This window comes from Mesorhizobium sp. 2RAF21, from assembly GCF_052115345.1.
Taxonomy (GTDB): domain Bacteria; phylum Pseudomonadota; class Alphaproteobacteria; order Rhizobiales; family Rhizobiaceae; genus Mesorhizobium; species Mesorhizobium terrae.
Genome location: NZ_JBFRGM010000010.1, coordinates 1 through 111,737 on the forward strand (window position 1 = coordinate 1; position 111,737 = coordinate 111,737).

108 protein-coding genes, 3 tRNA genes and 1 riboswitch are annotated in these 111,737 nt (G+C 63.4%); of the genes, 72 read left to right on the forward strand and 39 right to left on the reverse strand.

Annotation, left to right across the window (positions count from 1 at the left end; genetic code table 11):
- Positions 1–900 precede the first annotated feature (900 nt).
- The 8 genes from AB4136_RS17170 (at position 901) to AB4136_RS17205 (ending at position 10,225) form a co-directional block, all read left to right on the forward strand.
- On the forward strand, positions 901–2,400 hold the full coding sequence (locus AB4136_RS17170; protein WP_024924787.1) for a DegQ family serine endoprotease: 1,500 nt from the start codon (positions 901–903) through the stop codon (positions 2,398–2,400).
- A 38-nt stretch (positions 2,401–2,438) separates the two neighbouring features.
- Positions 2,439–3,749, forward strand: a complete 1,311-nt coding sequence (locus tag AB4136_RS17175; RefSeq protein WP_137900476.1) for a replication-associated recombination protein A — start codon at positions 2,439–2,441, stop codon at positions 3,747–3,749.
- Between the two features lie 212 nt (positions 3,750–3,961).
- Entirely contained in the window at positions 3,962–4,789 is an 828-nt protein-coding gene (locus AB4136_RS17180) for an aspartyl/asparaginyl beta-hydroxylase domain-containing protein (RefSeq protein WP_024924789.1), read from the forward strand.
- A gap of 28 nt (positions 4,790–4,817) precedes the next feature.
- Positions 4,818–5,198 (forward strand): fluoride efflux transporter CrcB, encoded by a 381-nt coding sequence (gene crcB / locus AB4136_RS17185; protein ID WP_024924790.1) that lies wholly within the window; start codon positions 4,818–4,820, stop codon positions 5,196–5,198.
- 136 nt (positions 5,199–5,334) lie between these two features.
- On the forward strand, positions 5,335–6,318 hold the full coding sequence (locus AB4136_RS17190) for an RluA family pseudouridine synthase (RefSeq protein WP_024924791.1): 984 nt from the start codon (positions 5,335–5,337) through the stop codon (positions 6,316–6,318).
- 101 nt (positions 6,319–6,419) lie between these two features.
- A complete protein-coding gene (locus AB4136_RS17195) occupies positions 6,420–7,337 on the forward strand; it encodes a DMT family transporter (RefSeq protein ID WP_024924792.1) in 918 nt (305 codons plus the stop codon).
- Positions 7,338–7,351: 14 nt separating this feature from the next.
- On the forward strand, positions 7,352–8,143 hold the full coding sequence (locus AB4136_RS17200; RefSeq protein WP_024924793.1) for an ATP12 family chaperone protein: 792 nt from the start codon (positions 7,352–7,354) through the stop codon (positions 8,141–8,143).
- Between the two features lie 195 nt (positions 8,144–8,338).
- Positions 8,339–10,225, forward strand: coding sequence for an MFS transporter (locus AB4136_RS17205; RefSeq protein WP_024924794.1), 1,887 nt, complete (start codon positions 8,339–8,341; stop codon positions 10,223–10,225).
- Positions 10,226–10,331: 106 nt separating this feature from the next.
- On the opposite strand, the gene AB4136_RS17210 is transcribed toward AB4136_RS17205, so the two are convergent.
- Complete coding sequence (locus AB4136_RS17210) at positions 10,332–11,363, reverse strand: LLM class flavin-dependent oxidoreductase (protein WP_024924795.1); 1,032 nt, start codon at positions 11,361–11,363, stop codon at positions 10,332–10,334.
- Positions 11,364–11,460: 97 nt separating this feature from the next.
- The gene (locus AB4136_RS17215) at positions 11,461–12,447 is read right to left on the reverse strand and encodes a LysR substrate-binding domain-containing protein (protein ID WP_137900477.1); all 987 of its coding nucleotides are present in this window, start codon (positions 12,445–12,447) and stop codon (positions 11,461–11,463) included.
- Positions 12,448–12,556: 109 nt separating this feature from the next.
- On the opposite strand from AB4136_RS17215, the gene AB4136_RS17220 reads away from it, so the two are divergent.
- Positions 12,557–12,682: a hypothetical protein gene (locus tag AB4136_RS17220; protein WP_275040852.1), complete on the forward strand. Its 126-nt coding sequence runs from the start codon at positions 12,557–12,559 to the stop codon at positions 12,680–12,682.
- A gap of 32 nt (positions 12,683–12,714) precedes the next feature.
- Here AB4136_RS17220 and soxR read toward each other — a convergent pair whose 3' ends face one another.
- A complete protein-coding gene (gene soxR, locus AB4136_RS17225; protein ID WP_024924797.1) occupies positions 12,715–13,170 on the reverse strand; it encodes a redox-sensitive transcriptional activator SoxR in 456 nt (151 codons plus the stop codon).
- Positions 13,171–13,280: 110 nt separating this feature from the next.
- Between soxR and AB4136_RS17230 the strand changes: the two genes are divergently transcribed.
- The 5 genes from AB4136_RS17230 (at position 13,281) to AB4136_RS17250 (ending at position 17,727) form a co-directional block, all read left to right on the forward strand.
- Positions 13,281–13,853: an AraC family ligand binding domain-containing protein gene (locus AB4136_RS17230; protein ID WP_081766906.1), complete on the forward strand. Its 573-nt coding sequence runs from the start codon at positions 13,281–13,283 to the stop codon at positions 13,851–13,853.
- Positions 13,854–13,860: 7 nt separating this feature from the next.
- The gene (locus tag AB4136_RS17235; RefSeq protein WP_081766907.1) at positions 13,861–14,085 is read left to right on the forward strand and encodes a hypothetical protein; all 225 of its coding nucleotides are present in this window, start codon (positions 13,861–13,863) and stop codon (positions 14,083–14,085) included.
- A 75-nt stretch (positions 14,086–14,160) separates the two neighbouring features.
- Complete coding sequence (yidD, locus tag AB4136_RS17240; protein ID WP_024924799.1) at positions 14,161–14,562, forward strand: membrane protein insertion efficiency factor YidD; 402 nt, start codon at positions 14,161–14,163, stop codon at positions 14,560–14,562.
- A 163-nt stretch (positions 14,563–14,725) separates the two neighbouring features.
- Complete coding sequence (gene thrS, locus AB4136_RS17245) at positions 14,726–16,702, forward strand: threonine--tRNA ligase (protein WP_024924800.1); 1,977 nt, start codon at positions 14,726–14,728, stop codon at positions 16,700–16,702.
- Positions 16,703–16,785: 83 nt separating this feature from the next.
- A complete protein-coding gene (locus AB4136_RS17250) occupies positions 16,786–17,727 on the forward strand; it encodes a lysophospholipid acyltransferase family protein (protein WP_024924801.1) in 942 nt (313 codons plus the stop codon).
- Between the two features lie 28 nt (positions 17,728–17,755).
- Here AB4136_RS17250 and AB4136_RS17255 read toward each other — a convergent pair whose 3' ends face one another.
- Positions 17,756–18,718: a hypothetical protein gene (locus AB4136_RS17255; RefSeq protein WP_024924802.1), complete on the reverse strand. Its 963-nt coding sequence runs from the start codon at positions 18,716–18,718 to the stop codon at positions 17,756–17,758.
- A gap of 159 nt (positions 18,719–18,877) precedes the next feature.
- Between AB4136_RS17255 and AB4136_RS17260 the strand changes: the two genes are divergently transcribed.
- Positions 18,878–19,471 (forward strand): nitroreductase family protein, encoded by a 594-nt coding sequence (locus AB4136_RS17260; RefSeq protein ID WP_024924803.1) that lies wholly within the window; start codon positions 18,878–18,880, stop codon positions 19,469–19,471.
- Positions 19,472–19,489: 18 nt separating this feature from the next.
- On the opposite strand, the gene AB4136_RS17265 is transcribed toward AB4136_RS17260, so the two are convergent.
- A complete protein-coding gene (locus AB4136_RS17265) occupies positions 19,490–20,371 on the reverse strand; it encodes an HpcH/HpaI aldolase/citrate lyase family protein (protein WP_137900478.1) in 882 nt (293 codons plus the stop codon).
- The gene (locus AB4136_RS17270) at positions 20,372–20,824 is read right to left on the reverse strand and encodes a MaoC family dehydratase (RefSeq protein ID WP_024924805.1); all 453 of its coding nucleotides are present in this window, start codon (positions 20,822–20,824) and stop codon (positions 20,372–20,374) included. It lies immediately after the preceding gene.
- 148 nt (positions 20,825–20,972) lie between these two features.
- On the opposite strand from AB4136_RS17270, the gene AB4136_RS17275 reads away from it, so the two are divergent.
- Together AB4136_RS17275 and AB4136_RS17280 are read left to right on the forward strand one after the other, a co-directional pair.
- Positions 20,973–22,094: a DUF2336 domain-containing protein gene (locus tag AB4136_RS17275; RefSeq protein ID WP_441931537.1), complete on the forward strand. Its 1,122-nt coding sequence runs from the start codon at positions 20,973–20,975 to the stop codon at positions 22,092–22,094.
- Positions 22,095–22,133: 39 nt separating this feature from the next.
- The gene (locus AB4136_RS17280) at positions 22,134–22,970 is read left to right on the forward strand and encodes an endo alpha-1,4 polygalactosaminidase (RefSeq protein WP_024924807.1); all 837 of its coding nucleotides are present in this window, start codon (positions 22,134–22,136) and stop codon (positions 22,968–22,970) included.
- 72 nt (positions 22,971–23,042) lie between these two features.
- Here AB4136_RS17280 and AB4136_RS17285 read toward each other — a convergent pair whose 3' ends face one another.
- Together AB4136_RS17285 and parE are read right to left on the reverse strand one after the other, a co-directional pair.
- Positions 23,043–25,103, reverse strand: coding sequence for an FUSC family protein (locus AB4136_RS17285; protein ID WP_024924808.1), 2,061 nt, complete (start codon positions 25,101–25,103; stop codon positions 23,043–23,045).
- A gap of 29 nt (positions 25,104–25,132) precedes the next feature.
- Positions 25,133–27,196: a DNA topoisomerase IV subunit B gene (gene parE / locus AB4136_RS17290; protein WP_024924809.1), complete on the reverse strand. Its 2,064-nt coding sequence runs from the start codon at positions 27,194–27,196 to the stop codon at positions 25,133–25,135.
- Between the two features lie 228 nt (positions 27,197–27,424).
- On the opposite strand from parE, the gene AB4136_RS17295 reads away from it, so the two are divergent.
- Positions 27,425–28,597, forward strand: a complete 1,173-nt coding sequence (locus AB4136_RS17295; protein ID WP_024924810.1) for a GGDEF domain-containing protein — start codon at positions 27,425–27,427, stop codon at positions 28,595–28,597.
- Positions 28,598–28,605: 8 nt separating this feature from the next.
- Here the strand turns inward: AB4136_RS17295 and gcvP are convergent, their stop codons facing one another.
- The 4 genes from gcvP to ald all read right to left on the reverse strand — a co-directional run bounded on the left by gcvP (position 28,606) and on the right by ald (position 34,497).
- Complete coding sequence (gene gcvP / locus AB4136_RS17300) at positions 28,606–31,419, reverse strand: aminomethyl-transferring glycine dehydrogenase (protein ID WP_024924811.1); 2,814 nt, start codon at positions 31,417–31,419, stop codon at positions 28,606–28,608.
- Positions 31,420–31,435: 16 nt separating this feature from the next.
- Positions 31,436–31,804, reverse strand: a complete 369-nt coding sequence (gcvH, locus tag AB4136_RS17305; protein ID WP_024924812.1) for a glycine cleavage system protein GcvH — start codon at positions 31,802–31,804, stop codon at positions 31,436–31,438.
- Positions 31,805–31,811: 7 nt separating this feature from the next.
- On the reverse strand, positions 31,812–32,912 hold the full coding sequence (gene gcvT, locus AB4136_RS17310) for a glycine cleavage system aminomethyltransferase GcvT (RefSeq protein ID WP_024924813.1): 1,101 nt from the start codon (positions 32,910–32,912) through the stop codon (positions 31,812–31,814).
- A 155-nt stretch (positions 32,913–33,067) separates the two neighbouring features.
- A riboswitch (glycine riboswitch) is annotated at positions 33,068–33,154 on the reverse strand.
- Between the two features lie 227 nt (positions 33,155–33,381).
- Positions 33,382–34,497, reverse strand: a complete 1,116-nt coding sequence (ald, locus tag AB4136_RS17315) for an alanine dehydrogenase (protein WP_024924814.1) — start codon at positions 34,495–34,497, stop codon at positions 33,382–33,384.
- A 158-nt stretch (positions 34,498–34,655) separates the two neighbouring features.
- Here ald and AB4136_RS17320 point away from each other — a divergent pair, with 158 nt between their 5' ends.
- Both AB4136_RS17320 and AB4136_RS17325 read left to right on the forward strand, forming a co-directional pair.
- Positions 34,656–35,129: an Lrp/AsnC family transcriptional regulator gene (locus AB4136_RS17320; protein ID WP_441931538.1), complete on the forward strand. Its 474-nt coding sequence runs from the start codon at positions 34,656–34,658 to the stop codon at positions 35,127–35,129.
- A 93-nt stretch (positions 35,130–35,222) separates the two neighbouring features.
- Positions 35,223–36,491 (forward strand): NAD(P)/FAD-dependent oxidoreductase, encoded by a 1,269-nt coding sequence (locus AB4136_RS17325; protein ID WP_024924816.1) that lies wholly within the window; start codon positions 35,223–35,225, stop codon positions 36,489–36,491.
- Here the strand turns inward: AB4136_RS17325 and AB4136_RS17330 are convergent.
- On the reverse strand, positions 36,460–37,125 hold the full coding sequence (locus tag AB4136_RS17330) for a 5-formyltetrahydrofolate cyclo-ligase (RefSeq protein ID WP_024924817.1): 666 nt from the start codon (positions 37,123–37,125) through the stop codon (positions 36,460–36,462). The genes AB4136_RS17325 and AB4136_RS17330 overlap by 32 nt on opposite strands.
- A 233-nt stretch (positions 37,126–37,358) precedes the next feature.
- Here AB4136_RS17330 and AB4136_RS17335 point away from each other — a divergent pair, with 233 nt between their 5' ends.
- Positions 37,359–39,338: a bifunctional 2',3'-cyclic-nucleotide 2'-phosphodiesterase/3'-nucleotidase gene (locus tag AB4136_RS17335; RefSeq protein WP_137900512.1), complete on the forward strand. Its 1,980-nt coding sequence runs from the start codon at positions 37,359–37,361 to the stop codon at positions 39,336–39,338.
- A 53-nt stretch (positions 39,339–39,391) separates the two neighbouring features.
- Here AB4136_RS17335 and AB4136_RS17340 read toward each other — a convergent pair whose 3' ends face one another.
- Positions 39,392–40,648 (reverse strand): SAM-dependent methyltransferase, encoded by a 1,257-nt coding sequence (locus tag AB4136_RS17340; RefSeq protein ID WP_024924819.1) that lies wholly within the window; start codon positions 40,646–40,648, stop codon positions 39,392–39,394.
- Between the two features lie 298 nt (positions 40,649–40,946).
- On the opposite strand from AB4136_RS17340, the gene AB4136_RS17345 reads away from it, so the two are divergent.
- Positions 40,947–41,075: a hypothetical protein gene (locus tag AB4136_RS17345; RefSeq protein ID WP_275040853.1), complete on the forward strand. Its 129-nt coding sequence runs from the start codon at positions 40,947–40,949 to the stop codon at positions 41,073–41,075.
- Positions 41,076–41,212: 137 nt separating this feature from the next.
- A complete protein-coding gene (locus tag AB4136_RS17350; RefSeq protein WP_024924820.1) occupies positions 41,213–41,503 on the forward strand; it encodes a Dabb family protein in 291 nt (96 codons plus the stop codon).
- 160 nt (positions 41,504–41,663) lie between these two features.
- On the opposite strand, the gene AB4136_RS17355 is transcribed toward AB4136_RS17350, so the two are convergent.
- Positions 41,664–41,738: transfer RNA gene (locus AB4136_RS17355), tRNA-Asn, on the reverse strand.
- A 189-nt stretch (positions 41,739–41,927) separates the two neighbouring features.
- On the opposite strand from AB4136_RS17355, the gene AB4136_RS17360 reads away from it, so the two are divergent.
- The 5 genes from AB4136_RS17360 (at position 41,928) to AB4136_RS17380 (ending at position 45,762) form a co-directional block, all read left to right on the forward strand.
- On the forward strand, positions 41,928–42,209 hold the full coding sequence (locus AB4136_RS17360; protein ID WP_244431175.1) for a hypothetical protein: 282 nt from the start codon (positions 41,928–41,930) through the stop codon (positions 42,207–42,209).
- Between the two features lie 204 nt (positions 42,210–42,413).
- A tRNA-Cys gene (locus AB4136_RS17365) sits at positions 42,414–42,487 on the forward strand.
- 86 nt (positions 42,488–42,573) lie between these two features.
- On the forward strand, positions 42,574–43,242 hold the full coding sequence (locus AB4136_RS17370) for a protein-L-isoaspartate O-methyltransferase family protein (RefSeq protein ID WP_024924822.1): 669 nt from the start codon (positions 42,574–42,576) through the stop codon (positions 43,240–43,242).
- Positions 43,243–43,417: 175 nt separating this feature from the next.
- Positions 43,418–44,797 (forward strand): TolC family outer membrane protein, encoded by a 1,380-nt coding sequence (locus AB4136_RS17375; RefSeq protein WP_137900479.1) that lies wholly within the window; start codon positions 43,418–43,420, stop codon positions 44,795–44,797.
- 182 nt (positions 44,798–44,979) lie between these two features.
- Positions 44,980–45,762, forward strand: a complete 783-nt coding sequence (locus tag AB4136_RS17380; protein WP_137900480.1) for a PopZ family protein — start codon at positions 44,980–44,982, stop codon at positions 45,760–45,762.
- A 103-nt stretch (positions 45,763–45,865) separates the two neighbouring features.
- Here the strand turns inward: AB4136_RS17380 and AB4136_RS17385 are convergent, their stop codons facing one another.
- The 4 genes from AB4136_RS17385 to AB4136_RS17400 all read right to left on the reverse strand — a co-directional run bounded on the left by AB4136_RS17385 (position 45,866) and on the right by AB4136_RS17400 (position 51,581).
- A complete protein-coding gene (locus tag AB4136_RS17385; protein WP_024924825.1) occupies positions 45,866–46,666 on the reverse strand; it encodes a DUF72 domain-containing protein in 801 nt (266 codons plus the stop codon).
- A 497-nt stretch (positions 46,667–47,163) separates the two neighbouring features.
- Entirely contained in the window at positions 47,164–47,574 is a 411-nt protein-coding gene (locus tag AB4136_RS17390; RefSeq protein ID WP_024924826.1) for a DUF302 domain-containing protein, read from the reverse strand.
- The gene (gene uvrA / locus AB4136_RS17395; protein ID WP_024924827.1) at positions 47,571–50,492 is read right to left on the reverse strand and encodes an excinuclease ABC subunit UvrA; all 2,922 of its coding nucleotides are present in this window, start codon (positions 50,490–50,492) and stop codon (positions 47,571–47,573) included. The genes AB4136_RS17390 and uvrA overlap by 4 nt, the downstream gene beginning before the upstream one ends.
- A 768-nt stretch (positions 50,493–51,260) precedes the next feature.
- On the reverse strand, positions 51,261–51,581 hold the full coding sequence (locus tag AB4136_RS17400) for a hypothetical protein (protein WP_024927657.1): 321 nt from the start codon (positions 51,579–51,581) through the stop codon (positions 51,261–51,263).
- 205 nt (positions 51,582–51,786) lie between these two features.
- Between AB4136_RS17400 and AB4136_RS17405 the strand changes: the two genes are divergently transcribed.
- Complete coding sequence (locus AB4136_RS17405) at positions 51,787–52,110, forward strand: GCG_CRPN prefix-to-repeats domain-containing protein (protein WP_024924829.1); 324 nt, start codon at positions 51,787–51,789, stop codon at positions 52,108–52,110.
- 130 nt (positions 52,111–52,240) lie between these two features.
- Here AB4136_RS17405 and AB4136_RS17410 read toward each other — a convergent pair whose 3' ends face one another.
- The 4 genes from AB4136_RS17410 to AB4136_RS17425 all read right to left on the reverse strand — a co-directional run bounded on the left by AB4136_RS17410 (position 52,241) and on the right by AB4136_RS17425 (position 54,015).
- A complete protein-coding gene (locus AB4136_RS17410) occupies positions 52,241–52,528 on the reverse strand; it encodes a hypothetical protein (protein ID WP_024924830.1) in 288 nt (95 codons plus the stop codon).
- 82 nt (positions 52,529–52,610) lie between these two features.
- Positions 52,611–53,216 (reverse strand): ATP-dependent Clp protease proteolytic subunit, encoded by a 606-nt coding sequence (locus AB4136_RS17415; protein ID WP_024924831.1) that lies wholly within the window; start codon positions 53,214–53,216, stop codon positions 52,611–52,613.
- A gap of 20 nt (positions 53,217–53,236) precedes the next feature.
- A complete protein-coding gene (locus AB4136_RS17420) occupies positions 53,237–53,704 on the reverse strand; it encodes an SRPBCC family protein (protein WP_024924832.1) in 468 nt (155 codons plus the stop codon).
- A complete protein-coding gene (locus tag AB4136_RS17425) occupies positions 53,701–54,015 on the reverse strand; it encodes an ArsR/SmtB family transcription factor (RefSeq protein WP_024924833.1) in 315 nt (104 codons plus the stop codon). Before AB4136_RS17425 ends, AB4136_RS17420 begins: the two co-directional genes overlap by 4 nt.
- 236 nt (positions 54,016–54,251) lie before the next feature.
- On the opposite strand from AB4136_RS17425, the gene ssb reads away from it, so the two are divergent.
- The 3 genes from ssb to AB4136_RS17440 all read left to right on the forward strand — a co-directional run bounded on the left by ssb (position 54,252) and on the right by AB4136_RS17440 (position 56,244).
- Positions 54,252–54,791: a single-stranded DNA-binding protein gene (gene ssb / locus AB4136_RS17430; protein ID WP_024924834.1), complete on the forward strand. Its 540-nt coding sequence runs from the start codon at positions 54,252–54,254 to the stop codon at positions 54,789–54,791.
- Positions 54,792–54,859: 68 nt separating this feature from the next.
- Entirely contained in the window at positions 54,860–55,780 is a 921-nt protein-coding gene (locus AB4136_RS17435; protein ID WP_024924835.1) for a 5'-methylthioadenosine/S-adenosylhomocysteine nucleosidase, read from the forward strand.
- Between the two features lie 32 nt (positions 55,781–55,812).
- The gene (locus AB4136_RS17440; protein ID WP_024924836.1) at positions 55,813–56,244 is read left to right on the forward strand and encodes an OsmC family protein; all 432 of its coding nucleotides are present in this window, start codon (positions 55,813–55,815) and stop codon (positions 56,242–56,244) included.
- A gap of 432 nt (positions 56,245–56,676) precedes the next feature.
- Here the strand turns inward: AB4136_RS17440 and AB4136_RS17445 are convergent, their stop codons facing one another.
- Complete coding sequence (locus tag AB4136_RS17445; RefSeq protein ID WP_024924837.1) at positions 56,677–57,306, reverse strand: MarC family protein; 630 nt, start codon at positions 57,304–57,306, stop codon at positions 56,677–56,679.
- Between the two features lie 398 nt (positions 57,307–57,704).
- Here AB4136_RS17445 and gyrA point away from each other — a divergent pair, with 398 nt between their 5' ends.
- The gene (gene gyrA / locus AB4136_RS17450) at positions 57,705–60,488 is read left to right on the forward strand and encodes a DNA gyrase subunit A (RefSeq protein ID WP_024924838.1); all 2,784 of its coding nucleotides are present in this window, start codon (positions 57,705–57,707) and stop codon (positions 60,486–60,488) included.
- Positions 60,489–60,499: 11 nt separating this feature from the next.
- Entirely contained in the window at positions 60,500–60,979 is a 480-nt protein-coding gene (locus tag AB4136_RS17455) for a GNAT family N-acetyltransferase (protein WP_024924839.1), read from the forward strand.
- 35 nt (positions 60,980–61,014) lie between these two features.
- Here the strand turns inward: AB4136_RS17455 and AB4136_RS17460 are convergent, their stop codons facing one another.
- The gene (locus AB4136_RS17460) at positions 61,015–61,149 is read right to left on the reverse strand and encodes a hypothetical protein (RefSeq protein WP_275040854.1); all 135 of its coding nucleotides are present in this window, start codon (positions 61,147–61,149) and stop codon (positions 61,015–61,017) included.
- Positions 61,150–61,343: 194 nt separating this feature from the next.
- On the opposite strand from AB4136_RS17460, the gene coaD reads away from it, so the two are divergent.
- The 4 genes from coaD to AB4136_RS17480 are packed head-to-tail and all read left to right on the forward strand — an operon-like array spanning position 61,344 to position 63,444.
- A complete protein-coding gene (gene coaD / locus AB4136_RS17465) occupies positions 61,344–61,844 on the forward strand; it encodes a pantetheine-phosphate adenylyltransferase (RefSeq protein ID WP_024924840.1) in 501 nt (166 codons plus the stop codon).
- 20 nt (positions 61,845–61,864) lie between these two features.
- A complete protein-coding gene (locus AB4136_RS17470; protein ID WP_024924841.1) occupies positions 61,865–62,452 on the forward strand; it encodes a peptidylprolyl isomerase in 588 nt (195 codons plus the stop codon).
- 21 nt (positions 62,453–62,473) lie between these two features.
- Entirely contained in the window at positions 62,474–62,989 is a 516-nt protein-coding gene (locus AB4136_RS17475; protein ID WP_024924842.1) for a peptidylprolyl isomerase, read from the forward strand.
- A gap of 5 nt (positions 62,990–62,994) precedes the next feature.
- Positions 62,995–63,444, forward strand: a complete 450-nt coding sequence (locus AB4136_RS17480) for a DMT family transporter (protein WP_024924843.1) — start codon at positions 62,995–62,997, stop codon at positions 63,442–63,444.
- 29 nt (positions 63,445–63,473) lie between these two features.
- On the opposite strand, the gene AB4136_RS17485 is transcribed toward AB4136_RS17480, so the two are convergent.
- The gene (locus AB4136_RS17485) at positions 63,474–64,118 is read right to left on the reverse strand and encodes a dihydrofolate reductase family protein (protein WP_024924844.1); all 645 of its coding nucleotides are present in this window, start codon (positions 64,116–64,118) and stop codon (positions 63,474–63,476) included.
- 182 nt (positions 64,119–64,300) lie between these two features.
- Here AB4136_RS17485 and queA point away from each other — a divergent pair, with 182 nt between their 5' ends.
- Positions 64,301–65,371, forward strand: coding sequence for a tRNA preQ1(34) S-adenosylmethionine ribosyltransferase-isomerase QueA (gene queA / locus AB4136_RS17490; protein ID WP_024924845.1), 1,071 nt, complete (start codon positions 64,301–64,303; stop codon positions 65,369–65,371).
- Between the two features lie 51 nt (positions 65,372–65,422).
- Here the strand turns inward: queA and AB4136_RS17495 are convergent, their stop codons facing one another.
- Positions 65,423–65,827, reverse strand: a complete 405-nt coding sequence (locus tag AB4136_RS17495; protein ID WP_036253633.1) for a GFA family protein — start codon at positions 65,825–65,827, stop codon at positions 65,423–65,425.
- Between the two features lie 105 nt (positions 65,828–65,932).
- On the opposite strand from AB4136_RS17495, the gene tgt reads away from it, so the two are divergent.
- On the forward strand, positions 65,933–67,063 hold the full coding sequence (tgt, locus tag AB4136_RS17500; protein ID WP_137900481.1) for a tRNA guanosine(34) transglycosylase Tgt: 1,131 nt from the start codon (positions 65,933–65,935) through the stop codon (positions 67,061–67,063).
- Positions 67,064–67,122: 59 nt separating this feature from the next.
- Here the strand turns inward: tgt and AB4136_RS17505 are convergent, their stop codons facing one another.
- Positions 67,123–68,340: a serine hydrolase domain-containing protein gene (locus AB4136_RS17505; protein WP_137900482.1), complete on the reverse strand. Its 1,218-nt coding sequence runs from the start codon at positions 68,338–68,340 to the stop codon at positions 67,123–67,125.
- Between the two features lie 178 nt (positions 68,341–68,518).
- On the opposite strand from AB4136_RS17505, the gene AB4136_RS17510 reads away from it, so the two are divergent.
- The 16 genes from AB4136_RS17510 (at position 68,519) to glpK (ending at position 84,998) form a co-directional block, all read left to right on the forward strand.
- Positions 68,519–69,133 (forward strand): DsbA family protein, encoded by a 615-nt coding sequence (locus AB4136_RS17510; RefSeq protein WP_024924849.1) that lies wholly within the window; start codon positions 68,519–68,521, stop codon positions 69,131–69,133.
- A gap of 82 nt (positions 69,134–69,215) precedes the next feature.
- Positions 69,216–69,452 (forward strand): Lrp/AsnC ligand binding domain-containing protein, encoded by a 237-nt coding sequence (locus tag AB4136_RS17515; protein WP_024924850.1) that lies wholly within the window; start codon positions 69,216–69,218, stop codon positions 69,450–69,452.
- Between the two features lie 174 nt (positions 69,453–69,626).
- A complete protein-coding gene (locus AB4136_RS17520; protein ID WP_024924851.1) occupies positions 69,627–71,039 on the forward strand; it encodes a circularly permuted type 2 ATP-grasp protein in 1,413 nt (470 codons plus the stop codon).
- Positions 71,032–71,472, forward strand: a complete 441-nt coding sequence (locus AB4136_RS17525; RefSeq protein ID WP_081766908.1) for a four helix bundle protein — start codon at positions 71,032–71,034, stop codon at positions 71,470–71,472. Before AB4136_RS17520 ends, AB4136_RS17525 begins: the two co-directional genes overlap by 8 nt.
- A gap of 70 nt (positions 71,473–71,542) precedes the next feature.
- Positions 71,543–72,484 carry an alpha-E domain-containing protein gene (locus AB4136_RS17530; protein WP_024924852.1) on the forward strand — a complete coding sequence of 314 codons (942 nt, stop codon included), beginning with the start codon at positions 71,543–71,545 and terminating at the stop codon, positions 72,482–72,484.
- Between the two features lie 7 nt (positions 72,485–72,491).
- Positions 72,492–73,289, forward strand: a complete 798-nt coding sequence (locus tag AB4136_RS17535; RefSeq protein ID WP_024924853.1) for a transglutaminase family protein — start codon at positions 72,492–72,494, stop codon at positions 73,287–73,289.
- Positions 73,290–73,391: 102 nt separating this feature from the next.
- Positions 73,392–74,804 carry a pyridoxal phosphate-dependent decarboxylase family protein gene (locus tag AB4136_RS17540; protein ID WP_024924854.1) on the forward strand — a complete coding sequence of 471 codons (1,413 nt, stop codon included), beginning with the start codon at positions 73,392–73,394 and terminating at the stop codon, positions 74,802–74,804.
- 127 nt (positions 74,805–74,931) lie between these two features.
- The gene (locus tag AB4136_RS17545) at positions 74,932–75,699 is read left to right on the forward strand and encodes a DeoR/GlpR family DNA-binding transcription regulator (RefSeq protein ID WP_024924855.1); all 768 of its coding nucleotides are present in this window, start codon (positions 74,932–74,934) and stop codon (positions 75,697–75,699) included.
- 129 nt (positions 75,700–75,828) lie between these two features.
- The gene (gene glpD, locus AB4136_RS17550; protein WP_024924856.1) at positions 75,829–77,358 is read left to right on the forward strand and encodes a glycerol-3-phosphate dehydrogenase; all 1,530 of its coding nucleotides are present in this window, start codon (positions 75,829–75,831) and stop codon (positions 77,356–77,358) included.
- Between the two features lie 25 nt (positions 77,359–77,383).
- Positions 77,384–78,463: an ABC transporter ATP-binding protein gene (locus tag AB4136_RS17555; protein ID WP_137900484.1), complete on the forward strand. Its 1,080-nt coding sequence runs from the start codon at positions 77,384–77,386 to the stop codon at positions 78,461–78,463.
- Between the two features lie 9 nt (positions 78,464–78,472).
- The gene (locus AB4136_RS17560) at positions 78,473–79,540 is read left to right on the forward strand and encodes an ABC transporter ATP-binding protein (RefSeq protein ID WP_024924858.1); all 1,068 of its coding nucleotides are present in this window, start codon (positions 78,473–78,475) and stop codon (positions 79,538–79,540) included.
- A 2-nt stretch (positions 79,541–79,542) separates the two neighbouring features.
- Positions 79,543–80,409, forward strand: coding sequence for a carbohydrate ABC transporter permease (locus AB4136_RS17565; RefSeq protein WP_137900485.1), 867 nt, complete (start codon positions 79,543–79,545; stop codon positions 80,407–80,409).
- A gap of 1 nt (position 80,410) precedes the next feature.
- The gene (locus AB4136_RS17570; protein WP_137900486.1) at positions 80,411–81,328 is read left to right on the forward strand and encodes a carbohydrate ABC transporter permease; all 918 of its coding nucleotides are present in this window, start codon (positions 80,411–80,413) and stop codon (positions 81,326–81,328) included.
- Position 81,329: 1 nt separating this feature from the next.
- Entirely contained in the window at positions 81,330–81,617 is a 288-nt protein-coding gene (locus tag AB4136_RS17575; RefSeq protein WP_024924861.1) for a DUF2160 domain-containing protein, read from the forward strand.
- Positions 81,618–81,696: 79 nt separating this feature from the next.
- The gene (locus AB4136_RS17580; RefSeq protein ID WP_137900487.1) at positions 81,697–83,421 is read left to right on the forward strand and encodes an ABC transporter substrate-binding protein; all 1,725 of its coding nucleotides are present in this window, start codon (positions 81,697–81,699) and stop codon (positions 83,419–83,421) included.
- 86 nt (positions 83,422–83,507) lie between these two features.
- Complete coding sequence (glpK, locus tag AB4136_RS17585; protein ID WP_024924863.1) at positions 83,508–84,998, forward strand: glycerol kinase GlpK; 1,491 nt, start codon at positions 83,508–83,510, stop codon at positions 84,996–84,998.
- A 49-nt stretch (positions 84,999–85,047) separates the two neighbouring features.
- On the opposite strand, the gene AB4136_RS17590 is transcribed toward glpK, so the two are convergent.
- Entirely contained in the window at positions 85,048–85,593 is a 546-nt protein-coding gene (locus tag AB4136_RS17590; RefSeq protein WP_024924864.1) for a BA14K family protein, read from the reverse strand.
- 335 nt (positions 85,594–85,928) lie between these two features.
- On the opposite strand from AB4136_RS17590, the gene AB4136_RS17595 reads away from it, so the two are divergent.
- Positions 85,929–86,003: transfer RNA gene (locus AB4136_RS17595), tRNA-Lys, on the forward strand.
- Positions 86,004–86,175: 172 nt separating this feature from the next.
- A complete protein-coding gene (locus tag AB4136_RS17600; protein ID WP_024924865.1) occupies positions 86,176–86,559 on the forward strand; it encodes a hypothetical protein in 384 nt (127 codons plus the stop codon).
- A 46-nt stretch (positions 86,560–86,605) separates the two neighbouring features.
- Here the strand turns inward: AB4136_RS17600 and AB4136_RS17605 are convergent, their stop codons facing one another.
- Positions 86,606–87,772, reverse strand: a complete 1,167-nt coding sequence (locus tag AB4136_RS17605; RefSeq protein ID WP_024924866.1) for a cystathionine beta-lyase — start codon at positions 87,770–87,772, stop codon at positions 86,606–86,608.
- 401 nt (positions 87,773–88,173) lie between these two features.
- Here AB4136_RS17605 and AB4136_RS17610 point away from each other — a divergent pair, with 401 nt between their 5' ends.
- The 5 genes from AB4136_RS17610 (at position 88,174) to AB4136_RS17630 (ending at position 93,275) form a co-directional block, all read left to right on the forward strand.
- A complete protein-coding gene (locus tag AB4136_RS17610; RefSeq protein ID WP_024924867.1) occupies positions 88,174–89,205 on the forward strand; it encodes an amino acid ABC transporter substrate-binding protein in 1,032 nt (343 codons plus the stop codon).
- 63 nt (positions 89,206–89,268) lie between these two features.
- A complete protein-coding gene (locus AB4136_RS17615; RefSeq protein WP_024924868.1) occupies positions 89,269–90,456 on the forward strand; it encodes an amino acid ABC transporter permease in 1,188 nt (395 codons plus the stop codon).
- A 4-nt stretch (positions 90,457–90,460) separates the two neighbouring features.
- Complete coding sequence (locus AB4136_RS17620) at positions 90,461–91,618, forward strand: amino acid ABC transporter permease (RefSeq protein ID WP_024924869.1); 1,158 nt, start codon at positions 90,461–90,463, stop codon at positions 91,616–91,618.
- Positions 91,619–91,664: 46 nt separating this feature from the next.
- Entirely contained in the window at positions 91,665–92,468 is an 804-nt protein-coding gene (locus AB4136_RS17625; RefSeq protein WP_024924870.1) for an amino acid ABC transporter ATP-binding protein, read from the forward strand.
- 111 nt (positions 92,469–92,579) lie between these two features.
- Complete coding sequence (locus AB4136_RS17630) at positions 92,580–93,275, forward strand: TIGR02117 family protein (RefSeq protein WP_036254813.1); 696 nt, start codon at positions 92,580–92,582, stop codon at positions 93,273–93,275.
- A 27-nt stretch (positions 93,276–93,302) separates the two neighbouring features.
- On the opposite strand, the gene AB4136_RS17635 is transcribed toward AB4136_RS17630, so the two are convergent.
- Both AB4136_RS17635 and AB4136_RS17640 read right to left on the reverse strand, forming a co-directional pair.
- A complete protein-coding gene (locus AB4136_RS17635; protein WP_036254816.1) occupies positions 93,303–94,511 on the reverse strand; it encodes an FAD-dependent monooxygenase in 1,209 nt (402 codons plus the stop codon).
- Between the two features lie 22 nt (positions 94,512–94,533).
- Positions 94,534–94,779 (reverse strand): zinc-finger domain-containing protein, encoded by a 246-nt coding sequence (locus tag AB4136_RS17640; RefSeq protein ID WP_024924871.1) that lies wholly within the window; start codon positions 94,777–94,779, stop codon positions 94,534–94,536.
- 145 nt (positions 94,780–94,924) lie between these two features.
- Here AB4136_RS17640 and AB4136_RS17645 point away from each other — a divergent pair, with 145 nt between their 5' ends.
- Both AB4136_RS17645 and ppx read left to right on the forward strand, forming a co-directional pair.
- Complete coding sequence (locus AB4136_RS17645) at positions 94,925–97,120, forward strand: RNA degradosome polyphosphate kinase (protein ID WP_024924872.1); 2,196 nt, start codon at positions 94,925–94,927, stop codon at positions 97,118–97,120.
- Positions 97,120–98,655 (forward strand): exopolyphosphatase, encoded by a 1,536-nt coding sequence (ppx, locus tag AB4136_RS17650; RefSeq protein WP_137900488.1) that lies wholly within the window; start codon positions 97,120–97,122, stop codon positions 98,653–98,655. Before AB4136_RS17645 ends, ppx begins: the two co-directional genes overlap by 1 nt.
- A 7-nt stretch (positions 98,656–98,662) precedes the next feature.
- Here the strand turns inward: ppx and AB4136_RS17655 are convergent, their stop codons facing one another.
- The 4 genes from AB4136_RS17655 to AB4136_RS17670 all read right to left on the reverse strand — a co-directional run bounded on the left by AB4136_RS17655 (position 98,663) and on the right by AB4136_RS17670 (position 102,072).
- The gene (locus AB4136_RS17655) at positions 98,663–99,064 is read right to left on the reverse strand and encodes a DoxX family protein (RefSeq protein ID WP_024924874.1); all 402 of its coding nucleotides are present in this window, start codon (positions 99,062–99,064) and stop codon (positions 98,663–98,665) included.
- A gap of 148 nt (positions 99,065–99,212) precedes the next feature.
- Positions 99,213–99,632, reverse strand: a complete 420-nt coding sequence (locus AB4136_RS17660; RefSeq protein ID WP_024924875.1) for a DoxX family protein — start codon at positions 99,630–99,632, stop codon at positions 99,213–99,215.
- Positions 99,633–99,754: 122 nt separating this feature from the next.
- Entirely contained in the window at positions 99,755–101,152 is a 1,398-nt protein-coding gene (gene fumC / locus AB4136_RS17665; RefSeq protein WP_024924876.1) for a class II fumarate hydratase, read from the reverse strand.
- Positions 101,153–101,295: 143 nt separating this feature from the next.
- On the reverse strand, positions 101,296–102,072 hold the full coding sequence (locus tag AB4136_RS17670) for an NIPSNAP family protein (protein ID WP_024924877.1): 777 nt from the start codon (positions 102,070–102,072) through the stop codon (positions 101,296–101,298).
- A 172-nt stretch (positions 102,073–102,244) separates the two neighbouring features.
- On the opposite strand from AB4136_RS17670, the gene AB4136_RS17675 reads away from it, so the two are divergent.
- The 7 genes from AB4136_RS17675 (at position 102,245) to AB4136_RS17705 (ending at position 108,277) form a co-directional block, all read left to right on the forward strand.
- The gene (locus tag AB4136_RS17675) at positions 102,245–102,859 is read left to right on the forward strand and encodes a TetR/AcrR family transcriptional regulator (protein ID WP_024924878.1); all 615 of its coding nucleotides are present in this window, start codon (positions 102,245–102,247) and stop codon (positions 102,857–102,859) included.
- 6 nt (positions 102,860–102,865) lie between these two features.
- Positions 102,866–103,993, forward strand: coding sequence for a metallophosphoesterase (locus tag AB4136_RS17680; protein ID WP_024924879.1), 1,128 nt, complete (start codon positions 102,866–102,868; stop codon positions 103,991–103,993).
- Between the two features lie 76 nt (positions 103,994–104,069).
- Positions 104,070–104,828: an SDR family NAD(P)-dependent oxidoreductase gene (locus tag AB4136_RS17685; RefSeq protein ID WP_024924880.1), complete on the forward strand. Its 759-nt coding sequence runs from the start codon at positions 104,070–104,072 to the stop codon at positions 104,826–104,828.
- 106 nt (positions 104,829–104,934) lie between these two features.
- A complete protein-coding gene (locus AB4136_RS17690; protein WP_244431177.1) occupies positions 104,935–105,255 on the forward strand; it encodes a hypothetical protein in 321 nt (106 codons plus the stop codon).
- Positions 105,256–105,306: 51 nt separating this feature from the next.
- A complete protein-coding gene (locus AB4136_RS17695; RefSeq protein ID WP_024924882.1) occupies positions 105,307–106,098 on the forward strand; it encodes a COG4705 family protein in 792 nt (263 codons plus the stop codon).
- Positions 106,099–106,254: 156 nt separating this feature from the next.
- Positions 106,255–106,932 carry a winged helix-turn-helix domain-containing protein gene (locus tag AB4136_RS17700; RefSeq protein WP_024924883.1) on the forward strand — a complete coding sequence of 226 codons (678 nt, stop codon included), beginning with the start codon at positions 106,255–106,257 and terminating at the stop codon, positions 106,930–106,932.
- Entirely contained in the window at positions 106,919–108,277 is a 1,359-nt protein-coding gene (locus tag AB4136_RS17705; protein WP_024924884.1) for a sensor histidine kinase, read from the forward strand. The genes AB4136_RS17700 and AB4136_RS17705 overlap by 14 nt, the downstream gene beginning before the upstream one ends.
- A 35-nt stretch (positions 108,278–108,312) precedes the next feature.
- On the opposite strand, the gene AB4136_RS17710 is transcribed toward AB4136_RS17705, so the two are convergent.
- The 3 genes from AB4136_RS17710 to groES form a co-directional block, all read right to left on the reverse strand.
- Positions 108,313–109,221, reverse strand: a complete 909-nt coding sequence (locus tag AB4136_RS17710) for an aminoglycoside phosphotransferase family protein (RefSeq protein WP_024924885.1) — start codon at positions 109,219–109,221, stop codon at positions 108,313–108,315.
- Positions 109,222–109,567: 346 nt separating this feature from the next.
- Positions 109,568–111,220: a chaperonin GroEL gene (gene groL / locus AB4136_RS17715; protein WP_024924886.1), complete on the reverse strand. Its 1,653-nt coding sequence runs from the start codon at positions 111,218–111,220 to the stop codon at positions 109,568–109,570.
- A 60-nt stretch (positions 111,221–111,280) separates the two neighbouring features.
- Complete coding sequence (gene groES / locus AB4136_RS17720) at positions 111,281–111,577, reverse strand: co-chaperone GroES (RefSeq protein ID WP_024924887.1); 297 nt, start codon at positions 111,575–111,577, stop codon at positions 111,281–111,283.
- Between the last annotated feature and the right edge of the window lie 160 nt (positions 111,578–111,737).

Consider the following 111,737-nt stretch of genomic DNA (forward strand, 5'->3'; position numbering starts at 1 on the left):
GGCACACGCCACAATCGGCCCATCGCCCTCACGGGAACCTGGTGCGCACCGGGTATCAGGGAGGGCGCCGGTGCCGGACTGGCAGCGCTAACGGTGGCGGTGTCTGGTGACGAGCCCTAAGTCCGGGCCCTGGAAAAACCCGGCCGCCGAAAATGGCGGCTTTGAGGCCCGAAGTCTGCCGTCAACAGTGACGTGCGAGGTCGGTCCGGGGCAAGAACACTGGCGGGGCGCCCGGAAGGCGCCAGCATTAGAATAGCGTGAGGCACCGACCCGGCGCCCCGCTTCCCACCTCCCGCAAGGGAGTGTTTTTTGACAATGGCCAGGGCGGATTTCCGCAGCGTGGCGATGAAGAAGTGTATCAACGCTACTATGCGTCGACGCGACTGTACCGCCGCCGTCATTCCGGCCGAGCGCAGCGAGAGCCGGAACCCATTGGCCGCAACATCGTCGAGCACGGCCCGGTCCTCGTCCTGAACCGTTCACGCAGCCGGACCGGCGCCGCGTGTTTCACGGCTGTCCGCGCGAACCCAGGTCCCGGCCGCGCTGCTCAATGGGTTCCGGGTCGGCGCTCGGCTTCGCCTCGCTGGCCCGGAATGACGAACGCTTGAGAAGCCGCCCCGTCACATCCCTCTGAAGGCCTGAAACAGGATGAAGGCGGCAACCACGCCGTCATTCCGGCCGAGCATAGCGAGAGCCGGAACCCATTGGCCGCACCGTCGTCGAGCACGGCCCGGTCCTCGTCCTGAACAGTCCGTATTGCCTGGACTGACGCGCTGAAATGGCGCCGTCAAAAAACAGCGCGTCGCGCCAACCATCGACAAATTTGGCAATTGTCGCTACGGCCTTTCAAATTGCACATTCCTCGCGACAATGGCGCGGAACTTGTTCGGAGGATTCGGTATGCGTTCTAAGCGGCTGTCTCTCATTCTGTTTTGCGCCTTTGTGGCGCTGACGGCCAATTTTGTCGCCGGTCGCGCGGTGGCGCAGGAAGCCACGCCGCCGGCCACCAAGAACGAGCCCGGCCTGTCCGACGTGCTGACCGACCTTCTCCATGGCGTCGAGGGCAACAACACCGCTGGCCCGGACAAGCGCGTGCCGTTCGGCCGCGAGGAAGTGCAGCTGTCCTTCGCGCCGCTGGTCAAGCAGACCGCGCCCGCCGTGGTCAATGTCTATGCCTCGCAGACCGCCAAGGTGACGTCGCCGTTCGACGGCGATCCCTTCTTCGAGGAGTTCTTCGGCCGCTCGATGCCGCGCGCGCAGTCGTCGCTGGGCTCCGGCGTGCTGGTCGACCCGACCGGCGTCATCGTCACCAACTACCACGTCATCAAGGGCGCCGACGAGGTCAAGGTGGCGCTGGCCGACGGGCGCGAATTCACCTCCAAGGTGATGCTCAAGGACGAATCGCTCGATCTCGCCGTGCTCAAGATCGAGGGCGACAAGCCGTTCCCGGTCATCGCCATCGGCGATTCCGACGCGCTCGAGGTCGGCGATCTGGTGCTGGCCATCGGCAACCCGTTCGGCGTTGGCCAGACCACCACCTCCGGCATCGTCTCCGCGCTTGCCCGCAGCCATATCGGCATTTCGGATTCCGGCTATTTCATCCAGACGGACGCCGCCATCAATCCCGGCAATTCCGGCGGCGCGTTGATCAACATGGGCGGCCAGCTGGTCGGCATCAACACCGCCATCTACAGCCGCAGCGGCGGCTCGATCGGCATCGGCTTCGCCATTCCCGCCAACATGGTGCGCGCCTTCGCCGAGGCCGCCAAGTCCGGCAGCGATTTCTTCGAGCGGCCCTATATCGGCGCCGAGTTCGAGGCGGTGACGCCGCAGATCGCCGAATCGCTCGGCATGCAGAAGGCGACCGGCGCTCTGGTTTCCTCCGTCGCCGACGGCGGCCCGGCCGCCAAGGCCGGCCTGAAGCCGGGCGATGTCGTACAGACGCTGAACGGCACCGTGGTCGAAGGCATCGAGGCGCTGGATTACCGCATGGCGACGCTGTCGATCGGCTCGAACGCCACCTTCGGCGTGCTCACCAAGGGCCAGCAGCAGCAGATCGCCATCGCGCTCGAACGCGCGCCCGAAGGCCTGAAGACCGCCGAGCTGATGTTGCGTGGCCGCAGCCCCTTCGCCGGCGCGCGGGTGGCCGATCTGTCGCCGCGGCTGGCGCAGCGTCTCGGCATCCGCACCGACGTCAAGGGCGTAGCTGTGGTCGATATCGAGCGCACCTCGCCGGCGGCGGATTTCGGCTTCCAGCCGGGCGACATCGTGCGCGAGGTCAACGGCGTCACCATCGACAGCGCCAAGAAGCTGGAAGAAGCAGCGCTGCAGAACACGCGCTGGTGGCGTTTCACCGTCGAGCGCGGCGGCCAGACGCTGCGCCAGGTGTTGCGTTACTGAGTGTTGCGTTCCTGACCCCAGCACTGTGAAATGGCCCCATGGCCGATCTGTTCGGAACCGCTGAACCGCAAAAGGCGCCGCCGGGCCGGCCATTGGCCGACCGGCTGCGGCCGCGATCGCTTGCCGAAGTCGTCGGTCAGGAACAGCTGACCGGGCCCGACGGCGCCCTCTCGCGCATGATCGCCTCCGGCACGCTGGGCTCGATGATCTTCTGGGGCCCGCCCGGCACCGGCAAGACCACGGTGGCGAGGCTCCTGGCCGGCGAGACCAGCCTTGCCTTCGAACAGATATCGGCGATCTTCTCCGGCGTAGCCGACCTGAAGAAGGTGTTCGAGACGGCGCGCCTGCGCCGCACCAACGGCCGCCAGACATTGCTGTTCGTCGACGAGATCCATCGCTTCAACCGCGCCCAGCAGGACAGTTTTCTGCCCGTGATGGAAGACGGCACCGTCATCCTGGTCGGCGCCACCACGGAAAACCCGTCCTTCGAGCTCAACGCCGCTCTGTTGTCGCGTTCGCGCGTGCTGGTGTTCCAATCGCTCGGGGAAGACAGCATTGCCAGGCTACTCGACCGCGCCGAGCAGACGGAAGGCAAGCCACTGCCGCTCGACGAAGAGGCGAGGTTGACCCTGGTGCGCATGGCTGACGGCGACGGTCGCGCCGCGCTGACGCTCGCCGAGGAAGTCTGGCGGGCCGCGAAGCCGGGCGAAATCTTCGATCCCACCGGCCTGCAGGAGGTGGTGCAGCGCCGCGCCCCGATCTACGACAAGGGACAGGACGGCCACTACAATCTGATCTCTGCCCTGCACAAATCCGTGCGCGGCTCCGATCCAGACGCCGCGCTCTATTATCTGGCGCGCATGTTCGACGCCGGCGAGGACCCGCTCTATCTCGGCCGTCGGCTGGTGCGCATGGCGGTGGAAGACATCGGCCTGGCCGACCCGCAGGCGCTGGTCGTCGCCAATGCCGCCAAGGATGCCTACGATTATCTCGGCTCGCCCGAGGGTGAACTGGCGTTTGCGCAGGCCTGCGTCTATCTGGCCACCGCGCCGAAATCGAACGCCGTCTACAACGCCTTCAAGGCGGCGACCCGCGCCGCCAAGGAGAACGGCTCGCTGTTACCGCCTAAGCATATCCTCAACGCGCCGACCAAGCTGATGAAGGAAGAGAGTTACGGCGCCGGCTATCGTTACGACCACGACGAGCCGGACGCCTTTTCCGGCCAGGATTATTTCCCCGAAAAGATGGGCCGCCAGACCTTCTACGACCCGCCCGAACGCGGCTTCGAGCGCGAGATCAGGAAACGGCTGGAATACTGGTCGAAGCTGAGGAAGGAGCGCGGCGGCTAGGGCCGGTTTCTCGGCATCAGCCCATATTGCTGGTGTCTTCCAAAATAATGACCTTTTTACTCCGCTTTATGTCCTCGTTCACAGGAACTGACCCGGCGTCCGTCTTGTGCGCAATCGTGAATAAGCTTATGCAGCCGACACTGGGGTAAATGCGTCGCTGCCGAGGGCGCGGCGAACTCTCAAAAAGGGTGGCGCCCGGCGCCAGGCTCGATATGACCAAAGATCAACGCAAGGCAATCCGCAAAGCCGCCATCGCCGTGGTGATTTTGGGGGTCGGCTTCTATTTCATTCCCATCATCACGCTGATCTGGCTCGTCTGCGGCCTTATCGACGTGCTGCGCAACAAGAAGAAAGACCAGCGGCTGTTCAGCCTCTATTTCACCGGCAACGGCATGTTCACCTGGCTGCTGTCGCCGTTCAACCTGCTGGTCGACCTGATTTCCTACAAGAACTGGGGCGTGTGGAAGCTGGAGCAGTTTCCGGCCGATTATCAGCGCGAAGTCAACGAGGTGCTCGACGTTTTCAAGGAGCGCCGCAACGAGATCATCGCTGACATCGACGCCAATTTCGGCACCGGCCGGCGCGGCATGTATGTCTACCAGTGGTACGGCAAGCACAAGATCGACAACGTTCCGGAGTTCAACAAGGACTTCAAATATGTGAAGACCATCGCCGTTTCGGTGTTCTCGGGACGGGAATCGACCTCCTGGCATTTCGGGCCGCTGCGGCTCTCCTTGCGCGTGCTGTACAACCTGATCCCGGTCAACGCCGAGATCTTCGTCGAATGCCAGGATGCCAGGAACTACTGGCACGACAATCCGATGTACATCTTCGACGACACGCTGCTGCACCGCTCGGTCAACGAGTATGACGGCCGCCGCTACTGCGTGTTCATGGACGTCATCCGCCCGTCCCCGGTGCCGGGCGTGGTTGCGGCGCTGCTGAAGATTGTTTCGATGAGCGTCGAGCGCATCAACTCCATGTTCTACAAGAACTGGAAGATGATCTCGTCCAACAAGGGCAAGAAGGCCGAGGCGTAAATCGCGACCGGCGACACGGAAGAGGGCGATGCTTCATCTTCTCCTCGTGGCGGTTGGCGGCGCGATCGGCGCCGGCATCCGCCATCTCTTCAATCTTGGCGCGCTCAGGCTTGTCGGCCCCAATTTTCCCTGGGGCACGATGGTCATCAACATCATCGGCTCCTTCGTCATGGGGGCCTTCATCGCCACGCTGTCGCGCCGCTACGGCGGCGCTTCCTCGGAATTGCGCCTGTTCGTCGCCACCGGCATCCTCGGCGGCTTCACCACCTTCTCCGCCTTTTCGCTGGATTTCGCCACGCTGTGGGAGCGCGGTGCGGCGTTGACGGCGCTGGGTTATGCGCTGGCCAGTGTCGTTGGCGCGATTCTGGCGCTGTTCCTCGGGCTTTGGCTCGTAAGAACGCTGCCTTAGAGCGCCGCGCGTCCAATTGGACGCGCAAAGGACGCTCTAACATGTTGAATCTGCTGCATCGGCCCGAAAATCGATTCCGATTTTCGGGCCGATGCAGTAGTGCTATTGGCGCGCTTCGAAGAATAAAGGCGGACCCATGGCAGGCGTCGAACAGATCACGGTGGAAGCCGGCGAAACAGGCATGCGCCTCGATCGCTGGTTCAAGAGCCACTATCCCGGATTGAGCTTTGTGCAGTTGCAAAAGCTGCTGCGCTCCGGCCAGGTGCGCGTCAACGGCGCCCGCGCCAAGACCGACACCCGCGTCGAGCCGGGGCAGGTGATCCGCATTCCGCCGCTGGATGTCGACAAGAAGGGTGGCGCCGACCAGCTCACCGGCTACTCGATCCGCAATCAGGACGATGCGGACGTACTCAAGAAAATGCTGCTGCACGAAGACGACAAGGTCTTCGTCTTCAACAAGCCGGCGGGTCTTGCCGTGCAGGGCGGTTCCGGCGTGACCCGCAATGTCGACGACATGCTGGAGGCCTGGCGCAACAAGAAGGGCGAGAAGCCGCGCCTGGTGCATCGGCTGGACCGTGATACGTCCGGCGTACTGGTCATTGCGCGCACGCGGCTCGCTGCCATGAAGCTGTCGGAAGCTTTTCGCGCCCGCGAGACCAAGAAGACCTATTGGGCGCTGGTGAAGGGCGTGCCGCCGAAGCGCGAGGACAAGATCTCGACCTGGCTGGTCAAGGAACCGACACCCGACGGCGACCGTGTCCGCGTCGCCAAGCATGGCGAGAAGGGCGCCGACCACGCGGTCTCTTATTACCGGGTGGTCGAGCAGGCGGCGCAATCATTGTCCTGGCTTGAGATGGAGCCTTACACCGGCCGCACCCATCAGCTGCGCGTGCACGCCGCCCATATCGGCTGTCCCATCATCGGCGATCCGAAATATTTCGAAGCCGATACCAATTGGGATTTCCCAGGCGGCATGCAAAACCGCCTGCATCTGCACGCCCGCCGCATCGTCATCCCGCATCCCGACAAGGGCTTCGTCGACGTGACCGCGCCGATGCCGCCGCATATGCGCCAGAGCTGGAACCTGCTCGGCTTTGACGAGGCAAGCGCCGAGGACTAACCGTAGGGCGGTGAACCACCGCTCCGCTTGCCTTGGATCATGCCGCGAGCACCCACGTCCTGTAGGGAACTGGCTGATTGAAGCCGGCGCGGAGGATGGGAATGAGCACTGCGAGCCATAGTCTGGACCGCCGCGACGCCATCGACACCGCCGCGGTGGTTTTCATGCTGGCGCTGACCTTCTCCTGGGGGCTGAACGGCGTCGCTGCCAAGCTCACCAACACCGGCTACAACCCGATCTTCCTGAACGTGGCGCGCTCGGCGATTGCCTGCGTGCTGGTTTTCCTGTGGTGCCGCTTCCGTGGCATCCGGCTGTTCGAGAAGGACGGCACGTTGTGGGGCGGCATCCTGGCCGGCCTGCTGTTCGGCGCCGAGTTCTGCCTCGTTTTCGTGGCGCTGGAATACACGACGGTGGCGCGGAACTCCTTGCTGGTCAACACAATGCCGTTCTGGGTGCTGGTCGGCGCGCATTTCTGGCTGGGCGAGCGCATGACCCTGCAGAAATTGCTCGGCCTCGCGCTGGCCTTCTGCGGGGTGGTGGTGATCTTTTCCGACCGGCTGGGCGCCGCCGGCCCTTCGACCATGACCGGCGATCTGCTCAGCCTCGCGGCGGGGCTGTTCTGGGCACTGACCACGCTGGTTATCAAGCGCTCGAAGCTGCAGACGGCCGGCGCCGAGAAGGTTCTGCTCTATCAGCTCGTGGTTTCCGCGTTGATGGCGATCCCGCTGGTGCCGCTGGCCGGCCCGGCGCTGCGCGACGTGACGCCGCTGGCCACCGGCGCGCTGCTGTTCCAGGCCGTTTATGTCGTTGCCATCACCTATATCGTCTGGTTCTGGCTGATGCGGCGTTATCCAGCGGCGGGGCTGTCGAGTTTCACCTTCCTGTCGCCTGCATTCAGTGTCATATGCGGCTGGCTGATCCTCGGCGAACCGCTGACCTGGAAGATCTTTCTGGCGCTCGGCCTGATCGGCGCGGGACTGAGCATCGTCAACCGGCCAAGGCGGCTGAAGACGACGTAGAAGATGGATAGGCAATGCGCGACATTCTGAGCGATCTCGAGGCTGGCAAACAGCTTTCCGACCCGGACCCGGTGCGCCGCGCCCAGATCCAGATGAAGACGCCGCTGCCGAAGCGCTTCTACACCGCCGCCTCGGTCGTGCCGGTCGAGAATGCATTCGCCGTCCATCTCGACGGCAAGTCGGTGCGCACGCCAGGCAAGGCATTGCTGGCGCTGCCGACCGAAAAGGCGGCGGCACTCGTTGCGGCGGAGTTCGAGGCACAGGCCGAGACGATCGATCCGGTGACGATGCCGGTGCTGCGGCTGGTCAACACCGCCATCGACGGCGTTGCCTCCGACCCGCAGGCGGTGCTGGAAGATGTTCTGCGCTTCGCCTCGTCCGATCTGCTGTGCTACCGCGCCGACAGCCCGCAGGGCCTGGTCGACCGCCAGAACGTGCATTGGGACCCGGTGATCGACTGGGCGCGTTCATCGCTCGGCGCCCGCTTCGAACTGGCCGAAGGCGTCATCCATGTCGAACAGCCGCGGGAATCGATCGCTGTCCTCGGTGCCCATCTTGCCCGCCGCAACGACCCGTTCCGGCTGGCAGCCATCCACGTCATGACCTCGATCACCGGATCGGCGCTGCTGGCGCTGGCGGTCGATGCCGGCGAATTGACCGGCGAGACGGCATGGACGGCAGGCCACGTCGACGAGGACTGGCAGATCGAGCATTGGGGCCAGGATTCGGAAGCGGTCGCGCGCCGCGCCTTCCGCCATCGCGACATGATGGCGGCGGTGGCCTTGCTTGAAGCGCTGGGCGGATAGCACGTTCCGCCTGTTCCTTGCGGGGCAGGGCAGCGCCAGCCGCGCATATTAGACCAAAGTCATAATCCCAATTGCTCGGTCCTCAGGACAGGCGCTTTCTGTCAGATTCCGTGCCGATAGCCGGTTTGAGTCCGTATCCGGAGGAGGGTGCGGGCGTCGATCCCCCGGCATCGAGGGCATTTGGGAGGAACACTCATGGCAATGGCACAGACCGCCGGCAGGACAGGCCGCGGCATGACGCGGGAGGAGAAGAAGGTCATCTTCGCCTCGTCGCTCGGCACCGTCTTCGAATGGTACGATTTCTATCTCTACGGATCGCTGGCCGCCTTCATCGGCGCCACCTTCTTCACGCAATATCCGGAAGCGACCCGCAACATCTTCGCGCTGCTGGCGTTTGCCGCCGGCTTCCTGGTGCGCCCGTTCGGCGCGCTGGTCTTCGGCCGCATCGGCGACCTCGTCGGCCGCAAATACACCTTCCTGGTCACCATCCTCATCATGGGCCTGTCGACTTTCCTGGTCGGTATTCTCCCTGGAGCGGCAACATGGGGCATCGCGGCGCCTGTCATCCTGATCGCACTGCGCATGCTGCAAGGCCTGGCGCTCGGCGGTGAATATGGCGGTGCCGCGACTTATGTCGCCGAGCACGCGCCCGACGATCGTCGTGGCTACTACACCTCGTGGATCCAGACCACGGCGACGCTTGGCCTGTTCCTGTCGCTGATCGTCATCCTGATCGTGCAGAGCTGGCTCGGCAAGGAAGCCTTCGCCGCTTGGGGCTGGCGCGTTCCGTTCATCCTGTCCTTCGTCCTGCTCGGCATTTCGGTGTGGATCCGGCTTTCGCTGTCGGAATCGCCGACCTTCCAGCGCATGAAGGAAGAGGGCAAGGGCTCCAAGGCGCCGCTGTCGGAAGCCTTCGGCCAGTGGAAGAACGCCAAGATCGCGCTTCTCGCTTTGTTCGGCCTCACCGCCGGCCAGGCCGTTGTCTGGTATTCCGGCCAGTTCTACGCACTGTTCTTCCTGCAGAACGTGCTCAAGGTCGACGCCTACTCGGTCAACATCATGATCGCTATCGCGCTGGCGCTGGGCTCCATCTTCTTCGTCGTGTTCGGCTGGCTGTCCGACAAGATCGGCCGCAAGCCGATCATCATGGCTGGCCTGGCGCTCGCCATCGTCACCTACTTCCCGCTGTTCAAGGCGTTGACCTGGGCCGCCAATCCGGCGCTGGCCACCGCACAGCAGAACACACGGGCGACGGTGACCGCCGCTCCGGGCGACTGCAAGTTCCAGTTCAACCCGGTGGGCACGGCAAAGTTCACGACATCCTGCGACATCGCAACCTCGTTCCTTACCAAGAACTCGGTTCCGTATGACGTCGTGACCACGGCCGCACCGGGCACCGCGGCCACGGTCAAGATCGGCAAGGAGACGGTCGAATCCTACGACGCCGTCGCCGCCGGCGATCAGGCCAAGGCCAAGGACGGCGCCTTCTCGAAGGCGGTGAACATCGCCCTGCACGACGGCGGCTATCCGCTGGTGCGTGCCGCCGCCAAGGTGGCGGACCAGAAGCTGGACGCCTTCGTGACGGCCAATCCGGAGCTGAAGCTCGACGCTGCCGCCATTCGCGGCGGCGAGAAGACCGCCGTTCCGGCCGCCCAGGCGGTGAAGGACAAGCTGATCACGCAGGAAGAGGCCGGCAGTGCCGCTGACGTCACCGTCTACAGCGTTCCTGCCGCCGGCGCCTTCTCGATGGTGGCTGACCCCGCAGCCGTGAACTGGCCGATGGTCATCGGCATCCTGTTCATCCTCGTCCTCTATGTGACGATGGTGTACGGGCCGATCGCGGCGATCCTGGTCGAGATGTTCCCGACCCGCATCCGCTACACCGGCATGTCGCTGCCTTATCACATCGGCAATGGCTGGTTCGGCGGTCTGCTTCCGGCAACCGTGTTCGCGCTCAGTGCGGCCAAGGGCGATATCTATTACGGCCTCTGGTACCCGATCGTGTTCGCGGCCATGTCGCTCATCATCGGCACGCTCTTCGTCAAGGATACGCTGGGCACCGATCTGAACGCCAAGGATTGAGCATTCGCTTCGTCAAAAGAAAGCCCGGCGCGGGAAACCGCGCCGGGCTTTCTGCTTGAATCGGACTGTCAGCCTGCTTGCCTATGAGGCTGAAATCACGGACTTCTTACGCGATGAGATCGCGCACCATCGGTATGACCTTCGAGCCGTAAAGTTCGATGGAGTGCATCATCTTCTCGTGCGGCAGCGGGCCGGACGAATATTTCATCTGGAAGCGCGAAGCCCCCAGTCCCTTCACGGTCGCCGCTATCTTGCGCGCCACCGTTTCGGGCGAGCCGACATAAAGCGAACCGAGATCGGCCTCCGAATTGAAGGAGGCCCGTGAGGTCGGCGGCCAGCCGCGTTCGCCGCCGATGCGGTCGTGCATCTTCTTGTAATGCGGCCAAAGCTCCTCGCGCGCCTGTTCGTCGGTATCGGCGACATAGCCCGGCGAATGCACGCCGATTGGCTGCTTTGCGCCGCCAAGCTGGTCGAGCGCCTGGTGATAGAGATCGACATAAGGCCGGAAGCGCTGCGGGTTGCCGCCGATGATGGCCAGCATCAAGGGCAGGTTGTAACGCGCTGCACGCACGACGGATTCCGGGCTGCCGCCGACGCCGATCCATGTCTTCAGCGTGCCGGTCTCGATCGGCGGATAGACGGACTGGTCCTTGAGCGGCGGCCGGATCGAACCCTGCCAGCTGACCGGCTCGCCCTTCAGGAGCGCCGCGAACAGGTCGAGCTTTTCGGTGAACAGCGTTTCATAGTCGCTGAGCTGGAAACCGAACAGCGGGAAGGATTCGGTGAAGGAGCCACGCCCGAGGATGACTTCGGCGCGGCCGTTGGACAGCGCATCCACGGTGGAAAACCGCTGGAAGACCCGGATCGGATCATCGGAACTCAGCACCGTCACCGCCGAGCCCAGCTTGATGCGGTTCGTGCGCGTGGCGATGCCGGCCAATACGGTCTCGGGCGTGGAAACGGCGAAGTCGTTGCGGTGGTGCTCGCCGACGCCGATGAAATCGATGCCGAGCTGATCGGCCAGCACGGCCTCATCGACGACATTGCGGATGACCTCGGCCTGCGGCAGCAGAGCGCCGTCGTCGTCAGCGGTGACGTCGCCAAACGTATCCAGCCCGAATTCGACGGTGTTCGACATGGAAACCTCTATTTCTGGTTGCCGGATAGGGGATCCGGTGGAGGGCGGGTGATGTTCGCTTCGGCAAGACGCACCATCGGCGCGGAGCGGCGAACGATCAATTCAAAGGTTCAGATAGGCGAGTGGAGGGAATATGCCCACTTGCGGCGCCGAGTACGGACCGTTCACCCTTGGTTAACGACAGCGCCGCCACGCTTGCCGCGAACTCCGCCCGTATCCAGTCCGCGAAGATGCGGGCCGGTTCGCTGAGCTTCGACAGATTGCGGGCGACGAGGAAATAACCGCCGGAATTGAGTTCGGTGGCGAATGGCCTGATCAGCGTGCCGGCGGCCAGTTCGTCCTGCATGTAGAGAAGGTCGACCAAAGCGACGCCATGGCCGAGCAAGGCCGCCTGCTTGGACAGCGCCATGTCGGCATACATCGGACCCGGAGCCCGCACGTCTGCCTCCTCTTCGCCGGCCAGGCGAAACCAGTTCTTCCAGTGTTCGCGGCTTTCCTCGTGCAAAAGCGTGAAGCGGCGCAGGTCGCCCGGCTTTTCGATCGGCGCACCGTTTGCCAGCAGAACCGGCGCCACCACCGGCGTCTCATAGGCGTAGGCGAGGCGTTCCGCTTCGCTGTTTGCCCAACTGGTGTTGTGGAAGGAGAACCGCAACGCCAGCTCGGCCTGCTCGGCGCGGAATTCGATCAGCCGAGGGTCGACGTCCAGCACCACATCGATGTCCGGATTGGCGCGCCGGAAGCGGTCCAGCCGCGGGATCAGCCAGCAGGAGGCCAGCGAGGCGTCGGAGCTCACCCTGGCCGTCTTGGTCTGGCAGCGTGCGGCGATATCGGCCAGCATTCTCTCGATGCCGTCGAAACTGGCGGTCAACTGCGTGAGCAGGGCCTTGCCCGTCTCGGTCAGCACCACCTTGCGGTGCAGGCGCTCGAACAGCGGGGTCGACAGCGTGGTTTCCAGTTCGCGGATTTGGCGGCTGATTGCCGCCTGCGAAACGTGCAGTTCCTCGGCGGCGCGGCTGAAGCTCGTGTGACGGCCGGCGACCTCGAAGGATCGCAGGGCGGTGAGGGGCAGGCGGCTGCGCTTCATTCGCATAACCTCAGGTTATTCGAAGGCAGAAATATACTCGTTTGAACATAAGCGCCAGCAGGCGTTGATTCCGGTCATGAAACCGATTTGCCAGACCGGAGTGATTGTGATGTCACAGATCATCCAGGCGCTTCTCGATGCGCTGACGCTCGCCACTTTTCAGAACTTGAAGCACCGGCCGGACGACAAGGACACCTATGTGCGCAGGCGTCCGCAGCGCCACGACAGGCTGTAGGCGCATGATTGGCCGGCATGGCGGCGATAGAGCTATCCGTTGTCCGACGACCGATCGCCGATCCAGTATCTGGGGCCGGGGCCGAGGGCTCCGGCCTTGTCATGCGGGTTCACCAGCCGGCATCGTTCGAGTGAGAGACAGCCGCAACTGATGCATTCGGCGAGACCGGTCTTCAGCCGCTGCAACTCGGCGATGCGCTCGTCGATCCGCGCCGACCACGGGCCGGATAACAGTGACCAGTCGCCTCCCTTCGGCACATGGTCGGTCGGCAGCTTGTCCAGTTCGTCATGGATTTCCGCCAGCGACATACCGAGCCGCTGCGCGAAGACGATGAAGGCGAGGCGGCGCAAGGTGGCGCGCGTGAAGCGGCGGTGGCCCTTGCCGATGCGTTCGGAGGCGATCAGGCCGCGCTCCTCGTAATAACGAAGCGCCGATGCCGCCACGCCGCTGCGGCGCGACAACTGGTTGATGGTGAGTGTCGGTTCCATCCCAACTTTGTCCCACATTTTTCGCTTGACCTCAAGTTGACTTGAACTTGTAGCACGTCGATCGAGCCGCAAATGATCGATTTAACGGCGCCGCAAGAAGGAAAACTCCCGTGGACAAGCAGGTTCCCAACACGCCCGACATCCAGAAATTCGTCGCCGATCGGGCGCGGGACTGGATGGAATGGTCCGGCACGAAGCTGGTCGACGTGCTCAACGAGGACGATGTGCCGCTCTCCAAGCTTGGCGCGATCGGCTTCGTGCGGGCACCCAAGGGCGCAACCAGCGACTTCGAGTTCGCATATGACGAGGTGCTGATCGTCACCAGAGGCCGCTGCACCGTCGCCAGCCGCGGCGAATGGCAGACTGCAGGCCCGGGCGAAGTGCTTTATCTGCCCGCCGGCACGCCCGGCTCGTTCAACGCCATCGAGGATGTGGAACTGGTCTATGTCGCCTCGTCACCCTATGGCGAGGTCAATCGGCCATCAAGGCGGTGCTGCTCGAGGCGGCTCGACCCGAGGCTGCTCAGTGAGTGCGGAGTTAGCCATGTCGCGACGCATCGTGCAGATCTCGTCCTTCGATATCCTGCCGGGCAAGCTCGAGCAGTTCAAGGACGCTATTCGCAAGGCGGTCGCCTTCGCCGAGGCGAACGGACCGCAACTCGTCGTCGAGACCTTTGTCGATGACGAGGCCATGCGCGCCCACAGCTTGCAGATCATGCCGAGTTCGGAAGCCATCCTGGAGCATTGGCGCATAGCCGATCCGCACATCCGCGATGTCATGGAAAGCTGCGTCATGCGCCGGCTCGACGTCTATGGCCAGCCGAGCGAGGAGGTGATACTCGGCCTGCTGTCCTTGATCGAACAAGGCGTGCCGGTCACCATCACGCCAGGTTTTGTCGGGTTCCGGCGCGGTTGATACCGGTGTAGCCGTTGCGAAACGCGCTGCGTCGGGCCATCTACAGCGGATGATTGGGCGAGCGCGATACCGGCGATGAACAACGACGCTGACGGGCATGGCCGCGAATGCGGGCATCAGCACGGCGAGGTTGGTGCGTCCACACCACGCGGCCGCAACTGGGCCGGGCCCTGGCGCCGGACGCCGGGCAGGCTGGCGGGCACCGCCCTGGTGCGGTTCTACCAACTGACCTTGTCCGGTTTCGTCGGCAATTCATGCCGGCACATGCCGACCTGTTCGGAATACGCCTATGAGGCGATCGCCCGCCATGGCCTGTGGGCCGGCGGCTGGATGGGGCTGTTCAGGGTCATGCGCTGCGGCCCCGGCGGCACGCATGGCATCGACAACGTGCCGGTCAAGCTCGCGCCGGATCTCCACTGGTGGGCGTTCTGGCGCTTTTGGCGTGTCGGCAAGCGGCACGCCGGCGAGCAGGGCTGAAGCGTCCCTGCGACAGCAGGGGCCATTTCATTGCCGCAAGCGCCAATCGCCAACACTCCGGCTTTACGACGCCGCTATCTGCCCCTAAAAGACCGCTCGCCGCCGGACGTTTCCGGCAATCAACCACCCGCGTTCGTTTGCGGGACTGGATAGGAGAAGAACGTTGCTGAATTCCGTTTCCCTGACATTTCCTGATGGTTCCGTCCGCGAATACGACGCGGCGATGACCGGTGCAGGCCTGGCCGAGTCGATCTCGAAGTCGCTCGCCAAGAAGGCCGTGGCCTACAGCGTCGATGGCCAGTTGTGTGATCTTTCCGATCCGCTCGGCAAGTCCGGCAAGGTCGAGATCGTCACCCGCGACGACCCGCGCGCGCTGGAATTGATCCGCCACGACACCGCCCATGTGCTGGCAGAGGCCGTGCAGGAATTGTGGCCGGGCACCCAGGTCACCATCGGTCCCGTCATCGACAACGGCTTCTACTACGATTTCGCGCGCAACGAGCCCTTCACGCCTGAGGACTTTCCGACGATCGAGAAGAAGATGCGCGAGATCATCGCGCGCAACAGGCCCTTCACCAAGGAAGTCTGGTCGCGCGACCGTGCCAAGAAGGTATTCCGCGACAAGGGCGAGAGCTACAAGCTCGAGCTGATCGATGCGATCCCCGAGGACCAGGACCTCAAGATTTATGCCCAGGGCGAGTGGTTTGACCTGTGCCGCGGTCCACATATGGCCTCGACCGGCCAGATCGGCAGCGCCTTCAAGCTGATGAAGGTTGCCGGCGCTTATTGGCGCGGCGACGCCAACAACCCGATGCTGACGCGCATCTACGGCACCGCCTGGGCAGACCAGGCGCAGCTCGACGCCTACATCCACATGCTGGAGGAGGCGGAAAAGCGCGACCATCGCAAGCTCGGTCGCGAGATGGACCTGTTCCATTTCCAGGAGGAAGGCCCCGGCGTCGTCTTCTGGCACGCCAAGGGCTGGAAGATGTTCCAGAACCTGGTTTCTTACATGCGCCGTCGGCTGGGCGAACAGGGCTATCAGGAAGTCAACGCTCCGCAGGTGCTCGACAAGAGCCTGTGGGAGACTTCCGGGCACTGGGGTTGGTATCGCGATGCCATGTTCAAGGTGACGGTGGCCGGCGACGACACCGACGACGACCGTGTTTTCGCGCTGAAGCCGATGAACTGCCCGGGTCACGTGCAGATTTTCAAGCACGGGCTGAAATCCTACCGCGATCTGCCTGTAAAGCTTGCTGAATTCGGCAATGTGCATCGCTACGAGCCGTCGGGCGCACTGCACGGGCTGATGCGCGTGCGCGGCTTCACGCAGGACGACGCCCATATCTTCTGCACCGAGGAGCAACTCGCCGCCGAGTGCCTGCGCATCAACGACCTGATCCTGTCGACCTATGCCGATTTCGGCTTCGATGAGATCAGCGTGAAGCTGTCGACCCGTCCCGACAAGCGGGTCGGTTCCGACGAGGCGTGGGATCACGCCGAGGAGATCATGTCGAAGGTGCTGGCGACGATCCAGCAGCGATCCGGCAATCGCATCAAGACGTCGATCAATCCGGGCGAGGGCGCGTTCTACGGGCCGAAGTTCGAATATGTGTTGAAGGACGCGATCGGCCGCGAATGGCAGTGCGGCACCACGCAGGTCGACTTCAACCTGCCGGAGCGCTTCGGCGCTTTCTACATCGGCTCGGACTCCGAGAAGAAGCAGCCGGTCATGGTGCATCGCGCCATCTGCGGCTCGATGGAACGCTTCCTCGGCATCCTGATCGAGAACTATTCGGGCCATTTCCCGCTCTGGTTCGCGCCGTTGCAGGTGGTGGTGGCGACGATCACCTCCGAAGCCGATGCCTATGCCGAAAAGGTGGTGGAACGGCTCAAGGCGGCCGGGCTGTCGGCCGAGGCCGATCTGCGCAACGAGAAGATCAACTACAAGGTTCGCGAGCATTCGCTGGCCAAGGTTCCGGTCATTCTCGTCTGCGGCAAGCGCGAGGCGGAAGAAGAGACCGTCAACGTGCGCCGCCTGGGCTCACGCGACCAGCAGTCGCTGACGCTGGCCGAGGCGGTGACCGCGCTAGCGGACGAGGCGACGCCTCCCGACCTGAAACGCAAGAAGCTCGCCTGACTCAATAGCTTCCAGCGAACGGCGGTGGGGATCCACCGCCGTTTTCACATCGGCGTCACGCAAGACGATTAAATGACAGGCCTATGATGAAGTTCAGATCGCGCGAAAGACCCTTTCCGGAACTGTCTTACGCCAATGCCGGACAGCCGGTTTTCACGCGCTGGTTCATCCGCTCGGTCGAAGGCCTGTCGGGGCGCGATCGTTTCGCAGCACTCTACGATCTTTGGCGCCGCAACATCGTGCCGACCGGAGACCGCGTCTTCGGCCGAATGCTCGACCTGATCGACGTGGGCATGCGCTGCGCCGACCAATGGCCACCGGTCGACCTTCCCGATGCTCCATTGGTTATCGTCGCCAACCACCCCTACGGCATCGGCGACGGCATTGCTGTCCTGTCGCTGGCCGAGAAGCTCGGACGGCCATTTCGCGTCATGATCCACAAGGATCTGTTGCGGATCCGCGAAATGGAGCCTTATTCGCTCCCCGTCGATTTTTCGGAGACCAAGGAGGCGGTGAAAGCCAACATGGCCGTGCGCCACGAAGCGATGCGGCTCCTGAAGGAAGGGGTGACCATCGTCATCTTCCCGGCTGGCGGCGTCGCGACTGCTCCCAAAGGATTTGGCCGCGCTCAGGACCTGCCGTGGAAGATGTTTCCGGCACGGCTCGTGCAAGAAGCCAAGGCGGCGGTCATTCCGATGCATTTTTCCGGGCAGAACGGGCGGCTTTTTCATCTCGTCAGCCGGCCGATGAACCTGGCCGAGCGCGAGGGGCGGTTGGCGCGTCTCGTCGGAAAGGCTTCTCTGACGCTCAGGATATCGCTGCTGATCCGCGAATTCGCGCGCCTGTCGGGTCGCGCGATCGAGGTTCGTATCGGCAAGACGTTGCCGCCCGAGGAATTCGAGCCGCTGCGCGATCGCAAGATCCTGCTGGCCAGGCTCCATCGCGCGGTCTTCGATCTGGCACCTTCGCAGCCGGAGCGACGCGCCAAGTTCCTGCCGCGCCGGTTCCGTCGCGCGGCAGCCTGAGGTCACGCTGAAATCACGATTGCCGGGATCAGTCGGCGCCTTCGGCAGGGTCGACGGCCGACGCCTCCGACGCCACGACCTCGACTTCGCCGTTCTTGCCGGCGTCGACGGTGAGGTCTTTCTGGTAGATGCGGTCGCGGTTCTTGGCGATGATGGTGTAGTTGCCTTCGGCCAGCACCATGGGTGCGAAGGCGCCGACGGCTTCCTTGATCGAATCGCCCGATTCGTTGAGCACCGACCATGACGTGTCGGCCAGCGCCTCGCCGCCGGGCTCACGCACCAGCTTCAAGGTGATCTCGGCCGCCCGGTGTTCGACCGTGGCTTCCGTCAGCTTGCCCGCCTCGACCCGGATGTCGGAGCGGATGACGGCATTGATCGAACCATAGTTGGAAACGACGTGGTAGACGCCGGCATTGAGCCGCACCACCGAATTCGGCTGCACGTTGCGGATGATCAGCGCCTTCTCGTCGTCCTTGCCCGAGCGGCTCTCATAGATCGAGAAGCGCAGCTTGTCGGAAGGGATACGGATGCCGCCGGCAAGCGTGGCATCGAGTTTGAGCCCGCCGGCATCGAGCACGAGGTTTTCGCGTTTGGGTTCGCGCCCGACCGTGATGCGCTTGGTGGCGCCGGCGCGGCCGTAGGAAGCGTGCACCAGATAGCTGCCGGGTTCCAGTTGGAAGGCCGCCGTCCCACCACGCGCAGAGGCGACCAGCGGCAGCTTGCCGTCAGTGCCGGGCTCGGGCTTGAAGACGCGCCAGACCAGGCCGCGCGTGATGTCTTCGCCCTTGTCGGTCAGTTGCGCGCTGAGCTGGATATCGCCTTCGCCGCGCGCAAGTTGGCCCTCGCCACGCGGTGCCGCATAGGTCGACATGCCGGGCAATTTGAGCTTGTCGAGCGCGTCGGCGTCCTTGGCATGGGCGGTCGCCGCCAGCGCCACGCAAAGCGTGGCCCCCAGCGCGGTCGGCAAAAGACGACGAAGCCCGAAGAACATGCCTTGCGTTGAAGCCCAAGGCGGTGGCAATTTCAAGGCTGAAGAGTCTCCGGTCGACCGGATATCGCTCTTTTGCGGCGCCGCCGGCGCCGTCGCCAAAGCTGCCGATATGCCGATCGCGCGCTTCAGCCCACAACCGAATCCAGGAGCACAGCGCCCGTGAAGCAGCCGATCCTCGACTACCTGTTGACCAGAAACTCCGCTCCCATCCCTGAACTGAAGGCGCCGGCGCCCTCGGATGCCGAAATCGCCACCATCATCGCCGCCGCCTCTCGCGTCCCGGACCATGGCAAACTGGAGCCGTGGCGCTTCATCCTCTATCGCGGTGAAACCAGGGTCGAGGTTGGCAAGCAGCTTGCCGCGCTGGCGGAAAGCCGGGAAGGGCCATTGAGCGATGTGCGGCGCGATCAGGAGCTCGCGCGGTTCTCGCGCGCGCCGCTGGTGATCGGCATCGTCTCCGTGCCCAAGGCGCACCCCAAGATCCCGGAATGGGAAAAATTCCTGTCCGGCGGCATGGCCGCGATGAACCTGATGATGGCCGCCAATGCGCTCGGCTACGGCACCAACATGATCAGCAACTGGTATTCCGATGTCCCCGAGGGCCGGGCGCTGCTCGGTCTGGCGCCCGACGAGCGGGTCATCGGCTTCGTGCATATCGGTACCTTCGCCGGCACCGCGCCGGAGCGCCCGCGACCCGATCCGGCCAAGCTCTATGCGGATTACGCCGGTCCGTGGAAGCCGACCGCCGGCTGATGCCGGGGAGGGGCGTCGCTAGACCGCGACGCCAGCGGCTTTGGCCCGCGCCAGCAGGCGTTCGGCCAGCCGCAGATGCGGCCGGTCGTACATCTTGCCGTCGATGCCGACCACGCCTGGATCGCCGGCCGCGGCAAAGGCGGCGATGATCGCCGCGGACCGTTCGACCGCCTCGCGCGACGGGGTGAAGGCCTTGTTGATGACCGGCACCTGGGCGGGATGGATGGCCATCTTGGCTGTGAAGCCGTCACGTTCGGCTTCCACGCATTCGGCCTCGAACGCGGCCATGTCGCTGAAATTGGGAAACACCGTGTCCACGGCGGCCACTTCGGCTGAGGATGCCGCCAAAAGCGTCAGCGCGCGCGCCAGCCGGAAGACATCGGTGTAGTGGCCGTTGCCGTCGCGCGCCTGGCGGGCGCCGATCGCCGCCGAAAGGTCTTCCGCGCCCCAGGTCAGCCCGGACAGCCGGCTGCCGGTGCCGGCATAGGTCGACGCGGCAAGCACGCCCGCGGCCGTCTCGGTGATGATTGGCAGGATGCGGATGGCCCCGTCGGGCAGGCCGAAGCGCGCTTCATGGACGCGCAGCTTGGCCGACAAGTGCTGGACATCCTGCCCGCTATTCGATTTCGGCAACATAATGCCGTCGGGCTGCGCGCCGACCAGCGCCGCCAGGTCGTCGTCGATCAGTCCCGACGTCAGATCGTTGACCCGTACATAGATGGCCGCTTTCGTAGCAGCGCGATGCTCGGCGATGAAGCTTGAGGCTACCGCGCGCGCCGCGGCCTTGTTCTGCGGCGCCACCGAATCCTCGAGATCGACGATGACGACGTCCGCTTGAGATGCGAATCCCTTCTCCAGCTTGCGCTCGGAATCGCCTGGAACGAACAGCAGGGAGCGCATTCAGGCCGGCCTTTTCAGCATCATCGCCTGCCGGATGCATTTGGCGACCAGCACATTGCTCTGGTTGTAGGCGCGGTGCTCGAACTCGACGATGCCGCGATCGGGCTTCGATTTCGATTCGCGAACCGAGACCACCGTCGTTTCGACGCGGATCGTGTCGCCGTGAAAGACGGGATGCGGAAAGATGGTTTCCTTCATGCCGAGATTGGCCACCGTGGTGCCGACGGTAAGGTCGTTGACGGCAATCCCGATCATCAGGCCGAGCGTGAACAGCGAGTTGACCAGCGGCCGGCCCCATTCGGTCTTGGACGCGAAGTCGAAGTCGATGTGCAACGGCTGCGGATTGAGCGTCATCACCGAAAACAGCATGTTGTCGCTTTCGGTCACGGTCTTGCGCAGCGTGTGCTGGAAAACCCGGTCGACGGTGAATTCCTCCAGATAGAGCCCGGCCATGTCGATCCTCCGTTTCCTGCTTGATAGGCTTAGCCAACAGCCCCCGCAAGCTGGTTAAGAATTATGGTGAACGCTTCGTAAACCATTTCTGCCTAACGTCTTTTCAGGGTTGCCGGATGGGGTCCGGTGCGAGTGCAAGTGGGTGGATATGGTTGTTTCTCATTTCCTCAAATGGGTTGCCACGGCGAAGGTCTCCGAGCGCGCCGCGGCCGCGAGTGCGCTGGCCCGTGCCTATGTCAACCGCGACCTGCCGTTCGAGGATCGTTGCGCCGCCGAGGCGGCACTGACATTCCTGCTCGACGATGCCTCGTCCAAGGTGCGGGCCGCGATGGCCGAGGCGCTGTCGATGAGCCATCATGCGCCGATCCAGATCATCGCGGCACTGGCCTCCGACCAGCCCGAAGTGGCCGCGGTGGTTCTGGCCCGCTCGCCATTGCTGACCGACGCCGACCTGATCGATCGTGTCGCCGCCGGCCAGAAGGCGACGCAGAAGCTCATTGCCGACCGGCCCTCCGTCTCCATGACCGTTGCTGCCGCGATCGCCGAGATCGGCGAAGCCGAGGCGTGCTTGACGCTTCTTGCGAACCACGGCGCCGTTATCGCCTCGATGAGCTACAGGCGCATCGCCGAGCGGCACGGCCATCTGCCGGCGCTTCGCGAGGCGCTGATCGCCCACGAGACCTTGCCCGCGGACTGCCGCCACATGCTGCTCGTCAAGCTGGGCGAGGCGCTCCGGKGGGCTCCGCTGGTGCTTGCCTTGATGGGAACGGCGCGGGCCGAACGCGTCATGCGCGATGCCTGCATCAAGGCCTCCGTCACCCTTATTGACGGCACCCAGGCAGTCGAACACCGCGCATTGGTCGAGCATCTGCGGCTGCGAGGCGATTTGACGGCCTCATTCATCATTCGCACCGTCGCTCACGGCAAGGTCGACTTCTTCGGCGCCGCGCTGGTGGCGCTCACCGGACAATCGGAGCAGCGGGTGAGCGCGCTTCTGGCCGGCGGCAACGACGTTGCGCTGCTAGCGCTGTTTGCGTCCGCCGGTCTTTCCAAGGCAACGCATGGCATCATCCTGCAGGCACTCAAGATCTGGCGCGAGGTTGCCAATGGCAAGCGCGTCGCCGGCGTACAGGAAGTCAGCTGGCTGATGCTGAAGGAGTTGGGTGGGCAGGGCGCCGAGGGCGACTTGGCCGCGCTGGTGAAGTCGATCCACCTCGATGCGCTGCGTCAGAACGCGCGCGGTCATGCATTGGCCATCGCCGCCGCCTAATCTTGGCTGACAGGCATCGGCTATGGATGACGCGGGACCATGCATCGACCGAATTGGATTTTTGTCACTGCAACGCTGATCCTGTGCTCTGGAACGGCAAGCTCGGCGGAAGAACTGTCCGGAGCCGCTCAGGCATTCAAGCCGCTTCCCTCCGACGCCATGGCAGACTACCAGCTTGGCGGAGCCTATGACCCTCCCGCCGGGACAAATGTCGTCGTGCGCGACAGCACCGCTACGCCGGCCCGAGGTCTGTACAACATATGCTATGTCAATGGTTTCCAGACACAGCCCGGTGTCGCGTGGCCGCTCGACCTTCTGGTCAAGAACAGCAAGGGTAAACCGCTTGTCGATCCGGAATGGCCGGATGAACATCTTCTCGACATCTCTTCGGAGAAGCGCCGAGCCGCTATCCTGGAGCGCCTTGCCGTCACCATTTCCGGTTGCGCGCGCGCAGGGTTCAATGCCGTCGAGTTCGACAATCTGGATTCCTTCACAAGGTCGAACGGTGCGCTCAAACACGAAGATGCGGTCGCATTCGCAACATTGCTGGTGAGTGCCGCTCATGGGCACGGACTGGCGGCTGGACAAAAGAATGCACCACAGCTTTCCGACCGGGAGCGGAAGCAGATAGGGTTCGATTTCTCGGTTTCCGAGGAATGCCACCGCTACGACGAATGCGCCGGGTACACACGATATTACGGCGAGCAGGTCATCAACATTGAATATGTCGATGATCTTCGCGGGCGTTTTGCCGACATCTGCGCGGCCCCGACCACGCCACGCGATACCGTTCTTCGCGATCGCGAACTCAAACCCGCACAGCGCAAGGGTTACCGTTACGATCACTGCGTCAAGCATCGGCCTGCCCGGCAATAGCCGGTGCTGGAAATCGCTCCGGCCTGGTAACACGCTCGCTAGAACGTGGCTCGTGCGGAACAGGTCCTGATCCTAGTCCTTGCGGAAGAAGTCGGGATAATCCTCGACGGCCGCCGCGATCACCCGCAGCGATGCCGCAATCCGCAGCGCCTCCGCGCCGCCGGCGGCTGCGATATCGGCGGCATCCTTGCGCATCGCGGCTATGCCGGTCTTCCAGGATTCGCGTGGCGCGCGCACCAGAAGGTCGCGCGCCAACTGTCGCAGCGACTCGGCGATGGAAACCGTCAGCGCCGGTGGAAGCGTGCCGGCCGCCTGTTCTGCGCGCAGGCGCAGCACTTCCAGCCCGACCGTCACCGAGGCGATGCTGCCTTCGAACAGCCCTTCATATTTGCGGCCTGCCTGCTGCGCCAACGGCATCAGCTGGTTGACGCGGTCATAAGCAAGGCTTTCGAAAGCCGAGCGGCGCGGAACGCGCTCATGCAGGCAGAGACGCACCAGATCCTCGCGCATGGCACCAGCGATGCGATTGACGGTGACCCTGGGGTCGACCGGCAGCACGACCAGAAAGACGCCGATGGCGATCAGCATGCCGACCAGCGCCGCGACCGGACCGATGAAGAAGCCGGCCGGATCATAGGCCATGCCCTGATGCGGGCTGAGAAAGGCGAGGAAGTTGATCGCGAAGGCCGTGGCGACGCCGACAAGGCGCGGATTGGCCATGGCTAGGGCGGCAGGAACCAGAACCGGTACGACGAACAGCGCGAACCAGCCGAAACCGGGCAGAAGCGGCAAGGCAAGCTGGCCGATGAGGAAGGCGAAGGGCAAGGCGAGCAGCGAGCCCTTGAAGAAACCCCAGGCGACCTGCGCGGGGGCGGGCCGGGACGCGAACAGGCTGGAGACGACGGCGACGAGGATGACCGTGCCCGCCGCCTCCGACCATCGCGTCGCCAGCCAAAAGGCGGCGACGAGCATAGTGGCGACCGTTGCGCGGATGGCGTTGCGCCAGGCTGCGTGGTGGTCGCGATGCACCACCAGCGCCGGCTGTCGGCGCTCGCGCATCGCCCTTTCGGTTTTCGGACGGCGCAGTGCGTCCAGTCCGCGCAGTGTCTCCCGCAACGACTGCGCGAATTCACCGGCGACGGTCAGGCGCGTGACGGTGCCGACCGGGTCCTCGCCTTCGCCGGCGAGACCGTCGGGAATGCGACGCGCTTCGCTGGCGATCGCATCGAGCCTTTCGATCCAGGGCTTCGTATCGCCAAGCGCATGCGGCGTGCTGGACAGTTCGGAAACCAGTGCCTTCAGCTGGCTGCGCACGGGCAGAAGGGCGGCATTTTGCGGCGCGGCGTGGCTGTGCAGCATGCGCGCGGCCGACAGCGCCGACAGAAGATGGCCAATGGTGCGGCGCACCGGATGAGCGCGCGTGGCGAGGCTCGGCGCTTCCAGCCGCGCATAGGCCCGCATCTCTCCCAATGTCTGGGTGTCGGCGATCAGCTTGCGGTAGGTGGCGTCGAGTTTGGCCGGATCGGCGCCGGAAAAGGCGCCCTCGGTATAGGCCGCGAGATCAAGGATGCTGCGCTGTAGCCGGGCGTTGATCGCGGAGCCGGCGAGCTTGGGCAGGATGAGCCGGCTTGTTATGGCGGCGCAGACGATGCCTAGCACGATTTCGATGCAGCGAGCGGAGGCGAGTTCGGTGACGAGATGCGGCTGGCCGAAGGCAGGCAGGCCGATGATCATCGCCGTATAGCCGGCAAGTGCGGCTCCATAGGCCTCAGGATTGCGCAGCAGCGACGAGACGAGCGTGCAGAGCCCGATCCACAGCGACAGCACGGCCACGAACAGCCAGGGACTGCCGCCGAACAGCCAGGTGACGCCGATGGCGGCAGCCGCGCCGACGATCGTGCCGACCAGCCGGTAGAACCCTTTTGCCAGCACCATGCCGGCAACGGGCTGGGCGACGATGAACACCGTCATCATCGCCCATTGCGGATGTTCGAGCTTGAGTGCGTAGGCGGCGAACAGTGCGATCAGTGCGGCCGTTGTCGTCCGCAGCGCGAAGATCCAGTCGGAACGGGTCGGCTGAAGCGATCCGGCGAAGGTCGCATCGACCCGTTCCTTAAGCGTCGCCCAATTCACGGCTTCATCTCCGGGCCAGGGCGAAAACCTCAGATGTCCAGCGCATCCGCCGCGGCGAACTCCGCCCGCTCCTGGATGAAGCGGAAGCGTGCCTCGGGTTTGGTGCCCATCAGCGCGTCAACCGCATCCTTGGTCGCCGTTTCCTCGTCCAGCACGTCGACCCGGAGCAGCGTGCGCTTCCTCGGGTCCATGGTCGTTTCCTTGAGCTGGCTGGCCATCATCTCGCCAAGGCCCTTGAAGCGGCCGATCTCGACCTTGCCGCGGCCGGTGAACTCGGTGCGCAGCAATTCGTCCTTATGGGCGTCGTCGCGGGCATAAGCGATCTTGCCGCCCTGGCGGATCGAGTAGAGCGGCGGCACCGCCATGAAGAGATGACCGCCACGGATCAGCTGCGGCATCTCCTGGTAGAAGAAGGTGATGAGCAGCGAGGCGATATGGGCGCCGTCGACGTCGGCGTCGGTCATGATGACGACGCGGTCGTAGCGCAGGTCCTCGTCGCGGTATTTGGAGCGGGTTCCGCAGCCGAGTGCCTGGACCAGATCGGAAATCTGCTGGTTGGCGGCCATTTTGTCATTGCCGGCGCTGGCGACGTTGAGGATCTTGCCGCGCAGCGGCAGCACCGCCTGCATCGCGCGATCCCGCGCCTGCTTGGCTGAGCCGCCGGCCGAATCGCCCTCGACGATGAACAGTTCCGCGCCCGCGGCTGCGTTCTGCGTGCAGTCGGCCAGCTTGCCGGGCAGCCGCAGTTTGCGCACCGCGCTCTTGCGCGAAACTTCCTTTTCCTGACGCCGCCGCACGCGCTCGTCGGCGCGGGCGATCACCCAGTCGAGCAGCTTGGAGGCTTCCTGCGGATTGTCGGCCAGCCAGTGGTCGAACGGATCGCGGAGCGCCGATTCCACGATACGTATCGCTTCGACCGTCGCCAGCTTGTCCTTGGTCTGGCCAACGAATTCGGGCTCGCGGATGAAGACCGAGAGCATGCCGGCGGCCGAGATCATCACGTCTTCGCTGGTGACGATCGAGGCGCGCTTGTTGCCGACGAGATCGGCATAGGCGCGCAGGCCGCGCGTCAGCACGTTGCGGAAGCCCATCTCATGAGTGCCGCCATCGCCGGTCGGGATGGTGTTGCAGTAGGAGTTGACGAAGCCGTCGCCGCCAAACCAGGTGACCGCCCATTCGACCGAGCCGTGGCCGCTTTGCTTGTCGCTCTTCCCGGCAAAGATTTCGCGGGTGACCTGCATCTCGTCGCCGAGCGAGGCTTTCAGATAATCGCCGAGACCGCCGGGGAAATGGAATTCGGCCTTGGCCGGCGTCGGGTCCTTGTCCTTGATCAGGGCGGGGTCGCACGACCAGCGGATGTTGACGCCGCCGAACAGATAGGCCTTCGAGCGGGCCATGCGATAGATGCGCGCTGGTTCGAAATGCGCGCCCTTGCCGAAGATGTCGGGATCGGGATGGAAGCGTGTCCTGGTGCCGCGCCGGTTCTGCACGTCGCCCAGGAACTCCAGGCCGCCTTGCGGTATGCCGCGCGAAAAACGCTGCCGGTAGAGCTTGCGACCGCGCGCCACCTCGACCTCGCAAACGTCCGACAGTGCGTTGACGACCGACACGCCGACGCCGTGCAGACCGCCCGAGGTTTCGTAGACTTTCGAGTCGAACTTACCGCCGGCGTGCAGCGTCGTCATGATCACTTCGAGCGCCGACTTGTCCTTGAACTTCGGATGCGGGTCGACCGGGATGCCGCGACCGTTGTCGGTGACGGTGAGGAAACCTTCGGCATCCAGTTCCACCTCGATGAAGGTGGCGTGGCCTGCCACCGCTTCGTCCATCGAGTTGTCGATGACTTCGGCGAAGAGGTGGTGCAGCGCCTTCTCGTCGGTGCCGCCGATATACATGCCGGGCCGGCGGCGCACCGGCTCAAGGCCTTCCAGCACCTCGATGTCGGCGGCGCTATAGCCCTCGCTGCCATCCTTGGTTGCTGGCTGGGCGCGCTTGGCTGCCTGCACGAGCGGATCGGCCGGTCGCGATGTCGCGCGCGGCTGCTGCTGGGGCTGCTTGTCCGGATTGCCGAATAGGTCGTTCATTTCGTCCATGGAAGGCCGGGAATATTGGAAAACGAATCAGGAAACAATATTGGCACGCTTTGCCGGCCGGATCACGGCGGTTCGTGTTCCGTTCATGGCGGCCGACCGTCTACCCTGAACAGAGAGGTCTCGTAAACCATCTCGTAAGTTTCTCGTGTCGGTTCATGCTAGCTTGGCCCAAGATCGGCGATCATAGGGTATGACGCCGACGGCGTTGAATATCGGGGAAGCGGGGCCATGCTGGACTTTCAGTCCTTGCTGCTTGCGGCAGCATTGTCGGGAGCATGTCTCAGCGTAACCATGCTGGTCATCTGGACAGCAACGCGCCAGAGCCGGTATTTCCTGACGGCCTCGATGGGATTGGCACTGCTTGCCATGCATGTGGTGGCGTTCTGGCGCTACGGCATTGAGCCGAGGCCCTGGCTCGGTGCGTTGACGCTTGCGCTCCTTCCGACCGGCTTCTCGCTCATCCTGATCGCCGCGGCGCAGTTCTACGGACGTTCGGAGGTCACACGCCAGGCCCCGCTGGCGGTCGGGCTGTCGATCCTCTCTACCACTTTCTTGATGGTCGTCGGGCTGGATGGCGCCGCCTTCATGGCGGAATATCTGTGGTCGACCATCCTGCTTGTGTGGATCGGCTGGATCTTCTGGCAGAACCGCGCCGAGTTCCCGGCGCTGATCGTGCTGATGTCGACGCTGTTCGGCATTTGCTCCGTCTCGTTCGCCTTGTGCGGCATCGTGTTGCTCGTCGACGGCCGCTGGGTGCTCGGCGGAGCGCCCGACAATTGGGCGGAGCGCATCAACATCATCATTTCCGTGGCGTGCCTGACAGCCCTCGGCGCGCTGCCGATGACCATGCACAATCTGCGTGCCGCGGCCCGCCACCGCTCGGAAGCCTTGACCGACGCTTTGACCGGATTGCGGAACCGTCGCGCCCTGGTCGAGGACTATCCGAAAAAGGCCTTCGGCGAGCAGATGGCCGTCGTCATGTTCGATCTCGACCATTTCAAGAACACCAACGATGTCCATGGGCATTCGACGGGCGACGATGTGTTGCGGCGCTTCGCTGAAGTGATGAGCGGGAGCCTGCGCGCCGGCGACAGCGCGTTCCGGCTGGGCGGCGAGGAGTTCGCGCTGGTGATCGCTCGTGTCGAGGGCAATTACGTCGAAGCGACGGCGCGCCGCATCCTTGTGGATTTCGCCGCGGAGGAAATCGTTACCCCCGCAGGGCCGTTGCGCTGCACCGTCAGCGCCGGCGTCGCCTTTGGCAAACCGGGCGGCGTGACGCTCAGTGACATGCTGACAAGGGCCGACCGCGCGCTCTATGAGGCAAAGCGCGCGGGCCGCAACCGCGTCGCTGTCGACGGGTGGATCGCCGGGCCGGTTCATCGCCCCGCCCGGCGTGCCTGAACGGCGCCTTATTCGGCGGCGCCGAGATATTCCGACACCGGCGGGCAGGAACAGACCAGGTTACGGTCGCCGGCGACGTTGTCGATGCGCGACACCGGCGGCCAGTATTTGGCGGCGGTGTCGGGGTCCGAAGCCGGATAGGCGGCTTCCATCCGCGAATAGGGATGGGTCCAGTCGCCTGCCAGCGTTTCGGTCGCGGTGTGCGGGGCGTTGACCAGCGGATTGTCGTCCTTCGGCCATTCGCCCTTGGCGACCTTTGCCGCTTCGTTGGCGATCGAGATCATCGCTTCGCAGAAACGGTCGAGTTCGGGCTTGGGTTCGGACTCGGTCGGCTCCACCATCAGCGTTCCAGCCACTGGCCACGACATGGTCGGTGCGTGGAAGCCGTAGTCGATCAGCCGCTTGGCGACGTCGTCGACGGTGATGCCGGCATTGTCCTTCAACACGCGGGTGTCGAGGATGCACTCATGCGCGACCCGCCCGTTGGCGCCCTTGTAGAGCACCGGATAGTGCGCCTCCAGCTTTCTCGCGATGTAGTTGGCCGACAGGATGGCCGCCTCGGTCGCCTGCTTGAGACCCTGCGCGCCCATCATGCGGATATACATCCAGGTGATCGGCAGGATCGACGCGCTGCCGTAAGGCGCCGCCGAAACCGGGTGGTCCGTACCGTGATCGATGTGACCGGGCAGGAACGGCGCCAGATGCGACTTGACGCCGATCGGGCCAACGCCCGGACCGCCGCCGCCATGCGGGATGCAGAAGGTCTTGTGCAGGTTCATATGGCAGACGTCGCCGCCGATGTCGCCCGGGCGGGCGAGGCCGACCAGGGCGTTGAGGTTGGCCCCATCAAGGTAGACCTGCCCGCCATTGTCATGGATGAGCTGGCAGAGTTCCTTCACACCCTCCTCGAACACACCGTGCGTCGAGGGATAGGTGATCATCAGCGCCGCCAGATTGGTGGCGTGGGCGGCAACCTTCGCCCGCATGTCCTCCATGTCGATATCGCCGCTCTCGGTGCAGCGCACCACCACCACTTCCATTCCGGCCATCGCGGCACTTGCCGGATTGGTGCCATGCGCGGAGGAGGGGATGAGGCAGATGTTACGATGCGTATCGCCACGCGACAGATGATAGTGGCGGATTGCCAGGAGACCGGCATATTCGCCCTGGCTGCCGGCGTTGGGCTGCAGCGACACCGCCTGGAAGCCGGTGATCTCCGCCAGCCAACGCTCGAGGTCGTCCGTCATTGCCTTGTAGCCCTTCGAATGGGCCTTCGGCGCGAAGGGATGCATGTTGGCGACACTCGGCCAGCTGACCGGGATCATCTCGGCCGCTGCGTTGAGCTTCATGGTGCAGGAGCCGAGCGGGATCATGGTGCGGTCGAGCGCCAGGTCCTTGTCCGCCAGCTTGCGCAGGAAGCGCATCATGTCGGTCTCGGAGCGGTTCTGGTGGAAGACCGGTTGCGACAGGAAGCCCTTTATCGCACGCGGCTTGCCGGGCAACCGGCGATCCGCCTTCTCGGGAACGGTCGCGCCGAACAGCGCGGCCACGGCCTGCAGATCGGCCTCGGTCGAGGTCTCGTCGAAGCAGATGCCGACGAGATCGTCGTTGACCATGCGCAGCAGGCGTCCGTCCGTCTGGGCCTCCTTGGCCTTCGCCTTGGCCTGTCCCTTCACCTCGACCGTCACTGTGTCGAAGCGGTTTTCGCCCAGAACTGTGTGCCCCTTGGCTTTCAAGGCAGCGGCCAGCCGGGCAGTCAGGCCGTGGACATGGTCGGCGATCGCCTGCAGTCCTTCCGGGCCGTGCCAGATGGCATAGGCGGTCGCCATATTGGCGAGCAGCGCCTGCGCCGTGCAGATGTTGGAGGTCGCCTTGTCGCGGCGGATGTGCTGCTCGCGCGTCTGCAAGGCGAGGCGGAAGCCGGGCCGGCCCTTGGAGTCGACCGACTGGCCGACCAGACGACCGGGCATCAGGCGCGTCAGCTTGTCGGAGACCGCGCAATATGCGGCGTGCGGGCCGCCAAAGCCGATCGGCACGCCAAAGCGCTGCATGGAGCCGACCGCGATGTCGGCGCCAAGGGTCGCCGGGGTCTCGCTGACAACAAGTGCCAGCGGATCGGCGACGAAGATGACGACCGCGCCGGCGGCCTTGGCTTCGGCGATCTTGGCCGAATGGTCGCCATAGACACCATAGGTGTCCGGCCAGGCAACCACGAGAGCGGCGGTGTCTTCATCGATCGTGTCGCCGTCGACCTCGATGCCGAGCGGTTCGGCGCGGGTAACGACGACGTCGCGGGTCTGCGGATGCAGCTTGTTGGCGAAAGCGACCTTGTTGCGCTTGTCGCGGTGATGGCGGAAGGCCATGCCGACGGCTTCGGCCAGCGCAGTGGCCTCGTCCAGCAGCGAGGCGGACGCCACCGGCAGGCCGGTGAGTTCCGTCACCAGCGTCTGGAAGTTGAACAGCATCTCCAGGCGACCCTGGCTGATCTCGGCCTGATAGGGCGTGTAAGCCGTGTACCAAGCCGGGTTCTCGAACAGGTTGCGCAGGATGACGGGCGGCGTGTGCGTGCCGTGGTAGCCGAGGCCGACGAAGCTTTTCAGCACGACGTTGGTCGACATTTTCGCGGCGAGCTCGGCCAGCGCTTCCGCTTCGGAAGCGGGTGCCGGCAGGTCGAGCGGACGGTTCAGCCGGATCGATTTCGGCACGGCCTGCGAGATCAGCGTTTCCACCGATGGCACGCCGATCGTCGCCAGCATGGTCCGGGTATCGGTCACGCTCGGCCCGATATGCCGGGTTGAGAAGGGGTAGGGTGATGCAGTCATGATATCGTGTCCTGCCTTAGCCGATATGGGCTTTGTAGCCGGCCTCGTCGAGGAGCCCGGCAAGCTGGCCTTCGTCGGCGAGCTTCATCTTCCAGAGCCAGCCGTCGCCGGTGGCGGCGGAATTGACCAGCGCGGGATCGCCGGACAGCGCGCCGTTCACTTCGGTGATTTCGCCATCGAGCGGCGCGTAGACGTCCGATGCCGCCTTGACCGACTCGACCACGACAGCGGTCTCGCCTTTGGTCAGCTTGCGGCCGATTTCCGGAAGGTCGACGAACACCAGGTCGCCAAGCTGTTCCTGTGCGTAGTCGGTAATGCCGACAGTCACGACGTTGCCGTCGACGCTCAGCCATTCATGGTCTTCGGTGAAATAGGTCTTGGCCATTTTCAAATCATCCTTTGCGGTAGCGATGAGGCGTGAAGGGAAGGGCGCTGACTTCGACCGGAATTTTGGTTCCGCGAACGTCGGCGAAGAGTTTGGTGCCGGCCTTGGCCAGCGGGGTGGAGACGTAGCCCATGGCGACCGGATGGCCGGCCGAGGGACCGAAGCCACCGGAAGTGACGGTGCCGGCCGGATTGCCGTCGGCGTCGAACAGGGCAGCGCCGCCGCGTACCGGCTGGCGGCCTTCGGGCTTCAGGCCAACGCGCTTCTGCGCCGGGCCGGTCGCCACGATGCCGCGCAGGGCTTCGGCGCCGATAAAGGTGCCGTCGGCGCGAATTTCCTTCGGCACCGCCCACATCAGGCCCGCGCTGGCGGGGTTGATATCCGGGCTGATGTCGTTGCCGTGCAGGCAAAGGCCGGCTTCGAGGCGCAGGCTGTCGCGGGCGGCAAGGCCGATCCACATGACCCGATCATCGTTGAGAAGCTTGGTGACAAGCTCGCGGGCACCGTGCTCGGGCAAGCCGATCTCGAAGCCGTCCTCGCCAGTGTAGCCGGAACGGCTGATGAAACCGCGAACCTGGCGTTGCTGGCCGGTCATGAAGGCGAGGGATTCAGTGCCTATTCCCGCCTTCGACAGCACTGCGGCTGCCTCGGGTCCCTGGATCGCGAGGAAGACAACGTCCCACGGCGTGATCTGGACATCGTGATTACTCGCGACGGCGCGCAAATGCGTCTCGTCGGTGGCGGCATTACCTGCATTGGCGACGACCATGAAACGATCGGCTGCGATGCGGGTGATAATCAGGTCATCGATGATGCCCGCATTTTCGTTCAGGAAAAACGTATATTTGGAATGCTCAATTTCCAGTTTGCCGGCGTCGATCGGGCAAGCCCGGTTGAGCACGGCTATGGCGCTTGGTCCCGCCACCTCAAGCAGCTTCATATGCGAGATGTCGAACAAGCCGACATGTTCGCGCGTGTGCAGATGTTCCTTCATGACGCCGGCCGGATAGGTCAGCGGCATGGACCAGCCGGCAAAGGCACCGAATTTGGCGCCCGCGGCTCTATGCAAATCCTCGAGTGGAAGGGTCTTGGTGGTATCGCCCGTCATATCTTCTCCAGAGCAGCACAATGACCGGCCGCAGGATGCGACCGCTCCGTGCCCCTCTGTCTGAAGCCTGAGAGACTCGCGCCCCGGAACTCTGTCGGAAGCGCTTACACCTTCGGCGCGAGGGCTTTGGCTGCCCCCGACTTTCCAGAGTGTCTTTCCTGTTTACGGTTCTTTTGCCTGAGAGATTTCGGGCGATTTCCCCTTCGGCGGCAGCGGATGCTGCTCTCTCCCGCAAACAGGTGAGGCCTCTTGCGAAGCCCCAGACGACTCATCCTTAGCCCTACCGCGACGGAATGTCACCTGTGTGCGACGTCTTTTGTCGAGGGAGACGAGCCTGCGAGCACGCTTCGCACCGGAAAGTGATTGCGGCGCACCGTCATCCACCTGGAACAAAAAACCGCCGAGACGGAACTGCGCCTCGGCGGCTGGGAGGAAAACATGACCGGGCGGCGGTTGCCGCCCGTGATCGTCAGGCGGCCAGCACGGCCTTCGGCTCGACCATCTCGTAGCCGAGCGCTTCGGCAACGGCGCGGTTGGTGATCTTGCCCCTGTGCACGTTGAGGCCGTTGCGCAGGTGATGGTCGTCGATGATGGCCTTGAGGCCCTTGTCGGCAAGCTGCAGGCCGTAATGCAGCGTGGCGTTGTTCAACGCATGCGCCGAGGTGACCGGGACGGCACCTGGCATGTTGGCGACGCAATAGTGGATAACGCCGTCAACCTCATAAGTCGGGTCTGCATGGGTGGTGGCATGCGAGGTCTCGAAGCAGCCGCCCTGGTCGATGGCGACGTCGACCAGCACCGAGCCCTTCTTCATGCCCGACAGCATTTCGCGCGTCACCAGCTTCGGAGCGGCGGCACCGGGGATCAGCACGGCGCCGACGACGATGTCGGCCGAGAAGCACTCTTCCTCCAGCGCCTCGACGGTGGAGTAGCGCGTGTGGACGCGGCCGCCGAAAATGTCGTCGAGCTGGCGCAGGCGCGGGATCGAACGGTCGATGATGGTGACGTCGGCGCCGAGGCCGGCCGCCATCTTGGCGGCATGCAGGCCGACGACGCCGCCGCCGAGAACGGTGACCTTGCCCGGCAGCACGCCCGGCACGCCGCCAAGCAGCACGCCGCGGCCGCCATTGGCCTTCTGCAGAGCGGTGGCGCCGGCCTGGATAGACAGGCGGCCGGCAACTTCCGACATCGGCGCCAGCAGCGGCAGGCCACCACGGTCGTCGGTCACCGTCTCATAGGCCACGGCCGTCACGCCGGAAGCCAGCAGGCCCTTGGTCTGTTCCGGATCGGGAGCGAGGTGGAGATAGGTGTAGAGGATCTGGCCTTCGCGCAGCTGCGCCCATTCGTTCGGCTGCGGTTCCTTGACCTTCACGATCATGTCCGACTTGGCGAACACGTCGCTGGCGGTCTTTGCAATGGTGGCGCCGGCGGCGCGGTAGGCATTGTCGTCGGCGCCAATACCGGCACCAGCGCCGGTCTCAACCAGCACTTCGTGGCCATGGGCGACATATTCGCGAACCGAGCCCGGCGTCAGTCCGACGCGATATTCGTGGTTCTTGATTTCCTTGGGGCAACCGACGCGCATTTCAGTGATCTCCTCTCGGCCTTTGCAGGCCTGTTCCCTGTAAGGGAAACAGTGAACCACCAATCGACACGCATGTGTTTGCGAATACGCTTGTCGGCAAACGTGATTATCGATAATCCTTGCGCAAATATAACACTTCTTCGCAGGAATCGCGAACAATGCCGCTCGACAAGATCGATATCGCCATACTCGACACTTTGCAGAAGGATGGCCGGATCCCCAATGCGGCCCTTGCGGAGCGGGTGGGCCTGTCTCAGTCGGCCTGCTCGCGCCGGCTCGACAATTTGGAAAAATCCGGTGCTATTCGTGGCTATCATGCGCGTCTTTCCAACGCAGCACTTGGCCACCAGATGACGGCGATCGTGCATATATCGCTGTCGGGGCAGTTCGAAAAGACGCTGTCGGATTTCGAAACGGCGATCAAGCGATGCCCGAACGTCTTGTCCTGCCACCTGATGTCGGGCKAATACGACTATATCCTGCGTATCGCCGCGCGCGATCTTGCTGACTATGAGCGCATCCACAAGGAATGGCTTTCGGCCATGCCGCATGTGACGAAGATCAACTCGTCCTTCGCCCTGCGCGAGATCGTCGACCGCACGGCGATGGGGCTGAAACCCGAGATGGCGTGACGTTACGCCAGTTGCTTGTGGGCATAGTCGCCGGGCTGCTTGAAATCGGCCTTGCGCGCCCGCATTTCTGTTGCATTGCGCAACAGGTGTTTCATGAACAGTGAATTGCATCATGTCGTCGTGGTCGGCGCCGGATTTGGCGGTCTTGAACTGGTGCGGGCCCTCGGCAAGGCGCCGGTGCGCGTCACGCTGATCGATCAGCGAAACCACCATCTTTTCCAGCCGCTGCTCTATCAGGTCGCTACCACCTCACTCGCGACCTCCGAGATCGCCTGGCCGATCCGCCACCTGGTGCGTCACGAGAAGGCGGTGACCACGCTGCTCGCCACCGTGACCGGCGTCGACAAGGCGAACAAATGTGTGGTGCTGGATGACGGCGATACCATCGCCTACGACACGCTGGTGCTGGCCACCGGCGCGCGCCATTCCTATTTCGGCCGCGACGAGTGGGAACAGTTCGCACCGGGATTGAAGACGCTGGAGGATGCGACGACGATCCGGCGCCATGTGCTGCGCGCCTTCGAACAGGCCGAGCGCGAGACCGATGCGGAAGCCCGCAATGCGTTGCTCACCTTCGTCATCATCGGCGGCGGGCCGACCGGCGTGGAACTCGCCGGCACCATCGCGGAACTGGCGCACGCCACGCTCCGCGCCGATTTTCGCAACATCGACACGCGCGACACCAAGGTCGTTCTCGTCGAGGCCGGTGACCGCATCCTGGCCGCGTTTCGGCCCGATCTCTCAGCCTACGCCAAACGGGCGCTGGAGCGCCTCGGCGTCACCGTCGAGCTTGGCCATGCCGTGTCGTCCTGCAACGCCGACGGCGTCGTCTTCGGTGGGCGACATCTGGCCGCGCGCAACATCATCTGGGCGGCCGGTGTAGCAGCTTCCCCGGCAGCGCAGTGGCTGGGGGCGGAAGCCGACCGGGCAGGCAGGGCGATCGTCGAGGATGATCTGACCGTGGCGGGCCATCCCGACATCTTCGTCATCGGCGACACGGCGCAGGTCAAGCGCGCCGACGGCCGTCCCGTGCCCGGCATCGCCCCGGCCGCCAAGCAGGCCGGTCGCCATGTCGCCGCCACGCTGAAGGCCCGTCTGGCGGGCAATGATGCAAAGCGGCCCTTCGTCTACAAGCACCAGGGCGATCTCGCCACGATCGGTAAACGAGCCGCCGTGATCGATTTCGGCCGGATTTCCTTCACCGGTTGGCCCGCCTGGTGGCTGTGGGGCATCGCCCACATCTTCTTCCTGATCGGCCTTCGCAACCGGCTCGCGGTCGCGATGAACTGGCTATGGATTTACGCAACCGGCCAGCGCAGCGCGCGGCTGATCACGCAGGGCCGGCAGCCTTCGTCTCCGTAACGACCATATCCATCGGGATATCATGCGGTTGCGGATAGATCGTGACGATGCGTTGCAACTCGTAGCCGACGCCGATGACCAGCGGCTTGCGGGGCAGTGAGGCCAGCGTGCGGTCGAAGAAACCGCCACCGTAGCCAAGCCGGTAGTTATCAGGATCGATGCCCACGATCGGCGAGATGACGACGTCGGGCAGCACGGGATCGCCTTCGGCCGGGATCGGGATGTTCCAGACGCCACGGTCCAGCCTGTCGCCGTGCCGGTAGGCGCGGAAGATCAGCGGCTGGCCTTTGTCGACGACGATGGGCAGCGCCGTTCGTCCGCCGCGCTCGTTGACCGTTTCCATCCAGCCGCGCAGATCAGGTTCGCCCCGGAAGGGCCAGTACAGGCTGACCATCTTGCCTGAAACATCACCGATAGCGGCATCGAGTCCTTCGGCGATGTTGGCGGCCATTGCCGTGCGCGCGTCCGCCGATGTGGCAAGTCGTGCCGCGATCAGCCGTTCGCGCTCGGCCTTGCGCCAGCGCCGAACATCGGCCCATTCCGAAAGCGGTGGCCGATAGGCCGGATCGAGTTCATGCATGAAACAGGGCGGCGAGGAATATTGCGCTGGCCCGGCCTCGTCATCGTTGCTCATCCCGATCTCCCTTGCGTGGATCGACACTGTACAGCCTACGCCAATTCATACGCCGAAGTTTATCGTATCACGACATATCGCTACTCGAAGAGGTCGCAATCGCCGATCTGGACCGGATGTTTTAAGCCGGTCGCGTGGATGTCACGTACCCCTGCTGGACTTGCATGGCTTTTGGCGCGAGATTTGATCGGGCGTCAGGGGCAGGAAACACGCAAGCGATGAGATCACCGACCATGCCCGAGTTGCTTCCACCGATTTCCCGCCGCGCCCTTTTGGCGGGCGTCGCCGCAACTGGAGTGCTGTCTGTGCTTCATCCCTTCTCGGCGCGTGCTGCCGCCAACCAGGCTCATCTCAGGATCATGGAGACCACGGACATCCATGTGAACGTGCTGCCTTACGATTACTACGCCGACAAGCCCAACGACACGATGGGGCTGGCACGCACGGCCTCGATCATCGACGCGGTGCGCAAGGAGGCGGTCAACTCGCTGCTCTTGGACAATGGCGACCTGCTGCAGGGCAGCCCGATGGGCGACTACGCGGCCTATGAGCGTGGCATGAAGGAGGGCGATGTTCATCCCATGATGAAGGGCATGAACCTGCTCGACTACGCTTGCTCGACGCTCGGCAATCACGAGTTCAACTACGGTCTGTCCTTCCTGGACAAGGTTCTGGCCGGCGCCAATTTTCCGTTCGTCTGCGCCAATCTCATCCGCGGCACCGAACTCGGCTCCAGCCCGCGTGCCGACAAGCTCTATCTCGAACCGTATGTCATCCTCGACCGCAAGATAAAGGACGGGTCCGGCGCGGAGCATCCAATCCGCATCGGCATCATCGGCTTCGTGCCACCGCAGATCATGGTCTGGGACGCCAAGAACCTCGAAGGCAATGTCAGAACACGCGACATCGTCGAGGCGGCCAAGGCCTGGGTGCCGCAGATGAAGGAGGAGGGGGCCGATATCGTCATCGCGCTCTCCCATTCCGGCATCGACATCAAGCAAGGCGACATGATGGAGAACGCCTCCTTCTTCGTCGCCGGGGTTGAGGGCATCGACGCCGTTTTCACCGGCCATCAGCACCTTGTCTTCCCGGGCAAGAAGGATTTCCAGAAACTCGCCGGCGTCGATGCCGACAAAGGCACCTTGCAGGGCAAGCCGGCGGTGATGGCCGGGTTCTGGGGCTCGCATATGGGCCTGGTCGACCTTTTGTTGGAGCGCGACGGCAATAAATGGCGTGTCGTGTCGGCAACCTCCGAGGCGCGGCCGATCTACGAACGCGTCGACAACAAGAACAAGGCGACCGTCGGCGACGATCAGCGCATCACCGAGGCGCTGAAGGCCGACCACGAGGCGACCCTTGCCTATGTCCGCCGCCCGGTCGGCAAGACCTCGGCGCCGCTCTATTCCTATTTTTCGCTGGTCGCCGATGACCCGTCGGTGCAGATCGTCAGCCAGGCGCAGAGCTGGTATCTGAAGGACATCCTCAAGAACACGAAATGGAAGGATGTGCCGCTGCTGTCGGCGGCGGCACCGTTCAAGGCGGGCGGCCGTGGCGGCGCCGACTACTATACCGACGTGCCGGCCGGCGATATCGCCATCAGGAATGTCGCCGACCTCTACCTCTATCCGAACACGGTGCGCGCGGTGGAGATCACAGGTGCCGAGGTGAAGGAATGGCTGGAAATGTCGGCCGGCATCTTCAAAGAGGTCGAACCGGGCAAGGCCGACCAGCCGCTGATCAACACCGATTTCCCGTCATACAATTTCGACGTCATCGACGGGGTGGCCTACAGGATTGATCTGTCCAAGCCGCCGAAATACGATGCCAAGGGCAATGTCATCAATGCCGGCTCCAGCCGCATCGTCGACTTGATGTTCGGAGGAAAGCCTATTGATCCGGCCGGGAAATTCGTGGTTGCCACCAACAACTATCGGGCGGGCGGCGGCGGCAATTTCCCCGGCATCAACGAAAGCAAGATCATCTACCAGGCGCCTGATACCAACCGCGACGTGATCGTGCGCTACATTGTGGCCGAGGGCACCATTAACCCGTCCGCCGACGGCAACTGGTCGTTTGCGCCGCTGCCGGGCACCAGCGTCATCTTCGAGACGGGGCAAAAGGCCAAGGACTTCATTGCCCAGGTGAAGACCCTGAAGATCTACTCGGCAGGTGACGGCGAAGGCGGCTTCGCCAGATACCGCATTCTGCTGTGAGGCCGGCTGTCCATCGGCCTTGAAGGGACGACCAGAGGCCGGATGGCCGCCGGTCAGGCCTTGTAGACGACCTGGCGCACGTCGATGTAGCTGGCGCGGAAACCCGCTTCGCAATAGTGGAGATAGAACTCCCAGAGCTTCTTGAAGCGGTCGTCGAAGCCCAGCGGCACGATCCGTTCCCATGAACCCCAGAAGCGCTGGCGCCATTCCGCCAGCGTGCGGGCATAGTCCTGCGCGAAGACGCGTTCGCGCAGATAAGCGAGACCGTGATCCGCACCCAGCGACTTCAGGATGGTCGGCGTCGGCAGCATGCCGCCGGGAAACACATAGCGCTGGATGAAGTCCGGCCGTTGCCGGTAGGTCGAATAAGCCGCTTCGTTGATGGTGATGATCTGGAACCCCGCCGTACCGCCGGGTTTCAGGCACTCCTTCACTTTGCCGAAGAAGGTCGCCCAGTATTTTTCGCCGACCGCCTCGAACATTTCGATCGAGGCGATGCGGTCATATTTGCCGGTCTCGTCGCGATAATCCTGCAGTTTGATATCGACCTTTTCGGCGAGGCCGGCTTTCTGGATGCGGGCCTTGGCGAAATCGTGCTGCTCGCGGCTGATCGTCAGGCCGGTGACCCGGCAGCCGATCTCGCGCGCCACGAATTCGGCGAAACCGCCCCAGCCGCAACCGATTTCGAGCACATGATCCTTGGCGCCGATACCGGTATCCTTGGCCAGCGCGCGGTACTTGGCGGCCTGCGCGCTCTCAAGATCGTTGGCGCCGGTGGAATAGAGCGCCGAGGAATAGGTCATGCTCGGGTCGAGCCATTTCTGGTAGAAGGCGTTGCCGAGATCGTAATGCGCCGAGATGTTGCGCTTGGAGCCGGTGCGTGTGTTCTCGTTCAACCAATGGCGAATGCGCTGCACGGTGTTGATGAACCAGCTGGCGCCGCCGGCGACTTTTTCGCCCGCCTCGGTGTTGACCACGAACAGTTCGAGGAAGGAGGTGACGTCCGGGCTTTCCCAGTCGCCATCCATGTAGGATTCGGCCACGCCGATGGTGCCGCCGGCGAAAGCGCGGCCGGGCAGGCGCCAGTTCTTCAGCACCAATTCCGCGTCCGGGCCGGGTGCCTTGCCGCCAACCAGCAACGCGCGGCCGTCCGGCAAGCGCACCTTGAGCGAACCGCGCGGCAAACTCATCGCGGCATTGAGCACCATGCGCGCCTTGGCCGGAAGTCCTCTGACGATATCGGCGAAATTGCGCTCGTCGAGGCGGATGGCTTCCGGCAACGCACCTCCGCTCTGTTCCTTTTGAACCATCTCATCCCCCTGGCTGTCTGCAAGCGGGCCTCTCTCCCGCTTCCGACCGGGTCCATCGGTCGTTCGGCCGCCTCTTTCATTGGGTGGCGCGGCGTATTCGCCTCGAAACGATTCGGCGGTCAGCGCAATCGCTCGCCCGCCTGCCAATGAATCCTCGGGTGATTTTCCATGCACCAGCCTTGGCTGGCAAGAGGCAAGCGATAAGCCAGACGCGACGAGCGATATGCCGGCGAAGCTTTTCGGCCAATGGAAGCTGCATGTTAGAACTGTGGTAATCCAAATATTTTAGCTTTGGCTCATGCGCCTCGTCATCGCCATAACCGCGATCGCGTTCTTCCTGATCTGGGACGGCCTCTACAATCAGGGCCGTTTCATCGATGCAGGGGTAAGAAGCGCGAAACACGCGGTCGCTTATGTGACCGGTTGAAGGGCAGCGCCCGCGCCGGTTCGCCGCGACAACCTGCCGGTTGACGCCAGTCGGCGGCTGGCCCAGAAGCTTGCTCCCAGGCATATAAGGGTATCGGCGCATCGCCGATATTTCCGCGTCGCGCCAAGGAGACTGGATTGATCCGGCACATCGTTTTCTTCAGCGCGCGGCCCGGCGAGGATGTCGAGAAGGTTCGCGACGGCCTGTTGGCGCTGAGTGGCATCCCGCATTCGAAACGGTTCGAGGTAGGGCTCAACACCAAGGTCGATCCGCTGTCGGACGAAATCGACATCGTCGTCTATGCCGAGTTCGAGGACAACGCCGCGCTTAGCGCCTTCAAGGCGCATCCGATCTACGCCGAAACGACGCGCACGGTGCGCCCGATGCGCGAATTGCGCTTCTCGGCCGATATCGTTTCGGCCGGATAATTTTCAGAACAGCTTAGAGACTCAGAGCACTTCAGAGCCTTTGCGGGGAGGAGTTGAGCCTCCGCGCCCGCCGACTGTTGACGCCGGCAGTCCGCCCCGGTGACGCATGAAATCGCCACACGCTCTGCGCTGGCGGACTACGCTACCATCTTTGGAAAAATGGCTCCCCGGGCCGGATTCGAACCAGCGACCAACCGGTTAACAGCCGGTTGCTCTACCACTGAGCTACCGGGGAACAGGGCTCTCGTGTGAACGGGGGAGGCTATAGCCGCCCTTTCCGGCTTTGCAAAGCGGCAATTCGCATTTTTTCGAAGGTTTTTGTGCGACGCTTTCTCGCAATCCCGGTCCTGCACCATCATATCAGGCGGCGACATCGGCAAAAGTGCTGCAAAACGGCCGCGAGAGGCCGGTCAGAGGAGCAAAAGTGGGTCAATCGCTGCAAAGCGTGAACGGTGCGGCCGGGACGCGCCGCAAGAAGCACAAGATATCCGCCTTCGGGCGCGAGTTCGCGCTGCCGCAATCGCGCGCGCTGCGCATCGCCATCGGTGTCGTCTTCATTGTGTTCGGCCTGTTGGGGTTCTTGCCGATTCTCGGCTTCTGGATGATCCCGGTCGGCTTGCTCGTGCTGTCTTACGAATTCGCGATGATTCGCCGCCACCGCCGCCGCTTCGTGATCTGGTGGGAACGCCGCCGTCGCCCGTCGTGAGGTAGAGAGAGAGAGCTCTCGCCAACGGGGAGAAGGCCCAAGGTTCAATGCGGGGTCGTTGGGTGGTTCGATGCGATTTCAGAGGAGCGTCTCGCTAATTCTCATTCAGAATGAAGCGAGGATATTATTCAGAATGGCCGTTCCACGCTTGACGCAAAATAACCCGCAACCTATTGAAGCGCCGTGGAACGCCGGGAGCGATGAGGCCTCGTGGCGGAGTGGTTACGCAGAGGACTGCAAATCCTTGCACCCCGGTTCGATTCCGGGCGAGGCCTCCAGCACCCGATAGCCGGCTGTTCGTGCCGGAGGGCGTTCCCGTTGACTGTAGGCGCTAAACTGGCGCCGGAAGCGGGACGGCTGGGACATGAGCGCTGATTTCTCCGAACGCCGCGTAAAGATGGTCGATGGCCAGATTCGCACCACCGACGTGACCAGCGCGCCGCTGCTCGAGGCTTTCCTCACCGTGCCGCGCGAGGCGTTCCTGCCCGCGAGCCAGAGCGATCTCGCTTATATTGATGGGGATATCCGCATCTCAGGCGTTTCCGGCGAGCCGCGCTACCTGATGGAAGCGTCGCCGCTGGCCAAGCTGCTGCAACTGGCCGAGATCGATGCCGGCGACACCGTGCTCGATATCGGCTGCGCCACCGGTTATTCCTCCGCCATCCTGTCGCGCGTCGCCAAATCCGTCATTGCCCTGGAAAGCGATTCGAGCCTTGCCGATGCGGCACGTTCGACGCTGGCATCGCTGGGCTACGACAATGTCACCGTCACCACGGGCGCAATGCGCGACGGTCATGCGCAGAAAGCGCCATACAATGTGATTCTTATCGGCGGCAGCGTCGACGACGTGCCCCAGGGGCTGCTCGACCAGCTTGCGGAAGGCGGGCGCCTTGTTGCCGTCCAGGGCCACGGCAATGCCGGCGTGGCGCGTCTGTTTTTGAAGACTACTGGAATTGCGACTGGGCGGCGTGCATTTAATGCGGCAATTAAGCCACTACCCGGATTCGAACGTGTGCAAGTTTTCGAATTCTAACGGTTTTGCTCTTGCGGCAGGCGTCCGGTCATGGTGGCTTGTGTTAACAGATCGTTGCCGCCAATCCTGATTTGGGGAGATGGATCAGTGGCATGGAACGTAGACACGCGATGACGGGTGCCGAATAAGGGGCAGGCGTCATGGCGTGGTTTCCGATGAAGAATGAGGATTTACCGTGCCGTCTGTAACCAAGAGTCTCCTCGCCGCATTGCTCGTCACCGCAACCGCGCTGACCCCCTTTCAGGCGTCCGCCGAGACGATCCTGGGAGCCTTGTCCAAGGCTTATCAGAACAACTCGACCCTGAACGCCGGCCGCGCCGGCACCCGCGCCACCGACGAAGGCGTGGCCATCGCCAAGTCCGGCTATCGCCCCACCATCAACGGTTCCGCGGGCATCAACTATTCGAACACGCGCGGCGGCACCCAGCCTGGGCGCCTGACCACCGGCAATTTCGGCGTGCAGATCAACCAGACCCTGTTTGACGGTTTCCAGACCAAGAACAACGTCGCTGCCGCCGAAGCACAGGTGCGTGCCTCCGTGGCTGGCCTCAGCAACACCGAGCAGGGCATCCTGTTCACCGCTGCCCAGGCCTATATGAACGTGATTCACGATCGGCAGGTCGCCAAGCTGACCGAGCAGAACCTGAAGGCCATCACCGAGCAGTTGCGTGCCGCCCGCTCTCGCTTCGAGGTCGGCGAGGGCACCCGGACGGATGTTGCCCAGGCCGATGCGTCGCGTGCCACCGCGCAGGCTCAGGTCAGCGCCGCCAAGGCGCAGGCGCTGGCCAGCGCCGGCATCTACCATCAGATCGTGGGCGAGGAGCCCGGCAAGCTCAAGGCGCCAGGCGCCCTGGCGAAGCTGCTGCCTTCCGGGCTCGAGTCGGCGATCGCCTCGGCGAACAACGAAAATCCGGCCATCATTGCCAATCAGCATCTGGTCGACGCCGCCGGCTTTTCGGTGAAATCCGCGCAAGGCCAGTTGCTGCCGCAGCTTTCCGCTTCCGCCGGCATCTCGCAGAATTACCGAAGCGCGTCTCCGAGTTTTGCCGGCGAGGATCCTGATTCGACCTCCGCCAGTGTCGGTGCGACGCTCACCATTCCGATCTACGAGGGCGGTCGCGTCGCCGCGACGGTGCGGCAGCAGAAGGAGAAGCTCGGCCAGGCCCGGATCGAGGTCGATGTCGCACGCGATCAGGTTCGCAACAATGTGGTTGCCGCCTGGACCTCTTACACGGCCGCCCGCCAGAACGTCGATGCGAATCGCCAGTCGGTCGCGGCAGCACAGCTGGCGCTCAACGGCGTCATCGAAGAGCGCAATGTCGGCCAGCAGACGACGCTGGACGTGTTGAATGCCCAGAACGCCGTCGTCAACGCGCAGATCAACCTCGCCGGCTCGGAGCGTGACGTGGTGATCGCCAGCTACGGCATCCTTCAGGCCATGGGCCGGCTGACGGTCGAACGCCTTGGTCTCCAGGTCACCAAGTACAAGCCTGAAGAGCATTACAAGGCTGTCAAGGACAAGTGGTACGGCTTGCGTACGCCGGACGGCCGCTGAGGCTTGGCTATCGAGCGATCTGCGTCGAGAGCGCGCTCATCTTCTAATCTGTTGAAATCGCACGAGTCCCCAGTTTGGGGATTCTCCGATGGCGGCCGGTCGGTTACGCTTACGTCATGATTCGAGTCCGGCGTCATCGCCGGATGGGAACGCACTCGGTCACAAGGGCGGCGGATGTGACAATGGCCACGGCAAGCAGCGCGCAGCGCGAACCTTCGATGGAAGAGATCCTGGCTTCCATCCGCAGGATCATCGAAGACAGCGATACCGGCCGCAAGCCGGCGCAGGATCTGTCGGAAATCCAGCTGGCGAGCGAAGCGGACGTCTCTCCGGTCGCTGTTGTCGAGACGACGTCGCCGGAAGTGGCCGCGTTCCGCTCCGAGTTGCGCGCCGAGCCGCAAGCCCCGAAGCCGATTATTACATTGGCCGATGTACAGGCGCAGCTGGTAACGGCCGTCGCTGAACCGGAACGTCCTGCCGCGCCGGTGATTACGCTTGCCGAAGTCGGCGCGCGTACCATCACCGAACGTCCGCAAGCCGACGAATCGCCAGCGGCGGAAGCCGAGGTAGCGGAAACCGTACCGGCGTCCTGGCTGCGCGAGGTCGAGCACGAACCGGTTGGTGAGCCAGCCCGTGTCGAGACGTTTGCTGTGCGAGGCGGCGAGGATGATGTCGCGCGCGAACCTGCCCGTATTGCTGCGGCGCGGCAACATGTTGAGCATCTGTCGTCGGTCGAGACCGCGCCGCTGCGCCCGTCGTTGATTTCCGAACAGGCAAGCCGCCAGGTCGCGGCCTCCTTCGAGGAATTGTCGGAGGCTTTTGCCAGCCGCGGCAAGAAATCGTTCGACGATATGGCCGCCGAAATGCTGCAGCCCATGCTTCAGGATTGGCTCGATAACAATCTGCCGATCTTGGTCGAACGTCTGGTGCGCGAGGAAATCGAGCGCATTGCGCGCGGTGCCTGACCTTCTTGGAAATTGCAGGCGATTGGACGCTTCGCGCGGTTCATGAGTCTGAAAACACAAAAGCCGCCCCGGAAGGGCGGCTTTTGTGTGTCAGGTATCGATCCTACACCCGCCGCATCAACGCCATGGCGCCGAATGGCGCGCGCACCTTGCCTTCGGTGATGAAGTAGACAAACACGTCGCGCGGTTTGACCGGCGCATCCGTGCTGGGGTCGGCGCGCGGCAGATCCTTCGGTACGCCGCCGCCCGACCAAACCTTGGCCCGTTCGGCCCATTGGTCGAGCGCTTCGGGCGTATAACAGTCAGGGTTATCGTCCTTGCCGGTCTGCAGGCGGGCATAGACGAAATCGCCCGTGACATCGGCAATGGCCGGGTAGGTCGCATGGTCGGCATAGACGATTGCCGCCTTGTATTTGCGCGCCAGCGCGACGAATTCCGGAACGACGAAGGATGGATTGCGCACTTCGAGCGCGTGCCGCAGGACGACGCCATCCTGTTTCTCCGGCAGCAATTTCAGGAAGGCCTCGAAATCGGCGGGATCGAATTTCTTGGTCGGCGCGAACTGCCACAGGAGCGGTCCGAGTTTTTCGCCGAGCGCCGCCACGCCGGATTCGATGAACCTCATCATCGATTCGCCTGCCTCGCCCAGCACCCGTCGGTTGGTCACGAACCGGTTGCCCTTCAGGGAGAAGACGAAACCGTCCGGGGCATCTCCCGCCCATTTGAGAAAGGTCGGCTCCTTGAAGCTGGAATAGTAGGTACCGTTGACCTCGATGCTCGGCACCTGGCGCGAAGCGAAATGCAGCTGCTTCGTCTTGGCGAGCTTTTCCGGATAGAACGACACGTCCCACGGTTCGAAGGTCCAGCCGCCCATGCCCGACCGGATCTTGCCTGCTGCGCTCATCGTTCGTCCTCCGTTGTATCGTTGCGGGATGTCGGCCCGTGCAACGCCATCAAGTCAAATCACGGCGGTGCCGTCCACGCCATCCGAAATCGGCGGGCGAGGGCAGGCTCCTGCCATCAACGTCCACCGCTTGATCGTTCGCCGAGCATTATGTACCAAAGTATAAGACGCTCTGCCTGTCCGGTCGGCAGCCGTCTGATCGATATTCCGGCGCGAAACCGCGGTTTTGTGCCAGTTCCCCGGAACGCGACCCGGTTGCTTCCGGTGAAACTGGGCTCTGTACCTTGGATCACGATCCGCTAAAATAAATCAGACCGTTAAGACCGTTCTCCCGGTTCTTTGGCTCGGGGGTAGCGCGTGGTGCCAACGGCCGCGTCGCTGCCAAACGCTGGGGGTGAGCAGGCGAATTTCCTATTCGTCTGCTTTTTTTTGTCCGGCGGTTAAGAAACTCCCTGCAGTCGATCGTCGGTTTCAGGGACGCAGCAGTGCCGTGACCGTTACTCTTCGCGACCGGTTGCCAGGCCCACAACCTTGCTCATGCCACCGGCTATCGCTTGAACCGCTGCATTGCTGGCGTCGCCCAAATGATGTCGCACGGCGATCCATTCGGCGGTGTTGTAGGAGAGCCATACTTTGCCGGCTTCATCTTCCCAGGCCAGCGCCTTTACCGGCAGGTCGATACCGGCGATCTGCCTGTCCTGCATGAGCGGCGTGCCGCCCTTCGGATTGCCGAAGATGAGAAGTTCCGTTGGGCGAAGCGCCATGCCAACATCGCGCGCGCCCGCCGCATGATCGATGCGGGCAAAGACGTTGAGGCCAAGCTTGGTAACGACTTCGACCAGCCGGTCGATGGTTTCCGTTACCGTCAAGCGGCTTTCGATGGTGACGATGCCATCGCCACCCGTCATTCAGCCGCCTCGCGCTTCCCCTTCGGTCGCCGCTCCAGAAGCTCCTTGAGGTATTGGCCGGTATAGGATCGCGGCTCGGCGACGACGTCTTCCGGCGTGCCCGACGCCACGAGTTCGCCGCCGCCGTCGCCACCCTCGGGGCCAAGGTCGAGCACCCAGTCGGCGGTCTTGATGACTTCCAGATTGTGCTCGATGACGATCACGGTGTTGCCCTGGTCGACCAGTTCGTGCAGCACTTCGAGCAGTTTTGCCACGTCGTGGAAATGCAGGCCGGTAGTCGGCTCGTCGAGAATATAGAGCGTCTTGCCGGTCGCCTTGCGCGACAGTTCCTTGGCCAGCTTGATGCGCTGCGCCTCACCGCCGGACAAGGTCGTCGCCTGCTGGCCGATATGGATGTAGCCGAGGCCGACCTGGTTGAGCGTGACGAGCTTGTCGCGCACGCCCGGCACTGCGGCGAAGAAGTCGACGCCTTCCTCGACCGTCATGTCGAGAACGTCGGCGATCGATTTGCCCTTGAAGGTGACGTCCAGCGTCTCGCGGTTGTAGCGCTTGCCGTGGCAGACGTCGCAGGTCACGTAGACGTCGGGCAGGAAGTGCATCTCGATCTTGATGACGCCGTCGCCCTGGCAGGCCTCGCAACGGCCACCCTTGACGTTGAACGAGAAACGGCCCGGCTGATATCCGCGCGCCTTGGCTTCCGGCAAGCCGGCGAACCAGTCCCGGATCGGGGTGAAGGCGCCCGTATAGGTGGCCGGGTTCGATCGCGGTGTGCGGCCGATCGGCGACTGGTCGATGTCAATGACCTTGTCGAGGAATTCGAGGCCCTCGATACGGTCATGCTCGGCCGGATGCTCGCGCGAACCCATGATGCGGCGGGACGCGGCCTTGAACAGCGTCTCGATCAGGAAGGTCGACTTGCCGCCGCCCGATACGCCGGTGACGGCGGTGAAGGTACCGAGCGGAAACTCGGCGGTGACATTCTTCAGATTGTTGCCACGCGCGCCGACGACCTTGATGCGCTTGCCCTTCTTGCCGGGCCGTCGCTCGGCCGGTGTCGCGATCTCGAGCTCGCCCGACAGATATTTGCCCGTAATCGAAGCCGGGTTGGCCATCACCTCGCGCGGTGTGCCCTGGGCGATGATGTGGCCGCCATGGATGCCCGCCGCCGGGCCGATGTCGACGACATAGTCGGCGGTCAGGATGGCGTCTTCGTCATGTTCGACGACAATGACGGTGTTGCCGATGTCGCGCAGATGTTTCAGCGTCTCGATCAAGCGTGCATTGTCGCGTTGATGCAGGCCGATCGACGGCTCGTCCAGCACGTAGAGCACGCCGGTAAGACCGGAGCCGATCTGCGATGCGAGGCGGATGCGCTGGCTCTCGCCACCCGACAGCGTGCCCGAATTGCGCGACAGCGTCAGATAGTCGAGGCCGACATCGTTGAGGAAGCGCAGTCTTTCGCGGATTTCCTTCAGCACACGGACGGCGATCTCGTTCTGCTTTTCGTTGAGCTGCTCCGGCAATTCGTTGAACCAGCGGTCGGCCTTGCGGATCGACTGTTCCGTCACTTCGCCGATATGCTTGCCGGCGATCTTCACCGCCAGGGCTTCCGGTTTCAGTCGGTAGCCGTTGCAGGCCGGGCAGGGGGTGGCCGACATGAAGCGCTCGATCTCCTCGCGCATCCAGGCCGATTCCGTTTCCTTCCAGCGCCGCTCGAGATTGGGGATCACGCCCTCGAAGGTCTTGGTCGTCTTGTAGGAGCGCAGGCCGTCATCATAGTTGAAGGTGATCTCGCGTTCGCCGGTGCCGCGAAGAATGGCCTGCTGGGCCTCCTCGCTCAGATCCTTGAACTTGTCGCCGAGCTTGAAGCCGTAGACCTTTCCCAGCGCTTCCAGGGTCTGCGAATAATAGGGGGAGGTGGATTTTGCCCACGGACTGACGGCGCCGTCGCGCAGTGTCGCATTGTCGTCCGGCACCACGAGGTTTTCGTCGATCGCGCGCTGGCTGCCCAGCCCGTCGCAGGTCGGGCAGGCGCCGAACGGATTGTTGAACGAGAACAGCCGGGGCTCGATCTCTGGAATGGTGAAGCCGGACACCGGGCAGGCGAACTTTTCCGAGAACAGGATGCGCTCATGCGTCTCGTTCTTGGATTTGTAGGCGGATTCTTCGGATGTTTCGCTGGCCGGCAGCGGGCGGTCGGCGAATTCTGCGACAACCAGACCTTCAGCAAGCTTGAGCGCGGTCTCCATCGAATCCGCCAGGCGCGTGGCGAGGTCGCCGCGCACGACGACGCGATCGACCACGACGTCGATGTCGTGTTTGTATTTCTTGTCCAGCGCCGGCACGTCTCCAACTTCATAGAAGACGCCGTCGACCTTGACGCGCTGAAAACCCTTCTTCTGGAGTTCCAGCAATTCCTTCTTGTATTCGCCCTTACGGCCGCGAACCATCGGCGCCATGATGTAAAGGCGCGTGCCTTCCTCGATCGCCAGAACGCGGTCGACCATCTGGCTCACCGTCTGGCTTTCGATGGGCAGGCCGGTGGCCGGCGAATAGGGTACGCCGACGCGCGCGAACAACAGCCGCATGTAGTCGTAGATTTCGGTGACGGTTCCGACCGTCGAGCGCGGGTTCTTGGAAGTCGTCTTCTGCTCGATGGAAATGGCGGGTGACAGGCCGTCGATCTGGTCGACGTCCGGCTTCTGCATCATCTCCAGGAACTGCCGGGCGTAGGCCGACAGGCTTTCCACGTATCGACGCTGGCCCTCGGCGTAGATCGTGTCGAACGCAAGCGACGATTTGCCGGAGCCCGACAGGCCCGTCATCACGACCAGGCTGTCCCGCGGCAGGTCCAGGTCGACATTTTTGAGATTGTGCTCGCGTGCGCCGCGAATGGAAATGTACTTATGGTCGGCCATGCCGGTCCGCCGCCTCGGTTTTGCAATGTCTGGGCAGGACGGATCTGCCCGGCCGCCCGTTAATGTAGGTATTGTTGCCGCAAGATCGAGTGGACCCCGCAACGTGTCGGGTTTAACCGTCTTTCGCGCGGGCGGGCAAGCAAAAAAGAACAAAGATCGAACGCGCTCCTGACAGAGCGATGTCAGGAGAACGTGACGTTCCGGATCGTTCCGATCACATTTTCCGCAATCGACTAAGCAAAGGTTGACGCATGGGGAGGGGAGGCGCACAGTCCAAGGGTCAACCGAGCCGATCGCCAAGGGGCGATCTTCGTGCCAGCAGGTGATCCGCGAGGCGCCGCGGACGAACGAATAAGTGCTCTGGGAAGACGGCAAGAGCAACCAAGAGAAGGAGCGAGGTATGACCCCACCGGACAGTATCTTCGGGCTCCATCTGTCGTTGGAGCCGCGGCGGGCATAGGTGTCAGGGCAGGCGAACGCCTGTTCGCGCAAACCGTGACCTGCCGACCCCCTTTACAACCAGAGACCACTAGTCGGGTCGACGGCTGAATGCCGCGAAGCACCCGAAACCCAAAGCCGGTGAAACGCTCCCGGTAATATCGGGTAAACCCCCAAAAGGCCCCGTCCGCTTTGCCACAGGCAGCGGCGGGGCCAATGGTTTTTAGGGGCCATTGAATCTCCAAACCGCGGGAAACATCCACCGTCGCGAAAGCCGCGACGGCAACAGCCGTCGCGTGGACGCTACCCGGGTACTCCCGTTCCCGTCGGTCAGAAGCAGGATGGCTGGCTGGTTATCGAATAGCGCAGATTGCGCGTCGCCCAGCGTGCCTGGACGAAATGGACGATGGTGTTGTTGGTGTGCGAGGTGACGACGAAGTTCTCATTGTAGCTGAACTCGACCCGCGCCACGCCCTGGCTGTCATCATAGAGCGTGAAGGCGGCCGAGCAGTTCCAGCTTCTGTTCTCCGGATTCCAGGCGGTGATGTAGAAAGTGGTGTCCTTGGTGCCGTAGCCGAACATCGGCTGGCTGAGCGCAGGAACAGGGGTAAGGGCAGCAAGGGCCGAAGCGACGTATGGAAGAAACCGCATGGCGTCCTCTCATCGTTGTGCCCCAGTCCTTGATAACGCAGCCCGGCGCTGGTCGCGATAGCACAGATGAACTGGTCGGCCGACGGCGAGTGCCTGCGGGCAGTGCCTTTCACATCGCCGTGAAACGTGAAGACATTCACGTTCCATTCACCCAGCGGTCAATACCGTCGTGCGTGCAGGGGGGCATCGCTCGGAGGAATACGTGATGTATTCTGCAAAACTTGTCGCCGCCCTGGTGCTTCTCGGCGGTCTTTTCTCGTTCGCCGCGCCTGCCTTCTCTTATCCGATCGCGCCCGCGCAATCTTCCCAGTTCTCATCGAACGCAATCGAGCAGGTCGGCTGGCGCTGCGGGCCGGGCCGTCACATGGATCGTTGGGGCCGCTGCGTTCCAAACAGGATGCGCGCTTATTGCGGCCCGGGCCGCCATTTGAACCGCTATGGCGAATGCGTCCGCAATCGGCCCGCCTACCGCGCATGCCCGCGCGGCACCCATCTGACACCGCGCGGCTATTGCGTCCGCAACTGGTAAGACGCCCAGCGATGTCCTGACGAGCGGCCGACGCAGCCGTGTCGGTCGCTTGCCGTTTGGTCTCCAGCCGAGAGATCCGTTGGTTTGATCCGGCGGCGCAGAGCCGCGACTTTGATTTTTCGGGCTGTTGTTAGCGGCGTGGTGCCGACACCGCGCCGGCGCCGACATCGACGATCACCGAGCCGGAAATGCGCACGTCCATGTCGCCGATCTTGAATTGCCGGTTCGCACCGTTGCTAGTGTCGTCGGGCTCCGGCTGCGGGGCGGCCGGCTGGACGATGCGGTAGCCGCCATCGACACCAGGCAGGCTGCCTTTTGATGGCTTTGCCGGCTCGCCGGCAACAGCGGTCGCCGCCTGCGGCAACACTGCCAGCAAGCCCAAAAACCCGATTGCGAGGGGAGCGGAAATGCGGATCATGCCCCTAACATAGGCGCATGATGCCGCCGCGACCAGTCCCTGCCATCCGACCGCGCTGTCATCGATCGCGCTGACATACCGGTCAGGCGGCGTGTTTGCGCGTATCGTAGACGTGGTCGACCAGCCCCCAGGCCTTGGCTTCCTCGGCGGTCATGAAATGGTCGCGGTCAAGCGTGCGCTCGACTTCATCGAGCGTGCGGCCGCAATGTTCCGCATAGAGGCCAATCATGCGCTTTTTGACGCGACTGATATTCTCCGCGTGACGCTGGATGTCGGATGCCTGGCCCTGGAAGCCGCCCAGCGGCTGGTGCAGGACGATGCTGCTGTTGGGCAGCGCGATGCGTCGGCCGGGCGTGCCGGCCATCAGGAGGAATGAACCCATCGAGGCGGCAAAGCCCATGCATACCGTCGAAATCGGACAACTGACGTAACGCATGGTGTCGTAGATGGCGAAACCGGCGGTCACCACGCCGCCGGGCGAATTGATGTAGAGCGATATCTCCTTGTCGGGATTGTCGGATTCCAGGGACAGCAACTGGGCGCAGACCAGGGCCGACATGGTGTCGTTGACCTCGCCGTTGACGAAGATGATGCGCTCGCGCAGCAGCCGCGAGAAGATGTCGAATGTGCGTTCGCCGCGGCTCGACTGCTCGATGACCATGGGCACAAGATTGGCAATGGCGGACATTGTCTTGTTCCTTCGTGGGTTCAGGCGATCAACCGCCATTGCGGCGCGTTGGCCGCACGGACGGTTTTGGTTGGGGATGTCGTGGCGACGTGGAGCCTCATGCTGCACGATGCCACGCCGCTCATGACGGTCGCGCCGGCGACGGCGGCGAACCCATCATGGACAATCCGCAGATGCGTACCGCCAGTCGTGGTGCGGGCGAGCACGAAGGTCACGACGCTGTCGAAACCGGCCTCGCCGGAGACGGGCCGTTCGCGCCATGAATAGCGCAACAGCTGTTCCGGTTCGGCCTCGATAACCGCGCAGTCGATATGACCTTCCTCGCCCAGCTTGAAGCGATGGCCGGCTTCCGGCTTGATGTCGTTCGGCATCAGCCAGGCAGCGACAATTTCGGGTTGCGTGATAGCGCGCCAGACCTTTTCCGGAGGCTCCGGCAGATCGCATTCGACGACGATATCCTTATGGTCCCGCGGTTCGTCGCTGGTCATTGATCCATCTCCTTGAGCACGGCTTTCAGTTTCTCGATGCGGTCGGGCCAGAAGGCGCGGTAGCGTTCGATCCAGCCGAGCAGCGGACCCAGTCCGTCCGGCGCGGCGCGGTAATAGGCGTTGCGGCCCTCGCGGCGCTCGCTCACCAGCCCGGCGCCGCGCAGCACGGAGAGATGCTGCGAGACCGCCGGCTGCGAAATCGGCGTGCCGGTCCGCAATTCGGAAACCGTCATCTCGCCTGCGGCGAGGCGTTCGAAGAGCGCGCGCCGGGTTGGATCGGCGAGTGCCCGGAAGATTTCGGATTCGATCATGCTAAAAGCATAAGTGAGTACTTATTCATTTGGCAAGGCCTGTTCCGTTCCGTTGGCCGAAAGAGGCTTGCAAGCCCCGCATTTGCTGACATTCCTTGACAAGCGTTGGCGATAAAGACTAGAACGGAAGTAGAACAAAAACCTTGTGGGAAAGGCCTGCGGAGGCAGGCACTGAAAACCCTCAGCCTATATGGTGCGGCGAGAAATTTGGTTTCGGATGAGCGCGGAGAAGTGTGATGGCGGGCAGCGTCAATAAGGTCATTCTGGTTGGTAATTTGGGCGCGGACCCGGAAGTCCGTCGGCTGAATTCGGGTGATGCGGTCGTCAACATCCGCGTCGCCACCTCGGAATCCTGGCGCGACAAGAACTCGGGCGAACGCAAGGAAAAGACCGAGTGGCATAACGTCGTCATCTTCAACGATCAGCTCGCCAAGGTCGCCGAGCAATATCTGAAGAAGGGCATGAAGGTTTATGTCGAGGGTCAGCTGCAGACCCGCAAATGGCAGGACCAGCAGGGCCAGGATCGCTACACGACCGAGATCGTGCTGCAGAAATTCCGTGGCGAATTGCAGATGCTCGACGCGCGTGGACAGGGCGAGGGCGGCCAGGTTGGTTACTCCGGCGGCGGTCGCGACAGCTTCGGCCAGTCCGGCCCTACTGACGGCGGTGGTCGCGGCGGCTCCGGCGGTGGTTTCGGTGGCGGCCGCGACAGCGGTGGCAACCGTGGCGGCGGCGGTGGTGCGTCCCGCGAACTGGATGATGAAATCCCGTTCTGATTGCTATTGGCCGGCTTTTACCGCTCCGCCGGTCGGGTAGGGCGGTTCTTCCCGCAGGAGAACTGGTGATGCGCGCTTTCGCCCGTCTCGCGGCCCTTGGTCTGCTGCTTTTGGCCATGTTCGAGCCGGCTGCCTCGGCAGCCGAGCGCCTGGACGAAAAGCAGCGCATCGCGGTCGTTTCCGCCTTTCCGCCCGAATGGGTGGCGTTGCAAGCGGATCTGTCCGACCGCGCCGAACATGAGATCAACGGGCGCAAATTCATCACCGGCAAGCTTGCCGGCAAGGACGTCGTTCTGTTCCTGAGCGGGGTCAGCATGGTCAATGCGGCGATGACCACGCAATCCGCGCTCGATCAGTTCGTCGTCACTTCAGTGGTCTTTTCGGGCATTGCCGGTGGTGTCGATCCGGCGCTGAGCATCGGCGACGTCGTCATTGCCGACCAATGGGGCCAGTATCTCGAGGCGGTGTTTGCCCGCAAGACCGACAGCGGTTTTGAGATCCCGGCCTTCCTGCCGAAGGACAAATTCGCCGGCTATGGCATGATCGTGCCGCGCTCGGTCGGCATTGCCCGCAAGGGCGGTGCTGATGAGGAGACGAAATTCTGGTTCCCTTCCGACCCGGCGCTGCTCGATGCGGCGCGCAAGGTGGCGGCGAAACTCGACCTTCTGGCCTGCGCGTCCGACAACAGCTGTCTCGCCAAGCCGCCCAAAATCGTCGTCGGCGGCAATGGCGTGTCCGGGCAGGCTTTCGTCGACAACGCCGAATTCCGCGACTATGTGCACAAGACCTTCGATGCCAAGGTGCTTGACATGGAAAGTGCCGCGGTCGCTCACGTCACCTACAGCAACGGCGTGCCGTTCCTGGCGGTCCGCAGTCTTTCCGATCTGGCTGGCGGCGGCGAAGGCGCCAATCAGATGGCGACGTTCATGGCGCTCGCCTCGACAAACTCGGCTCATGTGGTCAAGGCGCTTCTGGCCGAGATGCCCTGAGCCGCTGGCTTTCGCTGAAAAGAGGAAATGGCATGAAGGCGCGTATCAAATGGGTTGAAGGCCGCACATTCGTGGGAGAATCCCAGAGCGGCCACAAACTGGTTCTGGGCACGGCGCATGGCGAAGGCGGCAAGTCACCCGGGCCAAGCCCGATGGAACTGCTTCTGATCGGCACGGGCGGCTGTTCGGCCATCGATGTCGTGCATATCCTCGAAAAGGGCCGCGAGGCGGTCGAGGATTGTGTCGTCGAGCTGGATTCCGATCGCGCCGAAACCGATCCGAAGGTCTTCACCCGCATCCACATGCATTTCATCGTCAAGGGCAGGGGCCTGTCGCGCGACAAGGTCGAGCGGGCGGTGCAGTTGTCGGCCGAAAAATACTGCTCGGCCTCGATCATGATGGGCAAGACCGCGAAGGTGACGCACGACTTCGAAGTGGTCGATACGGCTGCCGACGTGCTCTGATCCGTTCGGGCCTGGCAACCCGACCCTCCCCACCGCGGTCGAGCGGGAAATTTGCGCTCCAACCGCGAAGTCTTCATGCTGCGACTGGCATGGCGTCGCCTGGCGTCAGGCCATGCATTGCCGGCCGGAACGGAAGCAAAGCAGTCGTGGCTTGGCCACGGCAGGCTGCCGACACTCCTCGCTTCGGTTGAAAAAGCGGGAGCGTCCCGCATGCGGGGAGGCACACGGGACGCTCCCGAGAACGCGCAACCCTCGTTGGACAGTCATGATTGCGCGAGACGGCGACAGCGTAGCTGTCGCGTCGGTTCCCGATCTGTGATCTTCTTCACATATGCCGTTTTCCGATCGAGATCGGGCCTTCCTGGGCCGGTCCGGATGCTCGCTCATGAAGGAATGACCGGCCGTGGCCGGATCGGCGTAAGGTGGGAGTTGTCAGCTTCCGGCCAGCGCCTTGATGCCGTCGGCGACGAATTGCACGGCGAGCGCGGCCAGGATGACGCCGAGCAGCCGGGTCAGGATCGAGCGCCCGGTCTGGCCGAGGATACGGTCGATGCGTTCGGCCAGAATGAACACCACATAGGTGATCAGCAGGCAGGCCAGGATGATGGCGAGCAGCGACAGTTGGCCCGCAACGCCATGGTATGAACTGGACAGCAGCACCGTCGCGGAGATGGCGCCGGGGCCAGCAATCAGCGGTATGGCCAGCGGGAAGGCGGCGATGTTGTGGATGTGGTCCTTGGTGATTGCCACGTCCGCGCTCTTTTCCTTACGGTCCTGCCGGCGCTCGAACACCATTTCGAAGGCGATGAAGAACAGGAGGAAGCCGCCGGCGACGCGAAACGCCGGAAGGGTAATGCCGAACACCGAAAGGATCGAGGCGCCGGCCACAGCGAAGAGTGCAATCACCAGGAAGCCGATGATCGAAGCGCGCACCGACACCTGCTGGCGCTGTTCGCGGTTCATGCCGCGCGTCACCGCCAGGAAGAGCGGCGCCAGGCCTGGCGGGTCGATGGTCACGAGCAGCGTCACGAAGGCGTTGAACAGGCTTTCGTAAGTGGGCATGCCGTTCCCCTTCCGCGCGTGACCGCGTCATTGGTAGCGCGAATGCGATCACCTTGTCACCGGTCGTTCGCGCAATGGCTGCGGTCGGCAACGCTTCCAGTGTCAGCTATCGCCGGCCGTTTGGATTTGCTCGTTTTTCCGGATCCTGGCGGTGGCGTTTCATGCGATTTCCGCTGCTGCTGTGACGGTATTTTCGGGTGCAAATTCACGAGCTTGCCACATTGTGGCGGCCCGTATGGAGGCGCCTTTCGGCGGCTTCTCTTATCTCGTTGAAATAACAGGGGAAATAAGCACTGGAAAACATCGGTGCGGCGACGAAAAACCGCGCTCCGGGATTGGAGAATGGCGCCGCTTTCCTATATAAGATTTGAACGATTCCCTAAAGATTGCGATCTGTTTTGACCGACCAGAAGACACCGCGCGGGCCGGACGGCCCTTCAGGCATCGAGCCGATTTCTATTATCGAGGAGATGCAGCGCTCCTATCTCGATTACGCCATGAGCGTGATCGTCAGCCGCGCGCTCCCCGATGTGCGCGACGGCATGAAGCCGGTGCACCGGCGCATCCTCTATGCCTCGCATGAGAGCGGCTATCATTGGAACCGCAAATATGTGAAGTCGGCGCGCCCGGTCGCCGACGTGATGGGTAAATATCACCCGCACGGCGACGCCTCGATCTACGATGCCTTGGTGCGCATGGCGCAGGATTGGTCGATGCGTGTGCCGCTCATCGACGGGCAGGGCAATTTCGGTTCGATCGACGGCGATCCGCCGGCAGCGATGCGCTACACGGAATCGCGCCTGACCAAGGTCGCGCACGAGCTGCTCGAGGACATCGACAAGGATACGGTCGACTTCCAGGACACCTATGACGCGTCTGGCCAGGAGCCGAAGGTTCTGCCGGCGCGCTTCCCGGCGCTGCTGGTCAATGGCGCGGGTGGCATCGCGGTGGGCATGGCCACCAACATCCCGCCGCATAACCTTGTGGAAGTCTGTAACGGCGCCATCGCCGTCATCGACAATCCGGCCATCGATCTTGCCGCGATGATGGAGATCATTCCCGGTCCGGATTTCCCGACCGGCGGTCTGATCCTTGGGCGTTCCGGTATCTACAACGCCTATTCGACCGGCCGCGGTTCGGTCGTCATGCGCGGCAAGGTGCATGTCGAGGAGATGCGCGGCGAGCGCGAGGCCATCGTCATCACCGAGGTTCCCTATCAGGTGAACAAGGCCTCGATGATCGAGAAGATGGCCGAACTGGTGCGCGAAAAGCGCATCGAGGGCATTTCCGACATTCGCGACGAAAGCGATCGTCAGGGCTACCGCGTGGTGATCGAGCTGAAGCGCGACGCCAATGCCGAGGTGATCCTCAACCAGCTCTACCGCTTCACGCCGCTGCAGACGTCGTTCGGCGCCAATATGGTGGCTTTGAACGGCGGCAAGCCGGAAGTGCTGACCCTGCTCGACATGCTGAGGGCCTTCGTCGCTTTCCGTGAGGAAGTGATCAGCCGGCGCACCAAGTTCCTGCTGCGCAAGGCGCGTGAACGCGCTCACGTCCTGGTCGGTCTGGCGATCGCGGTCGCCAACATCGACGAGGTCATCAAGCTGATCCGCAACGCGCCGGACCCGCAGACGGCGCGCGAGCAGCTGATGACGCGCCGCTGGCCGGCCGCCGATGTTGAGGCGCTGATCCGCCTGATCGACGATCCGCGCCACCGCATCAACGAGGACGGCACCTACAATCTGTCGGAAGAGCAGGCCCGCGCCATTCTCGAATTGCGCCTGCAGCGCCTGACCGCGCTCGGTCGCGACGAAATCGCCGACGAACTGAACAAGATCGGCACCGAAATTGCTGATTTCCTTGATATTCTGGCTTCCCGTGCCCGTATCCAGCAGATCGTCAAGGACGAACTGATTGCCGTGCGCGATGAGTTCGGTACGCCGCGCCGCACCGAGATCACCGATGCTGGCGCCGACATGGAAGACGAGGACCTGATCCCGCGTGAGGACATGGTCGTCACCGTCAGCCATTCCGGCTACATCAAGCGCGTGCCGCTGTCGCTCTACCGGGCGCAGCGTCGTGGCGGCAAGGGCCGCTCGGGCATGTCGACCAAGGACGAGGATTTCGTCACCCGGCTATTCGTGGTCAACACCCATACGCCGGTGTTGTTTTTCTCCTCGCGTGGCATCGTCTACAAGGAAAAGGTCTGGCGCCTGCCAATCGGCAATCCGCAGTCGCGCGGCAAGGCGCTGATCAACATGCTGCCGCTCGAACAGGGCGAACGCATCACCACGATCATGCCGCTGCCGGAGGACGAGGCAAGCTGGGGCGAACTCGACGTGATGTTCGCGACGACGCGCGGCACCGTCCGCCGCAACAAGCTCAGCGATTTCGTCCAGGTCAATCGCAACGGCAAGATCGCCATGAAGCTGGAGGAAGAAGGCGACGAGATCCTCGGCGTCGAAACCTGCACCGACAATGACGACGTGCTTCTGACCGCCAATTCGGGCCAGTGCATCCGTTTCCGTGTCGATGACGTGCGCGTGTTCCAGAGCCGCAATTCGGTCGGCGTGCGCGGTATCTCGATGGGCGAAGGCGACCGCGTCATCTCGATGGCGATCATCGAACATGTCGACGCCGATCCGGCGGAACGCGCAGCCTATCTCAAGCGCTCGGTTGCCGAGCGGCGGCTGGCCGGCGCCGGCGAAGAGGAAGATGTCGCGCTGACCAACGAGGAGGTCTCCGAGGAAGCGCAGCTTTCCGACGAGCGCTATGAACTGCTGAGGCAGCACGAGCAGTTCGTGCTCACCGTCACCGAATATGGTTACGGCAAGCGTTCCTCGTCCTATGACTTCCGCCTGACCAACCGCGGCGGCAAGGGTATTCGCGCCACCGACGTGTCGAAGGTGGGTGAAATCGGTCCGCTGGTAGCGGCCTTCCCGATCGGCAATGACGACCAGATCATGCTCGTCTCCGACGGCGGCCAGGTCATTCGCGTGCCGGTGCACGATATCCGCTTCGCCAGCCGCGCCACCAAGGGCGTCACCATCTTCAACACCGCCGAGGGCGAAAAGGTGGTGTCCGTCGAGCGCATTTCCGAGCCGGAAGGCGACGATGCGGATGGCGAGGAGACGGCCGAAGACGGTGCCGGCGAAGGCGGCGCTGATCCGGCGCAGGCCTGACGGCCGGGACGATGCTGGACGAAACGCCGGTATTTCGCCTCGCCACCGCCTCGGATGTCGAGGCGGTCACGGCGCTGACCGAGCAGGCTTATGAGCCTTATACGCAGGCGTTTGGCGCGCCGCCGATCCCTGTCACCGAGGACTACGCTCCTCGCATCGAAGCGGGGCAGGTCTGGCTGCTGGAAGTCTCAGGCGCGCTCGCCGGGCTGATCGTGCTGGAACGGCACGCCGATCACATCCTGATCTTTTCCGTTGCGGTGGCGCCGGCCTTCCAGGGCCGGAAGCTGGGCATCCGGCTGCTTGACTGGGCCGAGCAAAAAGCGCGGGCCGCTCAGTTCGATCTGGTCAAGCTCTACACCAACGCGCGAATGGAGCGGAACATCGCGCTCTATTCGGCCTATGGCTATCGCGAAACCGGCAGGCGGGCCAATCCGAAACGGCCGGGCTGGATCGTGGTGGATATGGAGAAGCGGCTGGCCGACGAGGCGTAAGCGCCTGTCGGCAGGGGTTGGTTCGGGATTGGGCCTTAGCGGCGGCGGCCGAAACGGTTGCGGCGGTCGAAATCGTCGAGGCGCACGCGCTCGGCTTCCTGGTGTAGGCCGAAAACGGTCGCAATCAACATCGCTACGGTCATTGCAGTGGCGAGCATGAGGATCATCATGGCTGGTTCTCCTGTCACCTAAACGAGCGGCGGGTGAAAAGGTTTCACTCCGCATCATCATCTATCTGTACGTGAACAGAATTTAACCGTGTCTGACTGCGCCGTTCATCTGCTGTTCATGGTTGACGAAGGGTTCACGCGCCGCGTGGCAAGGCCATTTGCGTTCCAGCCGCGCGCCCGCTAGAAGCAGCAACATGACCGAACGCATCGCGCTCTATGCCGGCTCCTTCGACCCGTTGACCAACGGTCACCTCGACGTGCTGAAGGCGTCGCTGGCGATTGCCGATACGGTGTATGCCGCGATCGGCATCCAGGCGTCGAAGACGGCGCTCTTTTCATTCGAGGAACGGGCCGAACTGATTGAGAGGGCCGCCGCCACTGAATTCGGGGCTGAAAGCCGGCGCATCCGCGTCGTTTCCTTTACCGGGCTGGTGATCGACGCCGCCCGCAAGCAAGGTGCCTCGATCATGATCCGCGGCCTCCGCGACGGTACCGATCTCGACTATGAAATGCAGATGGCGGGCATGAACGAGACCATGGCGCCCGAACTGCAGACCGTGTTCCTGCCGGCCAGCCCCTCGGTGCGCACGATTACCGCCACATTGGTCCGCCAGATAGCCTCGATGGGGGGCGATATCCGCCCGTTCGTGCCGGTGGCGGTCGCCGGTGCGCTTAAAGCCAAATTCGCGAAATAGACTTTTCGGAGATTTTTCCAATGCAGCTCAAGAAGCTCGCCGCTTTCCTCGTCGTGCTTGCCGGCCTGTTCGGCGGCGCGTCGCAGGCTTTCGCGGCAGACCCCGAGAACACCATGGTCATCACGCTGAAGGACGGTGACGTCGTCGTCGCCCTGCGCCCCGATTTGGCGCCGAAGCATGTTGCCCAGATCAAGAAGCTGGTGCGCGAAGGCGCCTATGACAATGTCGTCTTCCATCGCGTGATCGACGGCTTCATGGCCCAGACCGGAGACGTGCAGTACGGCAACGCCAAGAAGGGTTATGATGCCAGCCTCGCCGGAACCGGCGGCTCGAAGGAGCCGGACCTGCCGGCCGAATTCTCCAAGGAGAAATATGTGCGCGGCGTCGTCGGCATGGCCCGCTCCCAGAACCCGAACTCGGCGAACTCGCAGTTCTTCATCATGTTCGCCCCGGCGCCGTCGCTGAACGGCCAGTACACCATTGTCGGCACCGTCGAGAAGGGCATGGAACTCGTCGACAAGATCAAGAAGGGCGATGCCGCCGACAACGGCGCGGTCACCGATCCCGACCGCATGGTCAAGGTCCGCATCGCCGCTGACAAGAACTGATTTTTCAAGAGGATACAGAAAATGGCTGAAATCAAGGACCGCGAAAACGCGCTCATCATGGAAACGACCAAGGGTAAGGTCGTCATCGAACTGTTCCCCGATCTGGCCCCTGGCCATGTCGGCCGCATCAAGGAACTGGCCCGCGAAGGCGCTTATGACGGCGTCGTCTTCCATCGCGTCATCGACGGCTTCATGGCCCAGACCGGCGACGTCAAGTTCGGCAAGTCGGGCGGCAAGGACTTCAACCCGGGCCGCGCCGGCATGGGCGGCTCCGACAGGCCGGACCTGAAGGCCGAATTCTCCAACATGAACCACGGCCGCGGCACCTGCTCGATGGCGCGCGCGCAGAACCCGAACTCGGCCAATTCGCAGTTCTTCATCTGCTTCGAGGATGCCGGCTTCCTCAACCGCCAGTACACGGTCTGGGGCCAGGTCATCGAAGGCATGGACAATGTCGACAAGATCAAGCGCGGCGAGCCGGTGCAGGATCCCGACAAGATCGTGTCGCTGAAGGTCGCCGCGGACGTGCAGGCCTAAGCTCGATGGTCGGCGCTCTCTGGTCGCTTCTCGGCGTCCTGGCGGGCGCCTTCATCGCGATCCAGGCTCCCATCAATGCCCAACTCGCACGCGGATTGGGCGTGCCCGTGGCTGCCGCCGCGATTTCGTTCCTGGCCGGCGCTGTCGTGCTGGGCGTTGTCACCTTCTTCACCACCAGAACGCAGGGGCTCGTCATCGACTGGCGAACCCCCGCACCATGGCTGTTCGTGGCTGGCGGTGCCCTTGGTGCCGTTTATGTGACGAGCTCGGTGCTGTTGACGCCGCGGATCGGCGCCGCGGCGCTGATGGCATTCCTGGTCGCCGGCCAGCTTCTGGCCGGCATGATGGTCGATCGCGTTGGCTTTCTTGGCGTCGCGGTTCGCGAAATCTCCACCGGCCGCATCGTGGGCGCCGTGCTCTTGCTCGCCGGCGCCCTGATGATCAGGCTTTATTGAAGCGTGTCGTCCCCACCGGGGACGGCGCTTCAACGTTTCTCCAGCACGACATGCGTGGCTAGGTCCGTTGTCTCGCGGGCCGTGACCTGATAGCCGAGAGCCGGCAGGTCAAGACCGGCGAAAAGCGCTTCGCCCTTGCCGAGCAGCACCGGCGAAATCGCCAGATGCATGTCATCGATCGCCCCGGTGCGCAGATAGTGCCGCACCGTCTCGACACCGCCACCGATCTTGACGTCGAGCTTGCCCGCCGCCGCCTTTGCCCGCTTCAACGCCTCGTCGGCGCCTTCGGTGACGAAATGGAAGGTCGTTCCGCCCTCCATCTCGATCGACGGCCGCGCGTGATGCGTAAGCACGAACACCGGCGTGTGATAGGGCGGGTTGTCGCCCCACCAGCCTTTCCAGTTCTCGTCCGGCCATTCACCACGTAGCGGACCGAACATGTTGCGGCCGATAATGAAGGCGCCGAAGCCTTGCAGCGAGGCCGCCGCATAGCGGTCGTCCACGCCGGTCGAACCGCCTTGTTCGCCGATCATCGTGTTGAATGTCTTCGTTCCCATCAGCCATTGCGGCAATTCCATGCCGCCCTTGCCGAACGGGTGTTCGAGGCTCTGTTCCGGCCCGGCGCCGTAGCCGTCGAGCGAAACCGAGAAACCCAATACTCTAACCTTACTCATGACACGCGTCCTGCTTTGGGAGTGTTTTTCCAGGGTACGCGAAGATAGGTATACTGATTGCAAAATGCAATCAGTTATGAGTAGCGACTCCATCGTCGCATTGCCCTTGTGTGACCGGCCGCGAGGCGCGGTGGCGCAAAAGCAGGTGACGGCCGGGTCCAGATCAGGCTATTGCCGCAGCCATGAAAGTGGATTTGTTCGATTTCGACCTGCCCGAGGAGCGCATTGCGCTACGCCCGGCCGAACCGCGCGACGCGGCACGACTCCTGGTGGTGAGGCCCGGCGAGGGGCTGGCCGACAAGGTCGTGCGCGACCTGCCGTCATTGCTCGAACCCGGCGATGTGCTCGTCTTCAACGACACTAAGGTCATCCCGGCGCAGCTGCGCGGCATCCGCCGGCGTGGCGACGCGACCGCTCAGGTCGAGGCGACGCTGCATATGCGCACCGGGGCCGACCGCTGGCTGGCCTTCATGCGGCCCGGCAAGCGCATCGCCACCGGCGACCGCATCCATTTCGGCCATGACGGCAATTCCTGTTTTCTCGGCCAGCTCGACGCCACCGTGCTCGAAAAGCGCGAGGGCGGCGAAGTCCTGCTCGGCTTTGACCTCTCGGGTGCATTCCTCGATGAAGCGCTGCATGCCGTCGGCCACATTCCGCTGCCGCCCTATATCGCCTCCAAGCGCGACGACGACGCGCGCGATCTTTCCGACTACCAGACGATCTATGCGCGGGAAGAGGGGGCCGTGGCGGCCCCCACCGCCGGCCTGCATTTCACGCCGGACCTGTTTGCCGCACTCGATGCCAAAGGCATTGAGCGGCGGTTCGTGACGCTGCATGTCGGCGCCGGCACCTTTCTGCCGGTCAAAGCCGACGATACGGCCGACCACAAAATGCATGCCGAGACCGGTTATGTGTCACAGGAGACCGCCGATGCGCTGAATGCCGCCAAGGCGCGCGGCAACCGCATCGTTTGCGTCGGCACCACCTCGCTCAGGCTTCTGGAGAGTGCCGCGCGCCCGGACGGCACGCTCGCCGCCTGGTCAGGCGCGACCGACATCTTCATCACGCCCGGCTATCGCTTCCGCACCGCCGATGCGCTGATGACCAATTTCCACCTGCCGCGCTCGACGCTGTTCATGCTGGTGTCGGCCTTTGCCGGATTGGAAACCATGCGCTTGGCCTATGGCCATGCCATTAAGAGCGGCTATCGTTTCTATTCCTACGGCGACGGCAGTCTGCTGTTCAGGGCGTGAGGCGCGCCGGTGCATGACAGGGAATTAGGCGAATAGCGACTTCGCTGGTATTCAGAACCAGTAGTCCGCCACGCAGCGGCCATCGCGCGGCAAGTCGGTAAAAGTGTCCAGCCCGTCGAAATGGTCGATGGGCAGGGCGGCGACGACCTCCGGCTCGGCCAGCCGTACGTTCACGGCCATGCGCCGGCGGCCTTCCTTGTTCAGCCGCGTGCCGCGCCACCAGGCCACGCAGCCGCATTTCGGGCAGAAGTTGAAGGTGAGGTGGCTTTCGCTGCCGTGGCGCGCATAGGCGTGCGCCTCGCCCGACACCTCGATCTCCTCGCCCTCATGACCATAGATCCACAGGGTTCCGTGGCGGCGGCAGACCGTGCAGTTGCACGCCGTCGCGCCTTCCGGTGTTCCGTTGAAGCGCCAGCGGACCGCGCCGCAATGGCATGCACCTTCGATCGTCGTCATCGGGTCGACCCCGGTTTGCCGTCATACAGGGTAGAAGGGCCGCCTTGATCGAACAAGGTAGGTCCGGCGATTGTCATGCAGCGCGGCGGCGGCTAAAGGCAGCGCATGACCGAGAGCTTTTCCTTTTCTCTACTCGCCACCGACGGCAAGGCGCGGCGCGGCGAAATCTCCATGCCGCGCGGCAAGATCCGCACGCCGGCCTTCATGCCGGTCGGCACGGGCGGCACCGTCAAGGCCATGTATATGGACCAGGTGCGCGGCGTCGGCGCCGACATCATCCTGGGCAACACCTATCACCTGATGCTGCGCCCGGGCGCCGAGCGTGTCGCGCGATTGGGCGGCCTGCACGAATTCGCCCGCTGGCCGCATCCGATCCTGACCGATTCCGGCGGTTTCCAGGTGATGTCGCTGTCGAAGCTCAGGAAGCTGACCGAGCAGGGCGTCACCTTCCGCTCGCATATCGACGGTTCGCCCTATGAAATGTCGCCGGAGCGCTCGATCGAAATCCAGGGCCTGCTCGATTCCGACATCCAGATGCAGCTCGACGAATGCACCGCGCTGCCGGCGGACGAGAACGAAATCGAGCGGGCGATGGAGCTGTCGCTGCGCTGGGCCGAGCGCTGCAAGACGGCTTTTGGCGACCAGCCCGGCAAGGCGATGTTCGGCATCGTGCAAGGCGGCGACAATGAAAAGCTGCGCGTGCGTTCCGCGCAGGCGCTGTCCGCCATGGGGCTCAAAGGCTACGCAGTCGGCGGTCTCGCGGTCGGCGAGCCGCAGGCTGTGATGCTGGAGATGCTCGACATCACCTGTCCGGAACTGCCGGCGGAAAAGCCGCGCTACCTGATGGGCGTCGGCACGCCCGACGACATCGTGAAGTCGGTGGCGCGCGGCATCGACATGTTCGATTGCGTGATGCCGACAAGGGCGGGGCGCCACGGGCTTGCCTATACACGGCGCGGCAAGATCAACCTGCGCAACGCCCGCCACGCCGACGATCCACGCCCGTTGGACGAAGAGAGCGACTGCCCGGCCGCGCGCGACTATTCCCGCGCCTATCTGCACCACCTTGTGCGCTCGCAGGAAGCGCTCGGTGCCATGCTGCTGACCTGGAACAACCTGTCCTACTATCAGAAGCTGATGCAGGACATTCGCAATGCGATCGAGGCCGGCCAGTTTGAGACCCGAACGGCGGCGATCTCGGAAGGCTGGGCGAGGGGCGATCTACCGGCTCTGTAGCGCTTGATCCTGCGGGTCTGGATCGATCTTCGGAAAGCTCAGGCATCGGATCAAAAGTATTACAGCGCGTTGGCGATCGCCTGGAAGGCATCGATCGTCGCGTACTCCATGGCGTTGCCGCTGTTGTTGTAGTCGACATAGGCCGAGGTTTTGGCGATGACGACCTTGCGCGCCGGGTTGACGTAGATGAACTGGCCATAGATGCCGATGGCCGAGAAGTCGCCCTGCGGCTTGCCGGGTATCCACCATTGGTAGCCATAGCCGAACGGCACGCCGGCGGCTGCGTCTTCGCGGCCCGGCGTCAGATAGGGCGCGTCGGGTGTCACCGAGGCATGCACCCACACTGCCGGCACGATCTGCTCGCCCTTCCAGTTGCGCCCCTCGTTCAGATAAAGCAGCCCGAAGCGGGCATAGTCGCGCAGCACCGCATTGAGCCCGCCGGCGGCGATCGTTTCTTTCTTCTGATCGACCAGCCAGTAGGCATCGGCCTCGGGACCGAGACGCGACCACAGCCGCTCCTTGAAATAGTCGGGCAGGGGCTTTCCGGTGGCACCCTCCAGCACCATGCCCAGCACCTGCGTATCGGCCGAGACATAGCGGTTGACCGTACCTTGCGGGCGCTCGTTCTTCAGATGGGCGGTGAAATCGTCCACCGAGCCGGTCAGGATCTGGATGATGTAGCGCACGACGTCGGAGTTGAGGTCGCCATAATCCTCGTTGAATCCAACGCCGGACGCCATCTGCAGCACGTTCTTGACCTTGACGCCCTTGTAGCCGCCCTCGGCCAGCAGCGGCGCGTATTTCTCCACCGGGTCGTCCAGCTTGATGAGACCGTCGGCAACCGCGTTGCCAATCAGGAACGAGATGGTCGACTTCGAAACCGACATGGCGATCGATTGCGTTTGTGCGCTGTTGCCGCGCCGGTATTCCTCATGGACGATCACGCCGTCCTTGATGACCAGCAGGCCGGTGGTCTGGGATTGTTCGATCCAGTCGGCGATCGTACGGGTCTCGCCGCCCGACACATATGTTTCCGGAAGCGGCCGTTCGGCTTTTGGAAGGTCGCTCACCTCGGCGCCACGCTCGATGCGGACGGAAGGATAGGTCTTGTAGAACGAGCGGAAATTCTCGTCGATCACATCCGGCTTGAACAGGTTCGCATAGATATAGACCGCATGCAGTTCCTTGATCTTCTGGCGGAAGACGAAGCCACCGACGAGCGCAACGACGACAGTGAGCACAACGACGCGCAATGCCCAACGCCAGAATGTCCGCATGAAAATCCTCCCCAAAACCGCTCTGACGGCGGCTCTCATGACTATGCCGATTTTGAAGCCGTCAAAGGAAGATGTGTCAATCTCGGCGCCACTGTCGGCCCTTCCGCCTTTAAGCCGTGGTTAAGGCGCGCCAGACATGCTTTCGGCGGGAGGATTCGCGCGGATCTCGGAGTGGACGATGTTGTGTCAGCCAATCGACCGTCGTTTGTTTTTGACCGGTGCGGTCGCCGCTCTGGCGCTGCCTTGCCTGCTGGCCAATGCGGCAGCCATGCCGACCATGGATGAAGTGGCTGCCGATCCGGCCATTCCCGCGCTTGGCAACCCGCAAGGCGACGTCACCATCGCCGAATATGTCGATTTTCAATGCCCGGTCTGCAAACTGGCCTTCATCGAGCTCAAGAAACTGCTCGCGGAAGACGCAGGCATCCGTCTGGTCATGAAGGACTGGCCGATCTTTGGAGACGCGTCGCGCTACGCGGCCAAAATGGCGCTCGCCACCAGCGATAGCGGCCACTATGGGCAGGCGGTGGATGCCCTGATGACGGCCGAGGGCCGGCTGTCGGAGCGCCGCACGGATACGATCCTGGCCGATGCCGGCATCGACCTTGCCAGGACGCGTGCAAATCTGGCCGAGCGCGGTGCCGGGATCGACGCGCTGCTTGTCCGCAACGAGAGCCAGGCCAGTGCCTTCAAGCTGCGTGGCACACCGGCACTGGTGGTGGGCGGCCGCCTGTTCCGTCACGGTCTGTCGCTGGACGAACTCAGGACGGCGGTTCGTCAAGCCAGGTCCTGACCCTACCCAAGGCGGCGCTTGAAACGCCGCCGCCAGTCTGCCAGAACGACCGCATCAGCAAGGGCACCAGCGAGGCGGAGCCGTGAAGACTTTTTTCGTTCAGTTCAAATGCGAGCTCGGCAAGGCCTATGACGTGGCAAGCGCGCTGGCCGACGCCGAGATCGCTTCCGAAATCTATTCGACCGCCGGTCACTACGACCTGATGGCGAAGTTCTACATCGATGACGATCAGGATGTCGGCCATTTCGTCAACGAGAAGGTGCAGGTCATTCCCGGCATCAAGGATACGTTCACGACCGTCACCTTCCGGGCGTTCTGACGCTCGCCTTCCGGGTGACCGTTTTTTCGGCATGCGGCTGCCCATAACAGTGCTTTGCCGCCTTGCCATTGTGCAACCAGCCGACATTGTTGGCTAGGCCTGATGCAAATCACCGATTGCGCTTGATTTTCTTCCCCGACGCCAGTTCAAATGGCTTCAGAGGGGAGTACGCGATTGGCAGCTTTCGACGAGATGCTTCCGGAAACTACCGGGCTGAGAAGACCATACTCGGCTTATGATCGTTGGCTAAAAGAACAAGACCCGGCCAGACTGGCCCAGAAGATGGAGGATGCGGAGCGCGTCTTCCGGAAAACCGGCATCACCTTCGCCGTTTACGGCGAGCAGGAGGCCTCCGAGCGCCTCATCCCCTTTGACATCGTGCCCCGCATCATTGCCGGCCAGGAATGGCGCCGGCTGGCGCTCGGCATCGAGCAGCGCGTGCAGGCGTTGAACGCGTTTCTGGATGACATCTATCATCGCCAGGAAATCCTGCGCGCCGGACGCGTGCCCCGGCAGCTGATCGCCGACAACGAGGCCTTCCTGCCCGAGATGATCGGGGTTCGTCCGCCGGCAGGCGTCTACACCCACATCATCGGGGTCGACATCGTCCGCATCAGTGAGAACGAGTTCTACGTTCTGGAGGACAATGCGCGCACGCCGTCGGGCGTCTCCTACATGCTGGAGAACCGCGAGACGATGATGCAGCTCTTTCCGGAGTTGTTCCAGCAGATCAAGGTGCGGCCGGTGGAGAACTATCCGGCGCTGCTCCGGCAATCGCTGGCGGCGGTCAGGCCGAAGGGCGTCGACGGCACGCCGACCATCGCGGTGCTGACCCCGGGCATCTACAACTCCGCCTATTACGAACACGCCTTTCTTGCCGACCAGATGGGCGTGCAACTGGTGGAGGGTTCGGACCTGCGCGTCGTCGACGGCCATGTCGCGATGCGCACGACCGAAGGCTACAAGCAGATCGACGTGCTCTACCGCCGCGTCGACGATGCCTATCTGGACCCGCTGACCTTCAAGCCCGATTCAGCGCTCGGCGTGCCAGGCATCATGGACGTCTACCGCGCCGGCAACATCACCATCGCCAATGCGCCGGGCACCGGCATTTCCGACGACAAGGCGATCTATTCCTACATGCCGGAAATCGTCGAATTCTACACCGGCCGCAAGCCGATCCTCGGCAACATCCCGACCTGGCGCTGCTCGGAGCCGGACAGCCTGAAATATGTGCTGGAGCATCTGTCCGAGCTGGTCATCAAGGAGGTTCACGGGTCGGGCGGCTACGGCATGCTGGTCGGTCCGGCCGCGACCAGAAAGGAATGCGAGGAGTTCGGCAAGAAACTCGCCGCCAAGCCGTCGAACTATATCGCCCAGCCGACCCTTGCGCTCTCGACGTGCCCGATCATGACCGAAAAGGGTCTGGCGCCGAGGCACGTCGACCTCAGGCCCTATGTGCTCGTCTCCGACCGCATCCAGCTGGTGCCCGGCGGCCTGACCCGTGTCGCGCTGAAGGAAGGCTCGCTCGTGGTGAATTCGTCTCAGGGCGGCGGGACGAAGGATACGTGGGTGTTGGATGACTAGCGGCTGGTCGGCAATCGGCAGTCGGCAGTCGGTCTCAGATCACGAGCCGCCGCTCGGTTCTGAAAACAGCAAGATCGGCTCATATCGCGATCTAAGAGTGTGGAACCTGGCTATTGAATTGGCTGTCGACTGTTACGAACAGACCAGAGCTTTTCCGCAATCTGAATTGTATGGACTTACATCTCAGTTGAGACGAGCAGCCACTTCCGTGGCGGCCAATATCGCGGAAGGATATGGTCGGGAAAATACCGGTTCTTACGTCCAGTTCCTTCGCATCGCTCAAGGTTCGCTGAAGGAATTCGAGACGCACATCATAATTTCTACCCGCGTTGGCTTTCTCGAGGCGGAAGCACAACGACGCTTTTTGGCTCAGGCAAACGATATCGGTCGGATGCTTCGGGCCTTGATACGCAGTCTCCAACGGGCAAGCTGATGGCGCTGATACGCATACCCTTCCGATCTGCCGACTGCCGACTGCCGATTGCCGCCGGGAGGCCCAGCTAATGCTTCTCGGACGCACCGCCAACGGCCTTTACTGGATGAACCGCTATATCGAGCGGGCTGAGAACATGGCGCGCCTGGTCGATGCCGGTCTGCGCATGGCGCTGACACGTACGCAGGATGCTTCCGAGGAATGGCACTCCGTTGTCATCAGTGCCGGTTCCGATGTCGCCTTCGCGCAGAAATATTCCGAGTTCACCGCTGCCAATGTCGCAGATTTCCTGCTGCGCGACACGTCGAACCCGTCCAGCGTGATGTCGTCCATCGAAACCGCGCGCAACAACGCCCGCATGGTGCGCACGGCGCTGACACGCGAGACGTGGGAAAGCACCAACGAGGCCTGGATGGCCCTGAAGCGCATTCTGGCCAAGCCGATCGACCAGCGCGAACTGCCGACCGTGCTCGACGCCGTCAAACGCGAGACGGCGCTGATCCGCGGCGCCTTCTACGGCACCATGCTGCGCAACGAGATCTTCGATTTCTCGCAGCTCGGCACCTATCTCGAACGCGCCGACAACACGGCGCGCATCCTCGACGTGAAGTATTACGTGCTTCTGCCGTCGATTTCCTGGGTCGGTTCGACGCTCGACAACTACCAGTGGGAATCGATCCTGCGCTCGGTGTCGGCGCACCGCTCCTACCGCTGGGTGTATGAGGCCGAATACAAACCGACGAACATCGCCGACTATCTGATCGTCAATGCGCGCATGCCGCGCTCGCTGACGTTCTGCTACCGCTTCATCCTCGAACATCTGAATTTCCTTGGCAGCGACTATGGCGCGCGCCATGCCTGTCACACCACCGCCGAGCGTATCCACGCAATGCTGAAAGTCGGCTCGATCAAGGACGTCTTCGACGCCGGCTTGCACGAATTCCTCGGCAATTTCATCGCCGAGAACACGCGGCTCGGCGACGAGATCGCCGAGGACTACCGGTTCTACTAGGATCACCATGCGCCTCAGGATCACGCACCGGACCGAATACAGTTACGACGCGCCGGTCAGCTATGCGCTGCAGCGCATAAGGCTGGTGCCAAGCTCCGGCCCGACCCAGACGGTGCGTTCATGGGCGCTGCGGATCGAGGGCGCCAGGGAAGAAGTCCATTTCAGCGACCAGTTCGCCAACGATACGCGGCTGGTCAGCGTCGAAGGCGCGCCGCAGATGATCGCGATCGAGGCCAGCGGCGAGGTCGAGACGCTCGACAAGGCCGGTGTCTACGGCAAGCATTATGGTTTCGCGCCGCTCTGGCTGTTCCTGCGCGAAACGCCGCTGACGGCGCCGGGCGAGGGCATCCGCGCGCTGATCCGGACGCTCGGCGAGGGAACCGAGATCGAGCGGCTGCACAGATTGATGGAAACGGTGCGTGACAGGATCGACTACCGGCCGGGCTCCACCAGCGCCGAAACGGTTGCCGAGGAGGCGCTGAGCTTGGGCACCGGCGTCTGCCAGGACCACAGCCACGTCTTCATCGCGGCGTCCAGGCTGCTGGGGCTGCCGGCGCGTTATGTCAGTGGCTATCTGATGATGGACGGCGTCTCCGAGCAGGCCGCGAGCCACGCCTGGGCGGAGGCGCATGTCGCGGGCCTGGGCTGGGTGTCGTTCGACGCCGCCAACGGCATTTCCCCGGATGAGCGCTACGTGCGGGTGGCGACCGGCCGCGACTATCGCGATGCCATGCCGGTCTCCGGAATTCGTGTGGGGCAGGGGCAGGAACAGCTCGCCGTTTCCATTACCGTGACACAACAATAGGATCGCGCGGTGCGAAGGGTAGCCTGCGAGGCTTGCCTTTTGCGGTTCTGCAATATAATACACATGTTAATTAATTAAACGATTGCCGAGGGAAGAGGCGTGATGGACAGCAATGAGTTTCGCGATTGGTCGCGGCGCGCGGCGGACTGGGGCGCCGACTACCGGGACACCGTGCGCGACCGGCCGGTGCGCCCGCGGGTGACGCCGGGCTCCATCCAGCACAGCGTCGAGGCATCGCCGCCCGAACAGGCGGAGCCGATGGAGGCGATCTTCGCCGATTTCGAGGCCAAGATCATGCCCGGCATGACCCATTGGCAGCATCCGCGGTTCTTTGCCTATTTCCCCGCCAATGCCGCGCGCGTGTCGGTGATCGCCGAATATCTGGTCACTGCGGTCGCCGCCCAATGCATGCTGTGGCAGACCTCTCCGGCCGCCACTGAACTCGAAACCAAGATGATCGACTGGCTGCGCCAGGCGCTCGGCCTGCCGGAAGGTTTTTCGGGCGTGATCCAGGATTCGGCGTCCTCGGCGACCTTGGCGGCGGTGCTGACTATGCGCGAGCGCGCGCTCGGCTGGGAAGGCAACAGCAAGGGCCTGTCCGGCCAGAAGCGGCTGCGCGTCTACTGCTCGAACCAGGTCCACACCTCCATCGACCGTGCCATCTGGGTGGCCGGCATCGGCGACGAGAACCTCGTGCGCATCCCGACGGCAGGCGCGTTGCGCAGCATGGACATGGCCGCGCTCGAAGCCGCCATCCGCGCCGACAAGGAAGCGGGCATGCAGCCGGCCGGTATCATCGCCTGCGTCGGCGGCACCAGCACCGGTGGCACCGACGACATCGCCGCCGTCGCCGACATCGCGCGCCGTCACGGCCTTTACCTGCATGTCGACGCGGCCTGGGCCGGTTCGGCGATGATTTGCCCGGAGTACCGGCACTTCTGGGCCGGGATCGAAAAGGCCGATTCCATCGTCTTCAACCCGCACAAATGGCTGGGCGCCAGTTTCGACTGCTCGATCCAGTTCGTGCGCGATCCCGAGAGCCATGTGCGGACCCTGGCGATCAAGCCGGAATATCTGAAGACGCACGGCCATGACGGCATCATCAACTACTCCGAATGGACGGTGACGCTGGGCCGGCGGTTCCGGGCGCTCAAATTGTGGTTCCTGATGCGCGCGCACGGGCTCGAAGGGCTGCGCACGATGATCCGCAACCACGTTGCCTGGAGTGTTGCCCTTGCCGAGCGCCTGCGCAACGAGCCGGACTTCGAGATCGTCACCGAGCCGATGCTGTCGCTGTTTTCCTTCCGCCATCGCGCGCCGCAGGGCGTCGATGCCGACGAGCACAATCTGAGGCTGGTCAACGCCATCAACGACGATGGTTTCATCTACTTGACCCAGACGCGCGTCGAGGACCGCGTGGCGATCCGCTTCCAGGTCGGTCAGTTCGACGCCACCAGGGAAGACGTCGAGGCGGCATTCGACGCGATCGTGCAGACGGCCCGCCGCCTGGCTTAGCGCGGACATCGATAGCCGGCGAAATGCAGTGGCGCCTCCGGCGCCGCTTTCCTGTTGCATGCTGGCGGCTTTCCCGTGCTTTCGTTTTCGGCTATGGGTAAGAAAAACGAAAATGGGAAGGGCCGCCATGTATCTGTCGCCGCGTCACGCCGAGATCATCCAGATGGCGAAGGAGGCGGGGCGCGTGCTGGTCGACGACCTCGCCGCGCATTTCGAAGTGACGCCGCAGACCATCCGCAAGGATCTCAACGACTTGTGCGATCAGCGGCTGCTGACGCGCATCCACGGCGGCGCGCTGTTTCCATCCGGCATCGAAAACATGGAGTATGAGGCGCGGCGCAAGATCGCCGCTGACGAGAAGGAAGCGATCGGCCGCGCCGCCGCCCGCCTCATCCCCGACAACGCCTCCCTCTTCATCAATATCGGCACCACGACGGAATCCGTCAGCAAGGCGCTTCTGGATCACACCGGTTTGATGGTGATCACCAATAACATCAATGTTGCCAACAGGATGCGCGTCTATCCTTCGATAGAGGTGGTGATTGCCGGCGGCGTCGTGCGCGGATCGGACGGCGGTATCGTCGGCGAAGCGGCGGTCGATTTCATCAAGCAGTTCAAGGTCGACTACGCGGTGATCGGTGCCTCGGCCATCGACCATGATGGCGCGCTGCTCGATTTCGATTTTCGCGAAGTGAAAGTGGCGCAGGCCATCATCGCCAACACGCGCCACGTCATCCTGGTTTCGGATCGCACCAAATTCGAACGCACGGCACCCGTGCGCATCGGTCATCTCTCGCAGGTCAACACCTTCATTACGGACCGCTGCGATATTCCTTCTATCCGCAGGATCTGCGAGGAATCCGAGGTGCAGCTCATCGAAACATCGCGCCCCTGACGTGCGGAGGTTGTGGGCGGTAACAAGTCCGTGAATTTCGTTTGACATTCGTTCTGTTTTCGAAATAATCCTAATCTGCTTTCGGAATGTGGCTCTGCATGCTGCAACGCGAAAAGGCGGGAGGGCATTTTGGACGCAGCTCCGGTCCACGACATTTTCGTCATTGGCGGCGGCATCAATGGCTGCGGCATCGCGCGTGACGCGGTCGGTCGCGGTTATTCCGTGTTCCTGGCCGAAATGAACGATCTGGCCAGCGGCACGTCCTCCGGCTCGACCAAGCTGATCCATGGCGGCCTGCGCTACCTCGAATTCTACGAGTTTCGGCTTGTCCGCGAGGCGCTGATGGAGCGCGAGGTGCTGTGGCGCAACGCGCCCCACATCATCTGGCCGATGCGCTTCGTGCTGCCTTATTTCGCCGGCGGCCCGCGCCCGGCCTGGATGTTGCGCCTCGGCCTGTTCCTCTACGATCATATCGGCGGCCGCAAGGCGCTGCCGGCAACCCGTACGCTCGACATGAAGCGCGACGTCGCCGGCAAGCCGTTGAAGCCGATCTTCTCCAAGGCGTTCGAATATTCAGACGGCTGGGTCAACGATGCCCGTCTCGTCGTGCTCAACGCCCGCGATGCCGCCGACCGTGGCGCCGTTATCCGCACGCGCACCCGGGTGGTGGCCGCGCGGCGCGACAACGATATATGGACGATCACCATCGAGGATTTGCGCAGCCGCGCCATCGAAACCGTGCAAGCGAGGCTGCTCGTCAATGCGGCCGGCCCGTGGGTTGACCATGTCCTGTCCGAAACCGTCGGCAAGAACGATGTCCACAATGTACGTCTCGTGCAGGGCAGCCATATCGTCGTGCGCAAGAAGTTCGACGATCCGCGCGCCTATTTCTTCCAGAACAAGGATGGCCGCATCATCTTCGCCATCCCCTACGAGGACGAATTCACGCTGATCGGCACCACGGATCGCGACTTTACCGGCGATCCCCACGATGTGAAGATCAGCGACGGCGAGATCGACTATCTTTGCGATGCGGCAAGCGAATATTTTGCCCAGCCGGTGCTGCGCGACGACATCGTCTGGACCTATTCCGCCGTGCGCCCGCTCTATGACGACGGCGCCTCCAAGGCCCAGGAAGCGACGCGCGACTATGTGCTGAAGGCCGAGGGCGGTGCAGGGCTCGCGCCGCTCGTCAACGCCTTTGGCGGCAAGATCACCACCTACCGCCGGCTGGCTGAATCCATGATCGAGAAGATCGAGGAGTTCCTTGGCAAGCGCGGCCCTTCCTGGACGGTTAGTGCCCCGCTTCCCGGCGGCGATTTCCCGGCCACCGGCTACGAGGCCGAGGTGACCAGACTGAAACAGGCCTACGCCTTCCTCGATCCGCGCCTGGCGCGGCGCCTTGTGCGCCTCTACGGCACGCGGGCGCATGCCTTGCTCGGCCCAGCCAGGTCCATCGCCGATCTCGGCCAGGATTTCGGCGGCGATCTGTACGAGGCCGAGGTTCGCTATCTGGTCGAGCACGAGTGGGCTGAGACCGCGCAGGACATCCTTTGGCGCAGGACCAAGCGAGGCCTGCATTTCGACCGTAAACAGACCGCGGAACTGGAGGCATTCCTGCGCCGCATCTGCGGGCCGCACATAGCCGCGGCCGAATAAGCGCAGCAGAGGGGGGAGGAACCGGATGCTGGAACTTAGAAACGTCGCGAAGGTCGTTGGCGGCCTGTCGCACATCAACGACGTGTCGTTGACGCTGCAGCACGGCTCGCTGAACGTGCTTCTGGGGCCGACGCTGTCGGGTAAAACCAGCCTGATGCGGCTGATGGCCGGGCTCGACCGGCCGACCTCGGGTTCGATCTGGTTCGACGGCGCTGACGTCACCGGTATGCCGGTGCAGAAGCGCAACGTCGCCATGGTCTACCAGCAGTTCATCAATTATCCGGCGATGACCGTCTATGAGAACATCGCCTCGCCGCTGCGCGTCGCCGGCGTCGATCGTGCCACCATCGATCGCGAGGTGCGGCAGGCCGCTGAACTCCTGAAGCTCACACCTTATCTGCAGCGCACGCCGCTCAACCTGTCCGGTGGCCAACAGCAGCGCACCGCCTTGGCGCGCGCCATCGTCAAGAATGCCAGGCTGGTCCTGCTCGACGAGCCGCTCGCCAATCTGGATTACAAGCTGCGCGAGGAACTGCGCGCCGAACTGCCGAAGATATTTGCCGAGGCCGGCACCATCTTCGTCTACGCCACGACCGAACCGCATGAGGCGTTGCTGCTCGGCGGCAACACCGCCACCCTGTCCGAGGGCAGGATCACCCAGTTCGGGCCGACCATCGATGTCTTCCGCAAGCCGGACGACTTGATCACCGCGCGAACCTTCGCCGATCCGCCGCTCAATGCCATCGTGCTGCGCAAGGCGGGCGCGAAGTTCCTGCTCGACGGCGGCGCCGGCATTCCGGTTCCGGCCGATCTCAGGGACATCGCCGATGCCAGCTACACGATCGGCTTCCAGCCGCACCATCTGTCGCTGCAGCGGCCGAATGAGCAGGCCGTGCCGGTGCGCGCCAAGGTGTCGATCACCGAAATCACCGGCTCGGAAAGTTTCGTCCATCTCGATTTCGCCGATGTCCGCTGGGTGATGCTCAGCCACGGCATTCTCGATCTCAAGGCCGACGAGGAGGTCGAGGTGTTCATCGATCCGCGCCACATCATGGTGTTCGACGCTTCAGGCCGCTCGGTCGGCGCGCGCCGGCTGGCGGCATAGGAGCGCGATATGGCACGCATCGACCTCAACCACATTCGCCACTCCTACCTGCCAAACCCGCAGAAAGAGAGCGATTTCGCGCTGAAGGAGGTGCACCACACCTTCCAGGATGGCGGTGCCTACGCGCTGCTCGGACCGTCCGGCTGCGGCAAGACCACGCTGCTCAACATCATCTCCGGCCTGCTGCACCCTTCGCATGGCGAGCTTTTGTTCAACGGCCGCGATGTCACCCACCTGTCGACGCAGGAGCGCAACATCGCCCAGGTGTTCCAATTCCCGGTCATCTACGACACCATGACCGTCTACGACAATCTGGCCTTCCCGCTGCGCAACCGCGCCGTGCCGGAAGCCGATGTCGACCGCAAGGTCCGCGAGACGCTCGACATGATCGGCCTCGCCGACTGGGCCAAGCGCAAGGCGAGGGGGCTGACCGCCGACCAGAAGCAGAAGATTTCGCTCGGTCGCGGCCTGGTGCGCTCCGATGTCAACGCAATCCTGTTCGACGAGCCGCTGACCGTCATCGACCCGCACATGAAGTGGGTCCTGCGCTCGCAGCTCAAGCAACTCCATCGCCGCTTCGGCTACACCATGGTCTACGTCACCCACGACCAGACCGAGGCACTGACCTTCGCTGACCAGGTCGTCGTCATGTATGACGGCGGCATCGTCCAGATCGGCACGCCGGCGGAGTTGTTCGAACGCCCCAGCCATACCTTCGTTGGCTATTTCATCGGCTCGCCCGGCATGAACGTGCTGCCGGTGGAGATCGACGGCAAGACGGCCAAATTCGGTTCGCTGGCCGTGGTGCTGCCGGGTGCACCCGAGAAGACGGGCGGCACGATGGAACTCGGCATCCGGCCCGAACATGTGCGGCTCGGCCGCGTCGGCATCGCCGTGTCGATTACCAAGGTCGAGGATGTCGGCCGCCACAAGGTGGTGCGCGCCAGGCTTGAGGGCCACGAGATCGCGGCCATTATCGGCGAGGACGAGGAAATCCCCGCCGAGCCGAAACTGCGCTTCGACCCCGCCGGCATCAATGTCTACGCCAACTCCTGGCGCGTCGAGATGGGGGCCTGACCGTGGAAAAGACCTGGAACAACAAGGCCTGGTTCCTCGTCCTGCCGGTGCTGGTGCTGGTGGCGTTCTCGGCGGTGATCCCGCTGATGACGGTCGTCAACTATTCGGTGCAGGACACGTTCGGCAACAACCAGTTCTTCTGGGCCGGCACCGAGTGGTTCCAGGAACTGCTCACTTCCTCGCGCTTCTGGCAGTCGATGGGCCGCAATCTGGTCTTTTCGGGCATCATCCTGGCAATCGAAGTGCCGCTCGGCATCCTGATCGCGCTCAACATGCCGAAAAAGGGCTGGGGCGTGCCGGTCTGCCTGGTGCTGATGGCCTTGCCGCTGCTCATTCCGTGGAACGTCGTCGGCACCATCTGGCAGGTGTTCGGCCGCAACGACATCGGCCTGTTCGGCTATTACCTCAACCAGATCGGCATCGACTACAACTACGTCCAGGATCCCTTCGATGCCTGGATCACCGTCATCATCATGGACATCTGGCATTGGACGAGCCTCGTCGTTCTCCTGTGTTATGCCGGCCTCGTCTCCATTCCGGACGCCTTCTACCAGGCCGCCAAGATCGACGGCGCCTCGCGCTGGGCGGTGTTCCGCTACATCCAGCTGCCGAAGATGCAGCGCGTGCTCCTGATCGCCGTGCTGTTGCGCTTCATGGACTCATTCATGATCTACACCGAGCCCTTCGTCGTCACCGGCGGCGGCCCCGGTAATTCCACCACCTTCCTCTCCATCGATCTCGTCAAGATGGCGCTCGGCCAGTTCGATCTCGGCCCGGCGGCGGCGATGTCGCTGGTCTACTTCCTCATCATCCTGTTGCTGTCGTGGGTGTTCTACACCGTCATGACCAACTACGACGCGGAGCGCTGACATGACGGGCGCCAACGAACGTTTGTCTGGCCCGCTGGATGCGGCCGTTGCCGCCGGCGCGCTGGCCAGTGGCCTGTCGCAGGAGGATCTGGCGCGGCGCATGCGCAAGCGCGGTGAGGAATCGCGGTTCTGGTGGATGGTGCCCACGCTCTACATCGTCTTCCTGCTCCTGCCGATCTACTGGCTCGTCAATATGAGCTTCAAGACCAACACGGAGATCATTTCCGGGCTGACGCTCTATCCGCACGAGCCGACGCTCAGGAACTACGCCATCATCTTCACCGATCCGTCCTGGTATCGCGGTTACATCAATTCCATCACCTATGTCGTTATGAACATGGTGATTTCCATCGCAGTCGCCTTGCCGGCCGCCTATGCTTTCTCGCGCTACCGCTTCCTTGGCGACAAGCATCTGTTCTTCTGGCTGCTCACCAACCGCATGGCGCCGCCGGCGGTGTTCGCGCTGCCCTTCTTCCAGCTCTATTCGGCCTTCGGCCTCATCGACACGCACATCGCCGTAGCGCTCGCCCACTGCCTGTTCAACGTGCCGCTGGCGGTGTGGATCCTGGAAGGTTTCATGTCCGGCGTGCCGAAGGAGATCGACGAGACGGCCTATATCGACGGCTACTCGTTCCCGCGCTTCTTCTTCAAGATCTTCATGCCGCTGATCGCCTCGGGCATCGGCGTCGCCGCCTTCTTCTGCTTCATGTTCTCCTGGGTCGAATTGCTGATCGCCCGCACGCTGACCACCACCGACGCCAAGCCGATCGCCGCCGTCATGACGCGCACGGTTTCGGCCGCCGGCATGGACTGGGGGCTGCTGGCGGCGGCAGGCGTGCTGACGCTGGTCCCGGGCGCGGTGGTGATCTGGTTCGTGCGCAACTACATCGCCAAGGGTTTCGCGCTGGGGAGGGTGTGACATGAACATCGATTTTTCATGGATGGCATGGACCTGGCAGACCGCCACCTTCTTCGCCACCATCGCGCTTCTGCTCTTCGGCATGGCGGCGTGGGAATATGTCTCGCCGGGTGGAAACCCGCGTGTCGGCGTGCTGCGCTTCGAGACGACGCGCGGCGACCGCCTCTTCATTTCGCTGCTCGGCAGCGCCTTCATCCATCTCGCTTGGCTGGGTCTTGTCGGACCCAGCCTGTGGTGGGCTCTCGCTCTCTCCGTGGTCTACGCCATCGCGGTGTTCCGCTACGCATAGAGGGAGAAAAGGCTGGAGCGGCCGCGTGCCGGCGACCGCTCCAAATCGCACCTGTAACCTTGCAACTGGAGGAAACGAAATGCGACGGCAAATATTAGCATCGACGAGTGCGCTTGCACTTCTCTTCTGCGTGAACCAGGCCTTTGCGGGCATGGACGAGGCCAAGGCGTTCCTGGACAAGGAGATCGGCGATGTTTCGACGCTCTCTCGCGCCGACCAGGAAAAGGAAATGCAGTGGTTCATCGACGCCGCCAAGCCGTTCGCCGGCATGGAAATCAAGGTCGTGTCGGAAACCATCACCACGCACAGCTACGAATCGCAGGTTCTGGCACCCGCTTTCACCGCCATCACCGGCATCAAGCTGACGCACGACACCATCCAGGAAGGTGACGTGGTCGAGAAGATCCAGACCCAGATGCAGACCGGGCAGAACCTCTATGACGGCTGGGTCAACGATTCCGACCTGATCGGCACGCACTGGCGCTACAAGCAGGTGCGCAACCTCAGCGACTGGATGGCCAACGAAGGCAAGGACGTCACCAATCCGAACCTCGACCTCGCCGATTTCATCGGCACCTCGTTCACCTCGGCGCCCGACAAGAAGCTTTACCAACTCCCCGACCAGCAGTTCGCGAACCTCTACTGGTTCCGCTACGACTGGTTCAACGACGAGAAGAACAAGGCCGAATTCAAGGCCAAATACGGCTACGACCTCGGCGTTCCGGTCAATTGGTCGGCTTATGAGGACATCGCCGCCTTCTTCACCGGCCGCGAGATCGAAGGCAAGAAGGTCTTCGGCCACATGGACTACGGCAAGAAGGACCCGTCGCTGGGCTGGCGCTTCACCGATGCCTGGCTGTCGATGGCCGGCAATGGCGACAAGGGCATTCCGAACGGCAAGCCGGTCGACGAATGGGGCATCAGGGTCGATGCCGGCGATCGTCCTGTCGGTTCCTGCGTGGCGCGCGGCGGCGACACCAACGGCCCGGCTTCGGTCTATGCCATCCAGAAATATCTCGACTGGCTGAAGGCCTATGCACCGGCAGAGGCGCAAGGCATGACCTTCTCCGAATCCGGTCCGGTTCCGGCGCAGGGCGGCGTGGCGCAGCAGATGTTCTGGTACACCGCCTTCACCGCCGACATGGTCAAGGACGGCCTGCCGGTGATGAATGCCGACGGCACGCCGAAGTGGCGCATGGCGCCGAGCCCGCATGGCGTCTACTGGAAGGACGGCATGAAGCTCGGCTACCAGGATGTCGGTTCCTGGACGCTGATGAAGTCGACGCCGGACGACCGCGCCAAGGCCGCCTGGCTCTACGCGCAGTTCGTCACGTCGAAGACGATCGACGTCAAGAAAAGCCATGTCGGACTGACCTTCATCCGCGAGAGCACGATCCACCACAAGAGCTTCACCGACCGTGCGCCGAAGCTCGGCGGCCTGATCGAGTTCTACCGCTCGCCGGCCCGCGTGCAGTGGTCGCCGACCGGCACCAACGTGCCGGACTATCCGAAGCTCGCACAGCTCTGGTGGCAGAATGTCGGCGATGCATCCTCCGGCGCCAAGACGGCTCAGGAGGCGATGGATTCGCTCTGCGCCGAACAGGAAAAGGTGCTTGGCCGCCTCGAGAAGGCAGGCGTGCAGGGCGAGATCGGCCCGAAGCTCGCCGAGGAGCACGATCTTGAGTATTGGAACAAGGAAGCCGTCGCCAGCGGCAACATCGCGCCTCAGCTCAAGATCGAGCCCGAGAAGGACAAGCCGATCACCATCAACTATGACGAGCTGGTGAAGAGCTGGCAGAAGTAAGAACGTTCCGGCGTTCTGTCTGTTGAAATCGAGGGGAGGCGGTTTGCACCGGCTCCCTTCTTCATATCGCAGCCGAGGGAGGCATCATGTCCGGTTATGTTTTGGCCATCGATCAGGGCACCACGTCGTCGCGGGCCATCGTGTTCGACGGCGCGATGAAGCCGGTCGGGACCGGGCAGCAGGAATTCACCCAGCATTTTCCGGCCTCCGGCTGGGTAGAGCATGACCCCGAGGAAATCTGGGCAAGCGTTGTCGCCACGGTCAAGACGGCGCTGAAGAAGGCCGGCCGCCAGGCCGCCGAGATTGCCGCCATCGGCATCACCAACCAGCGCGAGACGGTCGTCATCTGGGACAAGGCGACGGGCAAGCCCATCCACAACGCCATCGTCTGGCAGGACCGCCGCACCGCGCCGCTCTGCGCCAGGCTGCGCAAGCGGGGGCTGGAACCCAAATTCACCAAGAAGACCGGCCTGCTGCTCGATCCCTATTTCTCGGGCACCAAGATTGCCTGGATGCTGGACAAGGTGAAGGGTGCCAGAAAACGCGCCGAACGCGGCGAACTCCTCGCCGGCACCATCGACAGTTTCCTGATCTGGCGCCTGACCGGCGGCAAGGTCCACGCGACCGACGCCACCAACGCCTCGCGCACGCTGGTCTACAACATCGCCACCAATGAATGGGACGCGGAATTGCTCGGCATCCTCGGCATCCCGGCGCGTATGCTTCCCGAGGTTAAGAACTGCGCCGATGATTTTGGAGCAACCGACAAAAACCTCTTCGGCGCCGAAATCCGCATTCTCGGCGTTGCCGGCGACCAGCAGGCCGCGACCATTGGCCAGGCCTGTTTCGAACCCGGCATGATGAAGTCGACTTATGGCACCGGCTGCTTCGCGCTGCTCAACACCGGCACCGACATGGTGCGGTCGAAGAACCGGCTGTTGACGACCATTGCCTACCGGCTTGGCGGCAAGACCACCTACGCGCTGGAGGGCTCGATCTTTGTCGCCGGTGCCGCCGTGCAGTGGCTGCGCGATGGCATCAAGGTGATCGGCAAGGCCGAGCACAGCGGCGAACTCGCCGCCCAGGCCGACGAGGCGCAAAGCGTCTATCTGGTGCCGGCCTTTGTCGGGCTTGGCGCGCCGCATTGGGACGCCGATGCGCGTGGCGCCATCTATGGGCTGACGCGCAATTCGGGGCCGGCGGAATTCGCCCGCGCGGCTTTGGAATCGGTCGCCTTCCAGACGCGCGACCTGCTCGATGCGATGAAGAAGGACTGGAAGACCAACAATGGCAAGACGGTGCTGCGCGTCGATGGCGGCATGGTGGCATCGACCTGGACGATGCAGCGCCTGGCCGACATCCTCGATGCGCCCGTCGACCGGCCCACCATCCTCGAGACGACCGCGCTCGGTGCTGCCTGGCTGGCCGGTTCGCGGGCAGGGGTATGGCCGAAGATGAAGGATTTTGCCAAGGCCTGGGCGCTCGACCGCCGCTTTGCCCCGCAGATGGACGACAAGGTCCGCGCGGCCAAGCTCAAGGGCTGGCGCGATGCGGTCAGGCGCACATTGACGACCTGACGCGCCGGACGGCCGTCTTTATGGCACTAGGTTCTGCCGCTTTCACGCCTCAGTAGGGGCCGTAGCATTGCCGGCGCGGACCGTAGTTCGGCTGGAACGTGTTGTCCCAGGCGCGATACGACCGGTAGTGGGCATAACACCACTGCGTGTGCGCATCGGCGCTGCGATAGACGCGATAGGCTGGCGGTGCGTAGTACCGGTACATGGGTGGTCCGTAGTAGTCGTAGTTGGGCGCATAATAATCGTCAGCGAACGCGCCGCCGAGCAGGGCGCCGGCCGCAAAGGCCCCGAACGGAACCCAGCCGCCATGATGGCCGCCCCAATGATGGCCGCCATGCCAGTGACCGCCGCCCCAGCGCACGAAGTGGCCGCCGCCGCCATGCCAATGACCGCCGCCGCCCCAGCGCGCAAAGTGGCCACCGCCACCGTGCCAGTGACCGCCGCCATGCGGCCATTGCCGGAAAGCAATGTCCTGCACCTTGGCGTCGGTGGCTTGCTTGATCGGAACGTAGATCGGTTGGGCGATGGCAGCCGTCGGCACTGCGAATGCCGCGGCGAGGGCGGTTGCCAGAGCGCCCGAAATGAGCTTGTTCATGGTCGTCTCCTTCGAAGGACAGACCCCTCTACAAACAAACGAATGGACGCTTGCCATTGTTCCGGCGGCCGTGTCGGTTGCGAAAATGTGATCGAAGGTTTTCGGTGGGATCCGGCCTTCCGTTACGTCGCGTGAAGGCAGCCTCGGTCGCCGGTGTCATCCCATCGCGGCGCCATCGATTCCATGGCCGAAGACTATGCTTTCAAAAGGCGTTTTTTCCGGTTGACCGGCTGGGGCACTCTCCCTATGTTCCGCCCACTTTCGGGGCGGGCCGACTTGTCGGAAACGCCTTCGCCTGTGCCGGGCACTGTCCGGCGCCATGGCCACGTCAGGATGGGCCGGTAGCTCAGCGGTAGAGCACGTGACTTTTAATCATGTGGTCGAGGGTTCGATCCCCTCCCGGCTCACCATCCTGACCGTCTGCAAGATGTGATTCCGGCAGATACCGTCGTCCCTGATCCGGCTCCGCGAAGCCGGGTCACAAACCCGCCATTGTCGACGAACTAAATTAGGCGGCGCGCAGGCTGTGCATAACATGCTTGGCCCAATTGCCTGTTTTCAAACGCTCTTCACAGATGAGACATGGCGGCGGAGTTGGATACGGTCCTGTTCGATATGGCGGTGCGCACCGCCAGTGCGCTGCCGTCCGGATTTTCGGAGAAAGTCGTCGACGTCGCCCGCCGCACCGCGGGCCAGATCGTCTTCGATGTCCGGGTCGAGGGCGACTATCGCTTTCAGCGGCTGGCCGGCATTCGCTACCCGACCGGCGAGGTCGGCATCCTGGCGCTGACCAAGAACGGCCAGTCGCTGGAGACCTGCCGGGTCAACGGCACATTGGCCAGTTTCATCGAGCCGCTGGAGACCTGGAGCTATCTGCCGCTGCAGACGCAAGCTTCCGTCGACATTCTGGGGCATACCAGCCTGCTGGTCGCCGCCCTCAGGAACGCCGGCAGTTTTTCCCGCTAGGCGGCGCGACCGAGGCCGACGCCGCCGCTTGCCTCCGCTCTGGCCCTCAAGCCGACGCCGCTGCCGCAAGCCCGGCGGTCAGGTCCGCCTTGATGTCGGCGACATCCTCGAGGCCGATCTGCAGGCGGATCAGCGGGCCTTCATAGCGGGTGGAAACGGTGCGGTCGCCAAGGAAGACCGGAACCGCCAGGCTCTCGAAGCCGCCCCAGGAATAGCCAAGGCCGAAAATCTTCAGCGCGTCGAGGAAGGCATGCGCCTGTTTCTGGCCGCCGCCGGCCAGCACGATCGAGAAGACACCGCTCGAACCGGAAAAATCCCGCTTCCACAGCGCATGGTCAGGGTGGCTGGGTAGCGCCGGGTGCAGCACGCGCGCAACGCCGGGCTGACCTTCCAGCCATCGTGCGATATCGAGCGCGCTCTTGCTGTGATGTTCCAGCCGCACGCCCATCGTACGCAGGCCGCGCAGCACCTGATAGACATCGTCTGGCGCGGCGCAGCAGCCCAGCGCGTCGAATGCTTCGCGCAAGCGCGGCCAGCAGGCCTCGTTGGCGGAAACCGTACCCAACAGCACGTCGGAATGGCCGGCCGGATATTTGGTGGCGGCATGGATCGAGATGTCGACGCCGTGGTCGAGCGGCTTGAAGTAGAGCGGGGTCGCCCAGGTGTTGTCCATCATCACGACGGCGCCGGCGGCGCGCGCCACCTTGGCGATGGCGGGAATGTCCTGCATCTCGAACGTGTTCGAGGCCGGCGATTCGGTGAAGACGATCTTGGTGTTGGGGCGCAGCAGCGCCTTGATGCCGGCGCCGACATGCGGGGCGTAATATTCGACATCGATGCCCAGTCGCTTCAGCATATTATCGGCGAAATGGCGGGTCGGGTGATAGACGCTGTCGACGATCAGCACATGGTCGCCCGCCGAGGCGAAAGCCAGCAGCGGCACGGTCACCGCGGCGAGGCCCGACGGCACCAGGATGGTGCCGGCCGATCCCTCGAGTTCGTCGATGGCGGCTTCCAGTGCGTCCGTCGTCGGCGTGCCACGCGTGCCATAGGTGTATTTCTGGCCGCGCGCCGCCATGGTGCCGGCGTCCGGGTAGAGCACGGTCGAGCCGTGCACCACGGGCGGGTTCACGAAACCGAAGAAGTCGCGCGGGTTGTTGCCGCTATGGGCAAGCCGCGTGTTGATGCCCCACTTGTCGTTCTTCTTCGTCATGATCCTGCCGCCAGTTGAAGTCCCGAAGGGATAGTTCGCCAGCGACGGCTGCGCAACTGCCTGGACACCGCCAGTTTCACGCTTCGGATGGACCAAGCACGGTCAGGTCTTTGCTGTGATTTTGCACAGTTTTCGACCCGGAATTTCATCAAGCTGCCGAACTGTTCGGCGGTGCGACAGCATCTGTGCCGGACGCCCGATCTTATTTGCTTGCCGACCGCCACCTTTCGGTCATTTTCCTTGACCTCACGGGAATTATCGCCTTCGATGCCTTTCGTGAACGGGAGCAGCTCGTGCGCCGGCTTTTGAAGCCGCGTTCCTGAAGTGGGCTGGAACGGCCGGCTGTGTTCGCACAAACAATCGGGGAATGCGCCCGATCAACAGAAAAGGGTCTGTGGGTCATGAAACATATTGCAATCGGCATTCTGGCAGCAGCGACCGTCGGTCTGATGGCTTCCGCGGCTTCTGCTGCCACCACGCTGGAAGCCGTCAAGGCGAAGGGCTTTCTGCAATGCGGCGTCTCGACCGGCCTGGCCGGTTTCTCGGCGCCGGACGACAAGGGCGAATGGAAGGGGCTCGATGCCGATTTCTGCCGCGCCGTGGCGGCCGCTGTCTTCGGTGACGGCACCAAGGTCAAGTTCACGCCGCTGTCGGCCAAGGAGCGTTTCACCGCGCTGCAGTCGGGCGAAATCGACCTCCTGTCGCGCAACACCACATGGACGATCAACCGCGACACCGCGCTCGGCCTGAATTTCGTCGGCGCCACCTATTATGACGGCCAGGGCTTCATGGTGAACGCCAAGAAGCTGCCGGGCGTCAATTCCGCGCTGCAGCTGTCGGGCGCCGCGGTGTGCGTGCAGTCCGGCACCACCACGGAGCTCAACCTCGCCGACTACTTCAAGGCGAACAAGATGGAGTACAACCCGGTCGTCTTCGAGAAGCTCGAAGAGGTCAACGCCGCCTATGATGCCGGCCGCTGCGACGCTTACACGACCGACCAGTCCGGCCTCTACGGCATTCGCCTGACGCTGTCGTCGCCGGCCGACCACGTCGTGCTGCCGGAGATCATCTCCAAGGAGCCGCTCGGCCCGGCCGTTCGCCAGGGCGACGACCAGTGGTACCACATCGTCAAGTGGACCTATTTCGCCATGTTGCAGGCCGAGGAACTCGGCATCACCCAGGCCAATGTCGAGGAGATGAAGGCCTCGGGCGGTCCGGAAATCAAGCGCGTGCTCGGCCAGGAAGCCGACACCAAGCTGGGTACCGACCTTGGCGTGACCAACGACTGGGTCGTCAACATCGTCAAGGCTGTCGGCAATTACGGCGAAATGTTCGACCGCAATGTCGGCGCCGGCAGCCCGCTCAAGATCGCGCGCGGCCTGAATGCGCTGTGGACCAAGGGTGGCCTGCAATACGCACCGCCGATCCGCTGATCGTGAATCCCGTCCGGAAGGTGGCTCGTCCACCTTCCGGTAATTCACCCAGAGGATGATCCAATGGCATCGCAGGAAGTCCTTAGCGAGGCGCCCAGCCGGGGCTCCTTGATCAATGACCCGAAGGTTCGCGCCATCTTCGTCCAGGTCGTCGTCGCCCTGGCGCTGATACTTGGGGTCTGGTGGATCGTCGGCAACATGATCGACAATCTCCAGCGTCTGCGCATTGCGTCGGGCTTCGCCTTTCTCAACGGGCGCGCCGGTTTCGACATTTCCGACAGTGCCATCGCCTATACGTCGGATTCGACCTATGGCCGCGCCATCATCGTTGGCCTGATCAACACGGCCATCGTCGCCGCGGCCGGCATCGTCACCGCGACCCTCATCGGTTTCATCGTCGGCATTGGCCGGCTCTCGAAAAACTGGCTGATCGCCAAGATCTGCACGGTCTATGTCGAGCTGTTCCGCAACATCCCGCCGCTGCTGGTCATCTTCTTCTGGTATTTCGGCGTCTTGTCGGTACTGCCGCTGCCGCGCGACAGCATCGGATTGCCGTTCGGATCGTTCCTCAACAGTCGCGGCTTCTATTTCCCGCGCGCCGTATGGGGCGAGGGCTCGTGGCTGATCCTGCTCGCCTTGGTGCTGGGCATCGCCATGTCCTGGTTCGTGGCGCACCGCGCCCGCCAGCGCCAGATGGTGACCGGCCAGCAGTTCCCGGTGTTCTGGACATCCGTTGCGCTGATTGTCGGCCTGCCCTTGCTCGCCTTTGTCGCCAGCGGTTTCCCGCTGTCGTTCGACATGCCGAAGAAGTCGACCTTCAACCTGACGGGTGGCTTCCAGGTGAAGCCGGAGTTCCTGTCGCTCTATCTGGCGCTGTCCTTCTATACGGCGGCCTTCATCGCCGAGATCGTGCGCGCCGGCATCAAGGGTGTCAGCCGCGGCCAGACGGAAGCGGCCGGCGCGCTGGGATTGCGGTCGGGGCCGATCCTGCGGCTGGTCGTCGTTCCACAGGCCATGCGCATCGTCATCCCGCCGCTGACCAGCCAGTACCTCAACCTGACCAAGAATTCGTCGCTGGCCATCGCCATCGGTTATCCGGACCTGACGGCAACGACCGGCACGGTGCTCAACCAGACCGGCCAGGCGGTCGAATGCGTGCTCATCATGATGGCGGTCTATCTCGGCCTCAGCCTGATCACCTCCGCGGTGATGAACTGGGTCAACGCCAAGATGGCGCTGGTGGAGAGGTAGGCCCATGGCACAGAGCGATCTTTCCTGGGTTCGCACCGAGATGGCGCAGCCAATGCCGGCGCCGGCCGGCGAATATGGTCTCGGCGCCTGGGTGCGCAAGAACCTGTTCGCCTCGGTCGGCGATTCGATCCTGACCGTGATCGGCCTTTTTCTGGTCGCCATGATCCTGCCGCCGCTCATCAATTGGGCCTTCATCCACGCGGTCTGGTCCGGCGCCGACCGCACGGCCTGCGCCACGGTCGCGCAAGGCGGCGTGCAGCCGGACGGCTGGTCCGGCGCCTGCTGGGCGTTCGTCAACGCCAAATTCGGCCAGTTCATGTTCGGCCGCTATCCGTTCGAGGAGCGCTGGCGTCCCATCCTTGCCGCCGTTCTGTTCGTGGCGCTTTTGGTGCCGCTGCTGATCCCGCGCGTGCCACGCAAGGGCCTGAACGCGGTTCTGCTCTTCTTCGTGCTGCCGATCGTCGCCTTCGTCCTTCTGGTCGGCAACATGTTCGGCCTGCCGCATGTCGAGACGCCGCTGTGGGGCGGTCTGCTGGTCACGCTGACGCTGTCTTTCGTCGGCATCGCCGTTTCGCTGCCGATCGGCATTCTTCTGGCGCTCGGGCGGCGCTCGAAGATGCCGGTGGTCAAGATGCTGTGCGTGATCTTCATCGAGACGATCCGCGGCGTGCCGCTCATCACCGTGCTGTTCATGGCCAGCGTTATGCTGCCCCTGTTCCTGCCGGCGGGCGTCACCTTCGACAAGTTCCTGAGAGCCTTGATCGGCGTGTCGCTGTTTGCCGCCGCCTATATGGCGGAAGTGGTGCGCGGTGGCCTCCAGGCCATCCCCAAGGGACAATACGAGGGCGCCGATTCGCTCGGGCTGCGCTACTGGCAGAAGATGTACTTCATCGTCCTGCCGCAGGCGCTGAAGCTGGTCATTCCCGGCATCGTCAACACCTTCATCGGCATGTTCAAGGACACCAGCCTGGTCTACATCATCTCGATGTTCGACCTGCTCGGCGTCGTGCGCCAGAACTTCTCCGACGCCAACTGGGCCACGCCGCAGACGCCGGCTTCCGGCCTAATTTTCGCGGCGGCGGTATTCTGGCTGTTCTGCTTTGGCATGTCCCGCTATTCTATCTTCATGGAACGCCGGCTCGATACCGGTTACAAACGCTGACCGCCTGCCGGTCACCGTCAGGAATCAATCAAGGGGAACTCGGCTTATGGCCACAGAAAATACAGTCAGCGCGGAAGAGCTGAAGGTCAACACCAACAAGATGCATATCTCCGACACCGATGTCGCCATCGAGATCGTCGGCATGCACAAATGGTATGGCGAGTTCCATGTGCTGAAGGACATCAATCTAAAGGTGATGCGCGGCGAGCGCATCGTCATCTGCGGTCCGTCGGGCTCGGGCAAGTCGACCATGATCCGCTGCATCAACCGGCTGGAGGAACACCAGAAGGGCAAGATCATCGTCGACGGCAAGGAGCTGACCAACGATCTGAAGAAGATCGACGAGGTGCGCCGCGAGGTCGGCATGGTGTTCCAGCACTTCAACCTGTTCCCGCATCTGACGATTTTGGAGAACTGCACGCTGGCGCCGATCTGGGTGCGCAAGATCCCGAAGAAGCAGGCGGAAGAGACCGCCATGCATTTCTTGAAGCGCGTCAAGATCCCGGAGCAGGCGCACAAATATCCGGGCCAGCTGTCGGGCGGCCAGCAGCAGCGTGTGGCGATCGCGCGCTCGCTGTGCATGAACCCGCGCATCATGCTGTTCGACGAGCCGACCTCGGCGCTCGATCCCGAAATGATCAAGGAAGTGCTGGAGACGATGGTCGGTCTTGCCGAGGAAGGCATGACGATGCTGTGCGTGACCCACGAGATGGGTTTTGCGCGCAAGGTCGCGAACCGTGTGATCTTCATGGACCAGGGCCAGATCGTCGAACAGAACACGCCGGTCGAGTTCTTCGACCACCCGCGCCACGAGCGCACCAAGCTCTTCCTCAGCCAGATCCTGCACTGATCGCCTTGGTGCTTTTCAGATCGGGCCCCGCCGCTTGCCGGCGGGGCCTTTTTGTTGGCCGCCGGTCGGCCGAGCCGTCATGTCGGACAGGATCATGATGAAGGTGCAACGGTGAGAACGGCTGTTCGCTGGATCGTCCGGCTTCTGGCGCTGGTTGCCGTTGCAGCCGCGCTCGGCACGCTGCTCCCGCGCCCGCTTTGGCGTACCGACGACGGCGGTGGCCAGGCGACGCGCCGCATTTATGTCCTCTCAAATCCGATCCACACCGACATCGCCATCCCGGTCGATGCCGCGCTGCTGGAGCGGTTTCGGTTCTTGTCCGGGGACGGCATTCCGATAGGCGGCGAGGGCGTCCGCTATCTGGTCTTCGGCTGGGGCGGTCGTGCCTTTTATCTGGAAACGCCAACCTGGTCGCAGCTGAAACCAGCGCCGGTCCTGAAAGCTCTGACCATGGATGCCTCGGTCATGCATGTCGACGTCGCCGGCACCATTCCCGAACCGCATCCGGCCGTCGCCGGCTACGATATCTCCGAGCCGCGTTTTTCCGCTCTGCTCGATTTCATCGAGGCGAGTTTCGCGCGCGGACAGGGTGGCCCGGTTTTCATTCCGGGTGCTGGCTATGCGGCCACGGATGGGTTTTATGAAGCCAATGGCGCCTTCAACGCGCTTGTCGGCTGCAACACCTGGACCGCCAAAGCGTTGCGCATCGCCGGTCTCAGGACCGGCTGGTGGAACCCGCTGCCATGGTCGCTTGGTCTCTCGATGCAGCTCTACAACCACGATCAGGCCCGGACAGCACGCCCATAGGGCAGTTTCCGCGTGTGGATACCTGACTTACGGCGCCTGCCAGCCATAGAGCCAGTCGAGATCGGCGGCCAGGCGCTCGCCCGAGCGCAATTTGAGCACCATATTGCGCGCCAGCGCGACCGGCCCCGCCGCGTTCCAGGCCATATGGTTGAGCGCGCCGCGCCGGGTCACCTTGGCGACGCGCGGCTTGCGCTGCAGTTCCCAGCGGGCCAGCGCCTCGCCCATCGCACCTGGCGTTTCGGCAACGCTCGCGGCCAGCGTCGCTGCGTCCTCGATCGCCATGCCGGCGCCTTGCGCGGCGAAGGGCGTCATCGCATGCGCGGCGTCGCCGATCAGCGCGATCCCGGCCGGGTCGGTCCAGGCGGCGCGCTGGTCGACCGCATGGAGCGGCCAGGCGAGCCACGGCCCGGCGGCGTCGATGAGTTGCCTCAAGCCGGGCGCCGCGCCGTTCATCGCTTTCGCCAGGATCGACGGATCGCCTCGACCCGACCAGCCTTCGGCTATCCTCTCGCCTTTGGTGAAGGCGACGAGATTGATCGCCGCACCGGCGCTGACCGGATAGGCGATCAGATGGAAATGCGGATTGAGGAAGGCGTTGACGCAGCCGTCGGTGCTGAGTGTCGCAAACAACCGGCCGGCCGCGCTCTCCACCTTCACGGTGGTGCGCCAGGCAAGCTCACCGGTGAAGCGGCTGTTGCCGGCAAGGCCGTCGCGCCGGCGCATCGCCGACCAGACGCCGTCGGCACCGACCGCGAGGTCTGCCTGCGCCGTGTCCGTTTTGCCATCGCGCTCGATCCGCGCGGTCACGCCATCATTGCCGGTCTCGACCGAGGTGATGCGCGCGCCGGTCACCAGCCGGATGCCGGCGGTAGCGCCGGCTTGGGCGACTAGCGCGTCTTGCAGGTCGGCGCGATGGGCGGTCAGGTAAGGCGCCTGCCAGCGTTGTTCGGCGGAGGAGCCAAGCGGCACGCGCGCCAGTTCCTTCAACGCGGCGGCATCCCTGAGCACCACAGCCTCTGGCCGCACCGCCGACGGCAGCAGGCGCTCGAGCACGCCGAGCCTGACCAGGATGCGGGTGGCATTGGGGGAGAGCTGGAGGCCGGCGCCGACCGCCTCGATGCGTTCGGCCTGTTCGAATATGTCGACCGCGAAACCGCGCTGCGCGAAAGCCAGAGCGGCCGTCAGCCCGGCAATGCCGCCGCCGGCGATCACGATGCGGCGGCGTGCCTCCATCATCGGGCTCGGGCTGGAAGCCGCCTCAGGCGGCGCGGTCGATATAGAGGCAGCCGGCCGGAACGGTTTCGGTTGCCTTCAGCTTGGCCGAATAGCGATAGAGCGTCGAGCAGTAGGGGCAGACCTTCTCGTCGTCGCTGCCGAGGTCGAGGAAAACGTGCGGATGGTCGAAGGGCGGGTTGGCGCCGACGCACATGAATTCCCGCACGCCGATCTCGATTGCCGCGTGCCCCGCGTCGTTCTGGAAGTGGGGGATGGAACCGCCGGCCATTTTCGTCTCCTTCAGCGCGTACGACATGCGTTTGAAGCATATCCGTGCTCTTTGCAAGTTCGATGAAATGAAACTGTCGCAAAAGGATGGCACACGCTAAATTGAGCCGGTTAAGCGGCGCGCGCCTCGGGAGAGAACAAGAGACATGAACGAACTCAAGCCGGTCCAGGCCGACTTCATCAACGTCGAGACGGTAAGCGTCGAGGGTGGCAATCCCGACCGCTTCGTCAACCGGGAGTTCTCCTGGCTGCAGTTCAACCGCCGCGTTCTGGAAGAATCGTTCAATCCGCATCACCCGCTGCTGGAGCGGGTCCGCTTCCTGTCGATCTCGGCCGCCAACCTCGACGAGTTCTTCATGGTGCGCGTCGCCGGCCTCGCCGGCCAAGTGCGCGAGGGCATCGTGCTGAAAAGCCCAGACGGACGCACGCCCGAGCAGCAGCTGGAGCAATTGCTGCGCGAAGTGGAGCGGTTGCAGGAAGACCAGCAGAAGAGCCTTTCGGCGCTGATGGAGCTGCTCAACAAGCAGGGCATCGAGACGATCGCCGGCGACGCGCTGACCAAGGACGAGCGGATCTGGCTGGAAGACCATTTCCAGGAGCAGGTGTTTCCGGTGCTGACGCCGCTGTCGATCGACCCGGCGCACCCGTTCCCGTTCATTCCCAATCTCGGCTTCTCCATCGCGCTGCAGCTCAGGCACCGCAAGAACGGCGAGGCGATGAGCGCGCTTTTGCGTCTGCCGCAGGCGCTGCGGCGTTATGTTCGCCTGCCGGACCGCAAGGGCCATGTCCGCTTCATTTCGCTGGAGCAGGTGGTCGGCCTCTATATCGGCAAGCTTTTCCCGGGCTACGAGGTCAAGGGATCGGGCACCTTCCGCATCATCCGCGATAGCGATATCGAGGTCGAGGAAGAGTCCGAGGATCTGGTGCGCCTGTTCGAGACAGCGCTGAAGCGCCGGCGCCGGGGCTCCGTCATCCGCATCGAATTCGACAATTCCATGCCCGAGGAATTGCGCGATTTCGTCGCCGGCGAACTCGGCGTCTCGTCCGGCCGCATCAGCGTGCTGACCGGCCCGCTGGCGCTCAGCCAGATTTCAGAAATCGTCTCTGTGGCGCGCGACGATCTGAAATTCGTGCCCTACAATCCGCGTTTTCCCGAGCGCATTCGCGAGCATGGCGGCGATTGCTTCGCGGCGATCCGCGAGAAGGACATCGTCGTCCATCACCCTTACGAATCCTTCGACGTGGTCGTGCAGTTCCTGCGCCAGGCGACGGCCGACCCTGAAGTGGTGGCGATCAAGCAGACGCTTTACCGCACCTCCAACGACAGCCCGATCGTGCGAGCCCTGGTCGATGCCGCCGAGGCCGGCAAGTCTGTCACCGCGCTGGTCGAATTGAAGGCGCGTTTCGACGAGGAGGCCAACATCCGCTGGGCGCGCGACCTTGAGCGCGCCGGCGTGCAGGTGGTGTTCGGCTTCCTGGAACTGAAGACACACGCCAAGATGTCGCTGGTGGTGCGGCGCGAGGACGGGCGGTTGCGCAACTATGTGCATCTCGGCACCGGCAACTATCACCCGATCACCGCGCGCATCTATACGGACCTGTCCTTCTTCACCACCGATCCAGGCATCGCGCGCGACGTGGCGCAGATCTTCAATTTCATCACCGGTTATGCCGAGCCGACTGGCGAAATGCGCCTTGCCTTGTCGCCCTACACGCTGCGCAGCCGCATCCTCGGCCATATCGGCGAGGAGATCGAACATGCCCGCAACGGCCACCCGGCGCGCATCTGGATGAAGATGAACGCATTGGTCGATCCGACCATCATCGACGCGCTCTACGATGCCAGCCGTGCTGGCGTCGAGATCGACCTGGTCGTGCGCGGCATCTGCTGCCTGCGGCCACAGGTGCCGGGGCTTTCGGAGAACATCCGTGTCAAATCGATCATCGGCCGCTTCCTCGAACACAGCCGCATCTACTGCTTCGGCAACGGCCACGGGCTACCGTCCGACGACGCCATCGTCTACATTTCCTCCGCTGACCTGATGCCGCGCAATCTCGACCGGCGCGTCGAATGCATGGTGCCGATCACCAATCCAACTGTGCATGAACAGATCCTCGGCCAGATCATGCTGGGCAACATCATGGACAACCAGCAAAGTTTCGAAGTATTGGCCGATGGTACCTCGCGGCGCGTCGTGCCCGACGAGGGCGAGGAACCGTTCAACGCGCAGGAATATTTCATGACGAATCCGAGCCTGTCGGGACGCGGTGATGCCTTGAAATCGCACGCGCCCAAGCGAATCGCGCAGTTCAAGCGCCGCAAGAAGGACATGGCCGGCTGATGATGGCCGTGTCCCAGGGACGGCTGCAGGACCGCCGCCCGCTGTCGATCATCGATATCGGTTCCAACTCGATCCGCCTCGTCGTCTATGAGGGGCTGGCGCGCTCGCCGACCGTGCTGTTCAACGAGAAGATGCTGGCCGGCCTCGGTCGCGGCATCGTCTCTACCGGCAAGCTGGACCCGGAGGCGGTCACCCGCTCGATGGAGGAATTCCGCCGCTTCCGCGCGCTGTCAGAGCAGGCCGGCGCCGAGCGCATGTATGTGCTGGCAACAGCCGCCGCGCGCGAGGCCGTCAACGGGCCGGACTTCATCCACCGCGCCGAACAGGTGCTGGGCACCGAGGTCCATGTGCTGAGTGGCCGCCAGGAGGCCTATTATTCGGCGCTCGGCGTCATTTCCGGCTTCCATCCCGCCAACGGCATCGCTGGCGACCTTGGCGGCGGCAGCCTGGAACTGGTCGACATCGATGGCGAGGTGATCGGCGAGGGCATCACGCTGCCGCTCGGCGGCCTGCGCCTCCAGGACATGGCCAAGAATTCGCTCGCCCAGGCGGCCCGCATCGCCAAGATCGAACTGGCCAAGGCGAAGCTTCTGAAGGGCGGACAGGGCAGGGCTTTCTACGCCGTTGGCGGCACCTGGCGAAATCTGGCGCGCCTCCACATGGAGATGAACAACTATCCGCTCGGCGTGATGCATCACTACGAGATCGAGATCGACAGCGCCATCGCCTTCCTCAAGCAGGTCGCCCGGGGCGATGTCGAGAAGGTCAAGGGCATCGAGGGCGTGTCGAAGAACCGCCGTTCGCTGCTGCCCTATGGCGCCGTCGTGCTGCAGGAAATCCTCACCGACATGCAGCCGTCGAAGATTATCGTTTCAGCGATCGGCGTGCGCGAAGGCTATCTCTATTCGCTGCTCGACGAGACCGAGCGCAAGGCCGACCCGTTGATTTCGGCGGCCGAGGAACTGGCCAAGCTGCGCTCGCGTTCGGTCACCCACGCGCATGAACTGGTCGACTGGACCTGCAAGGCCTTCGAGACCTTTGGCATTGACGAGACGGCGGACGAGGCACGCTACCGGCGCGCGGCCTGCCTGCTTGCCGATATCGGCTGGCGTGCGCATCCCGAATATCGCGGGCGGCAATCGCTCAACATCATCGCGCATGCCTCCTTCATCGGCGTCGACCACCCCGGCCGCGCCTTCCTGGCGCTGGCCAATGCCTATCGCCATGAAGGTGTCTTCAACGAAAACATCGCGCCTGAGATCAAGGCGCTGGCGACGCCGCGCTATCTGGAGCGGGCGCGCATCCTGGCGGCGATGATGCGGGTGGTCTATCTGCTCACCGCTTCGATGCCGGGCGTCATGCCCCGGTTGCGTTGGGAAAGTCGTGGCAACGGTGCCTTGGCGCTGATCATCCCGGCCGATCTTGCCGACCTTTACGGCGAACGCCCGGCCGGGCGTCTCGCCCAACTCGCCAAGATCACCAACCGCCGCCTTATCCTCGCCGTCGAGGGCGGCCCCAGCGTGGTGGCCAAGTAGCGCTGCTTCAGCCGCGCCTGCCGTCAATCGAGAATGCACCGGCACCGACCGCCGCCAGGGCGAGGAAGCCGCCGGCAATGGCGATATCCTTCATCAGCATCTGCGTGTGCAGGAAGGTGAGCGTCGGGTCGCCGTCGCCATGGCCGTAGTGGCCGAGAAAACCGGCAACGATGCAGAACACCGAAAACAGCGCCGCAGCAAACCGCGTTTGCAGGCCGAGAAGGATGGCGAGCCCGCCAATCAGTTCGAACAGGCCGACACCCCAAGCGGCGAGCGCCGGCATCGGCAGGCCAAGCCCGGCGAAATAGCCGGTCGAACCCGGGATGTTGGTGAGCGTCTGCAGTCCGGCGGGAACGAAGAGGGCGGCCAGAAGCAGCCTGGATAACAAAAGCGGAATAGCGCTGGGCATTTCGTCCTCCCTTCGGTGCGGCCTTCCCGATGCCGGCCATGGTCCGAATGTAGCATCGGCTGCGAAGGCATGGATAAAGCGACAACGAAAAAGGGCGCGGAAATCATCCGCGCCCTTCGTCTCGTCAGGTCTGGGAGGACCGTTTGGTTCAGCCGCGACGACCGTCGATCGAGTAGGCGCCGGCGCCGAGGATGGCGAGCAGCAGGAAGCCGCCGGTGATCGCGAGGTTCTTCTGCAGCATCAGCGGGTTGAGCGCCTGCGAGAAGTCGAGATGGGCGACAGCGGTGGCGCCCAGCGTGAACAGCGCCAGCACGATCGCGGCGATGCGGGTCTTGAAGCCGACCAGGATCGACAGGCCGCCGAGCAGCTCGATGAGACCGACGATAACAGCGGTGACCGTCGGTGCCGGCAGGCCGAGGCTGCCGAAGAAGCCGGCGGTGCCGGCAATGGCGGTCAGCTTGCCGAAGCCGGCGAGGATGAACAGGATGGACAGGAGAATGCGGCCGACGAGGATGACGCCGGAAGCATTCGAGGCTACGCCGGAAGCGGCGGAAGTGTTGACGGACAAGGTACTACCCTCCATGGCAAGCGTTCGTCAGGAACGCGATGATGGAAAGATAGCGAAACTTCAGCGTTCACTGAAGAGGGCTGACCGGCAACACATCGTTCACAGATGCGCTACACCGCCCATCATCCGGGATGCGTCATGTCCTCCGGCTTCACCAGGCGGTCGAAATCGGCGTCGCTGACATAGCCGCCGCCGACGGCTTCCTGGCGCAGCGTGGTGCCGTTCTTGTGCGCGGTCTTGGCGATCTTGGCGGCGTTGTCGTAGCCGATCGTCGGCGCCAGCGCCGTCACCAGCATCAGTGAGCGATTCAGCGCGTCCTTGATGTTGTCCTCGCGGGCTTCGATGCCGACCACGCAATTGTCGGTGAAGGAGATAGCCGCATCCGACAGCAACTGCACCGATTGCAGGAAGTTATAGGCCATCAGCGGGTTGTAGACGTTGAGCTCGAAATGGCCCTGACTGCCGGCGAAGGTCAGCGCGGCATTGTTGCCGAACACCTGCACGCAAACCTGGGTCAGCGCCTCGCACTGCGTCGGATTGACCTTGCCTGGCATGATCGAGGAGCCCGGCTCGTTTTCCGGCAGCGACAGTTCACCGAGGCCCGAGCGCGGGCCGGAGCCGAGGAAGCGGATGTCGTTGGCGATCTTGAACAGGGCGGCGGCGGCGGCGTTGATGGCGCCGTGCGAGAACACCATGGAATCATGCGCGGCCAGCGCCTCGAATTTGTTCGGCGCCGAGGTGAAGGCGATGCCGGTGATCCTGGCGATGTTCTCGGCGACCTTTTCGGCGAAGCCAATCGGCGCGTTCAGCCCGGTGCCGACGGCGGTGCCGCCCTGCGCCAGTTCCTGCAGGCCCGGCAGCGTCAGTTCGATGCGCTTGATCGAGGAGGCGACCTGCGCGGCATAACCGCCGAATTCCTGGCCGAGCGTCAGCGGCGTTGCATCCTGCGTGTGGGTGCGGCCGATCTTGACGATGTGGTCGAAGGCCTTCGCCTTGGCATCGAGCGCGGCATGGAGATGCTTCAGTGCCGGCAAAAGGTCGTGCACGATGCGCTCGGCGCAGGCGATGTGCATGGCCGTCGGATAGGTGTCGTTCGAAGACTGGCTCATATTGACGTGGTCGTTCGGATGCACCGGCTTCTTGGAGCCCATGACACCGCCGAGCATTTCGATCGCCCGGTTGGAGATCACTTCGTTGGCGTTCATATTGGATTGCGTGCCCGAACCGGTCTGCCACACCACCAGCGGGAAATGTTCGTTCAGCTTGCCGTCGATGACTTCCTGGGCGGCCTCGACGATGACCTTGCCGAGCGCCGGGTCGAGGCGGCCGAGCGCCATATTGGTTTCCGCCGCCGCGCGCTTGACGATGCCGAGCGCCCGCACCACCGAAAGCGGCTGCTTTTCCCAGCCGATCTTGAAATTGCCCAGCGAACGCTGCGCCTGCGCACCCCAATAGCGATCGGCGGCAACCTCGATCGGGCCGAACGTATCGGTTTCGGTTCTGGTCTTCTGCGCGCTCACTGCTTCTCTCCGGTTTGCTGAGATGGCAAGGGCGTATCGCGTTGCACAATGGGCTTCAAGCGAAGAATGCGCGGTGCGGCAAACCAAATCGGTTGAAGCCGCAAGGGGCGTCGAAGCCCTATTCCGGGCGCCCGCCGCATGCGTCAGCGCAGAAGCGACCGAGACGTAGGCGTCAGCCGCAAATGCTCTGCCGGCTTCGTTTCGTATGGTTGAACAGAGCCAAGGAAATCCCGCCATGACGGCGCGGCTGCTGCGCGCGCGTGGGCGTCGATGCTCTCGAAGCGGCTGAGATGCACGAAGACGGTTTCGCCGATGCGCACCGGCAGGCGCGGGAAACTGTTCTCGGCCGGCTCGATGACAAAAGCGGCGAGGGGCGTTGCACCCTGTTCCGCGAGGAGGGATGCGGCCTCATTCCTGAAGCGCGCAACGAACGCGGCTACGCTTTCAGGGTTCAAATAATGAATCGTCGCCGCAACGAGCGGGGATATCTCGTTGTTTCTGTTCGATTTCAACGAAGTCTCAAGCGGATACAACGCTGCTCGTTCGCAGAAGGCCGGGGCGAAACCGGCGCCCGGCCAGGCCGGCCGCAGCAGCAGCACATTGTCGGAATCGATCATTGTCGCATTGGCGGCATCGCGGTGCGCCGCCCACACCGGGCCGTCATAGAAAGCGGCCAGCGCCTGTCTGCGCCTGTCCATCGACGCGAAACCGCGCAGCCACACGAACATGTCCGGACGGTCGAGATCACGGAACTGGCCGATGACGGTCATGCCGGCCGCGTCCTGCGGCTCGACGAAATTGCCGTCGAAAATATCGATCAGCGTTTCGCGCTGGCCGGGCACCAGCGTGTACTGCCGCAACTCGATGACAGGCAGAAGGTCGGCCGGTACGGCGCTGGTCGCTGAATGGCTGGTGTTCACGATATTCCTCCGGAATTGCAAAACAGGGCGGTTGCCCTGTTTGATAAACAAACCGGTTGCCCTGTTTTGTCAACATGGTAGTTTCCTCGCGAGGATGCCTGCTGACATTCGGCCTGAGATGGCCGCCAATGCGTCCCTGGGCCTCGACCGATTCTCGAAAGCAACGCCGACGATGCCGACAGCCCGCCAGAAACGCACCAATGACCCGGAAGGCATGCGCCGGCGCATGCTCGACATGGCCGAGGAATCCTTCCAGGCGCGCGGTTTCCACGCCACCAGCCTTGGCGACGTGATGGCAGCGGCAGGCGTGACCGGCGGTGCGCTGCACCATCATTTCCCGACCAAGAAGGCGCTTGCGCTGGCGGTGATCGAGGAGCGTGTCGCCGCGGCCGTGCGGGTCACCTGGATCGAGCCGGTCGGTTCCGCCGTCTCCGCGCGCTCGGGTGTGCAGCAGGTCTTCGTGGCAATCGCGGATGAGCTGGAACGCCAGGGTTTCGTGCGCGGTTGCCCGCTGAACAATCTCGCCCACGAATTGTCATTGGCCGATCCGGATTTCCGCGCCGCGCTGGCAACGGTGTTTGACGACTGGCGCAAGGCGATCGCCGACAAGGTTCGCGCCGATCAGCGGGCGGGCTTGGAGAGTGGGACAGACCCGGAGCGTTTCGCGGCGGCTGCGGTGGCGCTTTACTCCGGCGCCATGTCCATGGCCAAAACGGCGCAGGATTCCAGCCTGTTGCGGCTCTGCGCCAAGGAACTGGACGAGGCCGGCGGTGGTATGCAGAAGTAAGCCGGCATGACCAAGATTTTCACTTCCAAACTTTCCCGCCGTCGCCTGCTCTCCGGCATGGCAATGGCTGCCGCCGGCGCGACCCTGCCTCGACCTGCTTTCGCCCAGGCCGCCAAGGCGCCGCCCGTCGATGCCACCTTCCTGTTCATTGCCGATATCCATGCCTGCCGCATGGCCTCGGGCCTCAGCCCGAATTGCCAGGCGGAGGGCAAGACCGACATGGCATTGTTGCGTCACGTCACCGCGCTGAACGGCATAACCGACAAGGTCTGGCCAGCCGAGATCAATGGTGCCGCCACCGGCCTGCGCTCGGCCGGCAAACCGGTCGGCGCGCCGCTCGGCATCGTCGCCGGCGGCGACATCACCGACGATGGTGGCGGCCAGACGACATCGCCCAGCGAAGGCACGCAGCTTCTCCAGTTCAGCCAGCGCTACCAGCAGGGGCTCGGGCCGGACCGGGTGCATTTTCCCGTCTATGTCGGCCTCGGCAATCACGATCTCGACCAGAGCGGTCCGCCGCCCCATGCCGACTGGTACCGGCGCGAGATGCGCGACTACGTCGAACTCAACCATCGCGCCGGCGTCTTCTTCAAACCGCTTGTTCCGGCGAATGACTACGACGTCGATTCCGACTGCTATTCGTGGGATTGGGGTGGGCTGCATCTCGTCCAGACGCACCGTTTCGCCGGCGATGCCGCCTTTGGCGCCGACGGCAGCCTGGAATGGCTGAAACAAAACCTTGCCGCCAATGCTGCCGACGGCCGGCCAGTGGTCCTGTTCCAGCACTATGGCTGGGACAGCTTCTCGCTGGAACGCTGGGACCCGGCCAGATCCATCTTCGACGACGAAGGCGCCGGCGCGCCGCACTGGTGGAGCGACACCGAGCGGCAGGCGCTGCTTGCCGTGCTCAAGGGCTACAACGTCGTCGGCGTCTTCCACGGCCATCAGCACGAGACGCCGATGATCTATCATCGCGACGGGCTCGATATCATCAAGCCGAAGGCCGCCTTCATGGGCGGTTTCGCGCTGGTGCGGGTGATGGACGACGCCATGGACGTGGTGTTGGGCGAGGCTTCAGGTGACAATGGCGAAGTCGTCTTCACCAACGCGCTGGCGCGCGACTGGAAAAGCTGAGCGCGGACCTGTCAGGACAGCGGCCGGGCCTTACATTGCGTCTGGGTTGGGCAGGCGAGTTTCAGGAGAACACGACATGACGACTTCCGTTTCCCGTCCTCTCGCCGGCAAGGTGGCACTCGTCACCGGGGCGTCATCCGGCATCGGCGAGGCGACAGCCTATGCATTGGCCGAGGCCGGCGCGGAAGTGGCTGTCGTCGCCCGCCGCGCCGACAGGCTGCAGGCATTGGCGGCGCGCATCGAAAAAGCCGGCGGCAAGGTGTTTGTCATCGAGGCCGACGTCGCCCGGCCGGACGGTTCGCTGGGCCTGATCAACGAGGTGCTGGCACGCGGCAAGCGGCTGGACATTCTCGTCAACAATGCAGGCGTGATGCTTTTGTCGCCGGTTGCCGAAGCGCGCTCGGAAGACTGGCGGCAGATGGTCGAGGTCAATCTGGTGGCGCTGATGGAACTGACGCGGGCAGCGCTGCCGCATCTCAAGGCCAGCAAGGGCCATATCGTCAACGTCTCCTCGGTCGCGGGCCGGGTCGCAAATCCGGGTTCCGCCGGTTATGCGGCAACCAAATTCGGCGTCGTCGGTTTTTCCGAGGCGCTGCGGCGCGAAGTCTATGCCGACAGGATCAGGGTGACGGTGATCGAGCCCGGCATGGTCGAAACCGAGCTCGGCGACCACATCACCAATCCCGGCATGAAGGCTGGTCTCGAACAGCGCCGGGCGGCGATGGAGCCGATGCAGTCGGAGGATATCGCCGCCGCCGTGCTCTATGCGGTGACACAGCACCCGCGCGTCAACGTCAACGAGATCCTGATCCGGCCGACCGACCAGGAACGCTGATCTTTTCCTCAGCCGGCTTGCCATCCCCGCAAACCTTACCGATCCGTATGATGACGGACAGGTGGCGGTGAGTTGCCGTTGCTACTGATCCCGCGACGGTGGGCGAATGAACGCCTTGCCGCAGATGGCCAGGCCGGCCTTCGCCGGCCTCAGAAACGGGGTCTACCTGATGAAGAAGCTCGTCTTGATCGCCGCGCTTGGCGCGGCAGCGGTCGCCAGCGCCCAGTTCGCCGCTCGCGCCGCCGAAACGCCATGCGAGGACAGCCTGAAGGCGCTGCGCGCCGCCGAAGCTGCAACCAAGGTCAAGGCCGATGTGAAGCCGAAGCTGGACGAGCTGGAGACCAAGGGCATCGAACGCTGTAAGGCCGACGATGACAAGCGCGCCAACGACTTCTTCGGTCAGGCGATGAAGCTGCTCGGCAAGTAGCCGCCAGCGGCGGCGAATATCCCCACAGGCTCAGGCACAAGGATGCAGGCCATGCTTGCACTGCAGGACAGGACCAATTCGCAACAAGTCAATCGGGTTCCGGACGTCACCGTCGAGTTCTGGCTGATCAAGCTGATGGCGGTGACGATGGGAGAAACGGCGGCCGATTATCTGGCCATCAATCTCGGGCTTGGGCTCAGCGCCACCTCGGCCATCATGACCGCGGTGCTGGCCGTGGCCCTGTTCCTGCAGTTCGCGCAGAAGCGCTACGTGCCTTGGGCCTATTGGCTGGCCGTCGTCATGATCAGCGTGGTCGGCACGCTGGTCTCCGACAATCTGGTCGACAATTTCGGTGTCCGGCTGGAAACCACGACCATCCTGTTCAGCGTCTTGCTGGCCGCCACCTTCGCCGTCTGGCAGGCCAGCGAGCGTACCTTGTCGATCCACACCATCTTCACCACCAGGCGCGAGATCTTCTACTGGCTGGCGATCCTGTTCACCTTCGCGCTCGGCACCTCGGCCGGCGATCTGGTCGCCGAGAGCTTCCAGCTCGGCTATCTGACCACGGGCTTGCTGTTCGGTGCCGTCATCGCGGCGGTGGCCTTCGCCTATTACAAGCTGAAGCTGAACGGCATCCTGGCATTCTGGCTGGCCTACATCTTCACGCGGCCGCTCGGCGCCTCCTTCGGTGATCTGCTGTCGCAGCCCACCGACTATGGCGGGCTGGGTTTCGGCACCACCGTGACCAGCTTCCTGTTCCTGGCCGCGATCGTCGCCATCGTCGTCTACATGACGCTGATGAAGAGGGGCGATGACGCGCTGGCGGCGACCGAAGCCGACTAGTATCCGGCATAGGACAGCAAGGGCGCCTTCTCGGTGCCCTTGCTTTGCCATGTCTTGCTCTAGAATAATGTGGTAGCCGGCCACGGCACCGCAATCGCGCGAAGCGCAACGAGGGCCGGCGCCGCAGGCTGGTGAACTCGAACCGGATTGGACTTGATGCGCATCCTGGTCCTGGAGGACGATAAGAAGACGGCGGCTTTCGTGGTCAAGGGGTTGACCGAGGCCGGCCATGTCTGCGACCAGCTTGCCGATGGGCGCGACGCGCTGTTCCAGGCCACGCGCGAAGCCTATGACGTCTTCGTTGTCGACCGTATGACACCCGGCCTCGACGGGCTCTCCGTGGTGAAATCGCTGCGTGTCGCCGGCGTGATGACGCCGGTCATCTTCCTCACCTCCGTCGGCGGTGTCGACGACCGTGTCGAAGGCCTGGAAGCCGGCGCGGACGACTATCTGGTCAAGCCGTTTGCCTTTTCCGAACTGATGGCGCGGCTGAACGCGCTGGGGCGTCGTCCACCAGTGCAGGAACAGAAAACCCTGCTCAAGGTGGCCGACCTGGAGATGGACCTGATCAAGCGTCAGGTGGTGCGACAGGGCCAGTCGATCGAATTACAGCCGCGCGAATTCCGCCTGCTGGAAGTGCTGATGCGCAGCGAGGGAAGGGTGATCACCCGTACCATGCTTCTGGAGCGCGTCTGGGATTTCCACTTCGATCCCAAGACCAGCGTGGTCGAGACCCATGTCAGCCGCCTGCGCGCCAAGATCGATAGGCCGTTTGCGGTCCCGCTGCTGCATACCGTGCGCAACACCGGCTACAGCCTTTATGCGCCGCGTTGAAAACCTGCTGCGCTCGACGCCGTTCAGGCTGGCGCTGTCTTTCGCGGGGCTCGTCATTCTTGCCTTTTTGCTGTCGGGCGGCATCGTCTACCAGACGATGAGCGCGAACCTGAATAGGCGCCTCGACGAAGCCGTCAGGCAGACCTATTCGACCATTGCCGCGACCTATGGGGAAAGCGATGTCGAGGACCTGATCACGGCGGTGAATGCCCATGCCGGCCGCAATTCAGGCAACGACCAGCTGATCTCGCTGACCGGCGCGCAGGGTGAGAGTCTCGCCGGCAATCTTTCGGCGGTCGACCTGCCGACTGGTTTCTCCACCGTGCCGGAGGGCACGCCGGGCTTTCCCGACACGGCACCCTACCGCGCCTATTCCGCCAGGGTCGGTTCCACCAATCTGACGGTCGCCCAAAGCTATTCCGAGACCGAGGAACTGGAACACCTGCTGCTGGCAAGTTTCGCCTGGGCAGCCGTCATCGTCGCCGGTCTGGCGGTTGCCGGTGGCGCCTTCCTGGCATCGCGCGTCCAGCGGCGGCTGGACGTGATCGGCGAGACCATGGTGGCCGTTTCGCAGGGCAAGCTCGAGGCGCGTATTCCGCAGCTTGGCCGCGACGACGACATCGACGCGGTTTCCAATCGCATCAACGCGGCACTCGATCAGCTTTCCTCGTTGGTCGAAGGCATGAAGCAGGTGAGCAGCGACATCGCCCATGATTTGAAGACGCCGCTCAACCGTCTGCACATGATCCTGGACGGTGCAGCGGAGAAGGCGGGGTTACGTGAGGACGTTTCGGCCGATCTGGCCGAGGCGAGGGCCGAAAGCAGCCAGATCAACGAGACCTTCGACGCGCTGCTGCGCATCGCGCAGATCGAGGCAGGAGCGCGCAAGGCGCGTTTCGTGCGGCTGGATCTTGCCGAGATCGTCGCCTCGATCGCCGAGATTTACGCCGATGTGGCGGAGGATGACGGCAAGATGCTCGTTTTGACGGGCACCGACAGCACGGGCTGGGTCACCGGCGACAGGGAGCTGTTGACGCAGCTTTTCGCCAATCTGGTCGAAAACGCCATTCGGCACACGCCGCCCGGCACCCGCATCGAGGTTTCGCTGTCCGGCCAGGCCGGCGGAAAGCTCGCGGCGACGGTCGTCGACGATGGCCCCGGCATCCCGCCGCATGAGCATGACAAGGTGTTCCAGCGTCTCTACCGCTTGGACAAAAGCCGCTCGACCCCGGGGACCGGGGTCGGGCTCAGTCTGGTCAAGGCTATCGCCGATCTGCACGGTGCGTCCGTTTCCATGCAGGAACGCAATCCCGGTCTCGCCGCGGTGGTGACGTTCCCCGGCTGATCGCCATCAGCGCTTCCACGTGCGATTTTCGCGCTTCAACAGGCCTCGCGTCGGTAATCGTCGAGAACGGTTTCGATGATGCGTGCCGAGATCGCGATCTCCTCGGCGCTGCGCGCGATCTGGCCTGAAACGGTGATCATCGCCTTCCACAGCGCCCAGGCGCGACCGCGTGCCCAGGTGCCGGCGTCGAGGGGCAGGGCGGTGCGGAAGGCACGCCTGCTGTCGCGGTCAAATTGCGACCAGGCGATCGCCAGGTCGCAGGCCGGATCGCCGACAGTCGAACTGCCGAAGTCGATAACGGCCGCGAGCTTGCCGTCCTTGACCAGCAAATTGCCCCAGGCGATGTCGCCATGCACCCAGACGGGCGGGTGCTGCCATTGCGTCGACAGCGCTTCGTCCCACACGGCGCGCGCGGTTTTTGTGTCGATCCTGCCGTCGAGCAGGCGAATTGCCTCGCGGGTCTGGTCGTCATAGACGGCGAGCGCACCGCCTCGGAAAAAGTTCTGCGGCCCGGCAGGCGGGCCGCCGGTGGCATCGGCGCGGTGCAGAGCGCCGAGGAAACCGGCCAGGTCGACCGCGAATTCGGCGGGATCGCCGATGCGCCCGTCCGTCGCGGTCTCGCCCTCCAACCAGCCATAGATGGACCAGTGCCAGGGATAACCTTCGCCAGGCCTGCCTTCGGCCAACGGCACCGGGATCGGCAGGGGCAGTTGCGGCGCTAGTCTCGGCAGCCAGTGCTGTTCGTTGGTGACCTGCGCGGCATAACCCGCCGCACTCGGCAGCCTGGCGCTCATCGCCTCTCCGAGCAGGAAGGTGCGGTTGTCCCAGCCACCGGGTTCGACCTTGCGGATCGGCAGATGCGCCCACTGCGGAAACTGCGTGTCGATCAGCCGCCGCACCAGCGCCGTGTCGATCTCGACCGTGATTTCAGCTTTGTTCGACATGCATTTTCCCGGGCGCCTGCCGCGCTTTGGAAATGAAGAAAGGGCGGCATTTCTGCCGCCCTTTCCCATACGTTGCCTGAGATGTGAAGCCGTAGAGGGATTTCGTTAAAAATCTATCCAACGGCAGGCCTCACCGCCGCGCCAGAGTCAATTTTTTCAACCTGGCCCGTTCGCCAAGGCATCCTAAGCCTCTCAGCCGCAGAATACGAAAAAAGGGCGGCATCGCTGCCGCCCTTTTCCCAAACAGTTCAGCCGGTTGGCCGGACTTCTTAGAAGTCCATGCCGCCACTCAAGCCCGCTTGCGGGCTTGAGCATCATAAGCTCATGGGCGAGCTTTATGGACTTCTTAGAAGTCCATGCCGCCCATGCCGCCCATGCCGCCGCCAGGCATACCGCCCGGCATGCCGCCGGCGGTGTCCTTCTTCGGGGCTTCGGCGATCATGGCCTCGGTGGTGACCAGCAGGCCGGCAACCGAAGCAGCGTCCTGGAGAGCCGTGCGCACGACCTTGACCGGGTCGACGATACCCATGGCGATCATGTCGCCATATTCGCCGGTCTGGGCGTTGTAGCCGTAGGTCGCGCCCTTGTTGTCGAGGATCTTGCCCGCGACGATCGAGGCTTCAGCACCTGCGTTCGAGGCGATCTGGCGGGCCGGAGCCTGCAGAGCGCGACGGACGATGGCGATGCCGGCGGCCTGGTCGGCGTTGACGCCGGCAGCCTTGATCGCCTGGGTGGCGCGCAGCAGGGCAACGCCGCCGCCAGCCACGATGCCTTCTTCGACGGCAGCGCGGGTTGCGTTCAGCGCGTCGTCAACGCGGTCCTTCTTTTCCTTGACTTCGATCTCGGTCGCACCGCCGACGCGGATGACGGCAACGCCGCCAGCCAGCTTCGCCAGACGCTCCTGGAGCTTCTCGCGGTCGTAGTCCGAAGTGGTCTCTTCGATCTGCTGCTTGATCTGGGCAACGCGGCCCTGGATCTCGGCCTTCTTGCCGGCGCCGTCGACGATGGTGGTGTTTTCCTTCTCGATGCGGACCTTCTTGGCCCGGCCGAGCATGGCCAGCGTCACGCTTTCTAGCTTGATGCCGAGGTCTTCCGAGATGACCTGGCCACCGGTGAGGATGGCGATGTCTTCCAGCATGGCCTTGCGGCGGTCGCCGAAGCCCGGAGCCTTGACGGCGGCGATCTTCAGGCCACCACGCAGCTTGTTGACGACCAGCGTGGCCAGAGCCTCGCCTTCGACGTCTTCCGAGATGATGAGGAGCGGCTTGGAGGTCTGCACGACGGCCTCGAGGACCGGCAGCATCGCCTGCAGGTTGGACAGCTTCTTCTCGTGCAGGAGGATGTAGGCATCCTCGAGCTCGGCGATCATCTTGTCCGGGTTGGTGATGAAGTAGGGCGACAGGTAGCCGCGGTCGAACTGCATGCCTTCGACGACTTCCAGCTCGGTCTCGGCGGTCTTGGCTTCTTCAACCGTGATGACGCCTTCGTTGCCGACCTTCTGCATCGCTTCCGCGATCATCTTGCCGACCGACTCGTCGCCATTGGCCGAGATGGTGCCAACCTGGGCGACTTCGTCCGACGACTTGATCTTCTTGGCGGCCTTGCCGAGATGAGCGACGACTTCAGCAACGGCCAGATCGATGCCGCGCTTCAGATCCATCGGGTTCATGCCGGCGGCAACCGACTTGTGGCCTTCCTGGACGATCGCCTGGGCGAGAACCGTCGCGGTCGTGGTGCCGTCGCCGGCGATGTCGTTGGTCTTCGAAGCAACTTCGCGGACCAGCTGCGCGCCCATGTTCTCGAACTTGTCTTCCAGTTCGATTTCCTTGGCGACGGTGACGCCGTCCTTGGTGATGCGCGGGGCGCCGAACGACTTGTCGATGACGACGTTACGGCCCTTCGGGCCCAGCGTCACCTTCACCGCGTCGGCGAGGATGTTGACGCCGCGCAGCATGCGCTCGCGGGCATCACGGGAGAATTTTACGTCTTTAGCAGCCATTTTTTACTCCTGGGCGTTGCGCCCGAAATCAAGATTGGATGGTGCGGATGAGCCGGCCGATCAGCCGATGATGCCCATGATGTCGGATTCCTTCATGATCAGAAGGTCTTCGCCATTGAGCTTCACTTCGGTGCCCGACCACTTACCGAACAGGACGCGGTCGCCAGACTTGACATCCAGCGGGACCAGCTTGCCAGCCTCGTCGCGGGCGCCGGAGCCGACGGCGATGACTTCGCCTTCCTGCGGCTTTTCCTTGGCGGTGTCGGGGATGATGATCCCGCCAGCCGTCTTTTCTTCGGATTCAACCCGGCGAACGACCACGCGGTCATGAAGCGGGCGGAACTTCGACTTTGCCATTTGATTTCCTCGGTGCGAAAGGTGAGAAAGAATTTCCTCCGTCCGGTCTAGCCGGACCTTCGGTTAGCACTCGCCTTGAGTGAGTGCTAACGTGGCGCTGAAATAATCCTGCCCCAGGGGAGAGTCAAGAAGCGGCGCGGCATCTGGCCGCACGAAATCC

What these genes read in the sequence shown, in the direction of transcription:
- AB4136_RS17170 (WP_024924787.1), top strand. Translation starts at nt 901, where the DNA reads ATGCGTTCTAAGCGGCTGTCTCTCATTCTGTTTTGCGCCTTTGTGGCG.
- AB4136_RS17175 (WP_137900476.1), top strand. Translation starts at nt 2,439, where the DNA reads ATGGCCGATCTGTTCGGAACCGCTGAACCGCAAAAGGCGCCGCCGGGC.
- AB4136_RS17180 (WP_024924789.1), top strand. Translation starts at nt 3,962, where the DNA reads ATGACCAAAGATCAACGCAAGGCAATCCGCAAAGCCGCCATCGCCGTG.
- crcB (WP_024924790.1), top strand. Translation starts at nt 4,818, where the DNA reads ATGCTTCATCTTCTCCTCGTGGCGGTTGGCGGCGCGATCGGCGCCGGC.
- AB4136_RS17190 (WP_024924791.1), top strand. Translation starts at nt 5,335, where the DNA reads ATGGCAGGCGTCGAACAGATCACGGTGGAAGCCGGCGAAACAGGCATG.
- AB4136_RS17195 (WP_024924792.1), top strand. Translation starts at nt 6,420, where the DNA reads ATGAGCACTGCGAGCCATAGTCTGGACCGCCGCGACGCCATCGACACC.
- AB4136_RS17200 (WP_024924793.1), top strand. Translation starts at nt 7,352, where the DNA reads ATGCGCGACATTCTGAGCGATCTCGAGGCTGGCAAACAGCTTTCCGAC.
- AB4136_RS17205 (WP_024924794.1), top strand. Translation starts at nt 8,339, where the DNA reads ATGGCAATGGCACAGACCGCCGGCAGGACAGGCCGCGGCATGACGCGG.
- AB4136_RS17210 (WP_024924795.1), bottom strand. Translation starts at nt 11,363, where the DNA reads ATGTCGAACACCGTCGAATTCGGGCTGGATACGTTTGGCGACGTCACC.
- AB4136_RS17215 (WP_137900477.1), bottom strand. Translation starts at nt 12,447, where the DNA reads ATGAAGCGCAGCCGCCTGCCCCTCACCGCCCTGCGATCCTTCGAGGTC.
- AB4136_RS17220 (WP_275040852.1), top strand. Translation starts at nt 12,557, where the DNA reads ATGTCACAGATCATCCAGGCGCTTCTCGATGCGCTGACGCTCGCCACT.
- soxR (WP_024924797.1), bottom strand. Translation starts at nt 13,170, where the DNA reads ATGGAACCGACACTCACCATCAACCAGTTGTCGCGCCGCAGCGGCGTG.
- AB4136_RS17235 (WP_081766907.1), top strand. Translation starts at nt 13,861, where the DNA reads ATGCGCGCCCACAGCTTGCAGATCATGCCGAGTTCGGAAGCCATCCTG.
- yidD (WP_024924799.1), top strand. Translation starts at nt 14,161, where the DNA reads ATGAACAACGACGCTGACGGGCATGGCCGCGAATGCGGGCATCAGCAC.
- AB4136_RS17250 (WP_024924801.1), top strand. Translation starts at nt 16,786, where the DNA reads ATGATGAAGTTCAGATCGCGCGAAAGACCCTTTCCGGAACTGTCTTAC.
- AB4136_RS17255 (WP_024924802.1), bottom strand. Translation starts at nt 18,718, where the DNA reads ATGTTCTTCGGGCTTCGTCGTCTTTTGCCGACCGCGCTGGGGGCCACG.
- AB4136_RS17265 (WP_137900478.1), bottom strand. Translation starts at nt 20,371, where the DNA reads ATGCGCTCCCTGCTGTTCGTTCCAGGCGATTCCGAGCGCAAGCTGGAG.
- AB4136_RS17270 (WP_024924805.1), bottom strand. Translation starts at nt 20,824, where the DNA reads ATGGCCGGGCTCTATCTGGAGGAATTCACCGTCGACCGGGTTTTCCAG.
- AB4136_RS17280 (WP_024924807.1), top strand. Translation starts at nt 22,134, where the DNA reads ATGCATCGACCGAATTGGATTTTTGTCACTGCAACGCTGATCCTGTGC.
- parE (WP_024924809.1), bottom strand. Translation starts at nt 27,196, where the DNA reads ATGGACGAAATGAACGACCTATTCGGCAATCCGGACAAGCAGCCCCAG.
- AB4136_RS17295 (WP_024924810.1), top strand. Translation starts at nt 27,425, where the DNA reads ATGCTGGACTTTCAGTCCTTGCTGCTTGCGGCAGCATTGTCGGGAGCA.
- gcvP (WP_024924811.1), bottom strand. Translation starts at nt 31,419, where the DNA reads ATGACTGCATCACCCTACCCCTTCTCAACCCGGCATATCGGGCCGAGC.
- gcvH (WP_024924812.1), bottom strand. Translation starts at nt 31,804, where the DNA reads ATGGCCAAGACCTATTTCACCGAAGACCATGAATGGCTGAGCGTCGAC.
- gcvT (WP_024924813.1), bottom strand. Translation starts at nt 32,912, where the DNA reads ATGACGGGCGATACCACCAAGACCCTTCCACTCGAGGATTTGCATAGA.
- ald (WP_024924814.1), bottom strand. Translation starts at nt 34,497, where the DNA reads ATGCGCGTCGGTTGCCCCAAGGAAATCAAGAACCACGAATATCGCGTC.
- AB4136_RS17325 (WP_024924816.1), top strand. Translation starts at nt 35,223, where the DNA reads ATGAACAGTGAATTGCATCATGTCGTCGTGGTCGGCGCCGGATTTGGC.
- AB4136_RS17330 (WP_024924817.1), bottom strand. Translation starts at nt 37,125, where the DNA reads ATGAGCAACGATGACGAGGCCGGGCCAGCGCAATATTCCTCGCCGCCC.
- AB4136_RS17335 (WP_137900512.1), top strand. Translation starts at nt 37,359, where the DNA reads ATGCCCGAGTTGCTTCCACCGATTTCCCGCCGCGCCCTTTTGGCGGGC.
- AB4136_RS17340 (WP_024924819.1), bottom strand. Translation starts at nt 40,648, where the DNA reads ATGGTTCAAAAGGAACAGAGCGGAGGTGCGTTGCCGGAAGCCATCCGC.
- AB4136_RS17345 (WP_275040853.1), top strand. Translation starts at nt 40,947, where the DNA reads ATGCGCCTCGTCATCGCCATAACCGCGATCGCGTTCTTCCTGATCTGG.
- AB4136_RS17370 (WP_024924822.1), top strand. Translation starts at nt 42,574, where the DNA reads ATGAGCGCTGATTTCTCCGAACGCCGCGTAAAGATGGTCGATGGCCAG.
- AB4136_RS17380 (WP_137900480.1), top strand. Translation starts at nt 44,980, where the DNA reads ATGGCCACGGCAAGCAGCGCGCAGCGCGAACCTTCGATGGAAGAGATC.
- AB4136_RS17385 (WP_024924825.1), bottom strand. Translation starts at nt 46,666, where the DNA reads ATGAGCGCAGCAGGCAAGATCCGGTCGGGCATGGGCGGCTGGACCTTC.
- AB4136_RS17390 (WP_024924826.1), bottom strand. Translation starts at nt 47,574, where the DNA reads ATGACGGGTGGCGATGGCATCGTCACCATCGAAAGCCGCTTGACGGTA.
- uvrA (WP_024924827.1), bottom strand. Translation starts at nt 50,492, where the DNA reads ATGGCCGACCATAAGTACATTTCCATTCGCGGCGCACGCGAGCACAAT.
- AB4136_RS17400 (WP_024927657.1), bottom strand. Translation starts at nt 51,581, where the DNA reads ATGCGGTTTCTTCCATACGTCGCTTCGGCCCTTGCTGCCCTTACCCCT.
- AB4136_RS17405 (WP_024924829.1), top strand. Translation starts at nt 51,787, where the DNA reads ATGTATTCTGCAAAACTTGTCGCCGCCCTGGTGCTTCTCGGCGGTCTT.
- AB4136_RS17410 (WP_024924830.1), bottom strand. Translation starts at nt 52,528, where the DNA reads ATGATCCGCATTTCCGCTCCCCTCGCAATCGGGTTTTTGGGCTTGCTG.
- AB4136_RS17415 (WP_024924831.1), bottom strand. Translation starts at nt 53,216, where the DNA reads ATGTCCGCCATTGCCAATCTTGTGCCCATGGTCATCGAGCAGTCGAGC.
- AB4136_RS17420 (WP_024924832.1), bottom strand. Translation starts at nt 53,704, where the DNA reads ATGACCAGCGACGAACCGCGGGACCATAAGGATATCGTCGTCGAATGC.
- AB4136_RS17425 (WP_024924833.1), bottom strand. Translation starts at nt 54,015, where the DNA reads ATGATCGAATCCGAAATCTTCCGGGCACTCGCCGATCCAACCCGGCGC.
- ssb (WP_024924834.1), top strand. Translation starts at nt 54,252, where the DNA reads ATGGCGGGCAGCGTCAATAAGGTCATTCTGGTTGGTAATTTGGGCGCG.
- AB4136_RS17435 (WP_024924835.1), top strand. Translation starts at nt 54,860, where the DNA reads ATGCGCGCTTTCGCCCGTCTCGCGGCCCTTGGTCTGCTGCTTTTGGCC.
- AB4136_RS17440 (WP_024924836.1), top strand. Translation starts at nt 55,813, where the DNA reads ATGAAGGCGCGTATCAAATGGGTTGAAGGCCGCACATTCGTGGGAGAA.
- AB4136_RS17445 (WP_024924837.1), bottom strand. Translation starts at nt 57,306, where the DNA reads ATGCCCACTTACGAAAGCCTGTTCAACGCCTTCGTGACGCTGCTCGTG.
- AB4136_RS17455 (WP_024924839.1), top strand. Translation starts at nt 60,500, where the DNA reads ATGCTGGACGAAACGCCGGTATTTCGCCTCGCCACCGCCTCGGATGTC.
- AB4136_RS17460 (WP_275040854.1), bottom strand. Translation starts at nt 61,149, where the DNA reads ATGATGATCCTCATGCTCGCCACTGCAATGACCGTAGCGATGTTGATT.
- coaD (WP_024924840.1), top strand. Translation starts at nt 61,344, where the DNA reads ATGACCGAACGCATCGCGCTCTATGCCGGCTCCTTCGACCCGTTGACC.
- AB4136_RS17470 (WP_024924841.1), top strand. Translation starts at nt 61,865, where the DNA reads ATGCAGCTCAAGAAGCTCGCCGCTTTCCTCGTCGTGCTTGCCGGCCTG.
- AB4136_RS17475 (WP_024924842.1), top strand. Translation starts at nt 62,474, where the DNA reads ATGGCTGAAATCAAGGACCGCGAAAACGCGCTCATCATGGAAACGACC.
- AB4136_RS17480 (WP_024924843.1), top strand. Translation starts at nt 62,995, where the DNA reads ATGGTCGGCGCTCTCTGGTCGCTTCTCGGCGTCCTGGCGGGCGCCTTC.
- AB4136_RS17485 (WP_024924844.1), bottom strand. Translation starts at nt 64,118, where the DNA reads ATGAGTAAGGTTAGAGTATTGGGTTTCTCGGTTTCGCTCGACGGCTAC.
- queA (WP_024924845.1), top strand. Translation starts at nt 64,301, where the DNA reads ATGAAAGTGGATTTGTTCGATTTCGACCTGCCCGAGGAGCGCATTGCG.
- AB4136_RS17495 (WP_036253633.1), bottom strand. Translation starts at nt 65,827, where the DNA reads ATGACGACGATCGAAGGTGCATGCCATTGCGGCGCGGTCCGCTGGCGC.
- tgt (WP_137900481.1), top strand. Translation starts at nt 65,933, where the DNA reads ATGACCGAGAGCTTTTCCTTTTCTCTACTCGCCACCGACGGCAAGGCG.
- AB4136_RS17505 (WP_137900482.1), bottom strand. Translation starts at nt 68,340, where the DNA reads ATGCGGACATTCTGGCGTTGGGCATTGCGCGTCGTTGTGCTCACTGTC.
- AB4136_RS17510 (WP_024924849.1), top strand. Translation starts at nt 68,519, where the DNA reads ATGTTGTGTCAGCCAATCGACCGTCGTTTGTTTTTGACCGGTGCGGTC.
- AB4136_RS17525 (WP_081766908.1), top strand. Translation starts at nt 71,032, where the DNA reads ATGACTAGCGGCTGGTCGGCAATCGGCAGTCGGCAGTCGGTCTCAGAT.
- AB4136_RS17530 (WP_024924852.1), top strand. Translation starts at nt 71,543, where the DNA reads ATGCTTCTCGGACGCACCGCCAACGGCCTTTACTGGATGAACCGCTAT.
- AB4136_RS17535 (WP_024924853.1), top strand. Translation starts at nt 72,492, where the DNA reads ATGCGCCTCAGGATCACGCACCGGACCGAATACAGTTACGACGCGCCG.
- AB4136_RS17540 (WP_024924854.1), top strand. Translation starts at nt 73,392, where the DNA reads ATGGACAGCAATGAGTTTCGCGATTGGTCGCGGCGCGCGGCGGACTGG.
- AB4136_RS17545 (WP_024924855.1), top strand. Translation starts at nt 74,932, where the DNA reads ATGTATCTGTCGCCGCGTCACGCCGAGATCATCCAGATGGCGAAGGAG.
- AB4136_RS17555 (WP_137900484.1), top strand. Translation starts at nt 77,384, where the DNA reads ATGCTGGAACTTAGAAACGTCGCGAAGGTCGTTGGCGGCCTGTCGCAC.
- AB4136_RS17560 (WP_024924858.1), top strand. Translation starts at nt 78,473, where the DNA reads ATGGCACGCATCGACCTCAACCACATTCGCCACTCCTACCTGCCAAAC.
- AB4136_RS17570 (WP_137900486.1), top strand. Translation starts at nt 80,411, where the DNA reads ATGACGGGCGCCAACGAACGTTTGTCTGGCCCGCTGGATGCGGCCGTT.
- AB4136_RS17575 (WP_024924861.1), top strand. Translation starts at nt 81,330, where the DNA reads ATGAACATCGATTTTTCATGGATGGCATGGACCTGGCAGACCGCCACC.
- AB4136_RS17580 (WP_137900487.1), top strand. Translation starts at nt 81,697, where the DNA reads ATGCGACGGCAAATATTAGCATCGACGAGTGCGCTTGCACTTCTCTTC.
- glpK (WP_024924863.1), top strand. Translation starts at nt 83,508, where the DNA reads ATGTCCGGTTATGTTTTGGCCATCGATCAGGGCACCACGTCGTCGCGG.
- AB4136_RS17590 (WP_024924864.1), bottom strand. Translation starts at nt 85,593, where the DNA reads ATGAACAAGCTCATTTCGGGCGCTCTGGCAACCGCCCTCGCCGCGGCA.
- AB4136_RS17600 (WP_024924865.1), top strand. Translation starts at nt 86,176, where the DNA reads ATGGCGGCGGAGTTGGATACGGTCCTGTTCGATATGGCGGTGCGCACC.
- AB4136_RS17605 (WP_024924866.1), bottom strand. Translation starts at nt 87,772, where the DNA reads ATGACGAAGAAGAACGACAAGTGGGGCATCAACACGCGGCTTGCCCAT.
- AB4136_RS17610 (WP_024924867.1), top strand. Translation starts at nt 88,174, where the DNA reads ATGAAACATATTGCAATCGGCATTCTGGCAGCAGCGACCGTCGGTCTG.
- AB4136_RS17615 (WP_024924868.1), top strand. Translation starts at nt 89,269, where the DNA reads ATGGCATCGCAGGAAGTCCTTAGCGAGGCGCCCAGCCGGGGCTCCTTG.
- AB4136_RS17620 (WP_024924869.1), top strand. Translation starts at nt 90,461, where the DNA reads ATGGCACAGAGCGATCTTTCCTGGGTTCGCACCGAGATGGCGCAGCCA.
- AB4136_RS17625 (WP_024924870.1), top strand. Translation starts at nt 91,665, where the DNA reads ATGGCCACAGAAAATACAGTCAGCGCGGAAGAGCTGAAGGTCAACACC.
- AB4136_RS17635 (WP_036254816.1), bottom strand. Translation starts at nt 94,511, where the DNA reads ATGATGGAGGCACGCCGCCGCATCGTGATCGCCGGCGGCGGCATTGCC.
- AB4136_RS17640 (WP_024924871.1), bottom strand. Translation starts at nt 94,779, where the DNA reads ATGGCCGGCGGTTCCATCCCCCACTTCCAGAACGACGCGGGGCACGCG.
- AB4136_RS17645 (WP_024924872.1), top strand. Translation starts at nt 94,925, where the DNA reads ATGAACGAACTCAAGCCGGTCCAGGCCGACTTCATCAACGTCGAGACG.
- ppx (WP_137900488.1), top strand. Translation starts at nt 97,120, where the DNA reads ATGATGGCCGTGTCCCAGGGACGGCTGCAGGACCGCCGCCCGCTGTCG.
- AB4136_RS17655 (WP_024924874.1), bottom strand. Translation starts at nt 99,064, where the DNA reads ATGCCCAGCGCTATTCCGCTTTTGTTATCCAGGCTGCTTCTGGCCGCC.
- AB4136_RS17675 (WP_024924878.1), top strand. Translation starts at nt 102,245, where the DNA reads ATGCCGACAGCCCGCCAGAAACGCACCAATGACCCGGAAGGCATGCGC.
- AB4136_RS17680 (WP_024924879.1), top strand. Translation starts at nt 102,866, where the DNA reads ATGACCAAGATTTTCACTTCCAAACTTTCCCGCCGTCGCCTGCTCTCC.
- AB4136_RS17685 (WP_024924880.1), top strand. Translation starts at nt 104,070, where the DNA reads ATGACGACTTCCGTTTCCCGTCCTCTCGCCGGCAAGGTGGCACTCGTC.
- AB4136_RS17690 (WP_244431177.1), top strand. Translation starts at nt 104,935, where the DNA reads ATGAACGCCTTGCCGCAGATGGCCAGGCCGGCCTTCGCCGGCCTCAGA.
- AB4136_RS17695 (WP_024924882.1), top strand. Translation starts at nt 105,307, where the DNA reads ATGCTTGCACTGCAGGACAGGACCAATTCGCAACAAGTCAATCGGGTT.
- AB4136_RS17700 (WP_024924883.1), top strand. Translation starts at nt 106,255, where the DNA reads ATGCGCATCCTGGTCCTGGAGGACGATAAGAAGACGGCGGCTTTCGTG.
- AB4136_RS17705 (WP_024924884.1), top strand. Translation starts at nt 106,919, where the DNA reads ATGCGCCGCGTTGAAAACCTGCTGCGCTCGACGCCGTTCAGGCTGGCG.
- AB4136_RS17710 (WP_024924885.1), bottom strand. Translation starts at nt 109,221, where the DNA reads ATGTCGAACAAAGCTGAAATCACGGTCGAGATCGACACGGCGCTGGTG.
- groL (WP_024924886.1), bottom strand. Translation starts at nt 111,220, where the DNA reads ATGGCTGCTAAAGACGTAAAATTCTCCCGTGATGCCCGCGAGCGCATG.
- groES (WP_024924887.1), bottom strand. Translation starts at nt 111,577, where the DNA reads ATGGCAAAGTCGAAGTTCCGCCCGCTTCATGACCGCGTGGTCGTTCGC.